The sequence below is a fragment of the Macrococcus brunensis genome, from assembly GCF_022343725.1.
Taxonomy (GTDB): Bacteria; Bacillota; Bacilli; order Staphylococcales; family Staphylococcaceae; genus Macrococcus; species Macrococcus brunensis.
Map to the genome: position 1 here is coordinate 229,451 of NZ_CP092179.1, position 114,281 is coordinate 343,731.

General features: G+C 40.8%; 123 protein-coding genes, 1 tRNA gene, 5 pseudogenes, 3 riboswitches and 1 other annotated feature (2 of these 133 running past the window's edge). Of the genes and pseudogenes, 105 read left to right on the forward strand and 24 right to left on the reverse strand.

Annotated features, from left to right (window positions below; genetic code table 11):
- From rplO to MGG13_RS01355, 32 genes are all read left to right on the forward strand, one after another.
- Positions 1 to 421 carry the 3' portion of a 50S ribosomal protein L15 gene (gene rplO, locus MGG13_RS01205; RefSeq protein WP_133431437.1) on the forward strand. The gene continues 20 nt to the left of window position 1, outside the view, so the window shows 421 of its 441 coding nt (coding positions 21-441); its start codon lies beyond the left edge, outside the window; its stop codon occupies positions 419 to 421.
- Complete coding sequence (gene secY, locus MGG13_RS01210) at positions 421 to 1,710, forward strand: preprotein translocase subunit SecY (RefSeq protein ID WP_239035072.1); 1,290 nt, start codon at positions 421 to 423, stop codon at positions 1,708 to 1,710. Before rplO ends, secY begins: the two co-directional genes overlap by 1 nt.
- Before the next feature lie 15 nt (positions 1,711 to 1,725).
- A complete protein-coding gene (locus MGG13_RS01215) occupies positions 1,726 to 2,373 on the forward strand; it encodes an adenylate kinase (protein WP_133431439.1) in 648 nt (215 codons plus the stop codon).
- Between the two features lie 187 nt (positions 2,374 to 2,560).
- Positions 2,561 to 2,779, forward strand: a complete 219-nt coding sequence (gene infA / locus MGG13_RS01220) for a translation initiation factor IF-1 (protein WP_133417855.1) — start codon at positions 2,561 to 2,563, stop codon at positions 2,777 to 2,779.
- Positions 2,780 to 2,811: 32 nt separating this feature from the next.
- Positions 2,812 to 2,925 (forward strand): 50S ribosomal protein L36, encoded by a 114-nt coding sequence (rpmJ, locus tag MGG13_RS01225; protein ID WP_003720928.1) that lies wholly within the window; start codon positions 2,812 to 2,814, stop codon positions 2,923 to 2,925.
- A gap of 19 nt (positions 2,926 to 2,944) precedes the next feature.
- Positions 2,945 to 3,310, forward strand: a complete 366-nt coding sequence (gene rpsM, locus MGG13_RS01230) for a 30S ribosomal protein S13 (RefSeq protein WP_133431440.1) — start codon at positions 2,945 to 2,947, stop codon at positions 3,308 to 3,310.
- A gap of 22 nt (positions 3,311 to 3,332) precedes the next feature.
- Positions 3,333 to 3,722: a 30S ribosomal protein S11 gene (gene rpsK / locus MGG13_RS01235; protein ID WP_133417857.1), complete on the forward strand. Its 390-nt coding sequence runs from the start codon at positions 3,333 to 3,335 to the stop codon at positions 3,720 to 3,722.
- Between the two features lie 78 nt (positions 3,723 to 3,800).
- Positions 3,801 to 4,745: a DNA-directed RNA polymerase subunit alpha gene (locus MGG13_RS01240; RefSeq protein WP_133431441.1), complete on the forward strand. Its 945-nt coding sequence runs from the start codon at positions 3,801 to 3,803 to the stop codon at positions 4,743 to 4,745.
- 18 nt (positions 4,746 to 4,763) lie between these two features.
- Positions 4,764 to 5,132 (forward strand): 50S ribosomal protein L17, encoded by a 369-nt coding sequence (gene rplQ, locus MGG13_RS01245; protein ID WP_133431442.1) that lies wholly within the window; start codon positions 4,764 to 4,766, stop codon positions 5,130 to 5,132.
- A gap of 238 nt (positions 5,133 to 5,370) precedes the next feature.
- The gene (locus tag MGG13_RS01250) at positions 5,371 to 6,039 is read left to right on the forward strand and encodes a response regulator transcription factor (protein WP_239035073.1); all 669 of its coding nucleotides are present in this window, start codon (positions 5,371 to 5,373) and stop codon (positions 6,037 to 6,039) included.
- Positions 6,036 to 7,166: a sensor histidine kinase gene (locus MGG13_RS01255; protein ID WP_133431444.1), complete on the forward strand. Its 1,131-nt coding sequence runs from the start codon at positions 6,036 to 6,038 to the stop codon at positions 7,164 to 7,166. The genes MGG13_RS01250 and MGG13_RS01255 overlap by 4 nt, the downstream gene beginning before the upstream one ends.
- Positions 7,167 to 7,237: 71 nt before the next feature.
- Positions 7,238 to 8,389 (forward strand): COG4705 family protein, encoded by a 1,152-nt coding sequence (locus tag MGG13_RS01260; RefSeq protein ID WP_239035074.1) that lies wholly within the window; start codon positions 7,238 to 7,240, stop codon positions 8,387 to 8,389.
- A gap of 32 nt (positions 8,390 to 8,421) precedes the next feature.
- The gene (locus tag MGG13_RS01265; protein WP_239035075.1) at positions 8,422 to 9,117 is read left to right on the forward strand and encodes a phosphatase PAP2 family protein; all 696 of its coding nucleotides are present in this window, start codon (positions 8,422 to 8,424) and stop codon (positions 9,115 to 9,117) included.
- Positions 9,118 to 9,210: 93 nt separating this feature from the next.
- Entirely contained in the window at positions 9,211 to 9,984 is a 774-nt protein-coding gene (locus MGG13_RS01270) for an energy-coupling factor transporter ATPase (RefSeq protein ID WP_239035076.1), read from the forward strand.
- Complete coding sequence (locus MGG13_RS01275; RefSeq protein ID WP_239035077.1) at positions 9,981 to 10,835, forward strand: energy-coupling factor transporter ATPase; 855 nt, start codon at positions 9,981 to 9,983, stop codon at positions 10,833 to 10,835. The genes MGG13_RS01270 and MGG13_RS01275 overlap by 4 nt, the downstream gene beginning before the upstream one ends.
- Positions 10,825 to 11,622, forward strand: coding sequence for an energy-coupling factor transporter transmembrane component T family protein (locus tag MGG13_RS01280; RefSeq protein WP_239035078.1), 798 nt, complete (start codon positions 10,825 to 10,827; stop codon positions 11,620 to 11,622). Before MGG13_RS01275 ends, MGG13_RS01280 begins: the two co-directional genes overlap by 11 nt.
- 9 nt (positions 11,623 to 11,631) lie before the next feature.
- Positions 11,632 to 12,453 (forward strand): tRNA pseudouridine(38-40) synthase TruA, encoded by an 822-nt coding sequence (gene truA / locus MGG13_RS01285; protein WP_239035079.1) that lies wholly within the window; start codon positions 11,632 to 11,634, stop codon positions 12,451 to 12,453.
- A 117-nt stretch (positions 12,454 to 12,570) separates the two neighbouring features.
- A complete protein-coding gene (gene rplM, locus MGG13_RS01290) occupies positions 12,571 to 13,008 on the forward strand; it encodes a 50S ribosomal protein L13 (RefSeq protein ID WP_133431451.1) in 438 nt (145 codons plus the stop codon).
- Positions 13,009 to 13,027: 19 nt separating this feature from the next.
- On the forward strand, positions 13,028 to 13,420 hold the full coding sequence (gene rpsI, locus MGG13_RS01295; protein ID WP_133429831.1) for a 30S ribosomal protein S9: 393 nt from the start codon (positions 13,028 to 13,030) through the stop codon (positions 13,418 to 13,420).
- 301 nt (positions 13,421 to 13,721) lie between these two features.
- Positions 13,722 to 15,146, forward strand: a complete 1,425-nt coding sequence (locus MGG13_RS01300) for an ATP-binding protein (protein ID WP_239035080.1) — start codon at positions 13,722 to 13,724, stop codon at positions 15,144 to 15,146.
- Positions 15,147 to 15,572: 426 nt separating this feature from the next.
- Positions 15,573 to 16,004: a hypothetical protein gene (locus tag MGG13_RS01305; protein ID WP_239035081.1), complete on the forward strand. Its 432-nt coding sequence runs from the start codon at positions 15,573 to 15,575 to the stop codon at positions 16,002 to 16,004.
- Positions 16,005 to 16,305: 301 nt separating this feature from the next.
- Positions 16,306 to 17,535, forward strand: a complete 1,230-nt coding sequence (gene tyrS / locus MGG13_RS01310) for a tyrosine--tRNA ligase (protein WP_239035082.1) — start codon at positions 16,306 to 16,308, stop codon at positions 17,533 to 17,535.
- Positions 17,536 to 17,680: 145 nt separating this feature from the next.
- Entirely contained in the window at positions 17,681 to 18,802 is a 1,122-nt protein-coding gene (locus MGG13_RS01315; protein WP_239035083.1) for an IS4 family transposase, read from the forward strand.
- 329 nt (positions 18,803 to 19,131) lie between these two features.
- The gene (locus MGG13_RS01320) at positions 19,132 to 19,962 is read left to right on the forward strand and encodes a DNA adenine methylase (protein ID WP_239035084.1); all 831 of its coding nucleotides are present in this window, start codon (positions 19,132 to 19,134) and stop codon (positions 19,960 to 19,962) included.
- A 14-nt stretch (positions 19,963 to 19,976) separates the two neighbouring features.
- On the forward strand, positions 19,977 to 21,293 hold the full coding sequence (locus MGG13_RS01325) for a type II restriction enzyme (RefSeq protein ID WP_239035085.1): 1,317 nt from the start codon (positions 19,977 to 19,979) through the stop codon (positions 21,291 to 21,293).
- Between the two features lie 11 nt (positions 21,294 to 21,304).
- Positions 21,305 to 23,074, forward strand: a complete 1,770-nt coding sequence (locus tag MGG13_RS01330; protein WP_239035086.1) for an ATP-dependent nuclease — start codon at positions 21,305 to 21,307, stop codon at positions 23,072 to 23,074.
- Positions 23,075 to 23,194: 120 nt separating this feature from the next.
- Positions 23,195 to 23,284 carry a 30S ribosomal protein S9 gene (rpsI, locus tag MGG13_RS11360; RefSeq protein WP_338041206.1) on the forward strand — a complete coding sequence of 30 codons (90 nt, stop codon included), beginning with the start codon at positions 23,195 to 23,197 and terminating at the stop codon, positions 23,282 to 23,284.
- Positions 23,285 to 23,700: 416 nt separating this feature from the next.
- A complete protein-coding gene (locus MGG13_RS01335; protein WP_239035087.1) occupies positions 23,701 to 24,870 on the forward strand; it encodes a DUF418 domain-containing protein in 1,170 nt (389 codons plus the stop codon).
- Positions 24,871 to 24,921: 51 nt separating this feature from the next.
- Positions 24,922 to 25,401, forward strand: coding sequence for a hypothetical protein (locus MGG13_RS01340; RefSeq protein ID WP_239035088.1), 480 nt, complete (start codon positions 24,922 to 24,924; stop codon positions 25,399 to 25,401).
- 64 nt (positions 25,402 to 25,465) lie between these two features.
- Positions 25,466 to 25,717 carry a hypothetical protein gene (locus MGG13_RS01345; RefSeq protein WP_239035089.1) on the forward strand — a complete coding sequence of 84 codons (252 nt, stop codon included), beginning with the start codon at positions 25,466 to 25,468 and terminating at the stop codon, positions 25,715 to 25,717.
- 440 nt (positions 25,718 to 26,157) lie between these two features.
- Positions 26,158 to 26,574, forward strand: a complete 417-nt coding sequence (locus MGG13_RS01350; RefSeq protein WP_239035090.1) for a hypothetical protein — start codon at positions 26,158 to 26,160, stop codon at positions 26,572 to 26,574.
- 248 nt (positions 26,575 to 26,822) lie between these two features.
- Entirely contained in the window at positions 26,823 to 27,101 is a 279-nt protein-coding gene (locus MGG13_RS01355; protein ID WP_239035091.1) for a hypothetical protein, read from the forward strand.
- Here MGG13_RS01355 and MGG13_RS01360 read toward each other — a convergent pair.
- Positions 27,055 to 28,158 carry an IS30 family transposase gene (locus tag MGG13_RS01360; protein ID WP_239034581.1) on the reverse strand — a complete coding sequence of 368 codons (1,104 nt, stop codon included), beginning with the start codon at positions 28,156 to 28,158 and terminating at the stop codon, positions 27,055 to 27,057. The two genes, MGG13_RS01355 and MGG13_RS01360, sit on opposite strands and share 47 nt — an antisense overlap.
- A gap of 114 nt (positions 28,159 to 28,272) precedes the next feature.
- On the opposite strand from MGG13_RS01360, the gene MGG13_RS01365 reads away from it, so the two are divergent.
- Entirely contained in the window at positions 28,273 to 28,698 is a 426-nt protein-coding gene (locus MGG13_RS01365; RefSeq protein ID WP_239035092.1) for an NDxxF motif lipoprotein, read from the forward strand.
- Between the two features lie 25 nt (positions 28,699 to 28,723).
- A pseudogene (locus MGG13_RS01370) lies at positions 28,724 to 29,302 on the forward strand (ATP-binding protein); the annotation flags it as partial.
- Between the two features lie 56 nt (positions 29,303 to 29,358).
- On the opposite strand, the pseudogene MGG13_RS01375 reads toward MGG13_RS01370, so the two are convergent.
- A pseudogene (locus tag MGG13_RS01375) lies at positions 29,359 to 30,461 on the reverse strand (IS30 family transposase).
- A gap of 159 nt (positions 30,462 to 30,620) precedes the next feature.
- Between MGG13_RS01375 and trpS the strand changes: the two are divergent.
- The 6 genes from trpS (at position 30,621) to MGG13_RS01405 (ending at position 34,620) form a co-directional block, all read left to right on the forward strand.
- On the forward strand, positions 30,621 to 31,637 hold the full coding sequence (gene trpS, locus MGG13_RS01380) for a tryptophan--tRNA ligase (RefSeq protein WP_239035649.1): 1,017 nt from the start codon (positions 30,621 to 30,623) through the stop codon (positions 31,635 to 31,637).
- A gap of 18 nt (positions 31,638 to 31,655) precedes the next feature.
- Positions 31,656 to 32,153 (forward strand): GNAT family N-acetyltransferase, encoded by a 498-nt coding sequence (locus tag MGG13_RS01385; protein ID WP_239035094.1) that lies wholly within the window; start codon positions 31,656 to 31,658, stop codon positions 32,151 to 32,153.
- 101 nt (positions 32,154 to 32,254) lie between these two features.
- A protein-coding gene (locus MGG13_RS01390; protein ID WP_239035095.1) for an IS3 family transposase occupies positions 32,255 to 33,399 on the forward strand; the annotation gives its coding sequence in 2 pieces (ribosomal slippage) (positions 32,255 to 32,501 and positions 32,501 to 33,399; 1,146 coding nt in all).
- A 49-nt stretch (positions 33,400 to 33,448) separates the two neighbouring features.
- Entirely contained in the window at positions 33,449 to 34,042 is a 594-nt protein-coding gene (locus MGG13_RS01395) for a Type 1 glutamine amidotransferase-like domain-containing protein (RefSeq protein ID WP_239035096.1), read from the forward strand.
- A gap of 107 nt (positions 34,043 to 34,149) precedes the next feature.
- Positions 34,150 to 34,401 carry a DUF3923 family protein gene (locus MGG13_RS01400; RefSeq protein WP_239035097.1) on the forward strand — a complete coding sequence of 84 codons (252 nt, stop codon included), beginning with the start codon at positions 34,150 to 34,152 and terminating at the stop codon, positions 34,399 to 34,401.
- 33 nt (positions 34,402 to 34,434) lie between these two features.
- Positions 34,435 to 34,620, forward strand: coding sequence for a hypothetical protein (locus tag MGG13_RS01405; RefSeq protein ID WP_239035098.1), 186 nt, complete (start codon positions 34,435 to 34,437; stop codon positions 34,618 to 34,620).
- Between the two features lie 200 nt (positions 34,621 to 34,820).
- On the opposite strand, the gene MGG13_RS01410 is transcribed toward MGG13_RS01405, so the two are convergent.
- Together MGG13_RS01410 and MGG13_RS01415 are read right to left on the reverse strand one after the other, a co-directional pair.
- Positions 34,821 to 35,438: a hypothetical protein gene (locus MGG13_RS01410; RefSeq protein ID WP_239035099.1), complete on the reverse strand. Its 618-nt coding sequence runs from the start codon at positions 35,436 to 35,438 to the stop codon at positions 34,821 to 34,823.
- A 142-nt stretch (positions 35,439 to 35,580) separates the two neighbouring features.
- Positions 35,581 to 36,123: a DUF1307 domain-containing protein gene (locus MGG13_RS01415; protein WP_239035100.1), complete on the reverse strand. Its 543-nt coding sequence runs from the start codon at positions 36,121 to 36,123 to the stop codon at positions 35,581 to 35,583.
- A gap of 184 nt (positions 36,124 to 36,307) precedes the next feature.
- Between MGG13_RS01415 and MGG13_RS01420 the strand changes: the two genes are divergently transcribed.
- Both MGG13_RS01420 and yidC read left to right on the forward strand, forming a co-directional pair.
- The gene (locus tag MGG13_RS01420; RefSeq protein ID WP_239035101.1) at positions 36,308 to 36,580 is read left to right on the forward strand and encodes a hypothetical protein; all 273 of its coding nucleotides are present in this window, start codon (positions 36,308 to 36,310) and stop codon (positions 36,578 to 36,580) included.
- Between the two features lie 29 nt (positions 36,581 to 36,609).
- Positions 36,610 to 37,350, forward strand: a complete 741-nt coding sequence (yidC, locus tag MGG13_RS01425) for a membrane protein insertase YidC (protein WP_239035102.1) — start codon at positions 36,610 to 36,612, stop codon at positions 37,348 to 37,350.
- A gap of 84 nt (positions 37,351 to 37,434) precedes the next feature.
- Here yidC and isaB (MGG13_RS01430) read toward each other — a convergent pair whose 3' ends face one another.
- Positions 37,435 to 37,977: an immunodominant staphylococcal antigen IsaB family protein gene (isaB, locus tag MGG13_RS01430; RefSeq protein WP_239035103.1), complete on the reverse strand. Its 543-nt coding sequence runs from the start codon at positions 37,975 to 37,977 to the stop codon at positions 37,435 to 37,437.
- 356 nt (positions 37,978 to 38,333) lie between these two features.
- Between isaB (MGG13_RS01430) and MGG13_RS11305 the strand changes: the two genes are divergently transcribed.
- From MGG13_RS11305 to MGG13_RS01455, 6 genes are all read left to right on the forward strand, one after another.
- A complete protein-coding gene (locus tag MGG13_RS11305; protein ID WP_275416136.1) occupies positions 38,334 to 38,465 on the forward strand; it encodes a hypothetical protein in 132 nt (43 codons plus the stop codon).
- A gap of 460 nt (positions 38,466 to 38,925) precedes the next feature.
- Complete coding sequence (locus MGG13_RS01435) at positions 38,926 to 39,162, forward strand: hypothetical protein (protein WP_239035104.1); 237 nt, start codon at positions 38,926 to 38,928, stop codon at positions 39,160 to 39,162.
- A gap of 512 nt (positions 39,163 to 39,674) precedes the next feature.
- Positions 39,675 to 40,184, forward strand: a complete 510-nt coding sequence (locus MGG13_RS01440; protein ID WP_239035105.1) for an accessory gene regulator B family protein — start codon at positions 39,675 to 39,677, stop codon at positions 40,182 to 40,184.
- Position 40,185: 1 nt separating this feature from the next.
- Positions 40,186 to 40,323, forward strand: coding sequence for a hypothetical protein (locus MGG13_RS01445; RefSeq protein WP_165983138.1), 138 nt, complete (start codon positions 40,186 to 40,188; stop codon positions 40,321 to 40,323).
- Positions 40,323 to 41,639, forward strand: a complete 1,317-nt coding sequence (locus tag MGG13_RS01450; protein WP_133432487.1) for a sensor histidine kinase — start codon at positions 40,323 to 40,325, stop codon at positions 41,637 to 41,639. Before MGG13_RS01445 ends, MGG13_RS01450 begins: the two co-directional genes overlap by 1 nt.
- 5 nt (positions 41,640 to 41,644) lie before the next feature.
- Complete coding sequence (locus MGG13_RS01455) at positions 41,645 to 42,367, forward strand: LytR/AlgR family response regulator transcription factor (RefSeq protein ID WP_239035106.1); 723 nt, start codon at positions 41,645 to 41,647, stop codon at positions 42,365 to 42,367.
- 39 nt (positions 42,368 to 42,406) lie between these two features.
- Here MGG13_RS01455 and MGG13_RS01460 read toward each other — a convergent pair whose 3' ends face one another.
- Both MGG13_RS01460 and MGG13_RS01465 read right to left on the reverse strand, forming a co-directional pair.
- The gene (locus MGG13_RS01460) at positions 42,407 to 43,348 is read right to left on the reverse strand and encodes an ABC transporter permease (RefSeq protein ID WP_239035107.1); all 942 of its coding nucleotides are present in this window, start codon (positions 43,346 to 43,348) and stop codon (positions 42,407 to 42,409) included.
- A complete protein-coding gene (locus tag MGG13_RS01465) occupies positions 43,341 to 44,261 on the reverse strand; it encodes an ABC transporter ATP-binding protein (protein WP_239035108.1) in 921 nt (306 codons plus the stop codon). The genes MGG13_RS01460 and MGG13_RS01465 overlap by 8 nt, the downstream gene beginning before the upstream one ends.
- 275 nt (positions 44,262 to 44,536) lie before the next feature.
- Positions 44,537 to 44,780 (forward strand) — a binding site (T-box leader).
- A gap of 89 nt (positions 44,781 to 44,869) precedes the next feature.
- Here MGG13_RS01465 and MGG13_RS01470 point away from each other — a divergent pair.
- The 7 genes from MGG13_RS01470 to MGG13_RS01500 all read left to right on the forward strand — a co-directional run bounded on the left by MGG13_RS01470 (position 44,870) and on the right by MGG13_RS01500 (position 54,765).
- Positions 44,870 to 46,684, forward strand: coding sequence for a bifunctional homocysteine S-methyltransferase/methylenetetrahydrofolate reductase (locus tag MGG13_RS01470; RefSeq protein WP_239035109.1), 1,815 nt, complete (start codon positions 44,870 to 44,872; stop codon positions 46,682 to 46,684).
- An 8-nt stretch (positions 46,685 to 46,692) separates the two neighbouring features.
- Positions 46,693 to 48,927 carry a 5-methyltetrahydropteroyltriglutamate--homocysteine S-methyltransferase gene (gene metE, locus MGG13_RS01475; RefSeq protein WP_239035650.1) on the forward strand — a complete coding sequence of 745 codons (2,235 nt, stop codon included), beginning with the start codon at positions 46,693 to 46,695 and terminating at the stop codon, positions 48,925 to 48,927.
- A gap of 323 nt (positions 48,928 to 49,250) precedes the next feature.
- Positions 49,251 to 49,353, forward strand: a riboswitch (SAM riboswitch).
- An 85-nt stretch (positions 49,354 to 49,438) separates the two neighbouring features.
- Complete coding sequence (locus tag MGG13_RS01480) at positions 49,439 to 50,371, forward strand: ABC transporter permease (protein WP_133432481.1); 933 nt, start codon at positions 49,439 to 49,441, stop codon at positions 50,369 to 50,371.
- Between the two features lie 55 nt (positions 50,372 to 50,426).
- Complete coding sequence (locus MGG13_RS01485) at positions 50,427 to 51,296, forward strand: ABC transporter permease (protein WP_420827912.1); 870 nt, start codon at positions 50,427 to 50,429, stop codon at positions 51,294 to 51,296.
- Positions 51,297 to 51,305: 9 nt separating this feature from the next.
- A complete protein-coding gene (locus MGG13_RS01490; protein WP_239035111.1) occupies positions 51,306 to 52,268 on the forward strand; it encodes an ABC transporter ATP-binding protein in 963 nt (320 codons plus the stop codon).
- Positions 52,268 to 53,134 (forward strand): ATP-binding cassette domain-containing protein, encoded by an 867-nt coding sequence (locus MGG13_RS01495; RefSeq protein WP_239035112.1) that lies wholly within the window; start codon positions 52,268 to 52,270, stop codon positions 53,132 to 53,134. The genes MGG13_RS01490 and MGG13_RS01495 overlap by 1 nt, the downstream gene beginning before the upstream one ends.
- Before the next feature lie 14 nt (positions 53,135 to 53,148).
- On the forward strand, positions 53,149 to 54,765 hold the full coding sequence (locus MGG13_RS01500) for a peptide ABC transporter substrate-binding protein (protein ID WP_239035113.1): 1,617 nt from the start codon (positions 53,149 to 53,151) through the stop codon (positions 54,763 to 54,765).
- 55 nt (positions 54,766 to 54,820) lie between these two features.
- Here MGG13_RS01500 and hxlB read toward each other — a convergent pair whose 3' ends face one another.
- Positions 54,821 to 55,378 (reverse strand): 6-phospho-3-hexuloisomerase, encoded by a 558-nt coding sequence (gene hxlB / locus MGG13_RS01505; protein ID WP_239035114.1) that lies wholly within the window; start codon positions 55,376 to 55,378, stop codon positions 54,821 to 54,823.
- A gap of 5 nt (positions 55,379 to 55,383) precedes the next feature.
- Complete coding sequence (gene hxlA, locus MGG13_RS01510) at positions 55,384 to 56,016, reverse strand: 3-hexulose-6-phosphate synthase (RefSeq protein ID WP_133432475.1); 633 nt, start codon at positions 56,014 to 56,016, stop codon at positions 55,384 to 55,386.
- Positions 56,017 to 56,242: 226 nt separating this feature from the next.
- Here hxlA and arsD point away from each other — a divergent pair, with 226 nt between their 5' ends.
- The 9 genes from arsD (at position 56,243) to MGG13_RS01555 (ending at position 65,389) form a co-directional block, all read left to right on the forward strand.
- The gene (gene arsD / locus MGG13_RS01515) at positions 56,243 to 56,590 is read left to right on the forward strand and encodes an arsenite efflux transporter metallochaperone ArsD (protein WP_239035115.1); all 348 of its coding nucleotides are present in this window, start codon (positions 56,243 to 56,245) and stop codon (positions 56,588 to 56,590) included.
- Positions 56,571 to 58,298: an arsenical pump-driving ATPase gene (gene arsA, locus MGG13_RS01520; RefSeq protein WP_239035116.1), complete on the forward strand. Its 1,728-nt coding sequence runs from the start codon at positions 56,571 to 56,573 to the stop codon at positions 58,296 to 58,298. Before arsD ends, arsA begins: the two co-directional genes overlap by 20 nt.
- Complete coding sequence (locus MGG13_RS01525) at positions 58,288 to 59,961, forward strand: FAD-dependent oxidoreductase (protein WP_133432472.1); 1,674 nt, start codon at positions 58,288 to 58,290, stop codon at positions 59,959 to 59,961. Before arsA ends, MGG13_RS01525 begins: the two co-directional genes overlap by 11 nt.
- Positions 59,958 to 60,272: an ArsR/SmtB family transcription factor gene (locus tag MGG13_RS01530; protein WP_133432471.1), complete on the forward strand. Its 315-nt coding sequence runs from the start codon at positions 59,958 to 59,960 to the stop codon at positions 60,270 to 60,272. The genes MGG13_RS01525 and MGG13_RS01530 overlap by 4 nt, the downstream gene beginning before the upstream one ends.
- Complete coding sequence (gene arsB, locus MGG13_RS01535; protein WP_239035117.1) at positions 60,269 to 61,561, forward strand: arsenite efflux transporter membrane subunit ArsB; 1,293 nt, start codon at positions 60,269 to 60,271, stop codon at positions 61,559 to 61,561. Before MGG13_RS01530 ends, arsB begins: the two co-directional genes overlap by 4 nt.
- A 122-nt stretch (positions 61,562 to 61,683) precedes the next feature.
- Positions 61,684 to 63,774: a heavy metal translocating P-type ATPase gene (locus MGG13_RS01540; protein WP_239035118.1), complete on the forward strand. Its 2,091-nt coding sequence runs from the start codon at positions 61,684 to 61,686 to the stop codon at positions 63,772 to 63,774.
- Positions 63,775 to 63,878: 104 nt separating this feature from the next.
- Positions 63,879 to 64,082, forward strand: coding sequence for a hypothetical protein (locus MGG13_RS01545; RefSeq protein WP_239035119.1), 204 nt, complete (start codon positions 63,879 to 63,881; stop codon positions 64,080 to 64,082).
- A 124-nt stretch (positions 64,083 to 64,206) separates the two neighbouring features.
- Complete coding sequence (locus tag MGG13_RS01550; RefSeq protein WP_239035120.1) at positions 64,207 to 64,545, forward strand: MFS transporter; 339 nt, start codon at positions 64,207 to 64,209, stop codon at positions 64,543 to 64,545.
- Positions 64,463 to 65,389 (forward strand): MFS transporter, encoded by a 927-nt coding sequence (locus MGG13_RS01555; RefSeq protein WP_239035121.1) that lies wholly within the window; start codon positions 64,463 to 64,465, stop codon positions 65,387 to 65,389. The genes MGG13_RS01550 and MGG13_RS01555 overlap by 83 nt, the downstream gene beginning before the upstream one ends.
- Positions 65,390 to 65,431: 42 nt before the next feature.
- On the opposite strand, the pseudogene MGG13_RS01560 reads toward MGG13_RS01555, so the two are convergent.
- From MGG13_RS01560 to MGG13_RS01575, 4 genes and pseudogenes are all read right to left on the reverse strand, one after another.
- Positions 65,432 to 65,800: pseudogene (locus MGG13_RS01560) on the reverse strand (transglycosylase family protein); the annotation flags it as partial.
- A 9-nt stretch (positions 65,801 to 65,809) separates the two neighbouring features.
- On the reverse strand, positions 65,810 to 65,980 hold the full coding sequence (locus MGG13_RS01565; RefSeq protein ID WP_239035122.1) for a hypothetical protein: 171 nt from the start codon (positions 65,978 to 65,980) through the stop codon (positions 65,810 to 65,812).
- 281 nt (positions 65,981 to 66,261) lie between these two features.
- Positions 66,262 to 66,564 (reverse strand): hypothetical protein, encoded by a 303-nt coding sequence (locus MGG13_RS01570; protein WP_239035123.1) that lies wholly within the window; start codon positions 66,562 to 66,564, stop codon positions 66,262 to 66,264.
- Positions 66,561 to 66,944 (reverse strand): helix-turn-helix domain-containing protein, encoded by a 384-nt coding sequence (locus tag MGG13_RS01575; protein WP_239035124.1) that lies wholly within the window; start codon positions 66,942 to 66,944, stop codon positions 66,561 to 66,563. Before MGG13_RS01575 ends, MGG13_RS01570 begins: the two co-directional genes overlap by 4 nt.
- A gap of 138 nt (positions 66,945 to 67,082) precedes the next feature.
- Between MGG13_RS01575 and MGG13_RS01580 the strand changes: the two are divergent.
- The 3 genes and pseudogenes from MGG13_RS01580 to MGG13_RS01590 all read left to right on the forward strand — a co-directional run bounded on the left by MGG13_RS01580 (position 67,083) and on the right by MGG13_RS01590 (position 69,121).
- Positions 67,083 to 67,719 (forward strand): annotated as a pseudogene (locus MGG13_RS01580) (NAD(P)-dependent oxidoreductase).
- A 378-nt stretch (positions 67,720 to 68,097) separates the two neighbouring features.
- Positions 68,098 to 68,817 carry a transglycosylase family protein gene (locus tag MGG13_RS01585; RefSeq protein ID WP_239035125.1) on the forward strand — a complete coding sequence of 240 codons (720 nt, stop codon included), beginning with the start codon at positions 68,098 to 68,100 and terminating at the stop codon, positions 68,815 to 68,817.
- A gap of 118 nt (positions 68,818 to 68,935) precedes the next feature.
- Positions 68,936 to 69,121: a CsbD family protein gene (locus MGG13_RS01590; protein ID WP_239035126.1), complete on the forward strand. Its 186-nt coding sequence runs from the start codon at positions 68,936 to 68,938 to the stop codon at positions 69,119 to 69,121.
- A 40-nt stretch (positions 69,122 to 69,161) separates the two neighbouring features.
- Here MGG13_RS01590 and MGG13_RS01595 read toward each other — a convergent pair whose 3' ends face one another.
- On the reverse strand, positions 69,162 to 70,262 hold the full coding sequence (locus MGG13_RS01595; protein WP_239035127.1) for a DUF418 domain-containing protein: 1,101 nt from the start codon (positions 70,260 to 70,262) through the stop codon (positions 69,162 to 69,164).
- 87 nt (positions 70,263 to 70,349) lie between these two features.
- Positions 70,350 to 71,492 (reverse strand): NAD(P)-binding domain-containing protein, encoded by a 1,143-nt coding sequence (locus MGG13_RS01600; protein WP_239035128.1) that lies wholly within the window; start codon positions 71,490 to 71,492, stop codon positions 70,350 to 70,352.
- Positions 71,493 to 71,690: 198 nt separating this feature from the next.
- Between MGG13_RS01600 and MGG13_RS01605 the strand changes: the two genes are divergently transcribed.
- The 3 genes from MGG13_RS01605 to MGG13_RS01615 all read left to right on the forward strand — a co-directional run bounded on the left by MGG13_RS01605 (position 71,691) and on the right by MGG13_RS01615 (position 73,490).
- On the forward strand, positions 71,691 to 72,680 hold the full coding sequence (locus MGG13_RS01605; protein WP_239035129.1) for an alpha/beta fold hydrolase: 990 nt from the start codon (positions 71,691 to 71,693) through the stop codon (positions 72,678 to 72,680).
- An 80-nt stretch (positions 72,681 to 72,760) separates the two neighbouring features.
- Positions 72,761 to 73,270: an immunodominant staphylococcal antigen IsaB family protein gene (gene isaB / locus MGG13_RS01610; protein ID WP_239035130.1), complete on the forward strand. Its 510-nt coding sequence runs from the start codon at positions 72,761 to 72,763 to the stop codon at positions 73,268 to 73,270.
- 13 nt (positions 73,271 to 73,283) lie between these two features.
- Entirely contained in the window at positions 73,284 to 73,490 is a 207-nt protein-coding gene (locus MGG13_RS01615; protein ID WP_239035131.1) for a hypothetical protein, read from the forward strand.
- A 77-nt stretch (positions 73,491 to 73,567) separates the two neighbouring features.
- Here the strand turns inward: MGG13_RS01615 and MGG13_RS01620 are convergent, their stop codons facing one another.
- Both MGG13_RS01620 and MGG13_RS01625 read right to left on the reverse strand, forming a co-directional pair.
- Positions 73,568 to 74,512 (reverse strand): L-threonine 3-dehydrogenase, encoded by a 945-nt coding sequence (locus MGG13_RS01620; protein WP_239035132.1) that lies wholly within the window; start codon positions 74,510 to 74,512, stop codon positions 73,568 to 73,570.
- 33 nt (positions 74,513 to 74,545) lie between these two features.
- The gene (locus MGG13_RS01625; protein ID WP_239035133.1) at positions 74,546 to 75,736 is read right to left on the reverse strand and encodes a glycine C-acetyltransferase; all 1,191 of its coding nucleotides are present in this window, start codon (positions 75,734 to 75,736) and stop codon (positions 74,546 to 74,548) included.
- A 319-nt stretch (positions 75,737 to 76,055) separates the two neighbouring features.
- Here MGG13_RS01625 and ald point away from each other — a divergent pair, with 319 nt between their 5' ends.
- The 14 genes from ald (at position 76,056) to MGG13_RS01695 (ending at position 89,951) form a co-directional block, all read left to right on the forward strand.
- On the forward strand, positions 76,056 to 77,171 hold the full coding sequence (ald, locus tag MGG13_RS01630) for an alanine dehydrogenase (RefSeq protein ID WP_239035134.1): 1,116 nt from the start codon (positions 76,056 to 76,058) through the stop codon (positions 77,169 to 77,171).
- 27 nt (positions 77,172 to 77,198) lie between these two features.
- Positions 77,199 to 78,239 (forward strand): bifunctional threonine ammonia-lyase/L-serine ammonia-lyase TdcB, encoded by a 1,041-nt coding sequence (gene tdcB, locus MGG13_RS01635; protein WP_133432462.1) that lies wholly within the window; start codon positions 77,199 to 77,201, stop codon positions 78,237 to 78,239.
- Between the two features lie 201 nt (positions 78,240 to 78,440).
- Positions 78,441 to 79,250, forward strand: a complete 810-nt coding sequence (locus tag MGG13_RS01640; RefSeq protein WP_239035135.1) for an IucA/IucC family protein — start codon at positions 78,441 to 78,443, stop codon at positions 79,248 to 79,250.
- Positions 79,251 to 79,283: 33 nt separating this feature from the next.
- The gene (locus MGG13_RS01645; protein ID WP_239035136.1) at positions 79,284 to 79,907 is read left to right on the forward strand and encodes a ferric iron reductase; all 624 of its coding nucleotides are present in this window, start codon (positions 79,284 to 79,286) and stop codon (positions 79,905 to 79,907) included.
- Positions 79,908 to 81,524, forward strand: coding sequence for an IucA/IucC family protein (locus tag MGG13_RS01650; protein WP_239035137.1), 1,617 nt, complete (start codon positions 79,908 to 79,910; stop codon positions 81,522 to 81,524).
- Positions 81,505 to 82,647 (forward strand): MFS transporter, encoded by a 1,143-nt coding sequence (locus MGG13_RS01655; protein ID WP_239035138.1) that lies wholly within the window; start codon positions 81,505 to 81,507, stop codon positions 82,645 to 82,647. Before MGG13_RS01650 ends, MGG13_RS01655 begins: the two co-directional genes overlap by 20 nt.
- Positions 82,631 to 83,749 (forward strand): alanine racemase, encoded by a 1,119-nt coding sequence (locus tag MGG13_RS01660; RefSeq protein ID WP_239035139.1) that lies wholly within the window; start codon positions 82,631 to 82,633, stop codon positions 83,747 to 83,749. The genes MGG13_RS01655 and MGG13_RS01660 overlap by 17 nt, the downstream gene beginning before the upstream one ends.
- Before the next feature lie 14 nt (positions 83,750 to 83,763).
- A complete protein-coding gene (locus tag MGG13_RS01665; protein ID WP_239035140.1) occupies positions 83,764 to 84,696 on the forward strand; it encodes an ABC transporter substrate-binding protein in 933 nt (310 codons plus the stop codon).
- Positions 84,686 to 85,651 carry a FecCD family ABC transporter permease gene (locus tag MGG13_RS01670; RefSeq protein ID WP_239035141.1) on the forward strand — a complete coding sequence of 322 codons (966 nt, stop codon included), beginning with the start codon at positions 84,686 to 84,688 and terminating at the stop codon, positions 85,649 to 85,651. Before MGG13_RS01665 ends, MGG13_RS01670 begins: the two co-directional genes overlap by 11 nt.
- Positions 85,648 to 86,634, forward strand: coding sequence for a FecCD family ABC transporter permease (locus MGG13_RS01675; protein WP_239035142.1), 987 nt, complete (start codon positions 85,648 to 85,650; stop codon positions 86,632 to 86,634). Before MGG13_RS01670 ends, MGG13_RS01675 begins: the two co-directional genes overlap by 4 nt.
- A gap of 94 nt (positions 86,635 to 86,728) precedes the next feature.
- The gene (locus MGG13_RS01680; protein WP_133431814.1) at positions 86,729 to 87,391 is read left to right on the forward strand and encodes a YjjG family noncanonical pyrimidine nucleotidase; all 663 of its coding nucleotides are present in this window, start codon (positions 86,729 to 86,731) and stop codon (positions 87,389 to 87,391) included.
- Positions 87,392 to 87,397: 6 nt separating this feature from the next.
- Complete coding sequence (locus MGG13_RS01685; protein WP_239035143.1) at positions 87,398 to 88,324, forward strand: LytTR family DNA-binding domain-containing protein; 927 nt, start codon at positions 87,398 to 87,400, stop codon at positions 88,322 to 88,324.
- Positions 88,325 to 88,402: 78 nt separating this feature from the next.
- A complete protein-coding gene (locus MGG13_RS01690; RefSeq protein ID WP_338041211.1) occupies positions 88,403 to 89,248 on the forward strand; it encodes an ABC transporter ATP-binding protein in 846 nt (281 codons plus the stop codon).
- Between the two features lies 1 nt (position 89,249).
- Positions 89,250 to 89,951, forward strand: coding sequence for an ABC transporter permease (locus MGG13_RS01695; RefSeq protein ID WP_239035144.1), 702 nt, complete (start codon positions 89,250 to 89,252; stop codon positions 89,949 to 89,951).
- 44 nt (positions 89,952 to 89,995) lie between these two features.
- Here MGG13_RS01695 and MGG13_RS01700 read toward each other — a convergent pair whose 3' ends face one another.
- The 3 genes from MGG13_RS01700 to brnQ all read right to left on the reverse strand — a co-directional run bounded on the left by MGG13_RS01700 (position 89,996) and on the right by brnQ (position 92,622).
- On the reverse strand, positions 89,996 to 90,622 hold the full coding sequence (locus MGG13_RS01700) for an NAD(P)H-binding protein (RefSeq protein WP_239035145.1): 627 nt from the start codon (positions 90,620 to 90,622) through the stop codon (positions 89,996 to 89,998).
- A gap of 67 nt (positions 90,623 to 90,689) precedes the next feature.
- Positions 90,690 to 91,205, reverse strand: a complete 516-nt coding sequence (locus MGG13_RS01705; RefSeq protein WP_239035146.1) for an NAD(P)H-dependent oxidoreductase — start codon at positions 91,203 to 91,205, stop codon at positions 90,690 to 90,692.
- A 76-nt stretch (positions 91,206 to 91,281) separates the two neighbouring features.
- Entirely contained in the window at positions 91,282 to 92,622 is a 1,341-nt protein-coding gene (brnQ, locus tag MGG13_RS01710; protein ID WP_133431808.1) for a branched-chain amino acid transport system II carrier protein, read from the reverse strand.
- A 145-nt stretch (positions 92,623 to 92,767) separates the two neighbouring features.
- Between brnQ and MGG13_RS01715 the strand changes: the two are divergent.
- The 7 genes and pseudogenes from MGG13_RS01715 to MGG13_RS01745 all read left to right on the forward strand — a co-directional run.
- Positions 92,768 to 93,898, forward strand: a pseudogene (locus MGG13_RS01715) (SulP family inorganic anion transporter); the annotation flags it as partial.
- 307 nt (positions 93,899 to 94,205) lie between these two features.
- Positions 94,206 to 94,505 (forward strand): DUF2316 family protein, encoded by a 300-nt coding sequence (locus MGG13_RS01720; RefSeq protein WP_239035147.1) that lies wholly within the window; start codon positions 94,206 to 94,208, stop codon positions 94,503 to 94,505.
- Positions 94,506 to 94,519: 14 nt separating this feature from the next.
- Positions 94,520 to 95,362: an alpha/beta hydrolase gene (locus MGG13_RS01725; protein ID WP_239035148.1), complete on the forward strand. Its 843-nt coding sequence runs from the start codon at positions 94,520 to 94,522 to the stop codon at positions 95,360 to 95,362.
- A gap of 2 nt (positions 95,363 to 95,364) precedes the next feature.
- The gene (locus MGG13_RS01730) at positions 95,365 to 95,856 is read left to right on the forward strand and encodes a GNAT family N-acetyltransferase (protein ID WP_239035149.1); all 492 of its coding nucleotides are present in this window, start codon (positions 95,365 to 95,367) and stop codon (positions 95,854 to 95,856) included.
- An 86-nt stretch (positions 95,857 to 95,942) separates the two neighbouring features.
- Positions 95,943 to 96,242, forward strand: coding sequence for a metal-sensing transcriptional repressor (locus MGG13_RS01735; protein ID WP_133431803.1), 300 nt, complete (start codon positions 95,943 to 95,945; stop codon positions 96,240 to 96,242).
- The gene (locus MGG13_RS01740) at positions 96,243 to 98,630 is read left to right on the forward strand and encodes a heavy metal translocating P-type ATPase (RefSeq protein WP_239035150.1); all 2,388 of its coding nucleotides are present in this window, start codon (positions 96,243 to 96,245) and stop codon (positions 98,628 to 98,630) included.
- A gap of 70 nt (positions 98,631 to 98,700) precedes the next feature.
- The gene (locus MGG13_RS01745; protein ID WP_239035151.1) at positions 98,701 to 99,729 is read left to right on the forward strand and encodes a S66 family peptidase; all 1,029 of its coding nucleotides are present in this window, start codon (positions 98,701 to 98,703) and stop codon (positions 99,727 to 99,729) included.
- Positions 99,730 to 99,784: 55 nt separating this feature from the next.
- Here the strand turns inward: MGG13_RS01745 and MGG13_RS01750 are convergent, their stop codons facing one another.
- A complete protein-coding gene (locus tag MGG13_RS01750; RefSeq protein ID WP_133431800.1) occupies positions 99,785 to 100,075 on the reverse strand; it encodes a PH domain-containing protein in 291 nt (96 codons plus the stop codon).
- Positions 100,076 to 100,285: 210 nt separating this feature from the next.
- Here MGG13_RS01750 and MGG13_RS01755 point away from each other — a divergent pair, with 210 nt between their 5' ends.
- Positions 100,286 to 101,494: an NADH:flavin oxidoreductase/NADH oxidase family protein gene (locus MGG13_RS01755; RefSeq protein ID WP_239035152.1), complete on the forward strand. Its 1,209-nt coding sequence runs from the start codon at positions 100,286 to 100,288 to the stop codon at positions 101,492 to 101,494.
- Positions 101,495 to 101,534: 40 nt separating this feature from the next.
- Here the strand turns inward: MGG13_RS01755 and MGG13_RS01760 are convergent, their stop codons facing one another.
- A complete protein-coding gene (locus MGG13_RS01760; RefSeq protein ID WP_239035153.1) occupies positions 101,535 to 102,398 on the reverse strand; it encodes a homoserine O-acetyltransferase/O-succinyltransferase family protein in 864 nt (287 codons plus the stop codon).
- The gene (locus MGG13_RS01765; RefSeq protein ID WP_239035154.1) at positions 102,399 to 103,673 is read right to left on the reverse strand and encodes an O-acetylhomoserine aminocarboxypropyltransferase/cysteine synthase family protein; all 1,275 of its coding nucleotides are present in this window, start codon (positions 103,671 to 103,673) and stop codon (positions 102,399 to 102,401) included.
- Between the two features lie 63 nt (positions 103,674 to 103,736).
- Positions 103,737 to 103,832: riboswitch (SAM riboswitch) on the reverse strand.
- A gap of 489 nt (positions 103,833 to 104,321) precedes the next feature.
- Here MGG13_RS01765 and MGG13_RS01770 point away from each other — a divergent pair.
- The 6 genes from MGG13_RS01770 to MGG13_RS01795 all read left to right on the forward strand — a co-directional run bounded on the left by MGG13_RS01770 (position 104,322) and on the right by MGG13_RS01795 (position 107,260).
- A complete protein-coding gene (locus MGG13_RS01770; RefSeq protein WP_239035155.1) occupies positions 104,322 to 105,464 on the forward strand; it encodes a 5-methyltetrahydropteroyltriglutamate--homocysteine S-methyltransferase in 1,143 nt (380 codons plus the stop codon).
- Positions 105,465 to 105,532: 68 nt separating this feature from the next.
- Positions 105,533 to 106,018, forward strand: coding sequence for a peptide-methionine (S)-S-oxide reductase (locus MGG13_RS01775; protein WP_239035156.1), 486 nt, complete (start codon positions 105,533 to 105,535; stop codon positions 106,016 to 106,018).
- Positions 106,015 to 106,314 carry a DUF3784 domain-containing protein gene (locus MGG13_RS01780; RefSeq protein ID WP_239035157.1) on the forward strand — a complete coding sequence of 100 codons (300 nt, stop codon included), beginning with the start codon at positions 106,015 to 106,017 and terminating at the stop codon, positions 106,312 to 106,314. Before MGG13_RS01775 ends, MGG13_RS01780 begins: the two co-directional genes overlap by 4 nt.
- A gap of 28 nt (positions 106,315 to 106,342) precedes the next feature.
- Positions 106,343 to 106,413, forward strand: a tRNA-Thr gene (locus MGG13_RS01785).
- Between the two features lie 75 nt (positions 106,414 to 106,488).
- Positions 106,489 to 106,890, forward strand: coding sequence for an NUDIX hydrolase (locus MGG13_RS01790; RefSeq protein ID WP_239035158.1), 402 nt, complete (start codon positions 106,489 to 106,491; stop codon positions 106,888 to 106,890).
- Positions 106,880 to 107,260 carry a hypothetical protein gene (locus MGG13_RS01795; RefSeq protein WP_239035159.1) on the forward strand — a complete coding sequence of 127 codons (381 nt, stop codon included), beginning with the start codon at positions 106,880 to 106,882 and terminating at the stop codon, positions 107,258 to 107,260. The genes MGG13_RS01790 and MGG13_RS01795 overlap by 11 nt, the downstream gene beginning before the upstream one ends.
- 61 nt (positions 107,261 to 107,321) lie before the next feature.
- Here the strand turns inward: MGG13_RS01795 and MGG13_RS01800 are convergent, their stop codons facing one another.
- Complete coding sequence (locus MGG13_RS01800) at positions 107,322 to 108,959, reverse strand: FAD-binding dehydrogenase (protein ID WP_239035160.1); 1,638 nt, start codon at positions 108,957 to 108,959, stop codon at positions 107,322 to 107,324.
- Between the two features lie 466 nt (positions 108,960 to 109,425).
- Here MGG13_RS01800 and rpsN point away from each other — a divergent pair, with 466 nt between their 5' ends.
- From rpsN to dapD, 7 genes are all read left to right on the forward strand, one after another.
- Complete coding sequence (gene rpsN, locus MGG13_RS01805; RefSeq protein WP_239035161.1) at positions 109,426 to 109,695, forward strand: 30S ribosomal protein S14; 270 nt, start codon at positions 109,426 to 109,428, stop codon at positions 109,693 to 109,695.
- Between the two features lie 82 nt (positions 109,696 to 109,777).
- On the forward strand, positions 109,778 to 109,990 hold the full coding sequence (locus MGG13_RS01810) for a hypothetical protein (protein ID WP_239035162.1): 213 nt from the start codon (positions 109,778 to 109,780) through the stop codon (positions 109,988 to 109,990).
- A 64-nt stretch (positions 109,991 to 110,054) separates the two neighbouring features.
- Positions 110,055 to 110,231, forward strand: a riboswitch (Lysine riboswitch).
- 70 nt (positions 110,232 to 110,301) lie between these two features.
- A complete protein-coding gene (locus MGG13_RS01815) occupies positions 110,302 to 111,504 on the forward strand; it encodes an aspartate kinase (RefSeq protein ID WP_239035163.1) in 1,203 nt (400 codons plus the stop codon).
- A 26-nt stretch (positions 111,505 to 111,530) separates the two neighbouring features.
- Entirely contained in the window at positions 111,531 to 112,520 is a 990-nt protein-coding gene (locus MGG13_RS01820; protein ID WP_239035653.1) for an aspartate-semialdehyde dehydrogenase, read from the forward strand.
- Positions 112,520 to 113,398 carry a 4-hydroxy-tetrahydrodipicolinate synthase gene (dapA, locus tag MGG13_RS01825; protein WP_239035164.1) on the forward strand — a complete coding sequence of 293 codons (879 nt, stop codon included), beginning with the start codon at positions 112,520 to 112,522 and terminating at the stop codon, positions 113,396 to 113,398. The genes MGG13_RS01820 and dapA overlap by 1 nt, the downstream gene beginning before the upstream one ends.
- Entirely contained in the window at positions 113,398 to 114,117 is a 720-nt protein-coding gene (gene dapB, locus MGG13_RS01830; RefSeq protein ID WP_239035165.1) for a 4-hydroxy-tetrahydrodipicolinate reductase, read from the forward strand. Before dapA ends, dapB begins: the two co-directional genes overlap by 1 nt.
- A gap of 14 nt (positions 114,118 to 114,131) precedes the next feature.
- Positions 114,132 to 114,281 carry the beginning of a 2,3,4,5-tetrahydropyridine-2,6-dicarboxylate N-acetyltransferase gene (gene dapD / locus MGG13_RS01835; RefSeq protein WP_420827901.1) on the forward strand. 567 nt of this gene lie beyond the right edge of the window, so 150 of the gene's 717 nt are visible here — the first part of the coding sequence; the start codon lies at positions 114,132 to 114,134; its stop codon lies beyond the right edge, outside the window.

The window sequence follows — 114,281 nt, forward strand, 5'->3', positions numbered from 1 at the left end:
ACCTGTTGAAGGTGCTCGTAAAGAACGTAACCGTGTAGGCCGTGGTATGGCTTCAGGTAACGGTAAAACAAGTGGCCGTGGACACAAAGGTCAGAAAGCTCGTTCAGGTGGTGGCGTACGTTTAGGCTTCGAAGGTGGTCAATTACCATTATTCCGTCGTCTTCCAAAACGTGGTTTCACTAACATTAACCGTAAAGAATATGCTATCGTTAACGTAAGCGAATTAGATCGTTTCGAAGAAGGTACTGAAGTAACTCCAGCTTTATTACTTGAAACTGGTGTTGTAAGTGCTGAAAAATCAGGAATCAAAATTCTTGGTAACGGTGAACTGTCTAAAAAGCTTACAGTCAAAGCTCATAAATTCTCAGCTTCAGCGATTGAAGCAATTGAAAGTAAGGGCGGAACTCACGAGGTGATCTAATGTTTGAGACACTCAAGAATTTCTTCACAACAAAAGAAATTCGTAGCAAGATATTGTTTACACTCGCAATGTTATTAATCTTTAAGATCGGAACTTACATTCCGGTCCCGGGTGTTAACCCAAGTGCTTTTGATACACAAGCAAACGCTGGTGTAACTGATTTATTCAACACATTCGGCGGGGGCGCACTAAAGAATTTCTCCATTCTTGCAATGGGGATTATGCCTTATATCACGGCGTCTATCGTTATGCAGCTTCTGCAGATGGATGTTGTACCGAAACTGACAGAATGGTCTAAGCAAGGTGAAGTAGGACGTAAGAAGATTAATCAGGTTACGCGTTACTTCACAATTATCTTAGCGTTTATTCAAGGTTTAGGAATGAGTTATAGCTTTAACAACATGCTTGGAGGCCAGTTGATTCAGAATACATCGATCTGGAGCTTCCTGCTGATTGCACTTGTTTTAACTGCTGGTACTGCATTTTTAGTGTGGTTAGGCGAACAGATTACACAGTACGGTGTAGGTAATGGTATTTCTATTATTATCTTCGCTGGTATCCTGTCTTCTATTCCGACAGCGCTTGGACAATTCTATCAGCAGAGTTTCGTAGGTGCTGAAGATACGACTATGGCAATCCTGAAAGCAGTTGGCTTACTTATTGGTATGATTCTTTTAACAGCGGGTGCGGTATTTGTACTGCAGGCAGTACGTAAAATTCCGATTCAATATGCTAAACGTCAAACAGGCAATCGCTTAGCACCACAAGCAACATTCCTTCCAATGAAAGTGAATGCTGCCGGTGTTATTCCAGTTATCTTCGCTATGGCATTCTTCATGTTACCGAAGACACTGACAATGTTCTTCCCGACTCAAGATTGGGCTCAGAACATTGCGACTTATGCAGACCCTACACATGGTGTCGGCATGGTAATCTATATTATTCTGATCATCGCGTTCTCTTACTTCTATGCATTTGTACAGGTTAATCCTGAACAGATGGCAGAGAATTTAAGAAAACAAGGTAGTTATGTACCAGGGATTCGTCCTGGTAAATCAACGCAAGACTATATTACACGCGTATTATATCGCTTAACTTTTGTCGGTTCATTATTCCTTGCAGGTATTTCGATTCTGCCGCTTATTGCGACAACGTTTATGAACTTGCCCCAGTCACTTCGTATTGGTGGTACAAGTTTACTGATTGTGATCGGTGTAGCACTTGAAACAATGGCTCAATTAAAAGCACAGCTTAATCAACGTGAATATAGAGGATTTAGAAGACGTTAGTAGGAGGGAAAATTAATGAACATCATTTTAATGGGTTTACCTGGTGCAGGTAAAGGAACTCAAGCGAGTGAGATTATTAAGAAATACCCTATCCCACATATTTCAACTGGTGACATGTTCCGCGCTGCTATCAAGAATGGCACTCCGCTCGGTAACGAAGCGAAGTCATTCATGGATAAAGGCGAACTTGTTCCAGATGAAGTGACTATTGGTATAGTGAAAGAACGTTTAGCAGAAGAAGATGCTAAAAAAGGATTCTTACTTGATGGTTTCCCACGTACAGTTGAACAGGCCGCGGCACTGAATACAATGCTTGAAGAGTCAGGTCGTAAGATCGAAGCTGTTATCAACATTGAAGTTCAGGAAGAAGAACTGATGAACCGTTTAACGGGTCGTCGTATCTGTGAGACTTGTGGAACAACTTATCATCTCGTATTCAATCCGCCTAAAGTAGAAGGTATTTGTGACCTTGATGGTGGTAAATTATATCAACGTGAGGATGACAATCCTGAAACTGTTGCTAATCGCTTAAGCGTTAATATTAAACAGACTAAACCTTTACTCGACTTTTACAGCGAGCAGGGCATTCTGAAGAATATCGACGGTTCTAGAGAGATTCAAGACGTGACAGCTGACGTTGAAGGTATTTTAACTAACCTTTAATTCACATTACCGTTTCGCCTCCGGGTGAAGATACTTTTTATGTTCCAAATCGATCTTTGTGATATGACGTTATCCTCACCTAAAGTCCAAACAAGCTCGTAGATTTATTGCACCAAATCATTTATAATAGATGAGTTGACAATGTATCTCGACTTTCTTGAAACTTAAAAAAAGGGGGCAAATGATAATGGCTAAGCAAGATGTTATTGAACTAGAAGGTACAGTACTTGATACTTTACCGAATGCAATGTTCAAAGTAGAACTGGAAAATGGTCATGAGATCTTAGCACACGTTAGTGGTAAAATCCGTATGAACTATATCCGTATTCTGCCAGGTGACAAAGTAACAGTGGAAATGAGTCCATACGACTTAACGCGTGGACGCATCACGTATCGTTTCAAATAAACGAACTCCATCATAAATAGGAGGTTATAAACATGAAAGTAAGACCATCAGTTAAACCTATGTGCGAAAAATGTAAAGTTATTCGTCGTAAAGGTAAAGTAATGGTAATTTGTGAGAACCCAAAACACAAACAAAAACAAGGATAAAAATGGAGGTGCACTATAAATGGCACGTATCGCAGGTGTAGATATCCCTCGTGAGAAACGCGTTGTTATCGCGTTAACTTACATTTATGGTATCGGTAAAACTTCCGCACAAAAGATCCTTTCAGAAGCAGGTATTTCTGAAGATACTCGTGTGCGCGACTTAACAGAAGATGAATTAAACAAAATCCGTGAAACGGTTGACGGTTACAAAGTAGAAGGTGACCTTCGTCGTGAAACAAACTTAAACATCAAACGTCTGATGGAGATTTCTTCTTACAGAGGTATTCGTCACCGTCGTGGTTTACCAGTTCGTGGTCAAAACACAAAAAACAATGCACGTACTCGTAAAGGACCAGTTAAAACGGTCGCTAACAAAAAGAAATAATAAGTAAAGGAGTGAAACATAAATGGCTCGTAAACAAGTATCTCGTAAACGTAGAGTTAAAAAGAATATTGAAAACGGTGTAGCTCACATCCGTTCAACATTCAACAATACAATCGTCACAATTACTGATGAATTCGGTAACGCTTTATCTTGGTCATCAGCTGGTGCGTTAGGTTTCAGAGGTTCTCGTAAATCTACTCCATTCGCAGCACAAATGGCTTCAGAAACTGCTTCTAAAGCAGCGATGGAACACGGTTTAAAAACAGTTGAAGTTACAGTTAAAGGTCCAGGTGCAGGTCGTGAAGCAGCTATCCGTGCTTTACAATCAGCAGGTCTTGAAATCACAGCGATCAAAGACGTTACACCAGTTCCTCACAACGGTTGTCGTCCACCAAAACGTCGTCGCGTATAATTTTATTTAGTACTTCCGTTCATTTACAATAGCAGTAGCACTAAAAATTATTCGACGTTGTTGAAGGAGGATAAATAAATGATTGAAATCGAAAAGCCTAGAATTGAGACAGTTGAAATCAGTGAAGATTCTAAATTCGGTAAATTCGTTGTTGAACCGTTGGAACGTGGTTATGGGACAACTTTAGGTAACTCCTTACGTCGTATCCTACTCTCTTCATTACCTGGTGCGGCTGTTAAAAACATCGAAATCGAAGGCGTTCTGCACGAATTCTCTACTGTAGAGAACGTGGTAGAAGACGTGACAACTATGATCATGAACATCAAAGGTATTGCGCTTAAAATCTACTCTGATGAAGATAAAGTGCTTGAAATTGATGTGAAAGATGAAGGTATCGTCACTGCCAAAGATATCATGCATGACAGCGATGTTGAGATTTTAAACCCAGATTTAAAAATCGCAACAGTATCTAAAGGTGGACACCTGAAAATGCGTTTAATCGCTAATGCAGGTCGTGGCTATGCTTTAGCTGAAGATAACAATACGAGTGATTTACCAATTGGTGTGATTCCAGTGGACTCACTTTATACACCAGTGGAGCGTGTGAACTACACAGTTGAAAATACACGTGTAGGTCAAAGTACGAACTTTGATAAATTAACTTTAGATGTCTGGACAGACGGATCATTAACACCACAGGAAGCTGTATCGCTTGGTGCGAAAATCATGACTGAACACTTAAACATCTTCGTTAACTTAACAGATGAAGCACAGAACGCTGAAATCATGATTGAAAAAGAAGAAGATCACAAAGAAAAAGTACTTGAAATGTCTATCGAAGAATTAGACTTATCAGTACGTTCTTACAACTGCTTAAAACGTGCAGGAATTAACTCTGTACAGGAACTTGCAGATAAATCTGAGGCGGACATGATGAAAGTTCGTAACTTAGGCCGCAAGTCACTTGAAGAAGTTAAGTTTAAACTCGAAGACTTAGGTCTTGGATTAAGAAAAGAAGACTAGTAAAAGGAGGTACGATTCATGGGTTACAGAAAATTAGGCCGCACTTCAGATCAACGTAAAGCGATGTTACGCGATTTAGCTACATCTTTAATCGTGAACGAACGTATCGAAACAACTGAAGCTCGTGCGAAAGAATTACGTAGAATTGTTGAAAAATTAATCACTTTAGGTAAACGCGGTGACTTACATGCTCGTCGTCAGGCAGCTGAAGTATTACGTCGTGTTGAAATCACTAACGAAGATGACACTACTCAATTCGCAGTACAAAAATTATTCAATGAAGTAGCACCACGTTACAACGAACGTCAAGGTGGCTACACTCGTATCATGAAAGTTGGACCACGTCGCGGAGACGGTTCAGAAATGGTTATCATTGAATTAGTATAATTCAAGTTTATAGGGATCACTTATCTTATACACACACTATAAGCAAATGAGTGCAACGATAATGTTTACCACACATAGATATTGTCTAGCTCAGAGTATTCTGCCACAATTGAACAACTATATGCGTGAACTCCTGTGGCAGAGTGCGCGCTTTTTTCATTCTTAATCCTTTTAGCAGATGCTAAAAGGTTTTTTTGTTTCACCGATGTATAATAGGTCTAAAAAGGAGAGGTGCAGTATGAAGATTCTGCTGATTGAGGACAACGCGACTTTAGGGGGCTTTCTGACAGACATACTGACCCTGAAGAACTATACGGTTGAATGGCTAAAAGATGGCATAGATGTCGTCTACTATTTTGATAACAGTCGTTATGATATTGTACTAGTAGATTGGATGCTGCCCTCCGTTTCAGGCATTGAGATCATCAGACAGCTGCGAGATGCACGGATTCAGGTACCGATTATTATGTTGACCGCCAAGTCAGAGACTTCAGATAAGGTTGAAGGACTCCTGACGGGTGCCGATGATTACTTGACGAAGCCCTTCGAGATGGAGGAGCTGGAAGCCCGTATGCTTGCTGTTATCAAACGTTATCAGCTAATTGATCATAACGAGAAGGTAAAAGGCAGTGTGACCTTTAATTTTAACCGCCATTCATTCAGCATCCATGGAACTGAAATTAATCTGACCCATAAGGAATATACGCTGTTAGAGCTCTTATTTCTGAACCATATCGTGACGCGGGAGATGATTCTTGGCACCGTATGGTCAACTGAGCAGATAGTCGGTGACAATAATATAGACGCGCTTGTGCGTCTCCTGAAGAAAAAGCTGAAGCAATATGAAGCAGGGCTTGAAATTAAGAGTATCAGAAATATCGGTTATAAGCTGGAAGATATGCGATGAATTATGACTTTAAAAAGGTTTTTCTCAGATATGTTCTCCTCCTGTCACTATTAATCGGTATTTTATATGTCGGCATCATCACTATATTTTCGTGGCAAGTGAATAAGGAAATTCAGGAATCATCAATGGCTGAACTAAAAGAAGTAAGGTCAATCCTTGCAACAGGTAGACCCATCGGCCAGGAACAGTACTATATGGAAGTGGAGAAGGGACAGATCATCACGAACCATACACCGCTGTCTGCTTCTTTACTTAAACAGCAAGTGCTTGATCAGCAGCCCGGGTTTGTCATTAAAAACGGTAAGGATCGTTACCATGTTGAAGGAGAGGAAGGGCTATATATTCTGAATGATATTACTGATTACGAGGAAACAAAGCTGCTTCTCTTCAGACTCTTACTCATTTTATTAGTGATGACGGCCGTGCTGATATTGGGTGCAGCCTACTATATCGCAATCAAACCCATTAAGACTTACGAAAAGATGCTGCAGCAGCATAAAGAGTTCATTCAGAATGCATCTCATGAACTGAAGACACCGATTGCCGCCATCTCGCTCGGGACAGACTATATCATTGCGCTTGATCAATCTAAGTTGTCGCCGAAAAGTCTGGAGTCGCTCAAGAAAATCAAACGTGAAATTAAATATATGCAGCGTATTATTCATCAGTCCCTTAACCTGGAAAGTGACTATGAAAATAAAGAACAGATTAAACTTGCGCCTGTGCTGGATGAAGTCATTGAGCAGCAGCTTACACTGAATGATGGGGTCATTATCCGTCAGTATAAAGACGATATCGTGACGAAACTGTCAGCTGATCAGCTTAAGCAGATGCTGACGATTCTGCTGGATAATGCGATTAAACATAATGATGATGTCATTGTAACGGTAGCGGCGCGTCAGCATCATCATCTGCTGCAGATTGAAGTGAGTGATAATGGACGCGGCATCTCGCCTCAGCATATCGATCATATATTTGACCGCTATGCACGCGGTGATACACAAGCTGAGGGCAGTGGCATCGGTCTTGCACTGCTGAAGGAACAGGTCACTCAGCTGCAGGGCGAAATCAAAGTGATATCAGAACTGAATAAAAAAACCAGTTTTATACTGGAATTTCCGGAATAAGGCGGTCTTTTTCAGTTTCATTTCAGTTTTCTCCTTTATAGTGAACCTATCAACTTAAAGGAGTGATTCAAATGAACCGACAGTTATTGAACAAAGTTCCGCAGATTACCGTCTTTTTCTGGTTAATTAAAATTTTATGTACAACAGTAGGTGAGACATTCGCTGATTTCATCAACTTCAATCTGGGTATTGGATTAACAGCTACTACAATCTTAATGGGTGTCGCACTTGCCGTGTCGCTATTCTTCCAGTTCCGTGCCCATGGCTACAGACCTTTTACTTACTGGCTGACAGTGGTGCTCTTAAGCGTCTTTGGTACGCTGGTCACTGATAATATGACAGACAACATGGGTGTACCGCTCGAAGTGTCGACTGCTATCTTCTCAGTACTCTTAGCACTGACGTTCGGCATGTGGTATATAAGTGAACGAACACTGTCTATTCACTCTATCTATACAGTGCGCCGTGAGGTCTTCTACTGGCTGACCATTCTTTTTACTTTCGCACTCGGTACAGCAGTCGGTGACCTCTATTCAGAGCAGCTTGGTTTTGGCTACCTCTATACAGGTATTGGTGTAGCAGCCATCATCGCACTGATCTATATGGCTTATCGTTACCTGAAACTGAACGGCATCCTTGCTTTCTGGGCGGCTTATATCTTAACGCGTCCGCTCGGTGCCTCACTCGGCGATCTGTTGTCACAACCTGCAAAGAACGGTGGACTTGGCCTGGGTACAACTGTTACAAGCATCATCTTCCTGGTCCTTATATTAGGTATCATCATCTATCTCGCTAAAACAAAGGTCGACCATACAGATGAAAATGTCGCAATGACGGAAGTTTCAAGTAACAAAGGTGCAAAATGGCAGACAGTGGCACTCCTCGCGATCTTCCTGATCGTAGGAATCGGGACTTACCAGCTTCGCATGCAGACCATTGCGCCGCATACAACGACACTAAAAGGACAGCTGACTGCATTTATCAAGACAGAAGATAAGATTAAAAACGCAAAAGATAAGCTTGTGATGAAACAGGGTGCTGACCAGCTGGAACATGAATGGGATCAGCAGGAACCCGCACTTCGTGCCATTGATGCGAAGAAATGGACATCAGTCGATACGACAATAGACGGGGTGTTAGCAGCAGTCAGACAGTCCGGAGACCAGACAAAAGTCCAGCAGGCAGTCACACAATCTGAACAAGTGATGCAGTCGATCAACTAGCTGACTTTTCATAACTAACAGGAGGAATCATCATGTATTCAATATCAAAACGCGCCGTTACGTTCTCGGCGATTATCGGCCTTATCACATTTTTACTGGTAGCTCTCGGTCTGACATTTAAAGTGAAAGCACTGCATTTAGTCGATTTACTGACATTCAATTGGTGGATGACAAACTACGGGGAGCCGCAGATGACGTTCACAGGGTTCTATGAATCGTACTTCACGATATTTGCCAAATATTTTGATGTGCCGACTGTTGTTATTGCCATTCTGATACTCGCTGCATACCTGGCAGTCAAAAAATATTACTCGCTAGCTCTCTGGGTGATGTATGTTGTGGCATCAGGTGGCTTAATCGGTCTGATGTTAAAACGTCTTTTCCACCGAGCACGGCCTTATGACCACTTGCTTGCAGACGGAGGATTCTCATTCCCAAGCGGCCATACACTATCCAGTAGTGTGCTCTTTATGATAGTGATTATCATCCTGACACCTAAGCTGAAAAATCGCTATGTACGCTGTATTGTCTATACGCTATCAGCAGTGATATGGGAGAGCGTCATGTTCAGTCGCATGTATTTCCATGCCCATTTCTTTACCGATGTTCTGGGTGGAATGGCATTCGGACTGTTCTGGGTGATGTTTAATCTGCTGTTATTCAATAGAATCGACCGACTTGTCTCACGTTTCCTGAAAAATAACCGGACTCTGATCTGGATGCAGTAAGGTATGAGCAGGATGTTTCTCTTTTTTTGTGTATTGAATTTGCTATACTAGTGATACATGAATGGGGGAGAAAGCATGCTGGACGTGAGGAATGTGAATTATCAATATGAAGAGCAGGAGACTGCTGCACTGACAGATGTCTCTTTCTCTGTTGAACGTGGTGAGTGGGTGTCTATCGTCGGACATAATGGTTCGGGTAAGTCGACGCTCGTCAAACTGCTCGGCGCGATTATGCCGCTGCAGCAAGGCAGTATCACAGTGGACGGTATGGCTGTAACTGAAGAGAACAGCTATGATATCCATGGTAAGGTCGGTATGGTCTTCCAGAACCCGGATAATCAGTTTGTCGGTGCGACAGTCGAGGATGACATCGCCTTCGGACTCGAGAACTACGGGGTGGACTACGACGAGATGCACAGACGGGTGGAAGAAGTGCTGGAGGCGGTCTCTATGTCTCATATGAAGACCCATGAGCCGCATCACCTGTCAGGCGGTCAGAAGCAGCGCGTGGCGATTGCAGGCGTTATTGCGCTCAGGCCTGACATCATTATATTAGACGAGGCGACCGCGATGCTGGACCCGGAAGGACGTCTTGAGGTGCTGGACGTCATCCGTCAGCTGCAGCGCGATTTGAATCTGACGGTTCTCGCGATCACGCATGATCTGGAGGAGACGATAGAGGCGGACCGGCTACTCGTCATGCATCAGGGCAGACTCGTGATGCAGGGGACGCCTGAGACGTTATTTGAACGCGGGAACGAACTTGAAGCGATCGGTCTGCCGTTACCTTTCTCAATGCGTATGTATCAGCTGATAACGGGCGAGTCTAAATTTGTACTGGATGAGGAGCTGCTGAACAACTTATGATCAATTTTGAGCGTGCAGGCTATGCTTATTCAAAAAGTACGCCGTTTGAAGTGCGTGCGTTATATGATATTACAACTGATTTTGAACTCGGTAAGTACTATGCAGTTATCGGCCATACGGGATCAGGGAAATCCACATTGATCCAGCATCTGAACGGACTACTGAAGCCGACTGAGGGGACGATTCAGTTTGATGACTTACTGATTACCTCGAAGACAAAGAACAAATATATGGCGCCCCTTAGACGTCGTGTGGGCGTCGTCTTTCAGTTTGCGGAGCAGCAGCTCTTTGAGGAGACGGTAATGAAGGACATTATCTTCGGTCCACTTAACTACGGTGTACCTGAAAAAGAGGCGAAAGAGAGAGCTTATGACCTGATGGAACGCCTTGACCTGGACCTGTCACTGCTCAGTCGCTCTCCGTTTGATCTGTCAGGCGGCCAGATGCGGCGTGTGGCGATCGCAGGCGTTCTCGCGATGGCGCCTGAGATACTGGTCTTAGACGAGCCGACAGCGGGACTGGATCCTAAAGGCCAGCAGGAGATTATGGCTTTATTTGACCGGATCCATCAGGAGACAGGCATGACGATTATCCTCGTGACCCATCAGATGGACCAGGCCGCGCGTGCGGATAATATCAAGGTGCTGCATCAGGGCACGGTTGTGCTTGAAGGGACACCGAATGACGTCTTCAGACAGGATCTGACGCCTTACGACCTGCTGCCGCCAAAAGTCGTGCAGCTGCAGTACGCGGTGGAAAAGAAACACGGTATTCAGTTTCCGGCGCTTGCGCTGACAGCAGAAGAATTCGCTCGTATGTATAAGGACTGGAGGAATCAGTATGCTCGATAATATGGTGCTGGGACGCTACGTCCCCCTCGATTCCTTCGTCCATCACCTGGACCCGCGGATGAAGCTGATCTTCGTCTTTCTGATGACGATTGTCATCTTCCTGGCGAATAACATCCTGACGTATCTGCTGCTGATTGCTGTCATCCTGATGGCACTCTCTGCCTCTCGCCTCAAGCTGTCCTTCCTGATCGGTGGCCTGAAGCCGATTCTGCTGCTACTCATCTTCACGTTCTTCATGCACATTCTCTGGACGAAGGGTGGCGGCACGTTATTCAGATTAGGCTTTCTGACTGTGGACCGTAACGGCGTGGAGCAGGGGATATTTATCACCTTACGCTTCCTGCTGATTATTATCCTGACGACGATTATGACGCTGTCAACGAGTCCGATCTCACTGACAGATGCCATTGAAACGCTCTTCAGACCGCTGAAGAAAATGAAAGTGCCGGTCCATGAACTCGCGCTCATGATGTCGATCGCCCTGAGATTCATACCAACCTTGATGGACGAGACGCAGAAAATCATGCGGGCACAAGTTTCGCGCGGCTCTGATATGACAGCAGGGAACCCGGTGAAGCGGCTGAAAGCGATCGTGCCACTTCTTGTGCCGCTCTTTGTCTCAGCATTCAAACGGGCAGAAGACCTGGCTGTCGCCATGGAAGTGCGTGGCTATAGAGGCGATGTCAACCGGACGAAGTACCGCAGACTGGACTGGCGCCTGGCCGACACACTGACATTACTGACCCTTATACCGATTACATTACTCATCCTGTATTTCAGAAACTAGAGGTGAACGATGCGAATTTTATTACAACTCACTTATAACGGTGCGAACTTTCAGGGCTTTCAGATCCAGAATGAAGGCCGCACCGTACAATATGAACTGGAGCGCATACTGAAGCGCATGCATAGAGACTTCGTACGTATTCACCCGTCATCACGCACGGACAAGGGCGTGCATGCTCTGTGTCAGTATGTCCATTTTGATACACATCTGAACTTAACACCGTCCAAGTGGCAGCATGCCTTTAACTCAAGCCTGCCGGACGATATCTATATCACAGATGTCAGGGAGATCCCGGAGACGTTCCACAGCCGCTATGACTGCATCGGTAAAGCCTACCGCTATAAAATCTATCAGACGCCTTATAGAGACGTCATGAAGACAGGACTCGAGACATGGTATCCCTATGACCTGGATCTTGATAAGATGAACGAAGCAGCCAGGACCTTTCTCGGCACACACGACTTTACCTCCTTCTGTTCTGCGAAGACAGAGATCGAGAACAAAGAACGCACCATCTACAGCTTCACTGTCACGAAGACACCTGACGGCTACGACTTCCGTGTCATCGGTTCAGGCTTTCTCTACAACATGGTCAGAATCATGGTGCAGCACCTGATCGACATCGGCCAGGGCAGACGCGAGGACGATACAGCAGCGCTCCTTGCTGCACGTGACCGGAGGGAAGCGGGCAAGACCGCACCGGCCGAGGGACTCTACCTCGAGAAGATTTATCTGACGACAGAAGAACTCGAGAAAGACATACCCGCAGGTACGAAAATAATTACTAAAACTACACCGAAGTCATTGACAACAGACCCCGGAATGTTATAAGATAGACAACGGTATTGTTTAATATCAACCACTACAATAAGCCCCGGAAACTTATTGTGTTACAGATATATAGACAGAATTCAGAGGGAACTTTTTTTATTTTAGGAGGAAAAACACATGCGTCAAACATTCATGGCAAACGAATCAAACATCGAACGCAAATGGTACGTTGTTGATGCAGAAGGACAGACTTTAGGTCGTCTTTCTTCAGAAGTAGCATCTATCTTACGCGGTAAAAACAAACCAACATTCACACCACACGTAGACTGTGGCGATCACGTCATTATCATCAACGCTGAGAAAATTCACTTCACAGGTAACAAAGCACAAGACAAAATCTACTACCGTCACTCATTACATCCAGGTGGTTTAAAACAAATCTCTGCTGGTGAATTACGTGAGAAAAACCCAGTACGCTTACTTGAGACATCTATCAAAGGGATGTTACCAAAAGGTTCACTCGGCGATAAAATGGGCAAAAAATTACACGTATACGCTGGACCAGAACACAAAAACCAAGCACAACAACCTGTAAACTACGAGTTACGTGGTTAATTAAGAGGAGGACAATACATTGGCACAAGTTGAATACCAAGGCACAGGCCGTCGCAAACATTCAGTAGCGCGTGTACGTTTAGTACCGGGCGAAGGTAACATCACTATCAACAAACGTGACGTACGTGATTACTTACCATTTGAATCATTAATCTTAGACTTAAACCAACCATTCGATATCACTGAAACTAAAGGCAACTACGACGTATTAGTAAACGTACGTGGCGGCGGTTTCACTGGACAAGCACAAGCAATCCGTCACGGCATCGCACGTGCATTACTTGAAGCAGACCCAGAATACCGTGGATCATTAAAACGCGCGGGCATGTTAACACGTGACCCACGTATGAAAGAACGTAAAAAACCAGGTCTTAAAGGCGCTCGTCGTTCACCACAGTTCTCAAAACGTTAATATCGTTGTTATATCAGCATTTACAGCACTTCTTGGGATATTCCAGGAAGTGCTTTTTTATATGGTTTTGACATAGATGTTACCCCTTAAATATCTTAATGAGGATTTAAAATGGTAACATTGTTAATTTTACTCAAGAAATATGACAGTTTATGATACTGATTGATGTTAAATGAAATTCTAAATTTTTTTACCTACTGATATACGTACAGTAACTTGTTGCTGTCCGAAGATTTCATTTCTCTATGTTATAATTTGATATAATAAATCCCTTTTATGAATGGTTATTGAGGTGAAGAATATGATAGACAGACTAAACTTCTATCAGTATGAACCAGAAGGTCAATTGCTGGATAGAAAAAGAGCATCAATTCATCCTAAGGATATTGCTCAGCATATAAGTGCTTTTGCTAATGCTGAAGGTGGTACGTTAGTTATTGGAATAGAGGATGATAGAGAAATCAGCGGATTTAACCACTCGAAAGCAAAGCGTATAGAAGAATACATTGAAGCACCATATGAATTCCTTTCGAGAATACCTCGATATTCTCATGAAATCATCGAAGTTGAAAATAGCGAAGGCGAAGATGATAAAATATTAATTTTTAATATAGAACCTAGCTATGATGCCATCATCACTTTAAAAGATGATTCTGTCTATTTACGAGTAAATGATAAAAGTAAGAAACTTACACATCCACAGATTACTAATCTTGAATATGATCGTGGGGCAAGACGTTTCGAAGAAGAACTCGTTGAATACTCTTCTATTGATGATGTAAATGAAGAGCTAGTAGATGAGTTTAAGAAGTTATTAGGTACGCATGTGAGTACTGAGAAGCTGTTAAAAGCCAGAGGGTTTATGAGGAACAATCAATTGACAGTAGCAGGTTTACTTTTATTTAGTGACAATATCAATGTTTATTTTCCAAGTGCACGTATTCGTTTTATGAGGTATGAAGGAACCAGTGAAGAATCAGGTTCAAGATTGAATGTCGTTAAAGACGTAACGTTTGAGAATGCACTGCCTAAGGCAATTAGAGAAGCCAGGACATTTATTAATACGCAGCTACGTGAATATACCTTCTTAGGAAAAGAAGGAAGATTTGTGACACTTCCTGAGTATCCTGAGTTTGCCTGGTTCGAGGGCATGATCAATGCTATCGTTCATCGCAGATATGATAATCAAGGGGATCATATCAGAATAAAAATGTTTGATGACAGACTGGAGATAACTAGTCCAGGTGCACTTCCTGCTTCTGTCACTTTAGAGAATATTAAAGAGGAGCGATATTCAAGGAATCCTAAACTGGCTGCAGCACTGACTCAATATAAGTGGGTAAGAGAATCAAATGAAGGCGTTGGGCGTATATTTGATGAAATGAAAGACTATTTCCTGGATGACCCAGTTTATTCAGAACCAAACAATAGTGCAGTTCAGCTGACTTTGAAAAATAATATCGTTGCCAGAAAAGAAAGAGAAACAGGGCGAGTAAGTAAAATAATAACGCCTGAATTATTTGAAAGTTTGAATGAGCAGCAAGAGTTAATTGTGAGACATTTATATAATCAAGGAGAATTAACAGCTTCTCAAATTGCGGTTATCATTCAAAGATCTGTTCCAACGGCGAGAAAAAGGTTGAAAGAATTAGAAGGAATGAACATTATATCTACGCATGGATCAAGTAAAAATGATCCTAAGAGAACTTATTATTTGCTAGATTAGTTAGCTGTTTTGAGAACTTTCGAGTAAAAGTGAAAAACTTTCGAGTAACTCAGCTGAAAAATGAATAAAAACGATACAAATGTTATGATGCCAAGAGTTTAAGGGGTTTCGAGTAAAAATGAAAAACTTTCGAGTAACTCAGTTGAAAAATGAATAAAACGATAGAAACATGATGATACCAAGAGTTTAAGGGGTTTCGAGTAAAAATGAAAAACTTTCGAGTAACTCAGTTGAAAAATGAATAAAATGATAGAAACATGATGATACCAAGAGTTTAAGGGGTTTTGAGTAAAAATGAAAACTTTCGAGTTATCAAATAACTAGTATTATGAGATATATTGTGAATGTTTTCTTTCATAGTTTTGCTAATATGGTGAAACTATAAAGAATGTTTTTGATTTTTATTTATAAGTAGAGAGGATATATTTGAATAATATGGAGACACATAAGTATACGTCTGATTGTAGTAAATGTTTTGCTCTATGCTGTGTAGCTTTACCTTATAGTAAATCAGCGGATTTCCCATGTGATAAACCAAGTGGAGTACCATGTCATAATCTAAATGATGGATATTTATGTACCATCCACGATGCTTTACGTGATAATGGTTTTAACGGTTGTGTAACATTTGAATGTTTTGGGGCAGGACAACACGTATCACAAAATCTTTTTAATCAAACTAGTTGGAAAAATGATGAGATTAAAAATGAAATGTTTAATGTTTTTCCAATTGTCCATCAAATTAATGAAATGATTTATTACTTATATGAGTGTCTGAATCATGCTGATGATTCTAAGGTGAAAAAATATATAAATGATCTTGAAAGTGTTATTAATTCAAATGTTATAAAAAAATAATACGATACCTTAAAGTAATGTTGAATATTGGTTTGAATATACATATTGACAGAAATTTCCGATAAATATATAATTACTTTAATTTAATAAAAATTGATGAAGAACAAGTAGATATTAATTATCTTTTTAGAGATCTGATGGTTGGTGAAAATCAGAAAGTAATTATTATTGAATACATCTTATTAAAATCAATGCAGTCATGTGTCTGTTACACATAAGAGACCCAAGTCTGGTGGTACCGCGATTATACGCCCATACATTTATTTGTATGGGTGTTTTTATATTTTAAGGAGGATTTATAATGGATTTGAGTAATGAGCAGAGACAAAATTTTGAATTACAAAGAGATACACTATTAAATGGATTGGTTGATATCATCCCGTTAGAAAGTTTTGAAAATAAGCTGAAAAAATCAATTGTAAATGAAGAACCATTAAAAATTAAATTTGGTCTAGATCCTACTGCACCTGATGTGCACTTAGGTCACACTGTAATAATCAATAAGTTGAAGCAATTTCAAGATTTTGGCCATAAGATACAAATTATCATTGGAGACTTCACTGGTAAGATAGGAGATCCAAGTGACAGAGAAGCAACAAGAAAGCAGTTAACTGACGATGAAGTAATTTATAATGCTAAGACTTACTTTGACCAGATATCAAAAATTATAGATAAAGAAAACATTGACGTATTTTATAATTCAAAATGGCTGAAGGAACTAGATTTAGAAGAAATATTAAATATGGCTTCCTCAATCACATTGACTAGATTATTGGAACGTAAAGATTTTACTAATCGATTCACTAATAATAAGTCCATTGCTTTGCATGAATTCTTCTATCCATTAATGCAGGGATATGATTCTGTTTCACTTGAATGTGATATTGAAATTGGTGGAACTGATCAACTATTTAATCTGTTAATGGGCCGGCATATGCAGGGTCATTACAATCAAGAAGAACAAGTAGTCTTAACATTGCCATTATTAGAGGGACTAGATGGTATACAGAAGATGTCTAAGTCTAAAAATAATTATGTTGGAATTGATGAAAATCCTAAAGATATGTTCGGTAAATTGATGAGCTATCCTGACGAACTAATGGAAAAGTATATCAATCTAGTTACCCGTTACTCTCTTGAAGAGAAGAAAACTTTAATTAAAGCAATCTCAGAAGGTAACATACATCCTAAAACAGCAAAGATGCAGATTGCAAAGCATATAGTAGCTTCATATCATGGAGAAGAACAAGCTAATATTGCTGAACAGGAATTTAATAATGTCTTCGGGAAAAATGCTCTGCCAAAAGATATAGATGAAATAAAATTAAAAGAAGGTCTGTACGATATCATTGAGTTATTAACATTTGAATTAGACTTGTTTAAATCAAAAACTGAAGCAAGAAAAATGATTTCGAATGGGGGAATCAGAATAAATAGTGAGAAGGTAGAAGAAGAGCAGTTAAAGGTTCAAATTGAGAATGGTATGATTGTACAAGTGGGTAAGAGGAAGTTTAAAAAAATTATTGTATAAATGATTTCACTAGTGTTGCATAAAAATATTTCAACCTACGGTTTTAAACGGAATATTCTAAAAATTTATTTTCGGTACAAAAAAAGTCCTTTATAATGGTTGGAGGTAGTAACACACATCCAAATCCAATACAAAGGATCTCAACATGGATAAGTTTACTAGAAAATCATCATTTGAACAATGGATTTCACCTATAGATTTTAAGAAAATCTCTCAACAGGTGAAAATCCTGAACTTAGATTACTATACAAAGAAGCTGGATACCTGTGCTTTCATTAAACTTCTATTATATTCACAGTTGTTTGAGAACGAAAGTCTACGTGCTGTCAGTGATAGTGTTTTTTCAGAGGAACTTCAGAAAACCTTAGGTTTTGATTCTATCAGCTACTCTCAACTCAGCAGAAAACTATCTGACGTTCCCACACAGATCTTTAAGGATATCTTCAGTCAGCTGTTAGACCAGATTCAGAGGGAGACGCACTTCAATCAGAAGAGAAAAATCACTACACCACTGAAGATCATTGATTCTAGCACATTACCTCTAAACCTCCATCACTATCGCTGGGCAAAGTTCAGAAAAACAAAATCCGGTGTTAAGCTGCACCTGCGGTTGGTTCATATGGAAGATCATGATTCATATCCAGATGATTTCTACCTTACCAATGCCTGTGAGAATGATCAGAATCATCTTGAGCTTTTAGTGGATGACAAGGAATGTATGTACGTTTTTGATCGTGGATATGTACAGTACAGCAGATTTGATGAAATGACTGATGAGGGCTACTTCTTCGTATCGAGATTACGAAATAATGCGGTTCATAGAGTCATTCACGATTTCAGCACTGGTGAACAAACCAACGTCATTTCAGATGAGATGGTGGTCCTTGGAACAACGATTAACAGGACAGAGAATTACTTTCGCCGTGTGACTGTTCAGGATAACAAAGGCAAGAATCTTGTCTTAGTGACCAATAGATTCGACCTATCTCCGGAGGAGATTGGCGAAATCTACAAATCACGCTGGGCGATCGAACTATTCTTTAAGTGGATCAAACAACATCTGAACGTCAAAACATTTTATGGCTGCTCAGAGCCAGCTGTCTCCAATCAGATTTATATCGCTTTGATTGTCTACTGTTTGAACGTATTAATTAAGTTAAAGAATAATAGTAGAAAGAGTATCCTGCAGATTACAAGATTACTCAAAGCTTCTGTATGGAGCAGCGGACACCATCTGATTCGCAGAATCAGGGAGCATATCCCCTGATAGCCCTTAAAAAATGTCGCTTAGTTATTGCGTAATAGCATCAGTAAAAAAATGGATGATTACTACCTCTGTTTAGGTATTTTCAATTTTTGAATTTTCGTAAAAAGTATATTTTCAGAAAATTATGTATTTATTTATACAACACTACTGATAAAGTATCTAAAAATTATCTAATGTTGCAATCACTATAATAACTTATCAAATGAATTAAGATAAAATAATTTGATATTAAAAGCTAGGAATAATAGAACAGTCGTTTTTGATAATAGAATAATGTTATAATAAAGGATAAATTATATAAGCTAATAATGTACTAAAGGTAGGTAAATATGAAAAGAGAACTAGCAAAGCCATTTGTGAAATGGGTTGGTGGGAAAAGACAACTTGTACCTGAAATAAAAAAACATATTAAATTAAAGTCTAATACTATGTATTATGAACCATTTTTAGGGGGGGGAGCTGTTTTCCTCGAATTACAACCTTCTAATGCTATTGTCAATGATTATAATGCAGAACTTATTAATGCTTACAATGTAATAAAAAATGATGTCGAAGCATTAATTGAAGATTTAGGTAAACATAAAAATGATGAAATTTATTTTTATAATTTAAGAGAACAAGATCGTTATAAAGATTATCATAAAGTTAGTAATGTTGAAAGAGCATCTAGATTAATTTATTTAAATAAAACATGTTTTAACGGCATGTATCGGGTGAATAGCCAAGGATACTTTAACGTGCCATTTGGAAAATATAAAAGTCCTAATATAGTTAATGAATTTGTCTTACGTGAGTTAAATGCATATTTTAATGAAGCTGATATCAAATTTATGAGTGGTGATTATGAAAAATCATTGATAGGAATTTCCAAAAACTCTTTTGTTTACTTCGATCCTCCATACGCACCTATAAGTACAACTTCAAATTTTACAGGATACACAGAAAGTGGATTTGATCATAAAGAACAGGAACGTTTAAGAAATGTTTGTAATGATTTAAATGATCAGGGCGTTAAATTTCTTTTATCTAATGCAAATGTGCCATCTATTCAAGAATTATATCAGGATTATAATATAGAAATTGTTAATGCTAAACGGAATATTAATTCAATAGGTACCAAAAGAGGGTTGGTAGAAGAAGTTTTAATTAGAAACTTTTAGGAGCGAAATTGTAGATGAGTGAGAGAAATAGAGGGAGAATAATTGATCAAAGATGGGAAGATATTTTTTCTAGTTACAATATATTAGATTATATAAACAATAATGAAAATTACTTCATTTCATCATCTACCATTAATCAATTTAAAGAAGCAAGGCTTATGACTAAGTTTGATTATAAGTCTAGTTTGCCAGATATTTTTTATGAGAACGATCTTGCTATATTACCTGTAGGTAGATATGAATATGTAATAGGAAATTTTCAATGCTATCAAACCATTAATTCTAAAAGTACGGTATTCCGAAAAGAAAGACAGCATATAGATTTTCCAAATTGGATAGAAACAATTGATCATGAAAATATAACTTCAGAATCGACCATGATAAATGTAAGTTTAATTGCAGGAATGTTAAAAGATTTATTTGATCAAGAGTTTGTTTATCAAACTATTTCAGGAAGAATGGGAACGGGTAAGTTCGATTTTGTAATACAGGGGACTAAAAGTAGTAAACTCAGTCATAACATATGTGTAGAAGGAAGTATGTTGGAAATTGATGGCGGTTTTGAAACCGAAGATTTTGTAATTCTTATAGAAGCCAAAAATAATATTACAGATTCATTTCTAATAAGACAGTTATACTATCCTTATAGGCTTTGGAGTAGTAAAACAAGTAAGAAAGTTATTCCTGTTTTTCTACAATACTATAATGGTACATATAATTTTAGTGTATTTGAATTTACAGATTCTAATAATTATAATTCACTTAAATTATTACATAGAAAAAATTATATGATTGCTAGTGAAACTATTAGCATGATTGATATACAAACTATTATGGCAAAAGTTAAACCTAAAAAAGAAAATCCTAATTTACCATTTCCTCAAGCGGATAGACTTCAAAGATTATTGGAAATTATGAATGCACTGTACATTTCAGAAGAAGAAAAACTTTCCCTAGAAGAAATAACATTGACTCACGATTTTGTATATAGGCAGGCACAGTATTATTCACGAGCAGGATTATATCTTGGAGTTATGGAAATTAATGATGATGGTTCAATTTCTTTAAGTAAATTTGGAACAAAGATAATGGACTCAAATGAAAAGCAAAAATTACTGTTGTTAATTGAACGAATATTAAGTTTTGAATCGTTTAATCTAATGATGAAAAAGAGATTAAGTGCTGGTAGAGTATTAGAACAACAAGAAAAATATAATATTTTAGTCGATAGTGGACTTGAAAAGAAATATGCTCAATCAACAGTAGATCGTAGAGCGAGGACAGTATATTCTTGGATATCAGAAATTTTAAATATGACAAATGATTATTAAATGGTGGGTAAATGGCATATATAAGGAAAATCCAAATTTCAAACTTTAGATCTTATAAAAATAATGAAAATGTACTAAAAGATATTAAAAATCTAAATATGTTTACAGGAAAAAATAATTCTGGAAAAACGAATATTTTAAGAGCAATAAATTTATTTTTCAATCCAAAAGAATATGATCCTAAGCTTGATATGAATATGATTAAACAGTTAACTGGTGGTGGTACTAAACACCCAAAAATAAAATTAGAAATACATGATGAAAATATTACTATAAATAATAAAAATGTTTTTAATATTGAATTAGATTTAAATTTTAAAGTAAATGCAAATGATAAATTTTCATACAAAGTAACTCAAAAACATCATGAAGAAAAACTTAATAGTAGTAAAAAAATAGAAGCATATTTAAATAAAACATTTAAGTGTGTATATTTAAGTACCACTGACGAAGGTATTGCTGAACAAGCATATTCAGTAGTAAATGATATGATTCTTCAATATTATAAAAAAAAGAATAATAATATCAAAAAATCAATAGAAGAATTTGAGACTAATTATGAAAATTTACTAGGTGCCTTTAAAGATAATATTGAGGACTTAGAAGCTGAACTAACTAAACAATTTTATATATTTAAAAATAATGATATAGATATTACACCTAGGTTAAAAATTGGTAATGAGAAAGAGATATCAGACTTTCTGTTGGAGAATATAAAACTCGAGTTAGATGATTCATATTCTCAAGTTTTAAAAGCTAAAGGAGCTGGTGTACAGAGAACATCATTAATTTTACTTAGCCTATTCCTTATGAAAGAGTTATACTCGACAAAAAATAAAATTATATTACTAGACGAGCCGGAAGCATTTTTGTATCCATTACTCATATTGGAACTTAAGGATACTATTGAAAATGCAGCTTTAGAAACTAATAATAGTCAGATATTTATGACTTCACATTCAAGAGAATTTTTATCAGAAATCAACAATCATAAATATGCATTTTTTAATATTGAGCAAGAATATGAAAAGAAAAAATATGAAAGAAGTATAAATGATGAAGATATTAATAAATTTTCTGTTATTAAAGAATTTGATAGTTCTACTAAATTTACAGTATTAAAAAATTATGGACTTCTAGATAATATAGATGATCATGATAAAATAATTATTTGTGAAGGTAAGACAGACAAAAATTATCTGGTAAAAATTCTTGAAGGTAAGCCATTTAGACCACAAATTCGATATGGAAAATATACAGATTATATAAAAGAAGATAGCGAAGAAAGTAGTGTGGAAGAAGCAGATTCACATAGTAATTACTTTACAAAAGGAACTGAATCAATTATCCCAATATTGTTGTATTTAGACCGTGTAAGTAATGTAAATAGAGATATTTTCATTCTTGTCGATGGAGATAAAGCAGGAAAAGATGCTAAGAAAAAAATTATTTCTAGACACTATAGTAATCTAAATATTGATATAAAAATATTACCTAATAATAAACAGATTGAAGATGTAGTTTTTGAAAAAGAAGAGTTTATTAGTAAAGTCTTAAAAATACTAAAATTAGATAATAACAATGAGAGATCTTTTAGAGAAGCAATTAATAAAGTGAAAGATAATGAATCTGTAATCAAAAAAACACAACAGTTTATCGAGATGTTTGATTTAGAGATAAATATTGGCGAGGTTAAACGTGACCTCTCTAACAATCTAAATGAAAATAATATAAAGAAAGATTGGATAATAGAAGATTTAAATAAGTTTTTTAAATTTTAAAATTACTACCGACCAGCATTTTATTTAGTTACCCTTTAACTACCCTTTTATGAAATTGAGTGATTTTTCATGAAACCTATATTTGTACAAATCCTTTAACATCAATGCTTAATCCACTATATGATTAGTGATAAAACACCAAAAATTTCTGAACGTAAAAAACCAAGTCTTAAAGGCGCTCGTCGTTCACCACAGTTCTCAAAACGTTAGGCTGCAGCTGTTGCGAATTTATTCGCTTACGGATGGAGTCCACAAATTGCGTCAGCAATTTGTGTTCAATTGAAGAAACGTTTACAGCACTTCTCGAAAATATTCGAGAGGTGCTTTTTTGTATGGTTTTGCCATTAACACCCGCTAAACCCCTTATAAAATTTAAATATTAAATATTCGTTTAAATTGATATTATATACAAATACGATTATAAAAACTAAGATATTCAGTCTTACTAGTAACTATATTTTACTAGATTTCTTATTAAGCAATACAGCCTTACCTTAAAGTATCCTTAAATTAGTAAATTCTCTATTCTCTATTTCTCTTCACTTGTGTACATTAAATATAAGGGGGTCTGAATTTCTTAAATTTTTAAGATACTTTTTAATGATGTAGCAAAGAAAAAAGGGTTTATGAAAAGACTAACAGTTGTTGATAGTTTAAGAGGTTTTAGTTTGATGGGAATATTATTTGCTAATTTGCTCTTATTCCAGTTTGGGCATTATGGGGCAAATTATCCGGAATTCTATGGGGTTGATACATTAAATAAGCTTTTTATTTATTGGGTCAAGATTTTCATAGAAGGCAGTTTTATGCCGATATTCGCTGTATTGTTTGGTTTCGGTTTAATGAAGATGAGTGAGAGTCTGGAGAAGAAAGGACATCCTGTGAAGCGGGCAATCATTAGAAGAGGGTTAATTCTCTTCATTATGGGCATGCTTCATTCTGCTTATCTTTTCAGTGGGGACATTCTTTATCTGTACGGCACTATTACGTTTATAGTCGTATGGATGCTGAGGTTTAAAGTTTGGTCCCTGATGATAATAGCTACTCTAGTCATCCCTTTAATTGTCGGTATTTTATCGGTCAATCCAGATTTAATAATGGCGGCTGAACAAAGCTTTGCGACTGGTGGATTATCTGCAGAACAAAGTGAATATCTCGCAACAGAGAAAAGTATATTTTCAACTGGAACGTTACAAGAGCGCAACGATTTCTTTATGGAAGAAGATCCGTTCATGGCTTTTACCGATGAAGAATTCTTGCTATTAATACCAATTGCCATTCTTTTTAATATACCGCTCTTTTTAATCGGGATGATATTGGCGAAGAATCGCTTTTTTGAAACCGGTCTGACGTCCGTAAAGAAAAATTTTATTTATATGACACCTGTTTTTATTCTATGTAAGGCGTTTATGGTGATTTGGCCCGATAATGATATCTTAGGAACCTTAGGCATCTTCAGTATGTATCTCCTGAGCTTCTCTTATATTTCATTATTTTATGCGCTCTATCAGAGATGGCAGGCACTTAAGCTGTTTGAAGCAATCGGCAGATTATCACTTACTAATTATATTGCCCAATCTGTATTTCATTCTTTTATCTACTATGGCTACGGGATGCAGCGTTTTGGTAATGATAACTTCTTATTATCACTACTGATTGCTACTTTATTCTTTCTCTTACAAGTGGCTATAAGCAATCTTTACTTCAAATATTTTAAACAAGGACCACTTGAATATATAGCGCGTGTTGTCACGTACTGCTCTTTTTCTCCGAATAAGAAAAATAATATAATTTAGTTTAAAGTAGAAAATTTATAAATATAATTCCGGGAAAGGTAAGTACCTAGCATGCAAGGATTTATTTTGAATGAAAAAGGTTATGTGACTTTTCCTTATGAAATTCTGAAATACATTGAACCCTACGTAAAGTCTCTGAAATGGAAAGTGAGATGTGCGGAACATAATGATCCTGATAACGAGTCTTTTCCGTTGAATGAGCCACATGATTATTTTTTGGATGGTGAACAATTGTTTTCGCTTCTGCAGCAGTATTCATATGTTCAATGGATATGGGGCGTATTATCAGGTTTTCCGCGTGCGCTTTCCTGGGAAGAAATAATGGGAAATTCAAGCTGCTTTGATATTACGATGGAACAGCCTTATTTGAAGAATGGGTTATGTCATATTGAACCACAGGCTGTTTTTGAGTTAATTGCGTTTGATAGTTCGGAGACTTATGTCTTGATTGATGATGAAACTACTATCTCAAGTCTTTCCAGCCACTTTCCGCATGCGGAACGTCTGGAAAGCGAGTTTATGAGGCGATGAATTTTTGAGAAGATATTTTTATGCTGTAACTATCCAAAATAACGGTTTTCTACAGGAGGTTGCCATGACTACTTTATCTATCCAGCAGGCTGTGTTTCTGTTCAGCACGTTACGTCAGCAGTTGAACCGTGAGATGCAGAAGTTCCATTCTGAATACCGGACGCCTATCGCAGTGAACAGCAAGAATATTGTAACAGATGAGAAGTTGCAGAAAGTATTCGATTCTCTATGGAAAATTGACCAGTTAAAACATGATATTGTGACACTGAGGACAGTGATTCACCTGAAGAATTCAACCTCTTTAATAGCACGATGATGATTGAAGTTGAATTGCAAACACAATAAACTATTTTGGGTAGAAAGACTACTTCTCAATAGAACATTTTTTACGGACAATAACGCCTACCACTTACACTTTGTTACGCCTTATGGATACGAATTTAGGAGACGAAGTACCGTTATTTTAATCTTTCGATGGGCAATCGCCAAAAACTCAGAGTACCAAGTTTTGCCTTTAGCGGTGCTCTTCATATGATAACAAAGCTAATTCTCGAAGGATTAGCTTATTTAATTGTGTAAATTTTTACATATATGATAAGGTAATGGTATCGAAAGTTAAATCTATCCAGGAAATAAGGTGTGAATAATGAAAAATCACTTATTCCATTATTTATATGCTTCTTACAAGTGATTGATGGCAGTATAGAGATAATAATGTGTATGATATCTTAAAATCAGAAAGAAGAGGGTATTACAATGAATCAGCAATTGATTGAAGCAAGAGAAGCGGTGGATCTGGCGTTAGCTCGTATTACAGAGATTAAAAAAATGACGAGTAATACGAAGGCATGGAGCTGGATTGATATTATGGGTAATGGCATACTGGGCAGTTATTTTAAGCGGCAGAATATCAAGAAAATTAATGATCATGTCACTCTGCTGCAGAATGATCTTCAGACAGTGCTTGCTGAACTTGAGGATATTAATTTATCAGCTGACTTTGCTTTACCTGATACGTCACATGATGAAATATTTGATGTATGGTTTGATAACATTTTTACAGATACAAGGGTTCATCAGGAGCTGGCTGATCTCAGTAAACATATAGAGGACACTGAAGAGAAGCTGCTGGTGATTGCGCAGGTGATTGATAAAGAGATGAATAATGGTTAAAAGCAGCTGTTGCATCTTCTCTATTCATATGACACTCAAGGGTCAAATAGTTATACTTTTAATCCTATATCTAAATCAAAACCTACATTTTATGCAGTAGTAGCCACTAGCTTTTTTGATGAGGAAGGAGAAAATGAATATTACACGATGGCTTATATCATCAAAGAGCTTGCAGGTTATAAATTGAAAATAAGAGTTTGGCATAATTTAGAATGAAGTAAACACTGTATCAAGAAGGGAGTTATATAATGAAAAAACTGTTTTTATGCTTAAGCTTTTTTGCGATTTTACTTTCCGCTTGTGGTGACGGTAATACAGAGACAAATAATACTAAAACTGAGCAAGTGCCACATAAGCTTATTGATTATAATGTTGTATATAAAAATAATAAATTTAACGAAACACTAAGTAAAAAAGAAGTCAAAGATAATATCAAAGAATATTCTAAATTGCAATTACAAGTTAGCCACCCTGACAAATTTAGTTCATATAGAATCCTAGGGATTCACTTAGTATGTTCTCTTTGATTAGTTCCTTCAAAAACACTTCCATCGCTGACTGTCCATCTAGTATCATACGTGGATATCTGTTCATCCATTCCTGGATTTTGTGGACAGTAGAATCTGTTACGGTTGAAATGGGGATGCTCTTAGGAATATGCCGGCGAATAAATCTGTGCTGATTTTCTTTCGTACCTCTTTCCCAAGAGGCGTAGGGATGAGTGAAGTAAACTTCTGATAATCCCCCGAGGCATTCAGAAAGACCGCTGAATTCAGGTCCATTATCTGATGTAATGGATTTAAATATCTTAGGGAAAGCATCCCCAGTTTCCTTTATCAGACGGCGTAGTGCATTGACTACATGATAACTTTGTTTACCATCAATCTTTAAGATAAGTTCATATCGGCTTTTTCTCTCAACCATGGTGAGGAGTACCTGATCTTCCGCAGACTTCTGACCGACTACAGTATCTATCTCCCAATGTCCGAAGGTCGTGCGTGTATCCACTGCATGAGGTCGCAGCTCGATAGATTGACCCAGTACTTTTTTATTGATACGAGTAAAGCCTGTCGGCTTCTTAGTCTTAAGCTTCAATTTCATCAGGAGATTGATATTACGTGTCTTTATCAGTTTTCTGTCAATCCAGTTATAGAGTGTCTTGATGCAGGGTATGAATCTTTCCGGAAAAAGTTTAGCCTTTTTAGCCAGCATAATAACGGAAGCCGGAGACATCTCCTGATGTATCATCAGATTATCGGCCCATTCAACAAAGGGATTATCTGTAATAGGGAGAGGACGACGTCCCGACTTGATACGATTTTCAAAGTATCTATCCTGAGCAAGATCAGGTGAATAGACGCACTTGTAGTAGGTATAGGTCTTATTATTCTGTACCTGCTGGCTCTTTTGAGTGTAGGTGCCACGCTTCACTTCGTTATTGATGGTCTGCGGCGCTCTGCCAAGCTTGCCGGCTATTTGTCTGTTTGAATATCCTTCATTGATCAACGTCTGTATGATGATTCGTTCGTCTCTAGAAAGGTGTTTGCCCTTAACGGTTTTCGTGTTACCATTGATATGCGTCATACGAATTCATTCCTTTATTGTCGGTGTGAGAACTACAATATTAACATGAATTCGTCATGGCGTATTTTTTTTATAAATAATTAATGTCTCTTCCACCATAGATGGCTAACTTGATTGTATAACTTACCTATCAAAGAATATTTAGATTTACAAAAAAAGATGTTAAGTCAAGAAAAAGTGATTGAAAAGCTTTCGGCAGAAAAAATAAGTGATGAAGATCAAAAAAAGATTAAAAATATTATTAAAAATTCAAATGAAAGTGACAAAAACTTTAATGATTTTGTTACTATGAATACCTTACCTAATCAATATAAAGGTGATGCTCTCAGAATATCTTCATATATTTCAAGTAGTAATTCTTATGTACTTACTGTTAGTCAGTCTGTAGATGATTTGCTAGATAACACATCTGGTGGTCAAATCAAAAATAGAGAAATCAATAAAATAATACCTCCAAAAAATGTTAATGCAAAAGAACAAAAAAAGATAGAAAAGTTTTTAGAGAAAGAAAATATAACAACTGAAATGTTTAAAAAATAATAGTATTTTTTAAAATTGTAATGAGATTAAATATTCTAAATTGCAACTACAAGTTAGCCACTCAAGTTCAAGTTTGAATGTTATGAAAGATGTAACTTTTGACCATGCGTTGCCTGAAGCTATTAGAGAAGCTAGAACATTTATTAAAACACAGTTACGTGCTTACACGTTCTTAGGAAAAATGACGATTTGTCACGCTTCCTGAGTATCCTGAGTTTGTTTGGTGCGAGGGAATGATTAATGCAACCGTCTATCGTAGATAAGATAACCAAGGGGATCATATCAGAATTAAAATGTTTGATGACAGACTAGAGATTACGAGTCCAGGCGAACTTGCCGCTTCTGTTAAACTGCCAGAAAAGAAAAGGAAACAGGTCGAGTAAGTAAGATAATAACGCCTGAACTATTCAAAAGTTGGAATAAGCAGCAAGAGTTAATTGTGAGACATTTGTATAATCAAGGTGAATTAATAGCCTCTCGAGTCGCGATTATTATTCAAAGATCTGTTCCAACAGCGAGAAAAAGTCTAAAAGAATTAAATATTATATCTACGCATGGATCAAGTAAAAATAACCCCAAAAGAACTTATGATTTGCTAGATTAGTTATTTTTTTGAAAACTTTTCTAAATTGCAATTACAAGTTAGCCACCCTGACAAATCTAGTTCATATAGAATCCTAGGGATTCACCCAGTATGTTCTCTTTGATTAGTTCCTTCAAAAACACTTCCATCGCTGACTGTCCATCCAGTATCTTACGTGGATATCTGTTCATCCATTCCTGGATTTTATGGACAGTAGAATCTGTTACAGTTGAAATGGGCATACCTTTAGGAATGTGCCGGCGAATAAATCTGTGCTGATTTTCTTTCGTACCTATTTCCCAGGAGGCGTAGGGGTGAGTGAAGTAAACCTCTGATAAGTCCCTGAGGCATTCAGAAAGATGGCTGAATTCAGGTTCATTATCTGATGTAATGGACTTGAATATCTTAGGGAAAGCATCCCCTGTTCCCTCTATCAGACTGCGTAGTGCATTGACTACGTGGCAACTTTGTTTACCGTCAATCTTTAAGATAAGTTCATACCGGCTTTTTCTCTCAACCATGGTGAGGAGAACCTGATCTTCCGCAGACTTCTGACCGACTACAGTATCTATCTCCCAATGTCCGAAGGTCGTGCGTGTATCCACTGCATGAGGTCGCAGCTCGATAGATTGACCCAGTACTTTTTTATTGATGCGAGCAAAGCCTGTCGGCTTCTTAGTCTTAAGCTTCAATTTCATCAAGAGATTGATGTTACGTGTCTTTATCAGTTTTCTGTCAATCCAGTTATAGAGTGTCTTTACACAGGGTATGAATCTTTCCGGAAAAAGTTTGGCCTTTTTAGCCAGCATAATAACGGAAGCCGGAGACATCTCCTGATGTATCATCAGATTATCGGCCCATTCAACAAAGGGATTATCTGTAATAGAGAGAGGGTGACGTCCCGACTTGATACGATTTTCGAAGTATCTATCCTGAGCAAGATCAGGTGAATAGACGCACTTGTAGTAGGTGTAAGTCTTATTATTCTGTACCTGCTGGCTCTTTTGCATATACGTACCACGCTTTACTTCGTTATTGATGGTCTGTGGCGCTCTACCAAGCTTTGCGGCTATTTGTCTGTTTGAATATCCTTCACTGATCAACGTCTGTATGATGATTCGTTCTCTCTAGAAAGGTGTTTGCCCTTAACTGTTTTCGTGTTACCATTGATATGCGTCATACGAATTCATTCCTTTATTGTCGGTGTGAGAACTACAATATTAACATGAATTCGTCATGGCGTATTTTTTATAAATAATTAATGTATCTTCCACCTTAGGTGGCTAACTTGATTGTATAACTTACCGTTTTTTATTTTATAGAGAAAAGGGGAATTAAAATTAAAACTGAGAATCTATTGACTGGAGATCGTCCTACGGGCAAATTACATATTGGACATTACATTGGTTCATTGAAGAACCGCGTTCAGTTACAAAGTGAGTATAACAGCTATATCATGATTGCGGATCAACAAGCTTTAACGGATAATGCGAGAAATCCTGAAAAAATTAAGAATAGTCTTATTGAAGTAGCACTGGACTATCTTTCTGTAGGCATTGATCCATCTCAGTCGAATATCTTTATACAGTCTCAAATTCCTGAACTGAATGAACTTACAATGCATTACTTAAATATAGTCACTGTAAGCAGATTGCAAAGAAATCCAACAGTTAAAACAGAAATCAAAGAAAAGAACTTTAATCAAAGTATTCCAGCAGGGTTCTTGATTTATCCAGTGAGTCAAGCAGCTGATATCACTGCTTTCAAAGCGACCGTTATTCCAGTGGGTGATGATCAGTTGCCTATGATAGAGCAGACAAATGAAATTGTTAGAAGCTTTAATTCTATTTATAAAAAAGAAGTTCTAGTTGAAGCAAAAGCATTGTTACCTAATAAAGAATCGAGACGACTTCCGGGTATAGATGGAAAAGCGAAGATGAGTAAATCACTTAATAATGCCATCTATTTATCTGATAGTGCAGATATTGTGCAGAAGAAAATTATGTCGATGTATACAGACCCAAATCATATTCGCGTAGAAGACCCAGGAAATGTTGAAAACAATACAGTATTTACTTACTTAGATGCTTTTTGTACTGATAAAGAAAAGTTAATCGGTATGAAAGAACATTATCAAAGAGGCGGGCTCGGAGATGTTAAAGTCAAAAGATATTTAAATGATATTCTTCAAGCAGAACTAGAGCCTATTAGGAAGAAAAGAATAGAGTATGAAAAGAACCAGGATTATGTCTATGGTGTGTTGAGACAAGGAAGTCAAAATGCACGTGCTATTGCTGCGCAGACATTAGATGAAGTAAGAGGCGCCATTGGCATTAACTACTTTGAGAATAGATAAAAACAAGGAGGAGAACTAATGCCCATACAAATACAGATATTCGAAAAAGAAGATGCCGACGAAATAGTGAGTCTCATTCATAGATCAATGTTTGAAACTAATATTGCAGATTATTCAGAAGAAGATTTGATGGAAGATGCGAAAAAATTTACTACAGATACAATAATAGAAAGAGCATCATGGACGAATTTTTATGTGTTTAAAGACAGTGATAAAATCATTGCAACTGGTGCAATTGGTCCATACTGGGATAGCACAGTCGAAAGTAGTTTCTTTACTATTTTTGTCCTGCCGGAATATCAAGGCAAAGGAGTTGGCGCTCTGATCATTAAGACATTGGAAAATGATGAGTTCTACAAGCGAGCTGAGAGGATTGAAATACCTGCTTCAATTACTGCAGTACCTTTCTATCAGAAATATGGATATAGTTTTAAGAATGGAATAGACTCTCCAGATGATGAAGGTATTGTGAGAATGGAGAAACATAAGAATAGAATGATTGAATCAGGCAATTAAGATCTTTTCAATTTTATGATAAAAACTGAATCGTCTACACTTAGTTGGACAATTTCTATGTGAATAGATATTGTTAATCTAAGAAAGTAGGCGATTTATTTATGTCACGTGAAAGAAGAAGTTTCAGTCCAGAATTCAAATTACAGATGGTCAAACTTTATGAGAATGGTAAACCTAGAAATGAAATTGTACGTGAGTATGACCTGACGCCTTCGGCATTAGGGAAATGGATCAAACAGCATCAGTCCACAGGGTCATTTCTGCACAACGACAATATGAGTGATGAAGAGAAGGAACTCAAGAAATTACGTAAAGAGAACCAGCGGCTGAAGATGGAGAATGACATTTTAAAGCAAGCAGCGCTGATCATGGGACGAAGATAGCCGTCATTCGTGAGAATGCCGAGAAATATTCAGTATCAGCAATGTGTAAAGTCCTGCGGATTCCTAGAAGTACCTACTATTATGAAGTCAACAAGCTGAGTGACAGAGAAAAAGAACCGCCTGATGAAGACGTCACTGAGAAGATCATTCATATCTTCAATACAAACAGGCGTTGTTTTGGCACGAGAAGAATCAAGATAGCATTAGATAAACAAGGTCTGAAAGTCTCCAGGAGACGGATTGGTCGTATTATGAAATCTAAAAATCTTATCTCCACATATACTTCCCTGCGTTACAGAGCCTTTCCGGATCGGTCGAATGAACGCAATATTACTAATGGTCTGGGCAGATTATTCTATAGAGAAAGACCGATGGAAGTGCTTGTGAGTGATCTGACATATGTAAAGGTGGCAGGAAAATGGCATTACATATGCTTATTTATTGATCTCTTTAACCGCGAAATTGTTGGCTACAGTGCAGGACCCAATAAAGATAGTCGTCTTGTTTCAGCAGCTCTTAGTACTATCAGACATGATTTAAGAGAGGTACAGATGTTCCATACAGACAGAGGCAAAGAGTTTGATAATCATCTTATTGATGAAGTGCTTGATACCTTTGGTATCCAGAGATCACTAAGTATGAAAGGATGCCCATACGATAATGCAGTAGCTGAAACTACGTTTAAAGCGATGAAGACTGAATTTATCAATCAATATAACTTTCAATCTACTAATCATTTGAATATTGAACTTTTTGATTATGTGAACTGGTATAACAATGTCAGGCCGCACGGCGCATTAAATTATCTAACACCAAGGGAATATAAAGAAATATTCTATAAAAACTGTCCAATATTATGTTGACAGACCAAACAGAAGAAAATAAAGATTATTATTCCAAGGAGAATTTAGCATGTTCCTTATCTCAGGTGGTGGCAGTTCTCAGGGTTTAGTTGAAACGAATAGATGGTTTGCAGAGCATATTGAACACGGAAGAGTACTCTATATACCACTTGCAGGAGATCCTAACTATCGTAGCTATGAAGATAGTTATAGTTATGTAAGTGCTATGTTCCAAGAAGTGGGTATCGAAGAAACTATTTTATGCACAGATTTAAATAATTTAAATTCAGAATACCTAAAAGGTTTTGAGGCTATCTATTTCTCTGGAGGATCTGTGGCGAAACTGACACAGGCAATATTGCAGGCTGATATTGCTAATAATTTAAGAGTATTTGAAAAAGAGAAAGTTATATATGGACAGAGTGCAGGAGCCATAGCATTTGGGAGTGCAGCTGGTTTTTATGAAGATGAAATCTGTTTGTCTTTCATTGACTACGGCATCATTTGTCATTTTGATAGCAATAATATTGCTGAAATCAATCGCTCGATTTATAGGGATGTCATCTGTGTAGAAGACGGACATTCGTTTATATTTAATAATGGTGATATTGAGCCATTGGTAGGAGAAGTCTTAGTAGTTAAAGCTAATGAAGATACTCTGTAGTTTTCTAGTCATACTTATCATATTTACTGCCCTTATGGAATAATTTTGAATTTAGTATATAATTGAATTATTACTATTTTTGTAAATTAATGATATAGGGGATTGTTATGAATAAATCAACTTCATGGATTCTCTGGAGCATATACAGTGCAGTGATCTGGATACTTTTTCTGGTTCCAGCTGTATTTGTCTGGGTCAGAACTGTAGATGGTTCAGGCGCTACTCAGACTTTTGAAACTAGAATGGTGAGTTTGATAGTCCTTATCAGCTTTTTTATGATTCCGTTCATCATTCAATTAATCTGGATGATCTGTAATATTGTTTTTTATAAGCGTGGACACAAACAAAGAGTGGAATAGATAAAAGCTATTTAATTAGGAAGGAAGATTATTATGGCAAAAAAAGAAATGAAGACAATGACTTACGGAGCGATACCATTAAAAATAGAAACAAAGAAAGGTCTATTTGTTAATGAAGGTATAGAAGTTAAAGCTATTCTGGATACTGAAACAGGAGAGGTTACATTTAAGATTTCGGATGAGGATTTGGAACGAATCAAGGAACAAGAGAATGGTTAGGTAAATGATTTTGGAAATAACTTCAGTGTGACATGTCAGTTTAGAAAGTAGGTTTAATAATGTCTTTAGCCATGATTTTTATCATTTTTGGAACGTTTCTTGGTATTCTAATGGCAATGAGAAAAAGAAGGAAACAATAGCTTAATCTCACAATAAAAGCTAACACCCATCAATGGCTGTTAGCTTTTATTCAATCATAATTATTCTTCGGCTGGTATATTTGGCGTCGTATATTCAAAAGTTTCTAATCTCCATGTCCCTTTGTATTTTTTATAAAAGGCATGAAGCGCAGGATATTTTATTGAATTATTGTATTCACGATAGATTCGGCCATCTTTTAATTGTTTTGTCGATACATGCTTACCGAAAGATTTTTCAATGATAGAAGGCGAGTACTTGCCATCATAACGGAAAGTCATTTTATCAACGAGAATGCGGGAGATATCACGGTCAAAGAGTAAAGTATAGTTCTTACCTGATAGATCAAGTGTATGTCCTTTGTCTACGCCATATGTCGATGTCAGCTTCACGTTATAAGGATAATCAGTTGTCAGTGTACTTGTAAGCGGGTTACTCCAGACTCTTTCTGCATAATCGAAGCTGTCCGCAAGTCCAACACTTTTACCATTAGGCGCCTTCATTCGGTAAGTGCTGTTTTTCATTGCTTTTGCTACTGTCGGTGAAGTTAAATAAGGAAGCTGAAAGGGTTTAGCACTTTCGTTAATAGGTTCAACTTTATTGTTGGCATAGGCTTGATTTGAAATGAATGGCGTGACAAGTAGACTGGTAATGAGAGTGGTCGCAATTAATTTCTTCATAAATAACTCCCTGTTATTATTTTATTTGTTATTTTCTTGATATTTACATTGTACAATATTTATGGATTAATACATATAAAATAATCAGTTTCAACTAACAAAAAAGGGAACAGCTCCATCGCTGTTCCCTTTTCAATAATAATTAATTCTTCAGTTTGTAGCCCGCTTCTTTTAACATCTCTTCTGATTTATTCATGCTGATACCTCTATCAGTATTACCATCAGAATTCATGATGTCTTTAATCTTATTGATACCTACTTTGTTATAATCTACACTGATGATTTCATCGACCTGCTTGGCTGTATATTTCACATCATATTTGTAGCCATCTAGTTTCTTTTTGTACTTCTGATTCGCAGCCTCCATGGCTTGTTTAGCTTCTTCTTTAGTGGAGCCCAGCTTTTTAAGGTCCATGATATTATGTGTCTCTTGCTTTACTACTTTATCGCCTTCTGCCCAGTAAGTGAGCTCACTTGTGGTACCCATTCCGTCATCCTGAACGAAGACTTTCTTAGTCAGTTCAGCCGCTTTTTCCTCGTTCGTCACTTCTTCAGTTGTTGTACTTGTCGTTTCAGTGCTGCTTTCATTTTTGTGATCGTCACTGCTTTTACTGTCAGTATTCCCGCATGCACTTAAGAAGATGATTACCAATACAACCGCAAGACTTTTGAACAAGTTTTTCATCAACACTTCTCTCCTCATCATAAGTAGATTTAGTCATTTTAACTGATTGTGTCTTATTACATCTTAATTATAATTTTATAAGATGTATTGTACAATCTAAAGTTTAGTATCACTTATACATTATAAGGAGATTATCATTCTGTGATATGATAGTCTTATTCTAAATGAGAGAGGAGGGCATAGTATGATTGATTGGATGATGGATATGATTGCTGAAGGTATTATGATGCATTATCTGGCCTATTATTTAATCGTATTTTCACCGTTCCTACTAGCTATCCTTTTTACATTGTTTCATGTGAAAGTAACCATCAATCTGATCAGTAAGTTTCAGATTGAATCAGCAATTCAAGTCATTCATCAATGTCTGACCAGCTGGCGGCCACCTATTTTAAGGTGGCGTATTCGATGTTTAGCTAAGTTATCAGACGAAGAGGATGTATTGCCAATATATTAATCAACTATTAATATATTGGAGGAGAAAATTTGAAAAAATTATTAAGTTTGGTTATGTTGTTTATTGCTTTAATACTCAGTGGATGTGGTGTTCAAAATGAAGGATTCTTCCATCAGACCTTTGTTGAACCGTTTATCTTCCTGATTAAATACTTCGCAGAATTCTTCGGCAATAGTTATGGCATCGGGCTGATTATGGTGACTTTATGCGTCAGAGTACTGATGATGCCGCTGATGTTCTATTCATTTAAGAGTCAGAGAAAAGTTCAGTATAAAACGAAGAAGCTGAAGCCCGAAATAGATGCACTTAATAAGAGAATGCGAGAAGCGGAGACGCCAGAAGAGCGTCAGCAAATGACGCAGGAACTGATGAAACTTTATTCTGAGCATGGCATCAGTCCGGTCAACAAAGGCTGTCTGCCTATCCTGATTCAGATGCCGATACTGACGGCATTATATTTTGCGATTTCACACAACGATGAGCTCGCCAGCCAGACTTTCATGTGGTTCAGCTTAGGGACACCGAATATTTTGATGGCATTGATCGCTGCCGGTATGTACTATCTTCAGATGAAGTTATCTAACCAGTATATGCCTGAAGAAATGCAGCCACAGATGAAAATCATGACACTGATCAGTCCATTGATGATACTGATGCCGAGTCTGACATTACCTGCAGCAATGCCCCTATACTGGGCAGCAGGCGCAATCGTCATGATGGTCCAGCAGTATCTATCGAATAAATATTTTGATTACTACGAAGAAGTATAGCTCTCACACACGCAGATGGTCTGAGTTTGTTAAATCTAAAAATTGAAAAAAGGCGATGAGTATGCTCATCGCCTTTTTTGATATCTATTGAATAGTGATAGAAACTAAATAACCTTTTTCAAAATAGGCTGTGAAGTAGGTGCCGGCTTTTGTTTTATAGCGATTCGTCACAGATGTTTTGTTATTTGATGTTGTCTGTCTGACGAGTTTGAAAGATTGATATGCCTTCTCAAATGTCTGTTTGCTGATGGATTTCGTTTTTGGCGTTAAAGTAATTGCGACGATTGTGTTTTTATCGAACTTATCGATCAGATTATCGTGGCTATAGAAGCCAGCTGCACTATGCGCTTGAGTCAGACGTTTTTTATTAACCATATAACCATCAATCATCACATTATCATGATTCACCGCATCTTTGAACTGCTGGTTCAAAACAGTCTTACCGCTGTAGAAGAAATAACCGTTGTAGTAATAATAAGGCTTGGTTTTATCAAGTTGACAAGCTGTTGTATTCGTTGGGACTTTAGTTGTGGTCTGTGCCTGTGCAACGTCAGAGGTTCCAACTGAGGTGAATAAAAGTGCTGTCGCTAATCCAGAGGCGCTTAACAGTTTGAGATATTTAGACATATAAATCCTCCTCGATAAATGGTATATCTTACAATTTATAGCATATAACATTGCAAAAATATTTCAAGTATTTCATTAATATTTCTTAAATAATAATAAATACGTTTTGTAATATCTATTTTGTTATAAAGAAAGGATGTTATATTGAGAGAATCGAATATCCGGATTTATTGAGTGCTGGAGGGAATGTGACCATAGAAGAACAAATTAAAATAGGCTAGACGCAAACTCATGTGAAGAGATATCCTGCATAAGCTTTGTTACTTATAGCCCGCTATTGTTCTTCTTGAAACAGGGTGTTAAATTAAAGCTATACAGTTAATTGATACTGAAATTATCAGTTGGGAGGGTCTGAGATGAGTCATCTGAATTGTGATAAGTTGTCTGATGCAGAGCATAATGAGAACAGACTGGGCTGCCTGGTACTGACTGCTATAGGTCTGGTAGGATTACTGTTGCTGGCGAGTATTATTGCTGCTGTTATCTAAAGACAGCTGAATAGCTTACTTTTTCATTTTATCGGCAGAAATTCCGATTAAGCATATCAAACAGATGATAAAAATAAGAGTCTGCATCATAATAGCTCCTTTATTTTCATAATTTTTCTTAAGGTAACTACGCATCTATCTTATACGATTACTGCCGAAGTTTTCTATGGGTTGATCAGCTGACGATGAAGCTAGAAAGTATTGGAAAGTTTTTGAATATTATCATAAATGGCATGACATGCTTGCACAATGGTTTGGTATTACATTTGAATAGAAAGTCACGGCGTACATAGACAAATTCTGGAAAAGTTGAGGGGTCTGTATTGTATAAAGAACCTGATTCAAGAGACTGGAAAATATTTATCCTTGTAATAATGATACTACTGACGGGATTTTTTCTTGAAATATACTTGGAGTAAGTTGTTAAGAATATATTATCTCAATAAAGGAGCGATGAAAAATGAAAGAAACATATATACATGGCATTCAGATTAAATACCATAAATCCACTCATCTCGTCCATGATAAAAACAGAGCGGTTATTCTTTCTAAACACTTGGATGAGATACACTGCATTATAGATTTCAACGTAGAAGATGGTAATGTGAAAAATATCAATATCAAGCCCAGATTTAATATTGATATTACGATTGAAGATGGTGTCTATATTTTTGATGTCAATTATGTGGAAGATTAGGGTCAAATTTTCGCTGCTATTTTTCGTTCGGCATTGTCTTCATCAACAGCAAATACCCTCCGACAGAATCTGCCGAAGGGTATTATAAGGGGCTAAATGTTATAATGATTATGCAGTGAATTTAGTGATTGTGTCCACGATTAATGTGATGAATTGTACGATAGTATCTACGATATTTCCAGCCATGTTAATATCCTCCTTTCTGTTATTTGATGAGAGTGATTATTGGAATTTGCTTACAGTGTCGATGATGAAAGTGATGAATGTAACAATGCCGTTGATGATATCAGTTACCATATCCTTTTCCCTCCTTCGTTCTGTAACTTATGACTTTATTATATAAGGGCTCAGAGAGAAAAAGAGGATTTTGCTTTATTTCATGCGTTTCACTTCGTAACTGTTTATTTTAACTGTTTTTATGTTACGTTTAAGAAGAAAAAAGATACAAATCTGAAAAGGTGTTCTCTTTTATGTCAGAACCTTTTAGAATAGAACTAAGGAGATGAGAGAGGATGCTTGAACAACATTTGACTGAACTTGAACAACTGAAGTTCAGGCGTGGGCTTCGTGTCATCATGAAGAACTTACTGATCTCAGCGACGATTTACTTAAGCAGCTATCTGCTTGGCATCTTCTTTCATGTCCTGGTTGCACATGGTTGTTATTTCATGATTCGTTATTTCAGTTTCGGCGCACATCTGAAGAACTTCTGGCTGTGTTTCGTGCAGAGTTGGCTGACGTTTGTCGGAGTGCCATTCCTGCTGGTCTATAAGCTTGATCTGCGACTGTTAATTCCCGGTCTGCTGGCAGCAGCAGCCATCTGCTGGCTCGGACCGCAGCCGACACGAGCGCAACCGATTCATGCTTATATGCTTGAACCGTTGAAACTGAAAGTCCGCGTGACAGTAGGGATTCTCCTGCTGGTCAGTCTGATTATCCCTAACGGTTACAGACTGATGATGTATTACGGTATCATTGTCCAGGCATTAACATTAGTTATTACTTATATGAGGAGGAACTGACATGTTAAACTTTATTCAGCATATCATTGATTTTATCGTGTTCATTGGTGACAAAAGCGTGATGAGAAGCTGCTATTTCTATTTCAACGAAGACGAACTGGATGCTAGACTGTATGAAGAAAAACGTCTGAACCACTAATGTACGATTTTAATACTTCTGAGTCAGTCATCTTTATTATCTTTCAGTGCATCTGTTTCAGCATCGCAGTGACTTTACTCGGGAACTTTAAATACAGCAGAAAGGGTATTTTGTATACCGTTCTGCTGTTTATTGTTCCTGCTGTTATTTTATTTTTTGTCTTCAGAACACTTGCCATTCTTTATTTTATTGTCTTTTATACTTTTTTCTATCGGCGACGTTCTTTTCTGGTTAATGGTCTTATTGTGCTCATAACAATTTTTATCTCTGTTATCAGTGATCATCTAGCCGCATTGATTACGATTTCTATTTTCGGTGAGAACTTCTTTTATAATGACCGTTATGTGCTTTATTTTGTCATGTTTCTCTCGCTGATGGTTGTCCTGCCTTGGCTGATCAGAACAATTTTCAATAAGGTCAAGGATTTTCAGGTGCTCTATAGCCATAACAGACTTCTTGTCCTGCTGCTTGTCGGATATCTGGCTATTTCTATCTTGCTTATCTATCTCATTATTCCGGACCGGACACTGACGGAACGCGAATATGTTATCTATGCCTCTTTCTATATCATTTATTTCATTATCAGTTTCGGTCTGATTGTTCTTGTAGCGAGAGCTTACTATCAGAAACTGCTCCTCAGTATCAAGAGTAAGGAGAATGAAGATTACTATAAATATACAAAAGAACTTGAGAAGAATAATAATGTCATGCGCAAGTTCAAGCATGATTATGTCAATATACTGTCAACGATGTCTGGTTACATCTATAATGATGATATGGAGGGACTGAAAGTTTATTTCAGTGACTATATTGTCCCCCTGAAAGAGAATATTGATAACCAGCAGTATCAGCTCTATGGAATGAACCGTATCAATGCTGCGCCGCTGAAAGGCATACTGACGTCCAAGATGATTGAGACACAAGAGCAGAATATTTCACTTAAGGTCGATGTTTCTGATGAGATCAACAGTGAAGATATACAGATGGATATTATCGATTATACCCGCATGATTGGTATTGTCTGGGACAATGCGATTGAAGCGTCTCTGGAGATTGAAAAGAGTGAGATACAGGCTGCGCTGATGAAGACGGAAGAGAGTCTGCTTTTCGTTATTTCGAATCACTGTAAACCCGATATGCCTCCGATTGCGACGCTTTACGAAGAGAACTTCACCACTAAGAACGGACAGGGTGGCATCGGTTTAGCGAATTTAGCTGCTATTTCAGCGAAATATACGAACTTATTCCTGGATACTTCGATACAGTCGAATCTGTTTATCCAGAAAATAGAGGTGCTGTTTGTTGAAGAGAGGTGAGAAAGATGAATATTTATGTCTGTGAGGATTCAGTCGAGCAGCTGAATCATATGACACAAGTCATTTCCAACTATATTATGATTGAGCAGCTGGATATGACGCTGACCTGTGCAACGACAGACCCATATGAACTGCTTGCCGCGGTTGAACAGCATAGTGACATCGGTATTTATTTTCTTGATATTGATTTATCTGCTGATATCAACGGTATCCAGCTGGCGCAGAAGATACGCGAAATAGATGCGCTCGGCCATATCATCTTTGTCACCAGTCACAGTGAAATGACGTATCTGACTTTTAAGTATAAAGTATCAGCACTTGATTTCATCCTGAAAGATGACCGTGAGAATATTGACCGCAGTATCCGCGAATGTCTCTTAATCTGCCAGCAGCGGCTGAGTGACATAGTCGAACGCAATAAGATAGATAAGCTTGAAATAAAGTCAGGCAGTCAGAAGCTATTTATCAGTTATGAAGATATCGTCTATTTTGAATCATCGCCGAATCCGCACCGTATTATTCTGCATCTGATGAACCGCAGGCTTGAGTTCTACGGCAATATGAAGGATTATGATGATCTTGATACGCGTTTCTTCCGTTGTCATCAGTCTTATATTATCAATGTCGACCATGTGACTTCGGTTGATAAGAAGAATCGTATGGTTCACTTTTCCAATGGCGAGACCTGTTATATCTCGGCACGTAAAATCAATAAGTTCCCGAACTGATAGAAGCCCTGCTTTTCATTATGAAAAGCAGGGCTTCTATCAGTTGATATCACGTTTGACGAATGAGTACCAGGCGACTATAAGAAAAACAAGCAGATAGATCAGTGTGACTCCAGCTGAGAACTGAATTGTCATATCATCGCGATAAGGACCGATAAAATGGTAGTAACGTGACAGGTCAGAGTTCGTGAACAGTAAGTACTTCGACCAGTCGTACTGAGCGATAAAGACAGAGGCAGTTGAACCAAGAAACATGATAAACATACTCAGTCCGATGGCGAGTGAACTGCTTCTGAGCAGACTTGAAATCATAAAGCCGAATGTACCAAGCGTCAGGATATGTACCAGTTTCAGACCATAGACCAGCAGTCCTTCCTGCAGGAAATGCCGGTGGACAAAATGATCCGGTCTTTCAAACACTAGCTCCGGATTTAAGCCTGAGACGCCGAAGAACAGGGCACCTACTACATAAGTCAGAATGAAGAGCACGGTCATCGTCAGTACTGAGAAAAGAATGACCGCGATATATTTAGAAGCGAGAATCGTTGTTCTAGTCACTGGACGTATCAGCAGCTGCTTGATGGTCCCGTAAGTGAATTCGTTGGCAACGATGCCGCCTGCGATAACAATAGTGAAGAGACTGACTAAGGCGGTCAGAAAGACATTATCGATAACGAAGTCACCGGCCTGATAGTGATGAGGCTTAATATTATGCTCAAGGTAGTAATTGTTCTTCTCTATTGTCTGTTTGACATGCGCTGGATTCAGTTTCTTATTGCTTGCCAGTTCTTTATTCTGCTGCTGCAGTTGCTGCTGCCAGTCGCTCTTATAAGTCGTTTCGGTATCAATCACGTCGCTTGAGGCTGTCAGCATAGCGACACCGATAACAGCGGCCAGCATAACGAGGAAAATCAGCCAGATTGTTCTACTGGCGAATATTTTTTTAAGTTCATTTGTGACTAAATCCCACATCTTATTCATAGGTATCGTCTCCTATCATTTCGAAGAATCGTTCTTCCAGTGTTGATACGTGAGGAATGACTGTATAGAGCGCGATGTGATGCGAGACGAGTGCGCTGATGATTTCAGGCAGAGCAGCCTCTTCTGTCTGCAGATAAAGCTGTGCATCCTTGATACTGACAGCATTTACTGTAGGAAGCGTCTTCAGGATTTTCAAGGCTGCTTCAGGCGTCGCTACTTTCATGACATATGTATGGATGACATTCTGGTTTCTTTCTCTTAGGTTCTGCGTGGTGATGAGTTCACCATTTTTGATGACACCGATGCGATCACACATAAGCTCAATCTCACTGAGAAGGTGGGAGGAGATGATAATCGCAACATTCTCTTTCTCAGCCAGCATCCTGATATAATGGCGGATTTCCTTGATACCTGCAGGATCAAGTCCATTAGTCGGCTCATCAAGAATTAAGACAGAAGGATGATGTAAAATAGAGACCGCAATGCCAAGCCGCTGACGCATACCGAGTGAGTACTGCTTCACTTTCATATGAATAGCATCTGTCAGACCGACAAGATCAGCGACTTCCAGAATTCTCTCCTTCGTTACACCATCATTCATCTTAGCGAAATGTTTCAGATTATCATAGCCCGTCATAAAAGGATAGAGTTCAGGATTCTCGACAATCGCACCGACCCCTCGTATGGCCTTCTTGAAATCTCTTCTGATATGAAAACCGTTGATATAAATGTCGCCGCTCGACATGGTGTTCAGTCCGACAATCATACGGATTGTAGATGTCTTGCCTGCCCCGTTCGGTCCTAAAAATCCGAAAACCTCGCCGGCATTGACAGAAAAGCTCAGATCTTTGATGATATGTGACTGACCTATATATTTATTGACGTTCTCAAGTTTCAGTACTTCTTTGGACATAAAGACCCCTCACGATGCTTTTTCACTTATTGTGACATATGAGGACGACGAGGCGGCTGTTTATTCGTATTTGTCTGGAAATAACTCTTATTCGTTGAGATGCTATTCTTATTTTATACAGATAAAAAATGATGTTTTTTCCAAATGATTATCATAAATGAATAATTTTAGGGAATATATTATCACTTTCAAACAGAATATTATAAATTTTCAAAAAAATTGTTGACACTTATACGGAATGTATATAAACTTACATTAATCAAATTCATCATTTTAAAAGCACAGTAATGAGGAGAGTAAATCCTTAAATTCGTTTCAAAGAGAGTCTCCATATGGTGAAAGGAGATAACGGATACTGATTGAAAATGGCCTCTGAGTGGTGACATCGATATTTAGATGTCAACGGGTTCGCCCGTTATAGCGATACAGTATTAATGTTCGATACAGCGTACTGGAAGAGGTCTATTTAGTGATGAATAGATGAATAAAGGTGGTACCACGGCAGCTCCCGTCCTTTAAATCCTGTTAAGCATGGATTTAAAGGACGGGGCTTTTTTCGTTTGCTGTGATTCAATTTTATTTTTTACAATCTGTAAAGGAGGAATGCTATGACCATTCTAAACACGTTGAAAAAAAGGATATTAGTAGGGGATGGCGCGATGGGGACGTTACTTTATGCGGAAGGACTGGATACTTGTCCGGAACATTATAATCTTACGCATCCTGATAAAGTAGAGGCCATTCACAGGCTTTATGTGGAAGCGGGTGCAGATGTTATTCAGACCAATACGTATGGTGCAAATTTTGAGAAGCTGAAAGCTTATGGACTTGAACATCGCGTAAAGGAGATTCATCAATCTGCTGTAGCGATTGCGAAAAGAGCGGCAGGGCCTGATACTTTTGTTGTGGGGACTGTGGGGGGCTTCCGTGGCATTAAGAAACTGGAACTATCTCTATCCGCTATTCTTTATCATACTTCCTTCCAGATAGATACGCTGGTCCAGGAAGGAGTAGATGCTATTCTTTTTGAGACTTATTATGATGTTGAAGAATTACTTGCAGTCGTTGAATATGCGCGCTCATTCAAGATTCCGATTATTGCGCAGTTAACAGCGCAGGACACTTGCTTCTTGAAAGATGGCACTGTCATACAAGATGCGCTGATTCGCCTTGAAGCAACGGGTGCAGATATTATCGGACTTAACTGTCATCACGGTCCTCATCATATGAATCAGACTTATAAACATCTTGCTCTGCCGGAACATGCATTTCTGTCCTGTTATCCTAATGCGAGTCTTCTCGATATTGAAGATAATATGCTGAAGTACTCAGATAATGCAGTGTATTTCTCTCAAGTGACACGCGAACTCGTCCGGGAAGGAGTCAGGCTGATTGGAGGATGCTGTGGCACCACCCCTTCACATATTAGGCGGATAAAAGATGCGACAGCAGACTTGAAGCCTGCTACCTCAAAGAATGTTATTCCATTTCATAGAGAAGCAGAGAGCGTTATACAGAAAAAAGAGCCGAGTCTGAAGGAACTGGTGGAACAGCGTCCAACAATTATTGTAGAACTGGATACACCTAAACATCTGGATACCGGACAGTTTTTCAGGGGGATAGAGGCGTTAGAGAAAGCACAGGTCGATGCAGTGACTTTAGCAGACAATTCGCTTGCTTGTGTCAGGATGTGTAATATCACTGCTGCCAGTATAATCAAGCAGCGTTATAAGATCAGGCCGCTTGTGCATATTGCCTGCAGAGACAAAAATATCATTGGTCTTCAGTCCAGTTTAATGGGGCTGGCTGCCTTAGGAATTAATGATGTACTTGCAGTGACAGGTGATCCTTCTAAAGTCGGAAATTTTCCGGGAGCTACCTCGGTATTTGATGTCAACTCACATGGCCTCGCTGAAATCATCCGGCAGTTCAACAGAGGCATCAGTGCGGATGGCTCTTCTCTTAGAAAACGCACCACATTTACAGTAGCAGGTGCATTTAATGCGAATGTCAGTAAGCTCCCTGCCAGTGTGCAGAGGCTACAGAAAAAGCAGAAGGCAGGTGTGGATTATTTTATTACCCAGCCTATCTATGACAAGAATAAAATCAAGGAAATATATGATTCTGCCAGTCAGCTGGATACATCTATATTTATCGGTATTATGCCAATCACCAGTTATAAAAACGCACTTTTTCTTCACAATGAAGTGCCAGGCATTAAATTGTCTGAAGAACTGATAGAGGCTTTTAGATTAGTTGAAGATGACAGAGTAAAAACACAGGAATTATCACTTGAAATCTGTCAGGAGCTGATTGATGAAACGCTTAAGTACTTTAATGGTATCTATCTAGTGACGCCGTTCCTTAAATATGAACTGACGGTTGAGCTAGCAGAATATGCACAGCGATTAACAAAAAAATAGGGGGTAGCATTATGACAATTAAAACTTCAAATTTAGGATTTCCAAGACTGGGTAAAAATCGCGAATGGAAAAAAGCGATTGAAAGTTACTGGGCAGGGCATATTGCGGCAGAAGAACTGAACCAGATATTAGATGAACTTGAACATGAAAACCTTGATATTCAGCGCTTTCATCATCTTGATTCAGTACCAGTGGGTGATTTTTCACGTTATGATCACATTCTGGATGCGTCACTGTTATTTAATATTATTCCGAAACGTTTCCAGGATAGAAAAGTGAATGACGACTTACTTTTTGATATTGCGAGAGGGAATAAAGAACACGTAGCCAGTGCATTGATTAAATGGTTCAATACTAACTATCATTATATCGTACCTGAATGGGATGACGTTACACCTCGTCTGAACACGGAACGTTTAAAACAGTATTATAACGAAACAGGTCATTTTCATTCTGTTATTCCTGGGCCTATCACTTTTGTTGCTTTGTCAAAAGGCGGAGAACAGTCATTGGAGGACAAAGTCAGAACGCTGCTGCCATTATATAAAAAAGCCATCAACCAGCTTTCGGCAAAAGGCGCAGATTACATTCAATTAGATGAGCCGATTCTTGTAACCGATCAGGCATCAGATTTAAAAGCAATCACAAAAGAAGCTTATGAATTCCTTGCCCAGGAATCAGATGGCAAAGTGGTGCTTCAGACCTACTTCGAACGTGTTGATCTCTCTTTCGTCGCAGAACTGCCGGTCTACGGTTTAGGTCTGGATTTTGTCCATGATAACGGCTATAATCTGAAACAAATAAAAGAGGGCTTGTTCCCGTCTGACAAAGTACTCTATGCAGGTATTATTGATGGCAGAAATGTCTGGGCGTCTGACATCGAATCAAAGAAGAATTTAATTGAGACCCTGCAGGAATATGTTTCTGACATCGTTATTCAGCCTTCTTCCTCTCTGCTGCATGTACCAGTGACGCTTGAAAAAGAAGAAATTGATGGAGTGGTTCTTGACGGATTAAGCTTTGCAGTCGAGAAACTTGATGAACTCTATGCACTGAAACAATTATTTAATGAGCAGGATGCTACGCTTTATGGACAGTTGAAAGAGCAATACACACGCTTTCAGAATCAGGATTTCAAAAAACTGGAGTACAATTATGATGTGGTAAGGGTCAGCCGTGAGTCATCTTTCGAAACTAGAAGAGTCCTGCAGAAAGACGTCTTGCAGCTACCGGAACTACCTACTACAACCATAGGCTCATTCCCGCAGTCAAAAGAAGTAAGAAAGTATCGTGCAGACTGGAAGAATAAAAGAATATCAGATGAGGAATATCAGTCATTCCTTGAACATGAAATTAAGCGCTGGATAGAAATCCAGGAAGAATTAGGGCTGGATGTACTGGTGCATGGAGAATTTGAACGTAATGATATGGTTGAATTCTTCGGCGAGAAGCTGGAAGGCTTCCTTGTGACACGTTATGGCTGGGTTCAGTCTTATGGTTCAAGAGCAGTTAAGCCGCCCATTATCTATGGCGATATCAAATGGACAGAGCCTCTTACGCTGAAAGAAACAATCTATGCACAGAGTCTGACAGATAAGCCGGTCAAAGGAATGCTGACTGGACCTGTCACTATCCTGAACTGGTCATTTGAGCGGACAGATCTGCCGCGACACGTCGTACAGAATCAAATCGCGCTTGCCATTAATGAAGAAGTATTAGCGCTTGAACAAGCGGGCATCAAAGTCATTCAGGTGGATGAACCTGCACTGCGAGAAGGCCTGCCGCTTAGAAAAGAATATCATGAAGACTATCTGGCAAAAGCGGTCCATGCTTTCAAGCTCGCGACATCATCAGTTGATGACAGAACGCAGATTCATACACATATGTGCTATTCGCAGTTTGGTCAGATCATCCATTCCATCAAAGCACTCGATGCAGATGTCATTTCCATTGAAACTTCCAGAAGTCATGGTGACTTGATTAAAGATTTCGAAGATATTACTTATGGTTTAGGAATAGGACTGGGGGTTTATGATATTCACAGTCCAAGAATTCCGACACAGAAAGAAATAGCGACAGCGATAGAACGTGCACTTCAGCAGATTGATCGCTCATTATTCTGGGTGAACCCTGATTGTGGGCTGAAGACAAGAAACGAAGAAGAAGTGCGTGAAGCGCTGGCTGTATTAGTTCAGACTGTAGAACTGTTCAGGAAAAATCAGCAAGTGAGTGAACGTGCATAATTTAACGCTTCAATATCACCCGTTGAGAAATCCGTATTGAAGGTCAGCATAGCCTGCTGACCTTTCTTTGTCTGTTCAATAATATTGATATTAAGTAAGAAATATTACGTGAGAAAAAATGCATAATTATTCCACGTAATTAAAATAGCAGTTAAGTAGATAATGAACTGTTTTATATAGTTACATCAAAGTGAATATAGATAATTAAACTAAAATTTCTAATTATTCTGTGTATTGAAAGAAATCCAAAAAAATAAAATTTTCTGTTGACTTAAAATTTTTTAGGAGTAAGATAATAATCAATAAATTAAATAAATTTTTAACTCTTATCCAGAGAGGTGGAGGGACAGGCCCTACGAAACCTCGGCAGCAGATTCTTGATGAACACTGTGCCAATTCCTGCAACGAAAGTTGTAAAGATGAGACGAGACTATATGGTATAGATTCCTGTGGACTTGTTCTTGTCCACGGGATTTTTTTGTGGAGTTAAATACAGAAGGAGGGTTTATCATTGGTCATTGTTCGTAAGATTGCCAGTATCATGATCACGATGTGGCTGATTGTTACAGTTACATTTATCATCATGCATTCCATTCCTGGTGATCCATTTTCAAATGACTCTAAAGCATTATCAGAAGAACAGCTGAACCATATGAAGGCGAAGTTTCATCTGGATCAACCGGTTCTGAATCAGTATTTTATTTATCTTAAGAATATCGCCATGTTTGATCTCGGACCTTCTATTCAGTCAGAAAGCCGGGATGTGAATACCATCATTGGTGAAGGGATTGGTGCCTCTGCGCTTCTCGGTATTCAGTCTATTGTCATTGCTCTGATTGGCGGTATCATTCTAGGGACTATCGCAGCGATTTATAAGCATCGTTTCATGGATTTTCTTGCCTTATTCATTGCGATTATTGGTATCTCGGTTCCAAGTTTTATTCTTGCACCTCTGTTGATCAAGTATTTCGGCGTGGAATGGCAGCTTCTGCCGATTGCCAACTTTGACTCATGGTGGCATTCAGTTTTACCGAGTCTTGCACTTGCTGTAGGACCGCTCGCCATTATTACCCGCTACGTTCGGAGCAATATGATTGAGGTGCTGAACTCCAACTATATTCGCACGGCGAAAGCTAAGGGATTACCGATGTCATACATACTCACGCAGCATGTACTGCGGAATACGTTACTCCCTGTGATTACGTTCCTCGGTCCATTATTTGCTTCAGTCGTGACTGGAACGTTTGTCATCGAAAAAGTCTTCTCGATTCCAGGTATTGGTAAATATTTTGTGGAAAGTATCTTCAACCGGGACTATCCAGTCATCATGGGAACAACGATTTTTTATAGTTTTATTTTGCTCCTGACATTGCTCTTAGTGGATGTCTGTTACCGGGTGATTGATCCAAGAATTTCGTTAAGGAGTGGTGAGAAATTTGAATAGTTACGCAGATACTTCGTTCGAGAAATTAACACAAAGAGATGACAGGCAGGAAGATATTTTAAAGCGCGCTTCTACACGGAAACAGCTGCTTCTTTCTTTTTTTAATCATAAGATGGCTATTTTAGGAATAATTGTACTATTTTGTATTATTGTGATGGCTATTATAGGGCCGATGATTTCGGGTTACGAAGGGAGTAAGCAGTCTCTGCTTGAAGCTAACCTTGCTCCCGACAGTAAGTACTGGTTCGGTACAGATGATTTAGGACGAGATGTCTTTACTCGCATCTGGCTGGGTGCTCGTATCTCTTTATCCATCGGGATTATTGCAGCACTCATTGATATCGTCGTCGGCATCGTCGTCGGAGCGATTTCAGGTTATGCAGCAGGTCGAGGTAAATGGGGAGATAGAATCGATGGTTTTCTGATGAGGATTGTAGAGATTCTATACGGTGTACCTTATCTGCTTGTGGTAATTCTGTTACTTGTCTTGATGAAACCAGGTCTAGTTACTATGATTATTGCACTTAGTCTGACAGGCTGGGTCAGCATGGCTCGAATTGTAAGGGGACAGGTGCTGCAGGTTAAACAACAGCAGTTCGTCACTGCAGCTGAACTTCTTGGCACCAGTCATGCCGGTATTCTGCTGAAGCACATCATTCCGAATATTATGGCGGTCATCATCGTCAACCTCACATTCACGATTCCATCTGCTATCTTCGCTGAATCTTTCCTCAGCTTCCTGGGGCTTGGTGTACAGGCACCTGCTGCCAGCTGGGGTACGATGGCGAATGATGCACTCGGTGTTATCTTAAGCGGTGAATGGTGGCGCTTATTATTTCCATCTTTACTGATTGCCCTGACCATGTTTTCTTTCAATGCAATAGGTGACGGTTTGCAGGACACACTTCAAGTTGAAGTAGACTAGGAGGTTCATATGACAGAATTACTAACAGTAAAAAATCTTCAGGTCAGCACGAAGAAGAAAGCTTCTATTGTTAAAGGGGTCTCTTTCAATGTTGAACGTGGAGAAGTATTCGCCATTGTCGGTGAGAGTGGCAGCGGTAAAAGTATCACGACACAGTCTGTCGCAGGCATGCAGGCAGGGAATCTTAATCTGAATGCAGAGCAGATTCAGTTCAACGACCAGGATCTGCAGAAGGCAAAGAATAAAGATTGGCTGAATATCAGAGGGCATCAGCTGGGTATGATTTTTCAGGATCCGATGACGTCACTGAATCCGACACTTACGATAGGTAAGCAGCTGATGGAAATATTCATCATCAAAAAGAAATACTCCAAAAAAGCAGCAAGAGAAGAAGCCATACGCCTGCTGAAAAGTGTGGAAATCACTTTGCCGGAAGCAAGACTGAAACAGTATCCGCATGAACTGTCCGGCGGTATGCGTCAGCGTATTGTCATTGCCATGGCGCTGGCTTTATCACCTGACCTGGTCATTGCTGATGAGCCGACTACTGCTTTAGACGTCACGACACAGAAACAGATTCTGTCACTATTGCAGAAACTGAAAGAAGAGAAAGGCAGTGCCATACTGCTGATCACCCATGATTTAGGCGTTGTCGCTGAGATCGCAGACCGAGTGGCTGTGATGTATAGCGGCAGAATTGTTGAACAAGGGTCTGTGGAAGCTATTTTTAATCATCCGAAGCATCCCTATACTGCAGGGTTACTGGCATCATTGATTAGAGAAGATACAGATAGAAGTCAGCCTTTATATTCGATCAAAGGGAGACCCTCGATGGCCCACGAAATACCCCAGGGTTGCCCGTTTGTCGACCGTTGTCCGCATGCTATGAATATCTGTATCTCCCATTATCCGGCAACGAAGCAGAAGGGCGATCATCAAGTAGACTGCTGGCTTGAGGAGGTGAGAGCTTAATGAGTTTGATGACGATTGAGCAGGTGGATAAGTTTTATCCGCAAAAAGTAGGGCCACCCGTGCAGATTCTGCATAATATATCTTTTACGATCAATGAAGGAGAAGTGTTAGGTATCGTCGGTGAAAGCGGCAGCGGTAAATCGACGCTCGGTAAACTTCTGACTAAAATTGAGCCTTATCAGCACGGCAGTATTCATTTTAAGGGACAGTCTATTGAGACGCTGTCCAAAAAAGAACTGAAGAACTTCAGACGTCAGGTTCAGATGATTTTTCAGGATCCGGATTCATCTCTTAATCCTCGCATGAAAGTACATGACATTATTTTAGAAGGAATCAGAGGATTCGGTATTCAAGTCGATGATCAAGATGCCTTTGTCCAGGAACGCCTGAATGAAGTAGGGTTAGCCAGTTACTTCAAGGACCGTTACCCTTCCGAACTGTCGGGCGGCCAGAAGCAGCGGGTCGGTATAGCGAGAGCACTTGCAGTCGAGCCGGAGTTTCTGGTGGCAGATGAGCCCATCTCCGCCCTCGATGTTTCGGTACAGGCGCAGGTCCTCAACCTGATTCGCAAACTACAGCGAGAAAAAGAGCTGACTTATCTGTTTATCGGCCATGATCTCAATGTAGTCCGTTATATCAGCGACCGTATTATTGTCATGTATAATGGTTCGATTCTGGAAATCGCAGAAAGTGAAGAGCTCTTCAGCAATCCGAAACATCCTTATACGAAGCGGTTGATGGATTCAAGTCCAGTGCAGCATCCGAAGGACCGTCGTGTAAACGAAGTATCAGTAGACCGTCCGGACTACGGAGCGGTTCAGTCATATCAGCAAATATCAGACAGCCATCTAGTGGCTGTACACTAAAGGGGAATGTATAAATGAAAAAATTAGGTATCGGTTTAGCAGCAGCAGTTATTTTACTGGCAGGGTGTGGCAATGCAGATTCAAAATCAGCTAAGAAATCAGATTCAAGCGGTAAGAAGGTCGAACAGACATTAAAACTTAATCTGGGCGGAGAACCTTACACACTGGATCCGGCCTTTGCATCTGATACAACATCCTGGTGGGTCATCGACAGTATTTACAGTGGTTTATATCGTAAAGGGAAAAATGGTGAACCTCAGCTTGATTTAGCTGAAAAAGCAGATGTCTCTAAAGATGGTAAGACTTATACATTCACAATTAAAGACAATCTGAAATGGTCAGACGGCAAAGAACTGACAGCAAAAGACTTTGAATATGCTTGGGAACGTGTGCTGAATCCGAAAACAGCAGCGTACAGTCCTTCAACATTCTACTTCATTAAAGGCGCAGAAGCTTATAACACAGGCAAAGGAAAACTTAAAGACGTGGGTATCAAGACCATTGATGACCACAAATTACAAGTTGAACTGAAGAACCCAATCAGTTTCTTCCCTAAAGTTCTGACAGGGGCAGCAGCGTATCCAGTCGAAAAAGAAGCGGTATCTAAAGGAAAAGACTGGGCATCAAAACCAGAAACACTTGTCTCTAATGGACCATTTAAACTGAAAAACTGGAAACATAATGATTCACTCGATATCGAAAAAAATGACCAGTACTACGATAAAGATAAAGTGAAACTAAGCGGCGTCAACTTCCGTATGGTCGCGGATCCGAATACAGAATATCAACTTTATAAAAGTGGTCAGTTAGATCTTCTGGCAGGTGTTCCAGCTGATATTCTGAAAAGTGTTAAAGACAGCAAGGAATTAGTCAGCTATGAGAATTTCTCAGTCGGCACTTATTCATTCAACGTCAACAAAAAGCCAGTAGACAATAAAAAAATCCGTCAGGCATTAAGCTATGCGATTGACCGTCAGTCGTTTGTTGAAAATGTCTTGAAAGGCGGACAGAAACCGGCCTACGGTTATGTCTCATACGGAGTTAAAGATGCAGACGGCAAAGACTTCAGAGAAGAAGGCAAGAAGTATTATGAATATAATCCTGCAAAAGCAAAACAATTGTTAAAAGAAGGACTGAAAGAAGAAGGATTAACAGCTTTACCTAAACTGACGCTGAAAACAAACAGTGAAGGCATCAACAAAAAATCAGCAGAAGTGATCCAGGAAATGCTGAAACAGAATCTTGGTATTGATGTCAGCATTGAGGGGCAAGAATGGAAAACGTATATCGATACATTTAAGCAGAAGAACTTCCAGCTGGCTCGTATGGGCTGGGGCGGCGACTTCCTTGATCCATACCCGGTCCTTGCATTATATGCATCAAACAGTTCAAGTAACTTCACTAACTGGAAAAACAAAGAATTTGATGCATTGCTTGATCAGTCACTGAAAACAGCAGATGATCAAAAACGTCTTGCATTACTGCACCAGGCAGAAGATATTCTCATGGATGAACTCCCTATCCTGCCAGTGAACTTTGGCTATTCCAATACATTGATCAAAGAAAATGTTAAAAACGTTAAAACAGATGCATTAAGTCGACCAGACTTCATTTATGCTGAGAAAGAATAACTGTAAACTGAAGATAAAAAGACCGATTCATGATTGAATGAATCGGTCTTTTTCGTTATTCAAGATTAGCGTGTTTACCGTACATTTTAGCTGAATCGAGATGGTTCAGTTCCATGTAACGAAGGATGACTGCATCGAAGAAAAGTAGTAATGTCTGTTCAAAGAGGGAACCCATCGGCTGAATCGTCTGCTGAGCGTCTGCGGTCTGGTCCTTAGCGACGCCTGGCAACTGAATTGTCAAATCTGCCAGCTGACCGAGTGTAGAGTCAGGCTTAGTTGTGATAACCGCTACTTTGCCGCCGAGACGTCTGGCTTTGTTTGCGATAGCGACTAATGTCTCAGTCTCACCAGAACCAGAGCCGATAATAAGCAAATCATCTTTCTCGAGATTGGCAGTCACAGTTTCACCGATGATATAAGCATCAATACCCATATGCATCATGCGCATGACCAAGGCTTTACCCATCAGGCCGGATCTGCCTGCGCCTGCTACGAATACTTTGCTGGTGTCTGAGATTGAGTGAACAAGTTGTTCTGCATCATTTTCTGCGATCTGCGGAATCATCCCTTGCAGTTCCTGGATAACTGTTGTCAGATACTCCGTTGTCTGCATCGTGATTATCCTTTTTGCACGAGGTCATGCATTTCACGTGCAGTAGCTGCCATGTCATCTGCGCCTGTGATGCCGCCACCGACGATGACGAGGTCAGGATGCTGTTCAATGACTTCTGGCAATGTCTCAAGTTTGATACCGCCTGCAACAGCAGTCTTAGTATTTTTCACAACACGTTTGATAGTCGCAAGGTCTTCGAATGAGTTTTTGCCGACTGCCTGCAGGTCATAACCTGTATGCACACAGATATAATCTACTCCAAGAGCGTCCAGTTCTTTCGCGCGTGTTTCAATGTCTTTGACTGCAATCATATCAACCAGGATTTCTTTACCTTGTTTTTTAGCTTCTTCTACAGCGCCTTTGATTGATTCATCTTCAGCTACACCTAGAATCGTGATAATATCTGCACCGGCAGCAGCTGCCTGACCGACTTCATAACCTGCAGCGTCCATGATTTTAAGATCTGCAAGCACGGTTAAATGAGGGAAAGCTGCTTTCACTTCTTTGACTGCTCTCAAACCTTCATTAATAACGACAGGAGTACCGATTTCGACGATATCGATATGCTGCTCTACTTGTTTGACGGTGTCGATAGCACCGCTAATATCTACTAAATCAAGTGCAAGTTGTAATTTCATAATAAGCTCCTTTATGATTCATAGTTTTAAATTCAGAATGATGTATTTTCATATGTTTTCTGCATCATTCTTCTCTTCAGTATACATGATAATTGAATGAATGATAAATTTAGTGATTAGATGATAAAAGTAAATGATGAAGTTTAATATCTAGTATACTTTAACATAGACGAAAATAAATATAGATGTTATTCTATATTTAAATTATTGATGAGGTGATGAGTAGATGTTAGAGGTAAAAATGTATGAAGAAGCGATGTGCTGTTCAACGGGAGTATGCGGACCAAGTCCTGATCAGAAATTAATAGAAGTGACTCGGTTAACTGAGAAGCTGAAGAATGAGCATATTACTGTAGAACGATTTAATCTAAGCAGTCATCCAAAAGCATTTCTTGAGAATAAAGAAATTATGAATATAGTTAAGGAAATAGGTAATGATGTGCTGCCGATTACCGTTATTAATGGTGATATAGTGAAGACACATGACTACATCACTGAAGAAGAAGCAGATGAAATTATTACAGTCAATAACCTTCAGGGAGGGAACTGCTGTAATGGAAGTAACTGCTGCTGATTGTTATAAAAAAATTGATTTAAGTTGTGTCGCATTGACGAAATACTTATTTTTCACTGGTAAAGGCGGTGTAGGCAAGACAACTCTATCCAGCAGTTACGCTGTTAATCTGGCACAGAGAGGATATCGCGTTGCGCTGATCAGTACGGATCCTGCCAGTAATCTGCAGGATGTCTTTACGATGAAGCTGACGAACAGACTGACACAGATGGCTGAAGTGCCGAATTTGTTCATCGCTAACTTTGAGCCGCTGCAGGCAGCTGAAGATTATAAAAATAGCGTCATTGAACCTTATATCGGCATTCTTTCTGACGATATGCTAGAGAATATGAAAGAACAGCTAAGCGGTTCATGTACGGTGGAAGTAGCTGCATTCAATGAGTTTACCCGCTTTATTGCTAATGAAGAAGTGGAGGCTGCGTATGATTATGTCATCTTTGACACTGCACCGACAGGTCACACCTTACGCATGCTTGAACTGCCATCCGCATGGGATAACTACCTAGAGATGACGAGCCATGATGCGTCATGTCTTGGACAGTTGTCCGGACTTGATGAAGATAGAGACAAATACAAGACGGCATTGAAAAAACTGCGGGACAAAGAGATGACGACTTTGATGCTTGTCGCCCGTGCAGAGATCAGTGCACTTAAAGAAGTAAAGCGCGCGCAGGAGGAACTTGAAGCAATTGGTGTCTCGCGCTTTCATGTCATAATTAATGGCTTGATTACACAACCATACGGAGCAATATCAAAAGCCAAAATGACATCTCAGCAAGCGGCCTTAACTAAGTATGAGGACTGGTTAAAAGAGCAGGATATCTACTATGCACTTTATCAGTCAGCTCACGAAGAAGGCATAAGCGGTTTAGTCAAGCTTCTCAAGTACAATAGTCCTGTACAACCGGATACTTTTAAGGCACAAAGTCATCCGGCTATTGATGAGCTGGTTGCTAAAGTGGAAAGTTCAGACCTGCGTTATCTCTTTATGATGGGAAAAGGCGGAGTAGGTAAAACGACTGTAGCCCGGCTTATTGCTGAAGCGCTGGCAGCTAAAGGGCATCATGTCCATCTGGCAACCACAGATCCTACGAAAGAAATAACAGCTGCCGCTAATGACTGGCTGAGAATCTCTTACATAGACGAAGATGAAGCACTTACTCAATATAAAGCGGAAGTTTTTGCGCAGGCGGGCGATCTCACTGACGACGAAAAGAACTATATTGAAGAAGATCTGCGGTCACCGTGTACGCAGGAGATTGCTTTCTTCAGAGCGTTCAGTGAAATCGTTGCTGACGAGACATCGGATTACGTCATTGTCGATACAGCCCCGACCGGTCACACTTTACTGCTGCTTGATGCCTCTGAGAGCTATCATCAGGAAGTCATAAAGAATGAAAAGAAACTGCCTGAAGCAGTGGAACAGTTACTGCCGAAAATCAAAAATAATCAGCTGACTGAGATGATGATCATCACGTTGCCGGAAAGAACACCGTATCTGGAAGCAGCAAGACTTGCAGATGACCTGGAGCGAGCTGGCATTGCACATTCCAACTGGGTCATCAATCAGGAACTTGTGTCTTCACAAGAATCAGATGATTTGTTTGCTGCCAAGAAATTTGATGAATCTAACTGGATTAAAAAAATAAGAGAACATAGCCACGGTCATTACTATACTATTCCTTTTGGAGGACATGATGAAAACTAAGAACATTGTCATTATCGGTTCTGTTGCTGCTGGAACAAGTGTTGCTGCAAAGGCGCGTCGAAACGATGAAACATCGCATATTATTGTCTTTGATAAAGACACGGATATTTCGTATTCAGTCTGTGGGATTCCTTATTACATCGGCGGGGAGATTGCTGAGATTGATGAACTGACGCCGCGTGATGCAAAGTGGTTCAAGGACCGTTTTAATATCGATATTCATACGTCGCACGAAGTCCTTGCTATTGATAAAGATAAGAAGATGATTGAAGTCAAGAACCTGCTGACAGGTGACACCTTCAATCAGTCCTATGATGAACTCGTGCTTGCAACAGGCTCACGGCCACGCTCTATCCCGCAGATTGATGACCAAGCCTACCACAATGTTTTTCAGGTTAAGACAATAAATGACGCCAAATTGATACACCATTATATTGAAGTAAATAATGTGAAGGAAATCACGATAGTCGGAGGCGGCTTTATCGGGCTTGAGATGCTTGAACAGCTTGCAGCTTATCGTGTCCGGTTGATACAGAGAAGTGCACTCATGAGTCAACTTGATGAAGATATGAGCTTTATGATTGAAGATTATCTGGCAGATAAGGCGGAGCTTCATACTTATAGTGAGATTGCTGCTGTACAGTCTGACTGCGAGAAGGTAACGGGTATAGAACTGACAGATGGCAGTGTGTTTGCTACAGACCTCGTCATTCTGGCAGTCGGTGTGGTACCGAATACAGAACTTGCTAGTAACATCGGTGTGATGACAGGTATGACAGGTGCTGTTAAAATTAATGAGCGTCTTGAGACGAATGTCCCGCATATCTATGCAGTCGGCGATGTAGCTGAAGCGTTCCATGTCCATACGAAAGCGCCGATGTACCGGCCGCTCGGTTCTACTGCAAATAAAATGGGCCGTATTGTCGGTGACCGTCTGACAGGCGGTGACCTGACCTTCCGCGGTATTCTCGGCACTGGTATTGTCAGAGTATTTGACATGACGATTGCACAGACAGGTTATACAGAGAAAGAAGCACTGGCTGCAGGTGTAACAGTTGATGTTATTCATAATATCAAGCCGAATCGACCTGAATATATGAAAGGTAGAGAGATGACCATCAAAGCAGTGATTGACAGAGATAGCGAGAAAATCATCGGTGCCCAGATCATTGGTTACGAAGGTGTCGATAAACGGATTGATGTGCTTGCGACCGCTATTACGTTCGGTGCGAAAGCAGAAGACCTCTTTCACCTGGACCTTGCCTATACGCCGGCTTTTTCCACTACGAAGGACCCAGTCATCTACACTGGGATGATCAGCCACAATATCACACGCGGTCGAAAGATTATGACACCCGAACAACTGCTGAAACGTATTGCTGACCACACCATTACAGTTCTGGACGTACGCTCTCCGAAGCAATATGAACAGGCCCATGTCAGAACAGCTATCAATGTGCCACTGCAGCAGTTAAGACACTATGCAGAACAGATGGATAAATCAAAGCCGGTTGTTACTTACTGTAACAAAGGGACGACAGGGAATGCAGCGCAGAACATTCTGATCAACCTCGGCTTTAACGAAGTCTACAATCTGTCAGGCGGTAATACGAACTACCAGCGTTATATGAAGATGAGTGAAAGAAAGGAAAGAATAAGATGAACTACGAAGAAACAGCAAAACTTATGAAGACCATCTCAGACCCGAGCAGACTGGAAATTATCGATATGCTATCATGTGGCGAACTGTGTGCCTGTGATATTCTGACACATTTCACTTTTTCACAGCCTACGTTAAGTCATCACATGAAAGTACTCGAGCAGCAGTCAGTCGTCTCCAAAAGAAAAGAAGGCACAAAAACAATGTATCAGCTGAATTATACTGTGCTGGAAGCACTGCAAAGCCAGTTTATGCTCATTACTTCCCCTACTGATACATGCGTATGCCGCACTGAAGCAGGAGCAACCGCATGACGCTGCTTGCCATTATTATATTTCTCGTTACATTGACCTTTGTTATCTGGCAGCCGAAAGGCCTTGATATTGGTATAACGGCTGTTATAGGTGCTCTTGCAGCGCTTCTGACAGGTGTTGTTGATTTTAATGATGTCAAGGATGTCACAGGTATTGTCTGGAACGCGACACTGACATTCATCGCCGTCATAATAATCTCTCTTATTCTGGATGAGATTGGTTTCTTTGAGTGGGCAGCAAGACATATGGTTAAAGCATCAGGTGGAAATGGTATTAAGATGTTCATCTATATTACGCTGCTCGGTGCTGTCGTCGCTGCTTTTTTTGCTAACGACGGTGCCGCACTCATTCTGACCCCTATCGTTCTTGCCATGGTCAGAAATTTGAGATTTGAGGAGAAACTTGTCTTCCCGTTTATTATCGCCAGTGGTTTTATCGCAGATACGACTTCCCTGCCACTCGTTGTCAGTAATTTAGTCAATATCGTATCAGCAGATTATTTCGATATCGGTTTCCTGGAATATTTCCTCGTCATGATTATCCCGAACTTATTCTCGCTGCTGGCAAGTATCGCTGTACTTTATCTTTATTTCAGAAAGTCGATTCCACGCGTATTCGATGACAGTATGCTTGAAGCACCTAGCAAAGCTATTAAAGATAGACAGCTTTTCAAATATGCCTGGTACGTACTCGGCCTGTTGCTGGCCGGCTACTTAGTGAGTGAATTCGTCCAGCTTCCAGTCTCACTGATAGCAGGGATAATTGCCATTATTTTTTTAGTGCTGGCGCGTCGTTCATCTGCTGTCAACGTCAGAAAAGTGATGCAAGGGGCGCCGTGGAATATCGTCTTCTTTTCAATCGGTATGTATATCGTTGTCTACGGTCTTAAGAATGCCGGCATTATAAATGTGCTCGCAGATAATATTGCTGCACTGACACAGCATGGTCTGTTCGCTAGTGTAGTAGGGATGGGTTTTATCGCTGCCTTGCTCTCTTCTGTAATGAACAACATGCCGACAGTGCTTATCGATGCTATCGCTATTCAACAGTCAGGTGCAACAGATGCTATTAAGGAAGGTCTTATCTATGCGAATGTCATCGGTTCAGACCTTGGACCGAAGATTACACCGATTGGCTCACTTGCAACATTACTCTGGCTGCATGTCCTGAGTCAGAAAGGTGTCAAGATTTCGTGGGGCACATACTTCAAGACAGGTATTATCATTACATTACCTGTATTACTGATGACACTGATCGGCCTCTATCTCACTTTACTGTTAGTTCAATAATGTGGAACTTAACACCCTCGCTCATGTACTTAGAGAAGGACATTATAGTTTTATATAGAATGGAATCATACGCTTGCTAAGCAGATGATGACGTTATCTATCAAGCATCTGGAGGTGACAGGATGAATGAAGTAACTGAACGTAAAACCTATCGCATACAGAACCTGTCGTGTTCCAGCTGTGCGAAGACTTATGAAGAAAATTTAAAAGCCCTTCCTCATGTCCAGGATGCTGAAGTGAACCATGTGGCGGCGAAGATCTATATTACTGGAGATGCGACGATTGCTGAGCTGGAAAAGGCGGGCGCTTTCGATAATGTAAGAGTGAGAGATGTCAGTGAGCGCCAAGGTGAGAAAGAAAGTTTCTGGAAGAAGAAAGAGAACTATCCTGTATATGCGGCCGCTATACTTATCATTATCAGCTTTGTTCTGTCTGATACACTGGGTGAACATTCATGGTTACCTGCAGCGGGCTATCTTACTGCTATGGGTATCGGCGGTTATTTATTATTTATAACAGGGGTCAAGAATCTCATCCGACTGAAGTTTGATATGAATACATTGATGACCATTGCAGTGATTGGAGCTGCTTTAATCGGAGAATGGCAGGAGGGGGCGACTGTTGTCATTCTGTTTGCAGTCAGTGAAGCACTGGAACGTTATTCTATGGATAAAGCGAGACAGTCTATTCACTTGTTGATGGACGCAGCACCTTCAGAAGCATTGATCCTTAGAAGCGGTATAGAACAAATGGTCAGTGTCGCTGATATACAAGTTGGCGATGTGATGATTGTGAAACCAGGCCAGAAAGTCGCGATGGATGGTAAGGTAATCCGAGGACAATCAACGATTAACCAGGCAGCTATCACCGGGGAAAGCGTGCCGGTAACTAAAAACTTAAATGATGAAGTCTTTGCAGGGACGTTGAACGAAGAAGGCTTGCTTGAAGTAGAAGTCACTAAGCTTGTAGAAGATACGACGATTTCAAAAATCATTCGTTTAGTCGAAGAAGTCCAGGGTGAACGTGCACCGTCGCAAGCTTTTATCGATCGTTTTGCGAAATACTATACACCTGTCATTATGCTGATTGCCTTTCTCGTTATGCTGATACCGCCACTATTCTTAGGCGGCAGCTGGCATGAATGGCTGTATCAAGGTCTCGCTGTACTGATTATCGGCTGTCCATGTGCACTCGTCGTCTCTACACCTGTTGCGATTGTTACAGCTATCGGTAACGCAGCAAGACACGGGGTGCTGATTAAAGGCGGTATTCACCTCGAGGAAGCGGGTCATATCGATACCATTGCATTTGATAAGACCGGTACACTGACAAGAGGGATACCTGTAGTGACAAATATTTATCCGCATAACAATGAAGCTTTACTGATCGCAGCCGCACTTGAAAAAGGATCTCAGCATCCACTTGCTACTGCCGTTGTCCGAAAAGCAGAAGCTGAGCATCTGGATTATTCTACTGTTTATATTGAAAACTTTCAGTCTCTGACTGGTCAAGGTGTTAAGGGAGATGTAGACGGCAGAACTTATTATATCGGCAGTCCGTCACTCTTTGAGACTCTTGGACTCGGCACTGATGCCAGGATTGCAGAATGGCAGTCTGAAGGAAAGACCGTGCTATTATTCGGAAGCGACCGCATTGAACTGATGATAGCAGTAGCGGACGAACTGCGTCCGGAAGTATCTGGTGTCCTTGATGAACTGCATAAGATGAATATCAGTACGATGATGCTGACCGGCGACAACGCGAGAACAGGGACAGCTATCGGTAAACAGGCGGGATTGTCTGTCGTCAAAGCGAACCTTATGCCTGAAGATAAGCTGAATATTATTAAAGAAACAAAGCGCCAGCATCAAGTCGCGATGATCGGGGACGGTGTCAATGATGCGCCTGCACTTTCTGCTGCAGACATTGGCATAGCGATGGGTGGAACAGGTACAGATACGGCATTAGAAACAGCAGATATCGCATTGATGTCAGACGACTTAAAGAAACTGCCGTATACGATTCGCTTAAGCAAAAAGACTTTGACCATCATTAAACAGAACATCACCTTCTCACTGTTGATCAAAGTTATAGCACTCCTACTTGTCATACCCGGCTGGCTGACATTATGGATTGCCATCTTCTCAGATATCGGTGCCACACTGATTGTCACACTGAACAGTATGCGACTGCTGAAAGTACGAGATAAGTAAAAAAGAAGCCCTTAGTATTAATAAGCAATATGTAAATTTATTTTACTATTACCATTTTATTCTATATAATGAATTTAATTTATAATTTGGTGGGGATGGTAATTATGACTGTTAATCATAAAATCTTTATTTTAGTGCTCAATATCGCCTGGATGTTCTTTATTTATTACAGTTTTGTTCCTGCATTTGATGGGTTTAGATTGAATCCCATTATGATTCCTTTTAGACTGATCGCCTTGTTGTGCGTCTATCTTTTCATTCTTTTGGACCGAAGAACGATGCCTGATAAAAATAAAGATGAAAAGTAAGCCTTTCGATGATGAAAGGCTTTTTTTCATTCGATTTTTGAATCATCAGTCATTAATCATCTGTCATATCCGACTGAGTAAATGATAGGTATAATGTAACTAACTCATATACAAGGAGAAGCCGATGAAGAAACTGCCTTCGATTATTTATATATTGCTGCTTGCGACATTTCTGGCTAAAGTCAGCTTGTTTCTGGCTACACCTTTTCTATCCATCTACCTGATGGAGAACTACCATTATTCCGGTACACAGATTGGTATTATTCTATCGGTAGCTGGGATTGGCAGTATTCTAATGAGCCTTTCTGCGGGCAGTCTGATTGACCGTTTTAATAAGGAACGTGTCATATACACGGGTTTAGTGATTACCATTTTAAGTTATGCGGCTTTTTCACTGGATTCATTCATTTGCCGGGTTTATTCTATTTTCATTTATTTCCACAGTCGGTGCTTCTCTCGTTGATCCGACTTACCGGGTGCTGATTACGCAGTATACACCGCAGGAAATGAAGAAGCTGGTCTTTAATATCCGCTATTATCTAATCAATATTGCAGCAGCGATTGGACCGCTTCTTGCTGCCCAGTTATTGTTTCTTGGAATGGCACGTCTTTTCTACGCGGTGTCGATTACATTCACGATTAATCTGCTGCTTTTCGTTATTTTATTCAGACGATTTCAACTCAGTCCGGTTGCCTCTTCTGAAGAGAAAATACCTTTCTTCAATGTATTATATATCTTTAAGAAAAACAGAACGTTTCTCTTTCTGGTACTCGGTGATATCTTTATAGTCTTTGGCTATACACAGATGTCCACGACACTCTCCCAGTACTTCGGGCATATCTTTGATTATCAGGCTGCTGTGAAGAACTATGCCTTCTTACTATTAGTCAATGCGGTCACTGTTCTGACTTGCCAGTATTTCATCTTTAGAATAGGAAATATCATCAAGACGTCTATTGCTATGATGATAGGAGCTTTCCTGTTGCCGACAGGACTGCTGTTCTTTGGGTTGTCATCAAATATAGTGATACTTGCAGTTGCGATGTTTATTTTTACGATCGGTGAAATGCTGCTCTTCACGATGTGGGATATCAGAATCGACGAGATTTCGGAGCCGCATCTGAAAGGCTCTTACTATTCACTGACAGGACTTGTCGGCATCAGTCGAATTATTGCACCGCTGATTGGCGACTTACTACTGGATACTGTGGAGAATGGCCTGCTTTTATTTAGTATACTAGCCGCCATTTCATACTGCGCTATTTATTTCTTTAGAGCTAGCGGAGATATGAAAAGCATCAGTTAAATGAAAAAAAAGGAACGGAGCAATCCGTTCCTTCTTTGCGTATTATAGGGCCCAAGGTGAAGTGACTGCTAGATTATACAGTGCAACTGCTGCTGCGTCCTGTACAGATTCAGGTGCTGAAGCAGGTGATTTCCCTTTCCATGCATCAGGTGCGACTGTATCCCATGTGGACTGCATGAATTGATACTTACCAGCTGCGCCTGAAGTTGGGTTAATAGCAGTGATATCGCCGCCTGATTCACGTTGTGCTACCATTTTTAAGGATGCGTTTGGTGCAGTGATACCTGATGGAGATTGTGCTGAAGTCTGTGTCGTTGCTGTTTTTTGAGTCGTTTGGGCTGTCGGAGCTGTAGCTTGCGTATTTGTGTTCTGATTAGCAGTTGGAACTGATTTTTGAGCTGCACGCTGATTCATTTGCTTCTAATCAGATTTCTGTGGTGCATGTGCTTTGTGATTGTGATGCTGTTGTTTAGCGTTTGTCTGATGAGAACAATCCTGATGAGGTTGGTCGGCATGTGCAGTGTGTCCAGCCGCTCCTCCAGTTGAAACGACTCCGAGTGCAAGTGCAGTATTTAAAATTGAAAATGGCATATTAAATTCCTCCAAGTTGTTTTTATGAATAGTGTCTGTGAAGACAAGAACAACTATAGCACGGCAAAATAGCAGGGAGGTTACGAGGTCATGCACACGGCATAACAAATGATTACCACCATTTTTCGGACTGTCTTAATTGATACGATTCTGAAATAGATTGTTGTCAATAGAATCGTTTTAGAGTGATTATACGCTTTTTCATTGCAGTCAGATGTATTCATATTGCGAATATTGCTGTTATGTGGACGGTGAACGTCAGATGTATTGCAGTTCTGTTGTTACTTGCGCAAATAGATAAAGAGCGCGACGACAGAAGCAGAAACAATTAAACGGATAATGTGATGAGACCAGTGAAAGTCGTGAGAAAAGAGACCAGTGAGAAAAGCTGCGATCATCAGCCCGACTAACCCGATGACGAGTAAAATAAGATTGTTTGCTGTAAATGCTGTATACATAAGAAGCAGGGAAGCAGATAAATAAAGTGAATGTAGCCAGTTAAAGCCGTTATGATTGAAGTCACTGACTGTCGCAATGATAGTCAGCAGACCATAAATGAAAATAAAGATTTTAAGTATGATCATTGTTCTCTCCCCAAACTGTTTAGTTTTGTATTCATAGCCGTTAATGATTGTTTAGCAATTTGTAAACTGTTGATCTGGTCATCAATCTCTTTTTGTTTACGGACAATCAAGCTGATCAGGGTCGAATAATCTTCGTCGCTCATATTGTAGATGGCTTCAATGTCCTGAAATTTATCATCTAATGATATAAAATACATCACTTCTTTTAATGAGAATGAAGCATGCTTCAATAATTTTATTTCATTTAGACGTCTGATATCACTTTCAGAATAATCTCTGTGGTGATGAATGACTTGCGGTCTGATGAGTCCTAGTTTTTCGTAATAACGGATTGTGTCTTTAGATAACTGTGTACGTATACTGACTTCTGAAATTTTCATAAGCGCCTCCTTCTTACTTAGCATAAAAGATGGAGTATACTCCATGTCAATAAACTATTGAGTCAGTCACCAAATTGGATTCAGGTTTCGCATCGCTCTATAATGAAGAAAAGCAAACATGATCAGGAGGAATATAGGATGAAAATTGGAATTGTAGGTGCGAGTGGTAAAGCTGGACGTTTAATTATGAAGGAAGCGGTGGACCGTGATTATGAAGTGACGGCGATTGTGCGTGACCGTTCTAAAGTAACGGATGTACCGGTCATTGAAAAAGATGTACAAAGTTTACCGCGAGAAGATGTTTCACACTTTGACGTTATTGTTAATGCATTTGGTGCGCCGCTTGGTGACAGTCAAGGGCATATTGATGCAGGACGCGCACTGATCAAGCTTGTTGAAGGTACTGATATCAGACTTATCGTGCTCGGTGGCGCGGGTAGTCTTTTTGCTGATGAGAGTAAAACAATTAAAGTAGTGGATACACCTGATTTTCCTGATATGATTAAACCGACAGCGAATGGTCAGGCAGAGAACTTAGAAGAGCTGCGTCAGACGACAGACGTCAACTGGACATTCCTCAGTCCAGCTGGATTCTTTGATCCAGAAGGTGGGCGTACAAGGTCGCTATCAGTTAGGTCAGGATGTGTTATTGACTAACTCACAAGGAGAGAGCTACATCAGTTATGCGGACTTAGCCATTGCAATGGTGGATGAAATTGAGAATGCGGCACATATTAAACAACGTTTTACAGTGGTTGGAGAAAGATTAAATTAATGAGGATTCGCGGTGCAGATGTGAATCTGCACCTTTTTTATCTTTGATTATAAAATGTGTCGTGAGATGCTGATGCCTTAGCTACTACTAAAAGGGACAAATTTATAGACAAAATAAAGAGTCAAGATGACAAAAATACCAGAATTCAACACATGATTAATCGTATAAAGGAGTTTTTATAATCTTAAATAGTATATTTTTATGAAAATCAGCTCTTACATTACAAACACATTTCAAAACGTAATGCTTGTTATATGGCTGATATAATTTGTTATTTTGGCGTAACTCATGACATCTTTTTATGTGGTACAGTATATCTTGTAGCTTAAAGCATACCGAATAAAATATAACCAACAAATTTTGGAGGGTTTTCATATAATGAATAAAACTATCTTATCAACTACTTTAGCCTTAGGATTAGGTGTCACTTTAGCAGGACATTCAGCAGACGCTTCTGCTATGACTGAACAACCAGTAAACAAAGCTGAACTTGCAGATCTTGCAATGAACCACCAAGACAAATTAAATGCAGCACCAATTCAAGAAGGAACTTATGACTATGAGTTCGATTACAATGGTTACCACTTCGATTTCGAATCTAACGGTTCATCTTGGACTTGGAAATACCACACAATCGGTTACGCACCAGTTGCTACTTCAGCAGTTGCAGCGCCAGCAGTAAAAGCACCTGTAACTCAAGCAGCACCTGTAACTCAAGCAGCGCCTGTACAACAAGCGCCAGTTAAACAAGCACCAATTGCTCAAACAACTACTTACAAAGCGCCAGTAAGCTACCAAGCACCAGCTCAAACTTACACAGCGCCTAAAGCAGCAACGACTCAAACATCTTCTTCAGGTGTTTACGTTAACGCACACTTACAAGCAATCGCACAACGCGAATCAGGTGGTAACATCCACGCTATCAACCCAACTTCAGGTGCAGCAGGTAAATACCAATTCTTACAAGGAACTTGGGATACTGTAGCACCAGCTGAATGGAAAGGTAAATCACCTGCATCAGCTCCAGAATCAGTACAAGATGCTGCAGCGGTTAAATTATACAACGAATACGGTGCACAGCACTGGGTTACTGCATAATTCAATAAAGATATAGAGCCTGGGATAATTCTCAGGCTTTTTTATTTTGCTCAATCGTTTATAAGTCTGTATATAAGGGTAAAATATAATTACATGACTGATAGAAAGGATGATTAGAATGGCTTTAGATGGCAAATTTGATCAACTTAAAGGAAATGTACAAGAGAAGGTTGGAGAAGTTACAGACAACCAAAACTTAAAAGAAAAAGGCGAAGAAAACCAAATCTCTGGTAAAGTGAAAGAAGCGACAGATTATGCTAGAGATGCAGTGAATGATAAAGTAGACGAATTTAAAAATAAATAAAAGTAAAGCGACTGATGACTAAAATCATCAGTCGCTTTTTCTATTTTAAATATGTTATTCTTCGCCATACCCATTCCAGTGGCCCCATCTTATAGTGTTTCAGATAGAGATTGCTCAACCATAGGAGCAGAAGGGCAATCACTGTAAGTAATAAATGGAGTGTCACAATGTGCAGACTATTATAGAGTTTAAAAACGTAAAATAATAAAAAGAGGATCAGACTTTGTGCGATATAGACAGAAAAAGCTAGTTTGCCCAGTGCCTGAAATGGCATCAGTAACTTGAGCCATTCAATCTTATTGCATAAGAGCACCAGTGTCATGACATAAGCAGCAGCAAGTATTGTCCCCCCTACATAGACCAGTTCGCCATGACCATTTACAGCAAATATTTTAACAGCTATTCCGCTGATAGCAGTCACGATGATTGAAATGATTGTCGCATTTTTGTAGTGGGCCAGCTTATCAAATGCATTTGTTCTGAAACACCACATTCCGAATAAGATAAACGGCATAATCATCAAAGCATCCGCAAATATTTTGCCGATAGAAAGTGGTGTCGCATAATCCAGAAAAGTAACAGCATTCCATTTGATTATTCCGGCAATATCGCTGTGATTGATTGCTTGTGTCAACAGTCGATCAGATGTATCAGGTAAAGCCTCACTTCCTGCCAGCAATGAAATCATGGTAACAGTAAAGGTTGTAAAAGAGAACTGAATGATGGCGACAATCAATGAAACAATGGGTTTTGCGAAGAGGAAAGGGATACAGAGAATAGCAAGTGTCGCATAAGTCTGCAGAATATCACCATAAAATAACAGAAAGCCATGCAGCAATCCGAAGACCATCATGGCAATAAAGCGTCTTAAAAGGATGGGAGACGGATTCTGTCCACGTTGTGTGATATTCCTGTACATGATAGCCATTCCCATCCCAAATAAGAAAGCAAAGATGGGATAAAATGAATTATGAATGATGACAACATTGATGTCATAAATCCACTGACTTAACTGATCTCGATAAATTTCTTCAGGTGCATTGTAAACATTCGCATAGTGAAAGCCAAGGGCATTCATAAAAAGGATGCCGATCAGACTGATACCGCGAATGATATCGATACTGATAATACGTTCTTTCATAACAAATCATTCCTATTCTATTACGATTAAATTTAAAGCTACTTATCAGTATAGAACATGATGCAGATAAAAATTCTTAAAGTTTCCTTAAAAAGAAGAAACAGGAGCCTGCTTCAATGCTTCTGCGATCCGTTCAGCTGCTTTTCTGCCACCGATTATATTTCTTGAGACGGGTCCAAGTTCGAGTTCAGCAAGCGGACCGGAGACATAGAGCTGATCGAACCATTCAAGGTTGTGACTGACAACGGGAAAACCGCAGCTGGCTGTTGGCAGTTGATAAGTCTGTATAAGTTGACTGAATAAAGGATCTTGACAAAGATCGGAACCGCAGCCTGTCGCAAGAGCAATGCGATGATAAGAAATTTCTCTGCCATCTGTAAGCGTGATTATCTGATCATCTACTTTTTTGATATCGCCTTTAATAATGTTCACTTTGCCTTTTACTTCAAGGTATTTGAGTGACTGTTTCAAATGCATAGGCATAGACCCTCTATGCCGTGCTTCCTTAATCATCTCACGTCTAGTCACGTAGCTTTGTGTCTGATTAAATGCCTTCATATTCTTTGGGCCAAGCCATCCGGGTTCTGCATCCAGTTCATGACAGCGGATATCATGCCGCATAATCAGTGTGACAGGTCTGTCAGCTGCCAGTTTTCTGACAGCATGACATGCCGTAATACCGCCGCCGATAACGACATCCGCCTTGTTGAGCGGCTGCTGATAATCAAAGATATGCTGGTAACGCGCCGGACTGACGGCAGAAAGAAAGTCAGGAATATGATGAACATGATTCAGACCTGTCGCGAGTATGATATGGCTCGCCTGATAAGTGCCGCTCTCACCGGTCACTGTCCAGAGATGATTTTCTTTGGTAAGCGCGACCGCTTTATCATAGACATGGCAATCTTCCAAATCGTTTTCTTTAATCGCGTTCTGGATATGGTCGTTGAACATTTCAAGCTGTGGGCGCTGATAATAACCACTGAAAGCCTGTGTATACTCATTGGTTTTAGCAAATTTCTTTAAGTCATAAGGGTTCGGATGTACATGGTGCACGAGAGGCGAACGCAGATAATCCATGTCGATATTACTTGTAATCTGCTGCCACTGCTGCGTATAGGGACCAGGCTCCATAATCTGAAGCGCTTCTTTAGTGATGACATGATCCTGTAGTAAGCGGAGAGCTATTGTTATACCATGGATACCGCCGCCGATAATAATAATATTCATCTGTTTAACCTCCTGATAAAAAATAAGAGCATCACCGGGATGCTCTTAAAGTGTCGTATGTCGCATGAGGTACTGATTAACGCAGTTAATTCGTAACCGTTACGATTTAAATAATAACAGACCTAAATCAGAAAGTAAAGTTAAAACCTGGCACGACAGGGTATGAGAAGGTTATCAGTCAAGTAATCAGGTGAATATATGAAATTATTACGTTTCTTAGTAAAGATTGTCTTGGTTCTATTCAGTCTATTAGTCGTTTTATTAATTGTGTCCTCAATCTATCACTATTCACAGACCTCAGAAGATAAAACAGAATTACTCAAATATCTTGGCGAGCATCATCATTTTGTCCAGACGTCAGATGGCACTTATAGCGTCTATGAGAAAGGAAAAGGGCATGATGTCATTCTGTTCAGAGAAGGGTTGCTGACAGTCTCCAATATACTGGATTTTATGCCGCTTGCTGACGAATTGAGCAAAAATCACCGCGTCATCATGATAGATCCGCTGGGTTACGGCATGAGCAGCAGTCCAAAAACAAAACGAACAAATGAGAACATCAATCATGAATATCATACTATCGTCTCAAAACTCACAGATGATCAGGACCAGCTGACTTTCATTAATCATTCGATCAGCGGGGCTTATACAATGGATTATGTAAATCGTTATGCAGGACACGTGAAACGGGTCATTAATATCGATGGCTCACGACCGGTCCAGGGATTGAAGGTGACAGATAAGCATCCCTTTGAACTGATTAGTCTGGCACCTGTATTGAATGAAACAGGTATCATCAGACTTGGTTTTCAGTTCGAAACGACACGGCAGCTCACTGGCTTCAATGAGATTCTGCGTGATATGACCCCACTGTATGATAAGACGCTTCAGAAAGAATATAGAAAGATGAATCAGTGGGCATTTTTAACAGGTGACATGATGAAGTACTACACGGAATCCAATAATAATATCGCGCGTATTAAAGGGATGAAATATCCAGCTGATATAGCAGTGCTCTCATTTGCAGCGAGTGATACGACGAAGAAGTATTCAGACTGGCTCCATCTGCAAAATGAAGTCTTCAGCAATACTGCAGTGCAACATACCCTTAAGATAGAGGGGCCTCATTATCTGCATCATACTTCTCAGACTTTGGAAGAAGATATCATAAAGTTCACTCATTATTAACAAATGATGTAACACAGTAGAAATTTTTGTAATATAATTGTAATATTAGAAGATGAATAAATACTCGAGAGGTGAGCCAAATGAATAAACTATTTCCATATGCACTGTCAGCAACCATTTTATTATCAGGGCTGTCGATTGCATCTTCAGCACTTGCAGAAGCAGTGACAACGTCGTCGCAGTCTGTTAATCAGACTATACCGTACTATACTTATAACGGTTATTTCAGAAACAATTCTAAGACCTTGATCAACAAACAATTTGTACTGGCCTTAAAAAATGATAATGTAAAAATCAATGGCTATATGATTAACAAAAAACGACCAAAAACAGAAGTGAAAACACAGATTAAATATCGCTATGATATCATGATGGATGTCTACAAAAATAAAGTCGTGGGCATACATTTGCTGGCAGACGAGAAAGCCATTACATTGAAACAGTTTAAAGCAGCACATAAAGGAACTAAAATTTTGAAGGTCAAGGACTATCATAATGGGGCGTACCACATCATTTATCAGACGAAGAATGGTGGCAGCTATGAAGCGACTTTTGATAATGGTTACTTAACACTCGTTTCAATCCATTAAAGGAGGCGTTAATATGTCAAACAACAACTGGCCGCCAAAACATCACGGTGAACATAATCCCGAAGGACGGACGGGTAATCAAAATTTAGATACACCTGGTTTAAAAGGGCGTGAAGATGATACTTATGCTAAAAATGTAGCAGGCGCGAATTTATCAGGAGCAGGTATACTGGACAAAATTGCTTCTATTTTCATCCACCGGGATACAGGCAGAAAGTAAACATGAAGACATCAGCACAAGCTGATGTCTTTTTTTGTACAAAAAAAACCTCTCCCGTTTAGGAGAGGTTTTTTATCTTATTTCTTTTTGATTGCTTCAAGCATTTCTTTAGTCATTGTATCTAAGTCAAACTTAGGATCGAAGCCCCATTGTTTTTTAGCTTCTGAAGCATCGATTGAGTTTGGCCAGCTTTCTGCAATACCTTGACGAACTGGATCAACATCGTAGTCAAGTTCGAAGTCAGGGATCTCTTTACGAATGCTTGCTGCAACCATTTCTGGATCGATACTCATAGCTGTTACGTTGAATGCGTTACGATCTTTTAAGTTTTCAGCTGGTGCTTCCATTAATTTGATGATAGCGTCGATTGCATCGTCCATGAACATCATATCCATGAAAGTACCTTTGTCGATGTATGAAGTATATTTACCTTCACGAACTGCTTTGAAGTAGATTTCTACTGCATAGTCAGTAGTACCGCCACCTGGTTCTTTAACGTGTGAAATCAGACCAGGGAAACGGACACCGCGAGTATCTACGCCGAAACGGTGGAAGTAGTAGTCACATAATAATTCACCAGATACTTTGTTGACACCGTACATTGTTGTTGGACGTTGGATAGTTGTCTGAGGTGTGTTGTCTTTAGGTGTGTTAGGTCCGAATGCACCGATTGATGATGGTGTGAAGAACTGCATGTTGTGTTTACGAGCAACTTCTAATGCGTTTAGTAAACCACCCATGTTTAAGTTCCAGGCGAATACAGGATCTTTTTCTGCTGTCGCTGATAATAATGCCGCCATGTGCATGATTGTATCTGCTTTAAAGTCTTCGGCGATTTTATCCATTCTTTCAGCATCTGTTACATCGAGCTCTTCGAAAGGTCCTTCAAGTACTTTTGCGCCTTCTTCCGGACGACGTAAGTCAGTTGCTAATACGCTGTCTACACCGTAGATTTCGCGAAGTTTCAGTGTTAATTCTGTACCGATTTGGCCAAGTGCGCCTGTGATCATAATACGTTTCATGAATATACTTCCTTTCTCTATTTAAAAGTTAAATTATTTGATGATATTTAATTCTTTACCAACTTTTTCGTAGATTTTAAGTGCATCATCTAACATTTCTTTAGTGTGAGCAGCTGTCGGCATATTTCTAACACGACCTGTACCTTTTGGAACAGTAGGGAAGACGATAGATTTAGCGTAAACGCCTTCTTCCATTAAACGTTTAGAGAATTGTTGAGTTGTTTTTTCGTCACCGATGATACATGGTGTGATTGGTGTTTCTGAATGGCCGATATCGAAACCAAGTTCTTTCAGACCTTTTTTCAGGTAGTCACCATTTTCCCATAATTTATCGTGAAGTTCAGTAGATTCCATTAAGATATCGATCGCCTGGATGATAGCAGCTGAATCTCCTGGTGTTAATGAAGTAGAGAATAAGAATGGACGTCCCGCTACTTTAAGCCAGTCGATTAATTCCTGTGTACCTGCTACGTAACCACCGACTACACCGATTGCTTTTGATAATGTACCCATCTGGAAGTCGATTTTGTCTTGAAGACCGAAGTGTTTAACAGTACCTGCACCTTTACCCATAACGCCTGATCCGTGCGCGTCATCGACATAAGTGATGAGGTTGAACTCTTCAGCAATTTTAGCGATTTCTGGCAGTAATGCTACATCGCCGTCCATTGAAAAGACGCCGTCAGTGATGTACATCACTTTTTTGTAAAGACCTGATTCAGTCGCTTCTTTCGCTTTAGCGCGTAAATCTTCCATGTCTGAGTGTTTAACGCGGATGATTTTTGCTTTAGAAAGACGGCAACCGTCGATGATTGAAGCATGGTTCAGTTCATCTGATAAAATCGCATCTTCTTTATTCATGACAGCACTGATAGCACCCATATTACAGTTGAAACCAGATTGGAATGCGATCGCTGCTTCAGTTCCTTTGAATTCAGCAATTTTCTTTTCGAGTTCAACGTGAACATCAAGCGTACCGTTGATTGTACGAACAGCACCAGCGCCTACACCGTGAGAATCGATTGTTTCTTTTGCTGCTTTTTTAAGACGATCGTGTGTCGCAAGACCTAAGTAGTTATTAGATGATAAGTTGATTAATTCTTTACCATCAATTTTAATTTTCGGTCCGTTTGCACCTTCAACAACGTTGATTTCATTGTAGAGTCCGTTGTCTTTTAAGTAATCCAGATTTTCATTTAAAAACTGTTGTAAAACTTTAGACATGAATCATGACCTCCTAAGTTTTTTTGTCATGACCATCATAACACTTCTCGAAAGGAAAATAAAAGAAAAGTCCATCCGAAAAGTACATTGTAAAAAATCAGACACAAAAATAGCCTTATTTTATGTATTATTTGCATTTAATCACACTCTGAACAGATAAATAGCGAACGTTTTGTTCGTTTCAGGTGTACACATGTTTACTCCTTGTGTAACCGTTTACAGTCAGAAATTTGTCAATATTTGCTACTATATATCACTTTACAATCTGTGCATTTGGTTATATGCTTATTGTGAAATAAATCACAAAGGAGTTTTGATCATGAAAATTGGCGTTGTGAAAGAACTGAAACAAGGTGAAGGACGTGTAGCCTGCACCCCTGAGAATGTTAAGAAGTTAGTGGAGTCAGGTAGCGAGGTCGTTGTTCAGCAGGACGCAGGTGTTGGATCAGGATTTACAGATGATATGTACGTAGAAGCAGGTGGCCAGATTGTTTCGCATGAAGAAGCATGGACAGCTGACTTGATTATTAAAGTAAAAGAGCCGGCAGCAAGCGAGTTCCAGTACTTCAAGAAAGACCAGATTATCTGGGGCTTCCTACACTTAGCTTCTTCTAAAGAGACAGTTGAAGCGATGAAAGAGGCAGGCGTTACAGCCATCAGCGGTGAGACTATCATTAAAGATGGTAAAGCAGAACTGCTGGCGCCGATGAGTGCGATTGCAGGTCAGCGTTCAGCAATTATGGGCGCATATTACCTTGAAGGACAGCATGAAGGCCAAGGTATCCTGTTATCAGGCGTTCAGGAAGGTGTTGATATTCCAGGTGGAACAGTCGTGATTTTCGGTGGCGGTGCAGCAGCGGTCAATGCAGCGAATGTTTCACTCGGCTTGAACAGTAAAGTCATCATCATCGAACTGAACGATGACAGAATCAGCTGGCTGAAAGAGCATTATGCAGGTAAAAATGTAGAAGTCGTGAAATCGACACCAGAAAATCTGGCAGAAGAAATCAAGAAGGCCGATATCTTTATTTCTACTATCCTGATTCCAGGTGCGAAACCACCTAAACTGGTGACACGTGACATGGTTAAATCAATGAAAAAAGGCTCAGTACTTGTCGATATCGCAATTGACCAGGGTGGATCAGTAGAAGGCATCAGACCGACAACGATTTCTGATCCTGTTTACGTTGAAGATGGAGTCGTTCACTATGCAGTTCCGAACCAGCCAGGTGCTGTTCCAAGAACATCAACAATGGCACTGGCACAAGGGAATATTAAATACCTGCTTGAAATCAGTGAAAAAGGGCTGGAAAAAGCGCTGACAGAAGATGCTGACCTCCGGACAGGCGTCAATATGTACCAGGGACACATTACAAATAAAGGTCTTGCCGACTCTCATGACATGACTTACGAAGAACTTGAAAGCTTACTCTAAAAAATAAAAATAAGGTGTGAATCTATCATGACAACCAATCCTATTGTTTTACAGACCGCACATATCGTCAATATCGGAGACATCGAAGCTGCCAAAGCACGCATCAAACCATTTATCCGCGAAACGCCTATGATTCAGTCGATGTACTTAAGCCAGAACGTCGTTAAAGGGAATGTCTACCTCAAACTTGAAAATATGCAGTATACAGGTTCGTTTAAATTCCGCGGCGCAAATAACAAGATCAACTCACTGACAGAAGAACAGAAGGCAAAAGGGATCATCGCAGCATCAGCAGGTAACCATGCTCAAGGTGTTGCGCTGACTGCTAAACTGATGGGCATTAAAGCAACAATCGTGATGCCTGAAACAGCACCCATTGCGAAACAGAAAGCGACAGAAGGTTACGGCGCAACAGTTGTATTAAAAGGCGATAACTTCAATGAAACGCGTCTTGCGATGGAAGAGATGGCGAAAGAAACAGGTATGACGATTGTCCATCCTTATGATGACCGTGAAGTCATGGCTGGACAAGGTACAATCGGACTTGAAATTCTTGATTATATCTGGAATGTGAATACGGTGATCTTACCAGTAGGGGGCGGCGGCCTGATTGCCGGTATTGCCACTGCACTGAAATCATTCAACCCGTCTATTCATATCATCGGTGTCCAGTCAGAAAACGTCCATGGTATGGCAGAATCATTTAAAAACAGAAAACTGACTGAACATCGCGATGGTCCGACACTCGCAGATGGCTGTGACGTTAAAATTGCCGGTGATAAAACATATGAAGTCGTCAAACACTTAGTTGATGAATTTATACTGGTATCTGAAGATGAAATTGAGCATGCGATGAAAGATCTGATGCAAAGAGCTAAAATCATCACAGAAGGTGCAGGTGCTCTGCCGACAGCAGCACTGCTCAGCGGTAAGATTGATCCAAAATATCTTGAAGGTAAAAACATCGTTGCGCTTGTTTCAGGCGGTAACGTAGACTTAACTCGCGTCTCAGGCGTAATTGAACATGGTCTGAAAATTGCTGATACTAGTAAAGGTGTTGTAGGTTAATTAAACTGCACAACCGCTTCTCTCAAAATGAGAGGAGCGGTTTTTTGTCTTTTATACTCATTTAAAGTGATTATTTACCTAAAAGAGCAAATGACTTATTCTATAATATTTAGTAATAGTAGAAATTATTGACTTATGGTGACTGTATTTCTATAATGATAATGATTCTCAATTAGTTTAGGAAAGGATACCCTACATGAAATGAATCATAAACAGTTAATCCATTTTGCGACCATTCATTTTCCTGACCTGTCACTTGAAGATATCGAAGAATCATTGGAGCGTGCTGACTTCAGGACGAAAAAAATGCTTAATCACGCATGTACAAATGAAGCGATTGACCTGACACAAGTTGAACCGGAAGCTTTAAAGCGCCTGGAAGAAGAGATGGCTGATTCCACTGCCAATCTGACGCTCAGTTATCTCCAGTACAAAAGAGATTATGCGAGGTTCGGCAAGACATACAAGTCCATCGGAGAATATTACGCTGCTGAGGGCAAGGATGCGAGTCTGTTTGAACAGTGCTGCTACGAAGGTCATCCCTTTCATCCTATGTCTAAGACCAAGATGGGATTCACGCCTGATAAAGTGATGAAGTTTGCACCGGAATTCAAGCAGCCGGTGGATGTTATGGAAATCCATGTGCATAGCAGTCTAGTCGGAGAAAAAGGTGAGGCTACGCATGGTGAGCAATCTGATTACAGAGTTATCTATGTACACGAATGGCAGTGGGCACATGTCATCATGGCGAAGTATCACGATTTGATAGATGAAGGGCTCATTAAGCTGGGTGCTAAAGTGACTGCAGCGCCGTTACTGTCATTTCGTTCGCTTCTAGCACCAGAAGCGGTTATCAAAACAGCTGTCAGCGTGCAGGCAACGAGTGCTGTACGGAATGTTTCACGCGCTTCTATTGAGAATGGTATAACGCTCAGTCGGTATGTTGACGTGTACTACAGACAACATCACTATACAGGCTGTTATATTCAGAAAGATATCTATGGCAGCTGATTTCACAATAACGATCCGCAGTTTGCGTGTCTCATGCGGGAACGTATTCCGGAAGATCAAGGGATACCTGTCGTCGCAGCAAGCTTCATCAATCAGAGCTTTATTACGGGTGAACTACTGATGAAGGACTTTATAGACGAGCTCGGGTGCAGTGAACGTTTTATCAGACGTTATACTGAACTGCTGATGACAGCTACTTATCAGCTCATGGTTGAAACAGGTATCAGTCTCGAGGCACATATGCAGAACACGGTAATTGTTATAGAGAAAGGTCTGCCAAATGCCGTCTATATCCGTGACTTCGGCGGCATCCGGATACTTGCAGAAACATTGCCTTTGAATAATGACACAGGCATTGAGACGAAGCACCAGAAAGACCTCTTCAATGTGATGAGTCATGCCGTCATCTACAATCACCTGCTCCAGATTTACCGTCATGCGGATGAAGCTGGTCTCATCAACTATGAGACATGTCTCGATATATTGAAAGATGTAGCTGCACAGATTAATGACCAGACTCAGCCGCCAGACGAACTGAATCTGCTCAAGCAGCCTGAGCTGAAGGTCAAGGCGCTTCTCAGCATGCGTCTAAAGACAGAAGCGCATGACTATCAGTTCATCAAAGTCTACAATCCTGTCTATGAGGAGGTGCGCTGAATGTGGCAGCATAAAGTCCGTCAGGAAGCGGCACGGTTCAGTGCGGAGGAAATCAATGAAGGTATCACTGAAGCGATAGCGATCACCAATGAGAAGCTGATGAGGGCCATTGTACGGGAAGGACTGCTGTCTTATACATTGTCAGCTGAGAAGTGGAAGTTTCATCTTACCGGACGGCATGTTTTCTTCTACGATCCTGGTACTCGTAGCATTGAGTCAGGTGATGCGATAGATGCACTGCAACTGGTGCATCTGCTTGAATGTCACCAGACAGACGAATTGAACTGGAGAACACTCATGCCGGAGATTGAAAACCAGCTCATCAATCAGGCACTGAGTTTGATATTCTGTCGTCATTCACCTGCTGCTGAGCATGCTTACTTGAAGGGTGAACAGCTCTGTCTCACCGGTCATAATCTGCATCCTTGTGCCAAAATCAGAATCGAGATGCCGTTCGATGAGGTTCGAAAATATGCGCCTGAATATAATGATGCCTTTCAGTTGAACTGGCTTATGGTAGATAGGAACCTGCTGTTTGTTGATTTAGATGATAAAGATTACAGGAAACTGATTGCGTTCAGCGGGATTGAAGAAACTATTCCAGAAGGCTGGATTCTCGTGCCTGTTCATCCTTACCAGTTTAAATATGTACTGCCGGATATTTATAGCGAGGAGATAAAGAATGGACAGATCAAACTGCTACCGCATATAGGCGGATGGGTTAAAAGTACCTCTTCATTTAGAACTGTCTGTCCGCTTGACAGCCGCTATCCGGTGATCAAGCTGCCTGTCGATATTCAGATTACATCGACGAAACGCTCAATCAGCCGGACGACCGCTTTAAATGCAAAGAAAGTGACCGATTATATCCGCACTATTTATCTGCGTGATGCAGAACTGAATCATATCAGCCGACCCGTATATGAACTGGGTGGTGTGACGATGCGGAAAGCAGCGGTGCCTAAACAGCGGAATCTGTCATTTCTACTACGTGAGAACATCAGTGACAGTATCGATGCGGATGAACTTTACTGTGCCAACTGTCTCTTTGAACAAGTAGGGGGCCGGGTGCCTATCGCAAAACAGCTGATTCAATCAACCGGCAGCTCTCCTATTGACTGGTTTGAAAAATACGTGGAACTGCTCGCGACGGTCACCTTGAAGATGATGTCGCTCTATGGCATTGGTCTTGAAGCACATCTGCAGAATATTTCAGTGGCCTTTAACAACGGGTTTCCGGTCAGCATCTACTACCGGGACTGGGGTGGACTACGTATTGATGAGGTCAGAGCAAGACAGCTCGCACTGGAAAAAGGACTCACTTCTGCTACGCGCGAAGAGATGTACGAAAAAGTGCAGAACACACTGATCAGTAATCATCTGTCTGAACTTGTGAAGTTCTTTGTGACATTAGGCTATTCAGAAGAGCGGCTCTGGCAGATTGTCAGAAAGCGAATAGATGACTTCTACCGTATGCATCCTGCTGTTAAAGATTATGAACAGCTGACAGCAGCGGTGATTTATGAGAAAGCCCTGCTGTCGATGCGCCTTATGCCGGACAGGGGTGATATTTATCTCGAGAAGGATAATCCGCTTAATGTCTATGCGTACCGTTAATCCATATCATCGTTTTCTGGCTTCTCTCTTAACAGCAAGAACCATTGACTGGATTGATATTATCGTGCTGAACTGGCTCGTCTTCCATTATTCGGGTGAAGTCATGTATTTATCCTACATCAATGCAGCCAGACTGCTGCCGTCTCTTGTACTTGTATCCATTATCGGCAGGCTCGTTGATTGCAGGAGAATGACTGAGCTGATGTACGTCGTCCAGCTTGCTGTCATCGCTTTGACGATGCTGATCTATATGGTCAATGTGCAGTCTATCTTTCTGCTGATTGTTCTCGTAACAGTCAAATCGATATTCGTCAGTATTGATAATGTGCAGCGCAATAAACTATTGTCTACTTTCGCTAAAAAAGAACAACTTGAGCAGGCTATTCAGCTGAATGCGCTGATATTGAACTGTGCGAGACTGGTGGGACCGTTTATTGCAGGACTGTGCCTGGCATATGTAGATCCTATCCAGCTATTAATCCTGCCGGCAGGAGGTGCGCTATGTGTCATGCTTCTGAACCGCTCATTGCCAGACGTCGAATGTGGTGATAGCAAACAACATCAGCTCAAGTCCTATCTCTTACAGCGCCCTCAGTTGATCGGATTAATACTCAGCAGTCTGATGATGATGTTCTTTGGTTTATCTATTTCCGTTATCTTACCTGTTATTGCAGGGAGCAGTCAGCACTATGCTCTTTACACAGCTGTGATTGCAGCAGGCTCTATTTTAACGTTATTACCGGTTTTTAGAGTTAATTGCTCAGAGAACTGTCAGATCTACGGCTCGATTATAATGTCGATTATCGGTTTTTGTGGTCTCCTGGTACCTGGTTTCTGGATAGCTATCCTGTCCTTATTCGTTATCGGTGCTGCGACTCAGAGCTTTAGAACCATCAACAGACTATTAATTCAGCAGCAGACGATAGAGAGATACAGGGGTTCAGTGCTCGCAGTAGCCATGATGGATAGAGGATGCATTCCGCTCGGCGGTGTCGTCTTAACGTTCATCATTAAGCATTATAATCTGACAACGGCGCTTCTTTTGATGATTGCTGGACTGACAGCAACGTTATGCTGTACTTATTACTGGATGAGGAGGTTTCCAAATGCCGAACTGGAATGAACTACTGCAAGGTAAAGATGAAGGTCTGTATATTTATGATCTCACTGCTTTAAAAGAAAGAGCAAAAGTTTTAAGCGACAGTCGTCATCGCATCTTCTATGCCGTCAAGTCAAACTCTGACTTACGCGTCCTTAAAACGCTTATGCCTTTTGTAGACGGCTTTGAAGTGGCTTCGAGAGGTGAGATAGAGAAAATAAGGATGATGAGTCGGGACATTCCGATTATTTTCGGTGGACCTGTCAAAACACAGGAGGACCTTAAGTATGCGCTGGAAAAAGGTGTTACATCGTTCAACGTCGAGAGCTTATTTGAACTGGATGAACTGCAGACACTTTCTGTAGAGAAGGACTGTCACTTGTCTATCCAGCTGAGAATCAATTTAGCTGACATTGAAAGTGACGCCACTTTGAAGATGGCGGGGGTGACACAGTTTGGACTGCCGGAAGAAGACTTCATACAAGCTGTCGAACTTATACAGTCATCCAATCATATGCAGCTAAGCGGCTTTCATTTTCATGCGATGAGCAATAATATGAATGTTTCGCATCACGTCAGTTATGTAGAAGCAGCGTGCGATTTTGTGAAGCAGCATCAGAAGCTTCTGCCACCTGAGCCTGTCATCAATATCGGTGGTGGTTTCGGGATTGATTACCAGCAGGAGAAGACATTTGATATGGCGCATTTCATGAATCTGACTGAAGACAGCTCGGTTCTGACGCTTGAAATAGGGAGATGGCTGACGGGTCCTATCGGTTATTACGCAGCAGGGGTCTACGATATTAAAGAGATGCATGGTCAGAACTTTGTGTTGTTGAACGGTGGTACATATCATTTCCGTTTTCCGAAAGCCTGGTTTCACGAACATCCTTTTCTTGTCGTCAAACGGCAGCAGAAGCGGAGCCGGAGGAAGACGCTTCAACAGGTGAAGGCTGTTATTGCCGGGAAGCTCTGTACACCTAATGACGTCTTCGGCCCAGAGTATTATTTTGAAGACATTGCAACAGATGATTTAATTATTTTTAAATTCGCTGGTGCGTACGGTCGCGAGATCAGTCACCTCGAATTTCTGAGTCACGCTAAACCTAAAATACTATACATATAACTGGAGGAAGAAACATGAAGAAACTATGGGTTTTAATGATTGCATTACTGGTGCTGGCAGCCTGTCAGAACGAGACAACTAAAGAGTCTAAAGAAGAGGGAAAGACGCATACGGTGAAACATGCGATGGGCATAACAGAAGTACCTGATGCACCTAAACGAGTGGTTGTACTGACAAATGAAGGAACAGAAGCTGTCGTCAGTATGGGTATTCAACCGGTCGGAGCGGCGAACTCTTATGAAGGCAAGCCGTGGTACCCGCATTTAGCAGACAAATATAAAGACATTGAACCGGTGGGTATGGAGTCTGAACTTAACCTCGAGCGTATTGCGAAGTTAAAGCCTGACCTTATCATCGGTAATAAGTTCAGACAGGAAGCACAGTACAAGAAACTGAGCGCGATTGCGCCGACAGTCTTCTCTGAGGAACTGCGCAGTGACTGGCAGGAGAACTTCAAGCTTTACGCAAAAGCACTGAATAAAGTAGACGAGGGCAATAAAGTACTCGCGGATTACGACAAGCATGTTAATGAAGCTAAAAAAGAATTAGGAGACAAACTGAACAGCAAGATTTCAATGGTGCGTTTTATGCCGGGAGATGTCCGCATGTACCAGAAAGACACATTCTCAGGTAATATTCTGAATCAGTTAGGCTTTAAACGTCCTAAAGCCCAGGATGTGGATGACTTTGCTGTCCGCAATATGACGAAAGAACAGATTCCGGAGATGGACGGCGACTATCTCTTCTACTTCACATTCATGGACGGACAGAAAGAAGTGACAGCGCTTGAAAAAGACTGGATCAATGACGCAGCGTTTAAAAATTTAACAGCGGCTAAAAATAATAAAGTCATCAAAGTAGATGATGGTATCTGGAATACTTCAGGTGGTGTCATGTCAGCAAATATGATGATTGATGACCTGAAGGCGAAGGTTCTTGAGAAATAGAATCAGCTTAGGCATCCTACTGCTCTGCGTACCCGTACTGATGTATCTCAGTCTGTCACTGGGCTATACGCATGTTACGTTTAATGAAATCTATCATTATCTGCAGGGTAAGCCGCATCATGTACTTGAAACAGTCAGAATGCCCAGAATGCTGACAGCGCTCATCGTTGGTATGCTGATGGCAGTCAGTGGTCTTCTGGTACAGAGTGTGACCCGTAACCCTTTTGCAAGCCCGGGTATACTCGGCATCAATAGCGGTGCGAGTCTCGCAGTGATGTTAAGCGTCATTTTCGGTCTGACCAGTACCACAGTGGCTGCTTTAATAGGTGCTCTTATAGTTGCGGGCATGATAATTCTTGCGACACTACTGCCAAAGCGACCGCTCAGTATACTGGAAGTCACGCTGTTCGGTGCCAGTATTGCTGCATTCTGTGCCGCTATCACACAAGGACTGCTGATTATCAATAATCAGGCACTGGATCAGATGATCTTCTGGATGAGTGGCTCCGTGACGCAGAATAAACTGGCTGCACTGAAATGGGTGGGCCCTATTATTATTCTAGGTGTTGCTTTAAGCATCATACTCGCACGTTACCTGGATATTTTTATTGTCGGTGACGACTTAGTGCAGGGACTAGGTGTCAATGTGACGCTTTTGAAAGTACAGATCATCATCGCTTCATCCCTACTCGCAGCGGCAGCCGTCACGCTGGCTGGACCTATCGGCTTTATCGGGCTGGTAGCACCGCATCTTTCTAAAATGCTTTTCAGAGTGAAACATCTGAAACTTATTCCGGTGACCGCACTGATAGGCGCCTGTCTGCTGCTTGCCAGTGATATATTAAGCCGGTATTTACTCATGCCCCGTGATATTCCTGTCGGGATTACGACGGCACTCATAGGGGTGCCTGTATTCACCTATTTAGTTATCAGAAGGCGAGAGGTGATGAAATGAAACTCATCTACAGCGCTCTGTCACTCTTTTTAGTCACATTGATGGCACTCTGTCTTGGAGACAGCTGGTTGAATCCGGGACAGGCAGTCACCGGCCTCTTCGGCACTAGTGATGCCTATACCAATCTCGTTGTGCAGACGATCAGATTACCCCGCATTTTACTGGCCATTGCAGCAGGTGCCGCTTTTGGTATGACCGGCTGTTTATTACAGACGCTGACTCGTAACCCGCTGGCATCGCCCGACGTTATCGGGCTTTCACAGATGGCGAATGTAGGGGCACTTATGTTTCTTGTGCTGTTTACGAGTACTGGGGGAGCACTTTTGTTTCCTATCCATTATCAGCCGGTATCTGCCATCTGCTGCGCACTTTTAGCAGGATTTGTGCTCTATCTCTTTAGTTTCTATAAAAGAGTAAGCATCCACCGCTTTATCTTGATTGGTATTGGCATCAACGCCCTGGCGCAGAGTATGGTGACATTGCTGATTCTGCTCACCAATAAAAGAGCTGCTCAGGCCCATGTCTTTATTACGGGCTCCGTCCAGAATGCGGAATATTATCAGGTCTTAGTGCTGGGCGTGATTCTAGTCGTGCTGACCGGTTTCATTCTGTACTATCATCGTTACTATGATATTTATAAACTTGGACGCGCGACTTCAATTGGCCTTGGCGCCAAATATCAGAAGATAGCTGTTCTGACGTTTGTGATAATCAGTATACTGATTGGCTTTACGGTCAGCTTTGTCGGTGGCATTCAGTTTGTCGGTCTGATTGCCCCGCAGCTCGCTATAATCTTAGCAGGCTCTAAGTTCTATCAGCATGTACTGATGAGCAGCGTGGTCGGCAGTATCATCGTAGTCTTGAGTGACCTGCTCGGCAGGACACTTTTTCTGCCACTGGAAGTACCGGCAGGCGTTTTCACAGCTGCTATCGGTGCACCGTTTTTTATGTATCTCTTATTCAAGAAAAGACAGACTGTATAAGCATCTCTCATATGAGAGATGCTTTTTTGCTTTTACAGACAACATGGCGCCTGATATTAGTTATAATAGACGTAAACAGAAATGAGAGAGACTCATGTATAAACATATTTTTTTCGACTTAGACCACACGCTGCTGGATTTTGCGGCAGGAGAACATATTGCTATTACACAAGTGTTTGAATCTGAAGGACTGGTGATGACGACTGAACTATTCGAGCAGTATCAGTCTATCAATAAAAATCTCTGGCAGGCGCTTGAACGCGGCGAAATAAAGAAAGATGAAGTCCTGACAAAGCGTTTCAGCGATTTCTTTCAGTTGCAGGCTATCACAGTGGACGGGTCCTTAAAGGAACAGATTTTCAGAACAGCGATCAATGACAGCCATCACTTATTACCGGGCGCTATAGACATACTGGATTACCTGAAGAATAAACCCGTCACATTATCATCAGCAACGAACGGTGTGTATACCACTCAGATGAAACGGATGAAAGATGCAGGGATTTATCCTTATTTCAGTCATCATTTTATTTCCGAGGAAATAGGTTATTCAAAACCGCAGCCTGAATTTTTTGCCTATGCACTTAAGAACGCAAATGCTAAACCAGAAGAAGTACTGATGGTAGGAGATTCCATCACATCTGATATTGCAGGTGCTAAAGCAGCGGGCATAGATACCTGTTATATTGGGAGTGAGAAAGTAGACGCTACCTATTCAATCAGCCATCTCATGGAGCTGACAGACATCATAAAATAAGGTGAGGTGAATGAAGTGACATTACTGGAATCGGTCAGACAACTGGAAAATAATCAGCAGCTAAGTATTGTTGCGCAAAAAGAAGCGCGTCAGACATTATCAGACGACTACCGAACTAAAGGGTGGTGGATTGAAAGTTTCACCGAGCCCCTCCATGAGCGACTGACGGTAAAGGAAGCAATCAAGTTTTATGTGAAGTGGTACGGCAGTGCTTATACAGTCGACCAGTTAATACAGATGTTCTATCTTGAAAATGTTCAGAAAGCGCGGATTAAGCACATCTCTCATGATGACTATGTGCTCATCAAGCTATGTGTCGCATTGATTCAGCCGTGTAGTGGCATCATATTCCATGAAATCCTGCACAACCTCCATATAGAGACAATCAATAAAATACGTCAGATTATGCCGAATTTTGAAGAGAAGGGATTTCAGGTCATTCACCTGCTCGCACATATCGACCATGCGATGCTGCTTACTGACACCATCTATCAGGTGAAAAATGATGTCGTCAAGAAACTCGACATTGAAACCCGTGAAAAAGAGGAAACCGCTCAGGAAATGCAGGTCTTTAACGTCTTTAAACTCGCGGTCAAATCAGAGGATAAAACGTTATTCCTGAATCCGGAGGCCATTGATTTTATAGAAGGGTCTGACGGTAAGGTGAATATTCATCTGAACAACGAAAGTTTTCTCGCTGACTATTCTCTGACTGAACTAGAAGAAAAACTCCAGCCATATGGGTTTTATCGTTGTCACCGTTCGTATATCGTCAACCTTCAGAAGGTGAAGGAAATGATCACCTGGTCAAAGAATTCCTACTCGATTAAACTGGACTCTTCCAATGAGAATTTTGTACCACTTTCGCGAGCGAAACTGAAGGAATTTCAGACTTATTTCAATGGTACCACGGTACCATTCACTGAAAAATAGCTACAGTTCACGATCGTTCAATCGAATAAAACATAAGCCTCCTCTACAATTTAAGTATATTGCTAAGGAGGTTTTATTATGACGGTCATTCAAGTACAGCAGGTGTCAAAAGTATACGGCACTAAACATGCAGTCGATCATTTATCATTTAGTGTTCAGTCAGGAGAGATATTTGGCCTGCTCGGTCCAAGTGGTTCAGGCAAGACCACGACGATTAAGATGCTGACAGGCGAAACAGCGATTACGGAAGGACATATCCAGTCGATGGATGTTAGAGACAAAGAGTTACAAGCCTCCAGCTATCGCAAGCAAATTGGTATTCTGTCAGATAACAGTGCCTTATATGAACGCTTAACAGTCTATGATAATTTGAAAATGTTTGCGGGGTTATATGAAGTATCCAGCAGCAGAATAGATGAAGTCCTTCAATTTGTAGGACTAGTTGAAGAGAAGAAAACCATCGTAAAAAAACTGTCCAAAGGGATGCGCCAGAGAATCCTGCTGGCTAAAGCGCTGATCCATCAGCCGCAACTGTTATTTCTAGATGAACCCACATCAGCGCTTGACCCTGTGACCACCATGCATATCCATAAAGGGCTGCTTAATTTAAAACAGCAGGGCGTCACCATCTTCCTGACGACACATGATATGACGGAAGCGGAAACACTGTGTGACCGAATAGCCCTTATCAATGAAGGGAAACTCATTGCATTAGACGAACCGGCAGAGCTGAAATACAAACATTCAGACGACACGATGACCGTGGAAATGAAAGACGGCAGTTCAACGACAATCGGACTTGATGCATCAGGCGCAGACCAAGTAAGCGAGTGGATGAAAGCAGGACAGATCAAGCGACTGCATACCAATGAACCGACTTTATCAGATGTATTTATCAAATTGACCGGCAAGGAGCTGAACTAAGATGAATATGAACCGAATAATGGCTATAGCAGAAAAAGACTTCAAAGAATTTATGAGAAATGCCATGCTGCTGACAATGCCGCTTATACCAATACTTCTCGCTGCTTTTTATACTAGATTACCGTTTGACGAAATGCCTGGTGGCAAGATGATGATTGCTGTTCTCGTAGTGGGGATGGCACTGGGTATGGTCATTACATCATCTATGATGACGATGCTGGCGGAAGAGAATGAGAAGCACACATTAAGAGGACTCATTAATTCGCCAGCTTCAATGTTAGATATATTACTTGGGAAAAGTCTGGTCGTTACTATCATGACTTTTATTTCAATCCTTATTGCGCTGATTATTCTTCAGATCAATATCTTTACTAATTTCTACATGGTAATAGGATTTTTTGAACTTTATCTTTTCTTCTTATTACTCGGTATTGGAGTAGGATTGATGGTCAAATCTGTTTCAGAAACGAGCCTTTATCTCTTTCCTATTTTAGTTATTTTCGTGATGAGTCCGTTGGTTAGTTCGATGGGATTTGATCAGAAAAACATCTTTATCAAAATAGTTGACTATCTACCTGTTAAACAATATATGAACTTAGCAGAGAACAGTGAATGGATGCCGATCTTAATACTATTTATCTGGGTCTTAGTCGCTTTCCTTTTCGTTTCGTTCTTATTCAGAAAAGCAAGCTTGGATCAATAATCACACAAAGAAAGCACACTGATTTTTTTGTCAGTGTGCTTTTTTTATACTTCTTTCATGAGTGTAGTGATATCTTTATCGCCGTTGCTGATTGTCACCACTTTACCGATTGCGTTATCTTGTTCTGCAAGTTCTGCTAGAGCAAGTCCGACGTCTGGTATTGTCACAGTTTGTTCGGTCGCATGATCGCCTTTACCATTACCGGCTTCTTCTTCAAGTGCCACAGCTTGCAGGATCGTATAGGCCAGTTGTGTGCTGTCCATTAAATATTTATCCGCCAGAAATTTTGCTTCATAATATTCTCTTAAGTCACTATAAGGCTTCTCGTCCCATGCATCCGGGTTAAGTGATTCATAAGCACTCAACATGATGTAACGTTTAATGTTATTTTTCTCTGCAGCAAGCATCGTGCGTACTGCGCCGAAAGCGTCTATCTGTAATAAATCTTTGCCGCGGGAGCCTGCAGTGAAGTAAACAATATCTACTTTACCGATTGCTTCTGCAATATCGCTTACTGATTCAGTTAAATCAAGCTTAACTGTCTGAAATCCATCTGCATCTATTTTCTCAGGTGAACGGTTGCCCACTACAACGTTATGATTTTTATCTCTAAGTGATTTTGCTAATTCCAGTCCTACTCGGCCGCTGCCACCTACGATAAATATATCCATGATATCAACATCCTTTCTGAATTAGGGCTATTGTATAATTTAGGAATCAGGGAAGCAACTATTTGAATTACAGGCTTTTGATAAAGGCAGCTAACTCTTTAGCATCTGCTGTGATTTGATCTTCTGTTGCGCTGGCCACATTAAACATAGCGTGATATCCTGCGTAGTGTGCTTTGATATAGATTGCTGTTGCGATATAAGGAGAAATGAGTTCATCTAGACTAAATGTGACTTTACCAGTCTTCTCATAGTTATATTGTTTGTCTCCAATTGAGATAGCGAGTGCTATCTTTTTGCCTTCTAAACTAAAACGAGAACCATGCGCCCATCCTTCTTCAAGAACTTCATCCAGCCATTTTTTAAGTAGCGGAGGAGAGCTGTACCAGTAGAATGGAAACTGGAAAACAATAGTATCATGCTGTTCGATGAGTTCCTGTTCATGGATCACGTCTAGTTTTTCGTCTGGATAAGTCTCGTAAAGGTCATGAACATAAATATTTTCTTGTTCAAGTTCTCTTTTCCATAGGTGATTAACGATGGATTCCTTCATATTGGGATGAGCCAGGATGACAAGTGTAGACATAAACATCTCCTTACTTTTTCTTTTATTTTAACTGACCTCAACAAAAATAAGCAATGAGCACGAGGCTCATTGCTTATTAGTCATTCTGATACTTAATCGGCACCTGTCTGGTCATTAAACTAATCAGATAGCTGATAATGATGACAAACAGCGCAATGGGTAACCATTCCAGTGAAATACTGTAGAAAGGCAGTTTTTCAAATCCTGATATAGATAATAAGTCATTACGATGCATCATGTCGATAATAGAAAAGATGACCATACAGATCACTGTGATTCGTTGGACAATCGGCTTCATCGGGATGATAGAAGCAAGTAATATCAGCAGCATCGTAGTGATTGCTATAGGATAGATCAGAGAGAGAACTGGTACTGACATGCTGATGACCTGGTTGAGTCCTAAGTTCGACAGGACGAAACTGATGAACGAGAAACCGTAGACAAATGTCTTGTAAGGTACTTTCGGCACAACAGAATGAAAATACGTGCTGACTGCGACAATCAATCCGATCGCTGTCGTCAAGCAGGCGATGGTAACAGCAAGACCAAGTAAAATCGCTCCGAATCTGCCGTAACCGAGCTGCGAGATATGAGATAAAAGGTAGACGCCTAGATTCTTATCATTCTTCGTGATATCTGCCATTTCTGCTGTGCTTAAGTTCACGTGATTGCCGATGAATGCAAGAGAGATATAGACAAGTGCCAGAAGTGCACCCGCTGAAACAGCGGCTATGGCAACGGACTTGAAGAGTTTCTTTTTATCAAAAACACCACTGAGCTTGATGGCATTGATAATTAAAATAGAAAAAGTGATGGCAGCTAGAGCATCCATTGTCAGGTAGCCTTCAGATAAACCGTTTGAAAAGCTGGCAGGCAGTGTTGGGAACATCTCTTTATTCCCCGCTGTCTGAGGTGCGTGACCTAATATGAAGAATCCTCTGATGACGATCGCTGTAATGATGATGAGAAGAATCGGTGTCAGTAAAGAACCGATGCGGTCGACGAGTTTATTCGGATTAAGTGAAATATAAGTCACGACGGCGAAGTAGATGAGTGAAAAGAGTGCCAGACTGACTGCGCCAGGATTCTTGATTGCTGAACCGACCGTCAGTTCATACGCTGTTGTTCCGGTTCTCGGAATAGAGAACAAGGGACCGATGACAATATATATAGTAGAAAGCAATAAGATAGAATAAATCGGACTGATTTCATTAAGTGCACCTTCGTATCCACGCTTATCGATTGCACCGACGATAACACCGAGTAAAGGGAGACCCACTCCTGTCAGAACAAATCCTGTCATAACGGGCCAGAAAAAGTGACCGCTTTCTAAACCTAACTTCGGCGGGAAGATGAGATTTCCAGCACCAAAGAACATGGCGAATAACATAAAACCGATACTTAATTGTTTTTTCATAGTCATTTCCTTTTTACTGATTTTAAAGCCTCTAGCATTATAACACTTTAAAGTGCGATTAACTAGCGATGTTTTTCTTATTTTCTGACAACTTAAAGACCTTTATTATGCTATACTCTAACCTGATATTTTAACGGAGGTTATGATGAATAATTCGATAAAAAAAGAATGGCTCGCACGTCCAGGAGCCAATATATTAGCAGGCATCGTGGTCTCACTTGCACTGATTCCTGAAGTGATTGCTTTTTCGGTGATTGCGGGTGTAGATCCCATGGTTGGTTTATATGCTTCATTTGTCATTGCGCTGACCATTGCATTTACAGGGGGCAGACCTGCTATGATATCTGCAGCAGCAGGGGCTATCGCTCTACTCGTCTTTCCTCTCGTACGTGATCACGGTGTGAACTACCTGTTTGCGGCGACGATTCTGATGGGCGTCATACAGATTGTCTTAAGCCTGCTGAAAGTAGGCCGTCTGATGAAGTATATTCCGAATACGGTGATGATTGGTTTTGTGGATTCTCTGGCTATCCTGATCTTTCATTCTCAGCAGCAGCATATATTCGGTTTATCGTGGGAGACGTATCTTTTCACTGCAGTGACCATTTTGATTGTCTACTTCGTCCCAAAGTTTTTTACAAGAATACCCGCGCCGCTAATCGCAGTCGTTCTGCTGACCACTGCTTCTATGATGACAGGGGCTGATGTAAGGACAGTCGGCGACTTGGGGGACATTAAACGCACGCTGCCTCATTTCTTCGTGCCAGATGTGCCTTTCAATATGGAGACGTTACGAATTATTCTGCCGTATTCTCTTTCGATGGCAGTCGTTGGTCTGATAGAAAGCCTTTTAACTGCGCGTATCGTTGATGAAACACTAGATTCTGATAGTGATAAAAACCGTGAAGCAGGGGGACAGGGTATCGCCAATGTTATATCAGGCTTCTTTGGCGGTATCGGGGGCTGCGCCATGATTGGTCAATCTGTGATGAACTTGAAGTCAGGCGGGACATCAAGACTTTCTTCATTAACAGCAGGTATATTTCTGATGCTTATGATTATGGTGCTCGGTGATTTTCTTGTTCAGATACCCATGGCGATATTAGCGGGTATCATGGTGGTCGTTGCTTTCAGTACATTTGAATTCAAGACGTTCCGTTTCATGAAGCGGGCACCGAAAGCAGATGTCCTTGTAATACTAGTGACCATTATACTTGTATTATTGACGCATAATCTGGCAGCAGGTGTGATTGTCGGCAGCGTGCTGAATCTGTTGTTGAAACGAAAAGAAGTTACTTTATAAAAGTTGCAGTAAGGATGCAGTGTGCCCTGATGCCAAGTAAAGTCCCGCAAAAGTGATTAGCTGGACTTTACTCTTCTATTCAGTAAATTAAATAAAGAAAAACAGCGATATACTCTGGTTTTTATCAGGTATATCGCTGTTTTGATTTTCTGAAACGAGACTCATTTTATATTAAGAGTAGAAGATGCACCAATGGACCAATCTATAAGAAAGAAAATAACCGGCTGTCAGATGACAAGATAGAAAGAAAATAGCAACTCATAACCAAAGGAGTGGTGAGATGTCATTAAACAAAGAACAGCGGGCAGTGACCAGCCAGGAACTGAAATCCCATTCCGAAGCATCATCTTTTACACTTGAATCACTTGCGGACAAGATGAAACTGACGCCAGCAGAAATAGAAGCGGTGCTAAATATGCAGGCACCGAATGCATTGTTCCGAAACCGCCTGAATGATTTCATTCATTTAATATGGGATACACGCGATGCGATTAATGAGAATATCAGACAGCGGGGGCAGGAACCAGAAACTTATACGTACTTAAAAGGAGAGAAATCAGATTACTGGTTTCTTCAATAAAAGGAGGAAGTAAAATGAATCAACTCACATTAGAAGGTGCAGAACTCCATTATCATCAAGTAGGTCAGGGTCCAGTCTTAATCTGTATACCTGGCGCAAATGGCACAGGTGATATTTATATGCCGTTTGCTAAAGAAATGGCTGAGCATTTTACTGTTGTTGCCGTAGATCGTAGAGGTTTCGGTGCGAGCACGCTGACGGAACCACTGCCGGAAGAAGCTTCAACGCCGGACAGCTTGTACCGTGTGAAACGTGATGCGAAGGATATTGCGGAACTCGCGAAACATTTAAGTGATGAGCCGGTCTATATCATCGGATCAAGTTCCGGTGCGATTGTAGCGATGCATGTCCTGCAAGAGCATCCGGAAGTCGTGGAGAAAATTGCGTTCCACGAACCGCCGATCAACACATTTTTACCGGATGCTGATTACTGGCAGGAAAAGAATAATGAAATCGTCGATCTTGCGCTAACAGAAGGGATGCCGCAAGCGATGAAGTTATTCAGTGAAACACTCAATGTCGCAGCTATTGATGCAGAAGGTATGAAAAAAGCAGCTGAACCAGGAGAAGGTGGCGTAGACGAGCAGCGTTTCACTGAAATGCAGAACTGGTTTAAATACGAAATCAGACAATATACAACGTCTGATATCAATCTAGATGAATTCCGTCCATATTTAGATAAGATTACTTTACTGAACGGCACAGATTCTAAAGGTTCATTTCCGCAGGACGTCAATGCCTATATTTCTAAGGAACTGGGCATTAACATCATCGACATTCCAGGCGGACATTTAGGCTATGTGCAGAAGCCGGCAGGTTTTGCAGAAGTGATTCAATCTATCTGGCTTGAGAAATAATCATGCAGCTCGAATTTTATGATGAAACTATGTCACAGACACTCCAGTCATTTCAGCTGACAGATGAACAGTTACGCTTCGTCAAGTCACCTCAGCTGAATGTTAAAGAAGCAGAGAAAATGCCATCAAGAAAACCGGTGTTCGGGTTTGACAGGGAAAATGCAGTTGTTTTCTTTGTCCTCGACACGGACAGCGAATATAAAGAGAAGTTTAATGTCTGTCATAGTATTTATATACGTTCATTTGCTGTGGCGCCTGATTATGCCAGGCAAGGATACGCAACAGCGGCTTTAAAAGCCCTGCCGGATTTTGTGAGAACTCATTATGCGGAGATAGAATACATCACGCTAATCGTTGATGAACCGAATCCAGGTGCGAAGGAACTTTATCTCAAGGAAGGGTTTGAACTGGGAGATGCTATCCAAGGTCCCCGTTACCCGGGGTATACGATGAAGAAGCGCAGCAAGACATCTGATTTGACATATACCACATAGGGGTATAAGATGGAACTGTAGAAAAGTTCCATCTTATATTTTTTTGAAGAAAAATATACCCCCCATCCGTATAAAGGAGTGTTGAGATGACTGCAGAGCATAAACATGCTGTAACGCCAAGAAATACAGAAGAAAAAGACAAGATGCTGAAGCGACTGAAACGTATTGAAGGACAAGTACGCGGTATCCAGAAGATGATAGAAGAGGATCGTTACTGCGTCGATATTCTAATCCAGATCAGTGCGATTGAGTCGGCTCTCAAACAAGTCGGTTTTTCAGTGACTGAACGTCATATGAACCATTGTGTGGCAGATGCGATTCGTAAAGGTGAAGGAGAAGCATCCATAGATGAACTGATGAAGGTATTACGACAATTCGGAAAGTAGGTGTCAATAATGAAACAAGTGAACTTACCTATTGAAGGCATGACGTGCGCCGCATGTTCAACACGAATTGAGAAAGTGCTGAACAAAATGGACGGTGTCGATGCCAAAGTGAATCTGACAACTGAACAGGCAGCCATTGATTACGATAGTGACAAAGTAACGGTGGACGATTTGACTGAGAGAGTCGAGAAACTGGGCTATCATGTCAAAGCGACACAAAGTGAATTTGATGTCATGGGTATGACGTGCACCGCATGTTCTAGCCGTATTGAGAGAGTCCTGAATAAACAGCCGGAAATTAAATCAGCGACGGTCAATCTGACGACTGAAAGTGCAGTCGTAGAATATTATCCGGGTAATATGGATGACGCAGCTATCATCCAGCGCATACAGAAGCTCGGTTATGATGCGAAAGCAAAATCAGGCAATGCAGAAAAAGCATATGAAAAAGAAGAGGCGCTGAAAAAGAAAAAATATAAACTTATTATTTCGGCTCTTTTATCTTTACCGCTCTTTCTGACAATGCTGACGCACATTTTTGGCATTCATCTGCCACACATCATGATGAATCCGTGGTTTCAGTTTGCGCTTGCAGTGCCGGTGCAGTTCATTATCGGCTGGCAGTTTTATGTCGGTGCCTATAAGAACTTAAGAAGCGGTGGTGCAAATATGGATGTACTTGTCGCACTCGGCACAAGTGCTGCTTTTTTCTATAGTCTCTATGAAGCCGTGAAAACTGTTCGGCAGCCAGCGTATCAACCACATCTCTATTTTGAGACAAGTACCGTACTGATCACACTGATTCTCTTCGGGAAATATTTAGAAGCACGCGCTAAATCACAGACCACCCGTGCATTATCTTCACTGCTGAGTCTGCAGGCCAAAGAAGCGAGAATCATCCGTAATAATGAAGAAGTGATGATGCCGGTCGAAGCAGTGAAAGTGGGGGACACACTCATTGTTAAGCCGGGTGAGAAAGTACCTGTAGACGGTGTGATTGTTAAAGGATACACAGCGATTGATGAGTCGATGCTGACAGGTGAATCGATTCCTGCAGAGAAAACAGACACTGATACAGTGATAGGTGCCACCCTTAATAAGAACGGGCATATAACCATGCGTGCGACGAAAGTAGGTCGGGATACGGCGCTGCAGTCTATCGTCAAAGTCGTTGAACAGGCGCAGGGATCTAAAGCACCGATTCAACGTATGGCAGATATGATCTCAGGTTATTTCGTCCCGCTTGTCATCGGCCTTGCAGTACTGACATTCCTGGTCTGGATACTGTTTGTGACCCCTGCTTCATTTGAACCCGCCCTTGTTGCGGCCATCGCTGTTCTTGTGATTGCCTGCCCTTGTGCACTTGGACTGGCTACACCGACTTCGATTATGGTCGGTACTGGCCGTGCAGCTGAACAAGGTATCCTCTTTAAAGGCGGCGAACATTTAGAACGGACACATGCGATTGATACGATTGTCTTAGACAAGACAGGGACGGTGACAAAAGGGAAACCAGAAGTGACGGACTTTACAGGTGACACTGAAACCCTGCAGTACCTGGCAGCCAGTGAAAAAGCGTCTGAACACCCTTTGGCAACAGCCATCGTCGATTATGCAAAAGAACAGCAGCTCGCTTTAAAAGAACCGGAGTATTTTGAAGCGATACCGGGTCACGGTATTGAAACACAGATTGACGGACATCGTATCCTGATTGGTAACTGCAAACTGATAGCAGAGCAAAATATTGCTGTGTCGCATGTGGTTGATGAGATGGCTCGTTATGAACAGCAAGGCAAGACGGCTATGCTTATTGCGGTTGATGGCCAGATCCGAGGCATCGTTGCGGTGCAGGATACAGTGAAAGCATCAGCTGCAGCTGCGATTCATGACATGCAGGACATGGGGATTGATGTCATCATGCTGACAGGTGATAACGAACGCACAGCGAAAGCCATTGCTCAGTCTGTCGGTATTGATAACGTCATTGCTCAGGTACTACCTGAAGACAAGGCAGAGAAAATCAGGCAGCTGCAGGCAGCAGGACGAAAAGTCGCGATGGTCGGTGATGGTATCAATGATGCACCAGCCCTTGCATTAGCTGATATTGGTATTGCTATCGGTACAGGGACAGAAGTGGCAATTGAAGCAGCAGATGTAACGATACTGGGCGGTGAACTGACACTGATACCAGAAGCAATTAAAATCAGCCATGCGACGATTCGCAATATCAAGCAGAACTTAGGCTTTGCATTCGGTTATAATGTGCTCGGTATCCCGGTAGCAGCACTTGGTCTGCTAGCACCGTGGATAGCAGGGGCTGCAATGGCGCTGTCCTCAGTCAGTGTTGTGACGAATGCGCTGAGACTAAAAACAATTAATATTAGATAATATCAACGCGTGCTGATACAGCATGCGTTTTTTTGTATAATGTAATGAAACAAATAAAGGGGATGTTAAGATGATCAAGCCGGTAAAATTAAAAAAAGGGGATACAGTAGCTTTAGTGTCATTATCCAGCGGCTTGGCAGGTGAGGAGAATCTCAGATGGCGGACAGAACAAGGGATTGAGCGGCTGGAGAAAGTATTTGGACTACATGTGAAAGTAATGCCGCATGCATTGAAAGGAATTGAATATCTCTATCAGCATCCTGAAAAACGTGCACAGGACTTGCACCAAGCTTTGCAGGACAAAGAAGTAAAAGGGATTATCTGTGCAATCGGTGGATATGAATCGATTAGATTGCTACCTTATATCGATTTTGACATTCTTAGAAAAAATCCGAAAGTATTCTCAGGTTATTCTGATACAACGGTTCAGCATCTGATGTTTTACCAGGCAGGCATCTCAAGCAGTTATGGTCCGGCACTCCTCACTGATTTTGCGGAGAATGTTGAGATGGATGATTATACAGTTGATAACATTAAAAAGACTTGGTTCAGTAGTGAAGTGATAGGAGAAATAAAGCCGGCAGCACAGATGAGACAGTATGGACTTAAATGGGAGCCGGAGAATCAATTTATAGCACGTGATAGAATGTTAAATAGTGGCTATGAAATTTTGAACGGGAGCGGTAAAGTGCAGGGACATTTAATCGGTGGCTGTCTGGAAAGTCTGGCAAAACTAAGAGGTGTATCCATCTTTCCGACAGTTGATCAGTTTAAAGGGGCTATCTTTTTTGTAGAGACCTCAGAAGTCTATATTAAGCCGCATGAACTAGAAGAAGAGCTGCGTTCTTTTGCTGCAATGGGTATATTTGATGCCGTGAATGGTGTGATAGTCGGTAAACCGCAGAATAATGTTTACTACGATGAATACAAACTATCCTGGCAGAAGATTATGCAGGAATACGGTCATGAAAATCTGCCTATTCTTTATAACGCGAGCTTTGGTCATAATGAGCCGAAATGCATACTGCCTTATGGTCTGCAGGCGGAGATAGATACAGAAACATTGACATTTAAGGTACTTGAATCCGCAGTCAGATAAAAAAAGTCTTAACAGCAAATTGACCCAAACAGTCACCGTTTGGGTCAATTTGCTGTTAAGATCTAACTTCATCAAGAAAACGCATGATGTGTTGACGATTGAAAACCACAAGTTTATGCTCAGTACCGTCTTTAGTGCTTACAAGAATCCCGTTAGGAACAAGACCTAATGTATTACGTTTAGAGACAGATGAAATGTCGTTGTAATAAATGAATGGATTGTGCTTCTGGATATTAAGTGCATGTGGTTTAAATTCAAAGCCGTCATCGTAGAAATGTAAGTTGCCGCCGATACTTTCGAATCCTTTGATATAGTTGGCTTTTACAGATTGACCTACATAGTTCATGAGACATGCCTCCCTTGATAGAATATATAGATTTAATATCATAGTGTAAATTAACTATAACATATTCATGATAATAATATTACTACCATAAAAATTAAAAATCATAGTGGTAAAATATATCTGAATAATCGTAACTGTATGTCAAGGCGTGCAGTTCAGTTTGCTTACAAGCTCGTAACGGGTACAATTAAGTCAAAAGGAGTGAGTGATATGACAAAACAGTTATTTGAGCCCCTGACATTGAAGAATGGGATTACGATTAAGAATCGTCTCTATAAAGGAGCGATGAGCGAGGCACTTGGGACAAAGGATTATGGTCCTACAGAAGAGCTCATTCATGTCTATCGTCGCTGGGCGCATGGCGGTATCGGTATGTCGCTTACCGGCAATGTTATGGTCGACAGCCGCTATTTAGGAGAACCGGGTAATGTCGTCATTGAAGATGAAAGACATTTAGAGATGTTGAAGAAATGGGCAGAAGCCGGCACTGAAGATGGCAGTCATATCTGGATGCAGATTAACCATCCGGGTAAACAAAGTCCGAAGTCGATGACTAAGAAACCTGTGGCACCAAGTGCAGTGCCGATTACAGGACCGGCCGGCAGTGGTTTCAATGCACCACGGGCGATGACAACAGAAGAAATCAAAGATACTGTGCAGCGTTTTGTCACAACTGCTGAAGTAGCGAAGAAAGCAGGTTTTACAGGTGTACAAATTCATGGTGCACATGGCTATCTAGTGAGCCAGTTTCTTTCACCGCGTGATAATCAGCGCACAGATGAGTACGGCGGAACTTTAGAGAACCGTATGCGGTTTCTAGTAGAAGTCTACGAGGGAATGCGTGCTGCACTTGGCAAAGATTATCCGATCAGTCTGAAAATCAATTCTACTGACTTCAGGGAAGACAGTTTCACTGAAGAAGAATCAACTGCAGTCATCAGACAGATGGCAGAACTCGGTATTGATTTAGTCGAAATTTCAGGTGGGGACTATGAGAAACCGAAAATGATGAGTGACGGTGAAGTCTATTTTCTGGATTATGCACAGAAAATCAGTCAAGAAGTTGATGTCCCGATAGCAGTCATCGGGGGCTTCCGTAAGAAGACAAGTATGGTAGATGCACTTGCACAGACAGATGTGGCCATGATCGGTATCGCAAGACCGCTCGTGCTGCGTCCGGATCTGCCCAATCGCCTGGCCAACGGCACTTATCGGGATATAGAGCTTCCACGTCTGACAACAGGTATCAAGTTACTCGATCAGACACTCGGCGGTTTCTCAGGCCTGACTTATTATGAACAGCAGATCAGCCGTCTTGGTCGAGGACTGCCGCCACTGAAGCATACCAATGGCTGGTCACCGATTTTTCATCTGATCAGGTCACATGGCCCTGCTGCTTTATCACCTAGACGACGCTAGTCATATGACAAGACGCGCAAAGTTAATTTGCGCGTCTTTTTTATCCGGTTTGCTCATTTTTATGTTTCACTATTAAGGTGAGCCAGTTCATATAAAACTGTCTGGCGTGATGTGACCACTGATTGACGGGTTGATTCAAGGGTAGATTATCCGGGAAATAATGGGCGGGAATATAGGCATTATTTTTCTGTGAGTCCCGGCTATATTCTTCTTTCAGTGTGTCAGTGTCGTATTCCAGATGCCCGAGCACAAAAGTGTCATGCGAATCAGAGGTTGAGATGATATCAGGGCCCAGCTCATCATTAAAGGACAGAACTATGACTTCTGACTGAGTATCCAGTTCAACAGTAGCATGTCTGGACTGAGGCACTTGATAGAAAGGCACCAGGCCTTCTGTCAGCGGATGCTCCTGGGTTATATAATATGGATAGATACCTGATAATTTCTGCGGCAGCAGTTTTTTTTCGATGCCATAATAGTGATGAAGCGCGAAGAGAGCCCCCCAGCATATAAAAAGACGGTAAGGTATTGCCTGCAGCCGGTCAGTCAGTCGACGAAGTGTGCTGATATAACGGACTTCTTCGTAATCAAGGTGTTCGAGGGGTGCGCCTGTGATAATCAGACCATCAAACTGCTCAGGATTGACGTTATCTGCCGGTATATAATAAGACTGGCAGGCATAATAAGCAGGATTAACAGACTCTGGGTTATCGATATAAGCGAACGTGACCCTGATATCGACAGGGAGACTGTGAAATATCTGCAGCAGCTGCTGTTCAGCACGTTGTTTGTTCGGCATCAGATTGATGACTAAGAGGCGGATATCTCCATTATTCCCTGATGATTCATCCAGCTGCAGGTCACTCAGTGTTTCTGGATGGCAGTTAGTATGCGTGATCGTCATTTAAACGGCACTGAAGCCTTTCTCTAGGTCTTGGAGGATGTCATCAATATGCTCGATGCCGATAGAGACACGGATGGTTTCAGGTCTGACGCCACTTGCGAGTTGTTCCTCCGGAGTGAGCTGTGCATGAGTTGTTGAAGCTGGATGAATGATCAGTGACTTGGCATCACCGACATTGGCCAGCAGCGAAAACAGCTCGAGCGCTTCGATAAACTTACGACCGGCTTCATAGCCGCCTTTCAAGCCGAACGTGAAAATAGAGCCGGCACCTTTTGGCAGATATTTCTCTTTCAGTGCATAGTAAGGACTGCCTGACAGACCTGCATAGTCGACCCATTCAACTTGTGGATGCTGCTGCAGAAATGCTGCCACTTTCTCTGCATTTGAAACGTGACGTTCCACACGGAGTGAGAGGGTCTCTAGCCCTTGTGCCAGCAGGAAAGCATTGAATGGTGAAAGCGCAGCGCCTGTATCACGCAGAAGAGTCGTTCTGATTTTCGCAGTGAAGGCGACGTCACCGAATGTTTCGTAGAACTTCAGGCCATGGTAGGAAGGATCAGGGTCGCTCAGTCCCTTGAATTTACCATTGCCCCAGTTGAAATTGCCACCTTCTACAATGACACCGCCGATAGATGTCCCGTGGCCGCCGAGAAACTTGGTCGCTGAATGGACAACGATATTAGCGCCATGATCAAATGGTCTGCAAAGATAGGGCGAAGCGAATGTATTATCTACAACGAGTGGAATATCATGTTTTTTGGCGATTGCAGCGAGAGTCTCGATATCTTCAATATGCCCCTCAGGATTGCCGATAGTCTCAACGAAAACTGCTTTTGTCTGCGGCAGGATTGAAGCCTCAACTTGTTCAGGACATTTAGTATCAACAAGCGAGACGTTGATACCGTATTTACGAAAAGTATGCGTCAGTAATGTATGAGTACCACCGTACAGACTGCTTGAAGCGACAATATGATCACCGCTTTCTGCCAGTGCCTGCAGTGCGTAGGTGACCGCTGCCATACCTGAAGCAACAGCAAGTCCCGCAGTCCCTCCTTCAAGTGCAGCGACACGGCTTTCAAAAGCGGCTGTCGTCGGATTGGTCAGTCGTGAGTAGATATTCCCTGCTTCCTTTAAGCCGAACAGATTAGCCGCATGCTCAGTATCATCAAAAGTGAAGGAAGTCGTCTGATAGATGGGCAGTGCTCTAGCATTCGCATCATTTTTCTCAGGTAGACCGGCATGTAGCTGTAAAGTTTCGAACTGATAATTTGTCATAACTGAAAACCTCCTTGAAATAGAAAATACACTTATCCAGGAGGGGATAAGTGCATACGCACAGACTCATCTCTCAGGATATTCCTGCTGGAATTAGCACCTTACTGAAAAGGTTGCCGGGTTTCGTAGGGCCAGTCCCTCCACCACTCTGGATAAGCAGTATTTAATTAATCACTATCTTATACAGTCAGCAATTGAATGTCAATCGCTTTTTGACAATATAAAATTTTCTGATTTCTTGTTGACAAGACTGAATGGTCTTTATATACTAGCGTTAATTTAATATTCTGAAAGCGAAAAAGAGAAAAAGTAATGACAAGTTCTTTTCAACAGCGAGCTTCTGTAGGTGAAATGAAGCAAAAGACTTGTGATGAAAAATGGCCTCTTTGCTGCAAGCTGAAAGTGTGAACAAGTAAGTGATGTCCGAGAGTTGGCGCTCGTTATCAACGTCAAAGTATACTTCTGTGTACTTACTGAGGCTCAGTCAGTGATGGCTGCGCGAATAAAGGTGGTACCGTGGGCAACCCCTCACCCTTTACTAATAAGTAAAGGAGTGTGGGGTTTTTTAATTTGCTATGGAATATGACATGTTGAATTTAGATATAGAACTCAGTACAGAGACAATTAAAAATAACGGAGGAATGAACAATGACAGCAGATAAGACAGTACAACCGAAATTTGATTATGTAGGCAGCTTCCTGAGACCGGAGAATCTGAAAAAAGCACGCAGTCAATTTGAACAGGGTGAAATCACACAGCAACAGCTGACTGAAGTTGAGAATCAGGAAATCATCACACTGATTCGCAAGATAGAAGAATTAGGGTATACGACAGTGACTGACGGCGAGTTCAGAAGAAGTTACTGGCACCTGGATTTCTTCTTCGGCTTTAATGGGATCGAACGTCAGCTGCTGGAGCAGGGCTATCAGTTCCATAATGTTGAGACGAGAAAAGACAGTATCAAATTTGTCAGCAAGATTTCAGGTGAGAATCATCCATTCGTCGAACACTTCAAGTTTGTCCGGGACCATGCATCCAGCCATGTAACCGTTAGACAGACAATCCCGGCCCCTGCACAGCTGCTCGTTGAACTGACACGCCCAGGTGTCAAGGAGTCAGTAGAAGCCATTTACGATTCACGAGAAGCAGTGAAAGAAGATATTATCAAGACTTATAAGCAGGTGATTGATGATCTGTATAACGCAGGCCTCAAAGTTCTGCAGCTGGATGACTGTTCGTGGGGCATTCATCTTTCTGAGGAGACAGCGAAAAAAATTCATGGTGAAGGAAACGGCACTTCCATTCCGCTCGATGAACTGAAAGCAGAACTGCTTGACATCAATAACCGCGTCATTCATCAGGCACCGAGTGACCTTATCATCAACACACACGTCTGCCGGGGAAATTATCAGTCAGACTGGGCAAGTGAAGGACCGTATACAAAAGTAGCTGAAGAACTGTTCGGCAGGGAGGATGTACATGCTTACTATCTTGAGTATGATACAGAACGTGCAGGCGGCTTTGAACCCCTTGAGAAAGTCACTGGTGGTAAACACGTAGTCCTTGGGCTCATCACCTCCAAGTTTCCGGCTCTTGAAGACAAGGAAGAGGTCAAAGCACGTATTGATGAAGCAGCAAAGTATGTACCTGTCGAACGACTGAGCATCAGCCCACAGTGCGGCTTCGCTTCAACAGAAGAAGGTAATCTGCTGTCAGAAGAAGAGCAGTGGGCAAAACTCAGATGGGTTAAGGAGATTGCGGAAGAATACTTTACAGAAGCGGGGAAATAAGACAGAGGGCATCTATAGGTGCCCTTCTATTATGTTTACTGTATAATTTTGATAAGGGAGTGGTGTGCGTGGAAATAATTTATCTGGCAGGCGGCTGTCTTTGGGGGGTACAGGCTTTTATTAAAACAATACCGGGTGTTATCACGACAGAAGCGGGCCGTGCAAACGGAACGAGTGATACACTGGATGGACCATACGATGGCTATGCTGAGTGTGTGAAGACAATATTTAATCCTGAAGAAGTAACGGTAGAGACACTGCTTGAAAATCTATTTCTGATTATTGATCCTTACAGTGTCAATCAGCAGGGAATCGATGTCGGAGAGAAGTACCGGACAGGTGTCTATAGTGAAGATAATACGCATCTTGAGATGGCGGCTGCATTTATAAAGAAGAGAAGAGACAGCGACCGGATAGCTGTTGAAGTCAGACCGCTCACTCATTATATTCCGAGTGCAGAAGAACATCAGGATCATCTGGATAAGTATCCGAATGATTACTGCCATATTCCTTCTGAGCTGCTGGACTTATATAGAAGGGAGGAAAAGAAATGATTGGAATAGCACTCTTATTTTTCATCGTCGGTCTCTTTATGCTGGCGGGTAAAGGCAGTTTTCTTGTGGCCGGTTATAATACAATGTCTGACGAACAGAAAGCGAGATATAATGGTAGACGTATCACACAGGCAACAGGTGTTATTGCTATATTATCAAGTGTCTATATGATGGTGATTGAGTCTCTGCATGTTAATTCAAACTGGCTGACTGCAGGATTTGTCATCGTTATTCTCCTGTACGCTGTTTTGATCAATACACATCCTTTTTTTAAAAATCATATTGAAAATCAGTAAGTTTTTGATTAGACTAGTAGATAGTCGCGCCTCCATAGTTAAGTGGTATAACACATCAATGGTAATGATGAATCCTCAGTTCGATTCTGGGTGGAGGCATAGTGCACCGAAGTCTGATCAGGCTTTGGTGTTTTTTTGTGGCATCGCTGTAATAGAAGAGAAAGGATGAAGCATATGGCGGATATTAAATGTGCAGCTTTAGTCTATATCAAAGATGAGCAGCTGTTGTTAGTTAAAGTAAGAGAACTCGAGAAATATTATTTACCCGGCGGTAAGATTGAGGACGGAGAAGAACCACTGGCTGCTGTAGTACGTGAAGTTCAAGAAGAGCTGAATGTAGAGCTTGAGCAGGATAAAGTCCATTATCTCGGCTGTGTTGAAGGCCCTGCTTATCCTCAGAATGCCACTGTATCACTCGAATGTTTTACGTATAAGGGCTCACTAGCTCAAGCAGTAGAGCATAACGAAATTACTGGATTACGCTATTTTGATCTTGCACACAGTGAAATGATTGCGCCCGCTGTTCTTGTGCTTATTGATAAACTGAACAGTCAGGAGCTTATATATGAGAAGTGAAGAAATTTTATTGCAACAGCTGCCAGAGGAATTAAGGCGACTAGTTGAAAGACAAGATGTTGAAAAAATAATCGGTTATTTCTTTGAGTATGATATTGAAGAACATCGTATTGCTGATGCGCTGTCACGTTATGCGATTACTGCTGAGGATGCAAACTTGCACCTCGCTGCTGCTGAAGTGTACAGCCTGTGTCTCCCTTATCTCGATGATGCATTTGAACTGGCCTTCTTTCATGAATGGCGTGCGCTGGAGTTAACTGATTTTAGTGATAGAAAGATGATGGAGAATTTTCTTGAGAATAAAGAGCATCCTGATTTTGATATCATTCCAGCGAGTTATTATCACTATATAGAAGATAAGATAAAATAAAGAGCCGTTGGAGAGAATCCAATGGCTCTTTATTGATAAAAAATCATACTTTCTAGAAATCTTACTTTGAATCAATACCGATAGCCGCGCGTAACCCGCTGAAGATACATCCTCCCAGGAAAGTGCCTTCCAGTGCACCGTAACCATGTACACCTCCGCCGCCGAAGCCTGCGACTTCTCCGGCAGCATAGAGACCCTCTATCAGTTCTTCGTGCTGATTGAAGACCTGGCTGTTCAAGTCTGTCTGAATACCGCCAAGGGTTTTACGACTGATGATATGCAGTTTAACGGCGATCAGTTTGCGGCCGTCCAGAAACTTGTGCGGCTTTGCTGTCCTGATCAGCTTATCTCCCAGAAAATGTCTAGCGCCGTTAATGAACGTAATCTGCGGGTCTTTACTGAAAGGATTATCCACCTGCAGATCACGCAGCTCAATCTGTTTCTTGATTGTCTCATAATCCAGTAAATTATTCCCGGCGAGTCTGTTCATCTCTGAGACTAAATCTCTTAAGTTATCTGCTTCAACAAAGTCCGCGCCGTCTGTCCGGAATTTTTCGACAGGACCCGTTGCCTGACTCGATAGACGTTCTTTCAGAATCTGTCTGTAGTCTTTACCGGTTAAGTCAGGGTTCTGCTCAGAGCCGGACAATACGAACTCTTTTTTTATGATATCCTCCGTGAGTATGAACCATGAGTAATCATAACCTGTTTTACTGATTGATTCCAATGTATGGAGGGTATCAAAGCCAGGATAATCAGGTGCTGAGAAACGTCTGCCTGTCGCGTCAAACCACATAGAAGAAGGACCGGGGATAATACGGATACCGTGCTGCTGCCAGATTGGACTATGATTCTGAATACCTTCTGTATAATGCCACATACGGTCTTTATTCACCAGACGGACGCCGGCATCCTCACTGATTTTCAGCATTTTGCCGTCTGTTGAATCGGGTACACCCTGAATCATATGTGCCGGTGCTTTACCCAGTCTCTTCGGCCAGTTCTGTTTGATGAGTTCATGATTCGCACCGATTCCGCCCGTCGTTATGATTAAGTGCTCAACTGGCAGCTCGAATGTATCAATCACTATCCGCGAAGACGGGGCGCCACGTTCTACATCACTCGGTTCTAAAATATTCCCTGAGATTCTCTGCACTTTATTATTTGCAATAACCAGATCTGTGACCTGATGTCTCGGCAGAAATTTAAACGACTTATGTGCAAGGCAGTAGTTGACGAAAGGTTCAATCAGGCCGGGGCCTGTCCCCCAGGTGATATGGAAACGAGGTACTGAATTGCCGTGACCCTCAGCACTTGAGCCGCCGCGTTCAGCCCAGCCGAGAACAGGTGCGAATTTAATGCCCATCGATTTCAGATACTTTTCTTTCTCAAAGCTTGCAAAGCGGATATAAGCTTCAGCCCATTTCACAGCCCATTTATCTTCATCATCTAATCTGTCAAAGCGTGCTGTTCCCATCCAGTCATTAAGAGCAAGTTCATACGAATCTTTGACCTGGAATTTGCGCTGCAGTCCCGAATTTACGAGAAAGAGACCGCCGAATGACCAGAATGCCTGTCCCCCTATTGCTTGAGCCGGCTCCTGATCAAGCATCATGACTTGATGACCTCGTTTTAGAAGTTCAGCTGCAGCAACCAGCCCGCTTAAGCCTGCACCAATAATCGTTACTGTTTTCATCATAATGAAGCTCCTTTTTCTATTCTTTATAGTTAGTATAAATCAAATATTCATATAGAAGTAATGTTTAAGTCAAAGAAGCTGGCATTAGTGTTGACCATAAGAATTCATTATAATAAAAATTATATACTATAGAGCTGGAAGAGGTTAATCAAATATGAAAGCTTACTTGCTGTTATCTATCATTATGATAGGCATCGCCATCATTTATCTGGTTCTCTCTCTATTGATGCCGACAAGCGTGCGGATTAATTCCGGCTTGATCTGCACCGCGTTGTCTGTCCTATTTTATCTAGTATACAGAATAGACCGGCCTTGAACTTACATTTGGATTCTATCAGATAGATTTGTTTCTGCAAGACGATGAATTTCATTGTTAAAAGATTGCTTCTTCGTTTGCGTAAAAAAGAGAGCTGTGCTATATTTATAAAACGTAATTATTACGATTTATAAATACAAAGGAGTTATTATGGCTAAAAAATCAAAAATCGCAAAAGAGAAGAAAAGACAAGCATTAGTTGAGCAGTACCGAGAAAAACGCGAGCAGCTGAAACGTGAGGGAAACTACGCAGCGCTCGCAAAACTACCGAGAGATTCATCACCGACAAGACTGACAAGACGCTGTGAATTAACAGGCCGACCTAGAGCTGTCTATCGTAAATTCAAGCTGTCACGTATCGCCTTCCGTGAGCTGGCACATAAAGGCCAGATTCCCGGTGTTAAGAAATCAAGCTGGTAGATTTTCTCGTATTAATATTAAAACATACTGTTCGTACAAGACTTTTCAATATCGTTTTGTGGCAATCCCAGGCACTTTAACGTTGAATGATCAAACAGGTATCCTAATTTTTGAATCCGAAGAACTGGCTAATATTACGGAGTCATTTGAAATCGATAAAATAGAGAAAGTAGAACTATCTAAGCCGTTGTTGAATGAAACATTAGGTATTTATTATAAGGGAGACTGGTATAAATGGACTTATTTTCTAGATGAGCATTATAAGGAAATTTATAGTCAGCTTGCAAAAAAATAATATGTTGGCAATTTTCTGTACATTTTAAGAATGGTTATGTATAATTTATGTATAACAATTTAATAGATAGAGATGAGGCGCATCGATCATCAGTAAGTAAAGTCTGGAATCTGCAAATACTTTACTGAAAGGGTGAGATGCCGAAATGTATCAATTCTTGCAGGGATTGATATGTTGGATCATTGAGTTAAGAGCTCTTGGTTTGTCATTATTTGAAAAATAATGGAGTGCATCACTTGTAAATAGAGTAAACAAGTTCATGCCATTATGAACTTGTTTTTTTGTTTTCAGATGCCGTGGGAGGATTTAATGTGACAAAGCGTAGTGTAATTAAGTTTGGTGGGACTTCAGTGGCGGATTTTACGAAGCTGAAGAATATTGCAGGGTATCTGAAGAAGCGGACAGAGAAGGATGAGCAGCTGGTCGTCGTTGTTTCTGCGATGGGTAAGACAACTGATGAACTGCTGCGGAATGTAGACTTATTATCATCTGCTCCGAACGAGCAGGACTTAGCACTGCTCTTGACGACAGGTGAGCAGCAGACCATTTCCTATCTGTCGATCATCTTGAAAGAGCTCGATGTCCGGACACAGGCACTGACTGGTTTTCAGGCAGGTATCAGAACAAAGGGTCACCATCTGAAAAGTAAGATACTCAATATCAATGAACAGAAATTTGCAGAGACGTTCAGCAGCAATGATGTCATAGTTGTCGCAGGTTTCCAGGGGATGAATGAACTGGGTGAAATCACAACGCTTGGACGCGGGGGCAGTGATACGACAGCGGTTGCTATTGCCTCTGCACTCGATGTTTCATGTGAAATCTACACAGATGTGGCAGGTGTTTACGGAACGGATCCTCGTATCTTCCCGGCAAAGCGACTGGATTATGTCAGCTATGAAGAGATGATGGAAATGAGCGCACTCGGAGCGGGTGTACTGGAAACTCGAAGCGTCGAGATTGCGAAGAACTATAACATTCCGATTTATTTAGGACAGACTTTATCAGATGAGAAGGGGACATGGATTATGGCACAGGAAGAGATTCTCGAGAAAAAAGCAGTCACAGGTGTAGCTCTAGATAAAGATATGGATTATGTGACGGTCAGCTATCCAATGAACGATAGTGAGCTATTAAAGAAACTATTCGAGTTACTTGAGAAGGAAGAAGTCAATATCGATATGATTTCACAGATTGTCAATATGGATGGTCTGCAGATTTCCTTTACCATGAAAGATACAGATGCGCAGCAGATCGATAAAATCTTCTCTGTATTAAAAAAGGAATATCCGTCGCTGAATTTCGCTATCCAAGAAGATTATGTCAAAGTATCAGTCATTGGTTCAGGCATGCGTGACATGTCAGGGGTCGCAAGTAAGGTCTTCATGACACTCTTGAATCACAATATCCCATTCTATCAGGTCACCACTTCGGAAATCAGCATCTCATATGTGGTTGATCAGGCGAATGGTCAGGAAGCTGTCAAACAATTATGTTCAGTCTTTGAACTGTAAATAACAGTTATTAATAGGAGGAATGGATAATGAAATTAGCAATTGTAGGTGCAACAGGACTTGTCGGCACAAAAATGATGGAAGTTGTGGAACACAGAAATATCCCTTTTGATGAACTGACATTATTCTCTTCCAGGAAATCAGCTGGCCAGCTCATCACTTTCAAAGGACAGACATATGAAGTGCAGGAGCTGACAGAAGAACGTGCAGCAGAACACTTCGATTATGTACTGATGAGTGCAGGAGGAAGCACTTCCCTCAGATTCTCACCGGTTTTTGAGCAAGCGGGTGCAGTTGTCATTGATAACTCCAGCGCTTTCCGTATGCAGGAAGATATCGACCTCATTGTTCCTGAAGTGAACCGGCCGGTACTGAACCGTGCCATCATTGCAAACCCGAACTGTTCAACGATTCAATCCGTTGTACCGCTTAAACCGCTCGCAGATCAATTCGGTTTAACACGTGTCGCTTACACGACTTACCAGGCAGTATCCGGTTCAGGTCTTGCCGGTCTGAATGATCTCCGTGAAGGTGCGAAAGGCGCGGCACCAGTAAACTATCCGCATCCGATTCATAATAATGTGCTGCCTCATATCGATGTCTTCGGGGAAGATGGATATACAAAAGAAGAAGTGAAAATGATTGAAGAGACGAAAAAAATCCTGAACTTACCGGATCTTCGCGTGACAGCGACATGTGTACGTGTTCCAGTTGAAGACAGCCATAGTGTGGCGATTAATGTCACGCTTGAAAAACCCGCAACAGTTGAAGAGCTAAGGGAAGTACTTAAGAACCAGCAAGGTGTAGTACTGATTGATGATGTAGAGAACAATCAATATCCGCTCGCTATTGACTCAACAGGGCGTGACGAAGTGTTCGTTGGCCGTATCCGCGAGGACGAGTCACTGGATAACACATTCCATATCTGGTGTACAGCTGATAACCTCTTAAAAGGGGCAGCACTGAATGCTGTACAGATTTTAGAAGTATTACTAGCAGAAAGAGGTGAAGCGTAGTGACATTATTCAGAGGCACAGCAGTTGCGATTACCACGCCTTTCAAGGAAGGTGCTGTGGACTATGAGACGTTTGAGCGCCATGTAGAATTTCTCATCGATAACGGCATGCAGTCCATTTTTGTCAACGGCACGACAGGCGAAGGTTCAACCTTGAATGAAGAAGAGAAACTTAAGCTGGTTGAACTGGCTGTCAAAGTGTCAGATGGACGTGTACCGATTATCGTCGGCACAGGGTCCAATAACACAGCGGCAACGATTGAACATTCTCTCAAAGTAAAAGAAGCGGGTGCCGATGCGATTATGCTGATCACCCCTTACTATAACAAGACCAATCAGCGCGGTTTGATTGCTCACTTCACAGCGATTGCCGATGCGGTTGAACTGCCGGTCGTGCTCTATAATGTACCTGCACGTACCAATATGACGATTGAACCCGAGACAGTGAAGACACTAGGAGAGAACAAATATATCGTTGCATTAAAAGATGCAACAGGTGATATGAATTATCTGGAGCAGGTCAAAGAGCTCGGTATGGAAGATTTTGCACTTTACAGCGGTAATGACGACTCCATCATTCCTTTCTACGAACGTGGCGGTGATGGTGTTATCTCGGTAGTAGCGAATGCTGTGCCTGCTGAATTCCAGGCGATATATGAAACGTATGCATCTGATCCTGCGGAAGCACAGCGACTTTTCGATGAAGTCAGTCCGCTTATTGATGCACTCGGCATAGATGTCAACCCGATGCCGATTAAAGCGCTCGTCACTGAACTGGGTTACGCAAACGGAGAAGTCAGATTACCGCTTGTTCCTCTTGAAGCAGCTGACAGTAAAGTGATTCATGAAGCGTACAAAGCTTATAAAGGTGAAGCGTAATGAAGATATTACTTGTCGGTTACGGTGCGATGAACGAACGGGTGGCACGGATTGCTGAAGAACGGGGACATGAAATCGCAGGAGTGATCACGTTGTCGGATAAATCATATCCTTATCCGTCATACCAGGTAGATGCAGAATGGCCGGCAGCAGATGCCATCATCGACTTCTCAAATCCGGCATTGTCACTGCCAGTGATTGAAAAAGAGCATTCTATGCCGATAGTTATGGCGACAACAGGGCGTAAAGAAGAAATCATTGCGGCACTAGAAGGAGCTAGTCAGACAAAACCCGTCTTTTTCAGCGCCAATATGAGCTACGGCGTCCATATTCTTACTGAAATCATCAAATACAGTGTACCGCTCCTGCAGAATTTCGATATTGAACTGACTGAGAAACATCATCGTAAGAAAGTAGATGCACCGAGCGGTACTCTAGTGAAACTCTATGACGCTATCAAAGAAAAACGTGCGGCAACCACGCCAGTCTATGACCGTACAAAAGAGGACACAGCGCGAACTGATGAAGAAGTTGGTATCAGTGTGGTACGTGGCGGGACGATCGTTGGCGAGCATGAAGTGCTGTTCGCCGGTCATGATGAAACGATTCAGATTATACATCGCGCTCAGAGTAAAGATATTTTTGCGTCAGGCAGCATTGATGTTGCAGAGCAGTTAGTGAACAAAGAACCAGGTTACTATACATTTGATAACTTATAAAAAGGGGAATTATTATGACATTACAATCAGCACAGGAAATTATTCAGTATATCAGCGACAGTGAAAAGAAAACACCTGTTAAGGTTTATGTGAACGGAGATTTTTCAGCGGTAACATTCCCGAAATCTTTAAAAGTATTTGGCTGTAAGTCTTCAAAAACGATT

What these genes read in the sequence shown, in the direction of transcription:
- secY (WP_239035072.1), top strand. Translation starts at nt 421, where the DNA reads ATGTTTGAGACACTCAAGAATTTCTTCACAACAAAAGAAATTCGTAGC.
- MGG13_RS01215 (WP_133431439.1), top strand. Translation starts at nt 1,726, where the DNA reads ATGAACATCATTTTAATGGGTTTACCTGGTGCAGGTAAAGGAACTCAA.
- infA (WP_133417855.1), top strand. Translation starts at nt 2,561, where the DNA reads ATGGCTAAGCAAGATGTTATTGAACTAGAAGGTACAGTACTTGATACT.
- rpmJ (WP_003720928.1), top strand. Translation starts at nt 2,812, where the DNA reads ATGAAAGTAAGACCATCAGTTAAACCTATGTGCGAAAAATGTAAAGTT.
- rpsM (WP_133431440.1), top strand. Translation starts at nt 2,945, where the DNA reads ATGGCACGTATCGCAGGTGTAGATATCCCTCGTGAGAAACGCGTTGTT.
- rpsK (WP_133417857.1), top strand. Translation starts at nt 3,333, where the DNA reads ATGGCTCGTAAACAAGTATCTCGTAAACGTAGAGTTAAAAAGAATATT.
- MGG13_RS01240 (WP_133431441.1), top strand. Translation starts at nt 3,801, where the DNA reads ATGATTGAAATCGAAAAGCCTAGAATTGAGACAGTTGAAATCAGTGAA.
- rplQ (WP_133431442.1), top strand. Translation starts at nt 4,764, where the DNA reads ATGGGTTACAGAAAATTAGGCCGCACTTCAGATCAACGTAAAGCGATG.
- MGG13_RS01250 (WP_239035073.1), top strand. Translation starts at nt 5,371, where the DNA reads ATGAAGATTCTGCTGATTGAGGACAACGCGACTTTAGGGGGCTTTCTG.
- MGG13_RS01255 (WP_133431444.1), top strand. Translation starts at nt 6,036, where the DNA reads ATGAATTATGACTTTAAAAAGGTTTTTCTCAGATATGTTCTCCTCCTG.
- MGG13_RS01260 (WP_239035074.1), top strand. Translation starts at nt 7,238, where the DNA reads ATGAACCGACAGTTATTGAACAAAGTTCCGCAGATTACCGTCTTTTTC.
- MGG13_RS01265 (WP_239035075.1), top strand. Translation starts at nt 8,422, where the DNA reads ATGTATTCAATATCAAAACGCGCCGTTACGTTCTCGGCGATTATCGGC.
- MGG13_RS01275 (WP_239035077.1), top strand. Translation starts at nt 9,981, where the DNA reads ATGATCAATTTTGAGCGTGCAGGCTATGCTTATTCAAAAAGTACGCCG.
- MGG13_RS01280 (WP_239035078.1), top strand. Translation starts at nt 10,825, where the DNA reads ATGCTCGATAATATGGTGCTGGGACGCTACGTCCCCCTCGATTCCTTC.
- truA (WP_239035079.1), top strand. Translation starts at nt 11,632, where the DNA reads ATGCGAATTTTATTACAACTCACTTATAACGGTGCGAACTTTCAGGGC.
- rplM (WP_133431451.1), top strand. Translation starts at nt 12,571, where the DNA reads ATGCGTCAAACATTCATGGCAAACGAATCAAACATCGAACGCAAATGG.
- MGG13_RS01300 (WP_239035080.1), top strand. Translation starts at nt 13,722, where the DNA reads ATGATAGACAGACTAAACTTCTATCAGTATGAACCAGAAGGTCAATTG.
- tyrS (WP_239035082.1), top strand. Translation starts at nt 16,306, where the DNA reads ATGGATTTGAGTAATGAGCAGAGACAAAATTTTGAATTACAAAGAGAT.
- MGG13_RS01315 (WP_239035083.1), top strand. Translation starts at nt 17,681, where the DNA reads ATGGATAAGTTTACTAGAAAATCATCATTTGAACAATGGATTTCACCT.
- MGG13_RS01320 (WP_239035084.1), top strand. Translation starts at nt 19,132, where the DNA reads ATGAAAAGAGAACTAGCAAAGCCATTTGTGAAATGGGTTGGTGGGAAA.
- MGG13_RS01325 (WP_239035085.1), top strand. Translation starts at nt 19,977, where the DNA reads ATGAGTGAGAGAAATAGAGGGAGAATAATTGATCAAAGATGGGAAGAT.
- MGG13_RS01330 (WP_239035086.1), top strand. Translation starts at nt 21,305, where the DNA reads ATGGCATATATAAGGAAAATCCAAATTTCAAACTTTAGATCTTATAAA.
- rpsI (WP_338041206.1), top strand. Translation starts at nt 23,195, where the DNA reads ATGATTAGTGATAAAACACCAAAAATTTCTGAACGTAAAAAACCAAGT.
- MGG13_RS01335 (WP_239035087.1), top strand. Translation starts at nt 23,701, where the DNA reads ATGAAAAGACTAACAGTTGTTGATAGTTTAAGAGGTTTTAGTTTGATG.
- MGG13_RS01340 (WP_239035088.1), top strand. Translation starts at nt 24,922, where the DNA reads ATGCAAGGATTTATTTTGAATGAAAAAGGTTATGTGACTTTTCCTTAT.
- MGG13_RS01345 (WP_239035089.1), top strand. Translation starts at nt 25,466, where the DNA reads ATGACTACTTTATCTATCCAGCAGGCTGTGTTTCTGTTCAGCACGTTA.
- MGG13_RS01350 (WP_239035090.1), top strand. Translation starts at nt 26,158, where the DNA reads ATGAATCAGCAATTGATTGAAGCAAGAGAAGCGGTGGATCTGGCGTTA.
- MGG13_RS01355 (WP_239035091.1), top strand. Translation starts at nt 26,823, where the DNA reads ATGAAAAAACTGTTTTTATGCTTAAGCTTTTTTGCGATTTTACTTTCC.
- MGG13_RS01360 (WP_239034581.1), bottom strand. Translation starts at nt 28,158, where the DNA reads ATGACGCATATCAATGGTAACACGAAAACCGTTAAGGGCAAACACCTT.
- MGG13_RS01385 (WP_239035094.1), top strand. Translation starts at nt 31,656, where the DNA reads ATGCCCATACAAATACAGATATTCGAAAAAGAAGATGCCGACGAAATA.
- MGG13_RS01395 (WP_239035096.1), top strand. Translation starts at nt 33,449, where the DNA reads ATGTTCCTTATCTCAGGTGGTGGCAGTTCTCAGGGTTTAGTTGAAACG.
- MGG13_RS01400 (WP_239035097.1), top strand. Translation starts at nt 34,150, where the DNA reads ATGAATAAATCAACTTCATGGATTCTCTGGAGCATATACAGTGCAGTG.
- MGG13_RS01405 (WP_239035098.1), top strand. Translation starts at nt 34,435, where the DNA reads ATGGCAAAAAAAGAAATGAAGACAATGACTTACGGAGCGATACCATTA.
- MGG13_RS01410 (WP_239035099.1), bottom strand. Translation starts at nt 35,438, where the DNA reads ATGAAGAAATTAATTGCGACCACTCTCATTACCAGTCTACTTGTCACG.
- MGG13_RS01415 (WP_239035100.1), bottom strand. Translation starts at nt 36,123, where the DNA reads ATGAAAAACTTGTTCAAAAGTCTTGCGGTTGTATTGGTAATCATCTTC.
- MGG13_RS01420 (WP_239035101.1), top strand. Translation starts at nt 36,308, where the DNA reads ATGATTGATTGGATGATGGATATGATTGCTGAAGGTATTATGATGCAT.
- isaB (WP_239035103.1), bottom strand. Translation starts at nt 37,977, where the DNA reads ATGTCTAAATATCTCAAACTGTTAAGCGCCTCTGGATTAGCGACAGCA.
- MGG13_RS11305 (WP_275416136.1), top strand. Translation starts at nt 38,334, where the DNA reads ATGAGTCATCTGAATTGTGATAAGTTGTCTGATGCAGAGCATAATGAG.
- MGG13_RS01435 (WP_239035104.1), top strand. Translation starts at nt 38,926, where the DNA reads ATGAAAGAAACATATATACATGGCATTCAGATTAAATACCATAAATCC.
- MGG13_RS01440 (WP_239035105.1), top strand. Translation starts at nt 39,675, where the DNA reads ATGCTTGAACAACATTTGACTGAACTTGAACAACTGAAGTTCAGGCGT.
- MGG13_RS01445 (WP_165983138.1), top strand. Translation starts at nt 40,186, where the DNA reads ATGTTAAACTTTATTCAGCATATCATTGATTTTATCGTGTTCATTGGT.
- MGG13_RS01450 (WP_133432487.1), top strand. Translation starts at nt 40,323, where the DNA reads ATGTACGATTTTAATACTTCTGAGTCAGTCATCTTTATTATCTTTCAG.
- MGG13_RS01455 (WP_239035106.1), top strand. Translation starts at nt 41,645, where the DNA reads ATGAATATTTATGTCTGTGAGGATTCAGTCGAGCAGCTGAATCATATG.
- MGG13_RS01460 (WP_239035107.1), bottom strand. Translation starts at nt 43,348, where the DNA reads ATGAATAAGATGTGGGATTTAGTCACAAATGAACTTAAAAAAATATTC.
- MGG13_RS01465 (WP_239035108.1), bottom strand. Translation starts at nt 44,261, where the DNA reads ATGTCCAAAGAAGTACTGAAACTTGAGAACGTCAATAAATATATAGGT.
- MGG13_RS01470 (WP_239035109.1), top strand. Translation starts at nt 44,870, where the DNA reads ATGACCATTCTAAACACGTTGAAAAAAAGGATATTAGTAGGGGATGGC.
- MGG13_RS01490 (WP_239035111.1), top strand. Translation starts at nt 51,306, where the DNA reads ATGACAGAATTACTAACAGTAAAAAATCTTCAGGTCAGCACGAAGAAG.
- MGG13_RS01495 (WP_239035112.1), top strand. Translation starts at nt 52,268, where the DNA reads ATGAGTTTGATGACGATTGAGCAGGTGGATAAGTTTTATCCGCAAAAA.
- MGG13_RS01500 (WP_239035113.1), top strand. Translation starts at nt 53,149, where the DNA reads ATGAAAAAATTAGGTATCGGTTTAGCAGCAGCAGTTATTTTACTGGCA.
- hxlB (WP_239035114.1), bottom strand. Translation starts at nt 55,378, where the DNA reads ATGCAGACAACGGAGTATCTGACAACAGTTATCCAGGAACTGCAAGGG.
- hxlA (WP_133432475.1), bottom strand. Translation starts at nt 56,016, where the DNA reads ATGAAATTACAACTTGCACTTGATTTAGTAGATATTAGCGGTGCTATC.
- arsD (WP_239035115.1), top strand. Translation starts at nt 56,243, where the DNA reads ATGTTAGAGGTAAAAATGTATGAAGAAGCGATGTGCTGTTCAACGGGA.
- arsA (WP_239035116.1), top strand. Translation starts at nt 56,571, where the DNA reads ATGGAAGTAACTGCTGCTGATTGTTATAAAAAAATTGATTTAAGTTGT.
- MGG13_RS01525 (WP_133432472.1), top strand. Translation starts at nt 58,288, where the DNA reads ATGAAAACTAAGAACATTGTCATTATCGGTTCTGTTGCTGCTGGAACA.
- MGG13_RS01530 (WP_133432471.1), top strand. Translation starts at nt 59,958, where the DNA reads ATGAACTACGAAGAAACAGCAAAACTTATGAAGACCATCTCAGACCCG.
- arsB (WP_239035117.1), top strand. Translation starts at nt 60,269, where the DNA reads ATGACGCTGCTTGCCATTATTATATTTCTCGTTACATTGACCTTTGTT.
- MGG13_RS01540 (WP_239035118.1), top strand. Translation starts at nt 61,684, where the DNA reads ATGAATGAAGTAACTGAACGTAAAACCTATCGCATACAGAACCTGTCG.
- MGG13_RS01545 (WP_239035119.1), top strand. Translation starts at nt 63,879, where the DNA reads ATGACTGTTAATCATAAAATCTTTATTTTAGTGCTCAATATCGCCTGG.
- MGG13_RS01550 (WP_239035120.1), top strand. Translation starts at nt 64,207, where the DNA reads ATGAAGAAACTGCCTTCGATTATTTATATATTGCTGCTTGCGACATTT.
- MGG13_RS01555 (WP_239035121.1), top strand. Translation starts at nt 64,463, where the DNA reads ATGCGGCTTTTTCACTGGATTCATTCATTTGCCGGGTTTATTCTATTT.
- MGG13_RS01565 (WP_239035122.1), bottom strand. Translation starts at nt 65,980, where the DNA reads ATGCCATTTTCAATTTTAAATACTGCACTTGCACTCGGAGTCGTTTCA.
- MGG13_RS01570 (WP_239035123.1), bottom strand. Translation starts at nt 66,564, where the DNA reads ATGATCATACTTAAAATCTTTATTTTCATTTATGGTCTGCTGACTATC.
- MGG13_RS01575 (WP_239035124.1), bottom strand. Translation starts at nt 66,944, where the DNA reads ATGAAAATTTCAGAAGTCAGTATACGTACACAGTTATCTAAAGACACA.
- MGG13_RS01585 (WP_239035125.1), top strand. Translation starts at nt 68,098, where the DNA reads ATGAATAAAACTATCTTATCAACTACTTTAGCCTTAGGATTAGGTGTC.
- MGG13_RS01590 (WP_239035126.1), top strand. Translation starts at nt 68,936, where the DNA reads ATGGCTTTAGATGGCAAATTTGATCAACTTAAAGGAAATGTACAAGAG.
- MGG13_RS01595 (WP_239035127.1), bottom strand. Translation starts at nt 70,262, where the DNA reads ATGAAAGAACGTATTATCAGTATCGATATCATTCGCGGTATCAGTCTG.
- MGG13_RS01600 (WP_239035128.1), bottom strand. Translation starts at nt 71,492, where the DNA reads ATGAATATTATTATTATCGGCGGCGGTATCCATGGTATAACAATAGCT.
- MGG13_RS01605 (WP_239035129.1), top strand. Translation starts at nt 71,691, where the DNA reads ATGAAATTATTACGTTTCTTAGTAAAGATTGTCTTGGTTCTATTCAGT.
- isaB (WP_239035130.1), top strand. Translation starts at nt 72,761, where the DNA reads ATGAATAAACTATTTCCATATGCACTGTCAGCAACCATTTTATTATCA.
- MGG13_RS01615 (WP_239035131.1), top strand. Translation starts at nt 73,284, where the DNA reads ATGTCAAACAACAACTGGCCGCCAAAACATCACGGTGAACATAATCCC.
- MGG13_RS01620 (WP_239035132.1), bottom strand. Translation starts at nt 74,512, where the DNA reads ATGAAACGTATTATGATCACAGGCGCACTTGGCCAAATCGGTACAGAA.
- MGG13_RS01625 (WP_239035133.1), bottom strand. Translation starts at nt 75,736, where the DNA reads ATGTCTAAAGTTTTACAACAGTTTTTAAATGAAAATCTGGATTACTTA.
- ald (WP_239035134.1), top strand. Translation starts at nt 76,056, where the DNA reads ATGAAAATTGGCGTTGTGAAAGAACTGAAACAAGGTGAAGGACGTGTA.
- tdcB (WP_133432462.1), top strand. Translation starts at nt 77,199, where the DNA reads ATGACAACCAATCCTATTGTTTTACAGACCGCACATATCGTCAATATC.
- MGG13_RS01640 (WP_239035135.1), top strand. Translation starts at nt 78,441, where the DNA reads ATGAATCATAAACAGTTAATCCATTTTGCGACCATTCATTTTCCTGAC.
- MGG13_RS01645 (WP_239035136.1), top strand. Translation starts at nt 79,284, where the DNA reads ATGCGGGAACGTATTCCGGAAGATCAAGGGATACCTGTCGTCGCAGCA.
- MGG13_RS01650 (WP_239035137.1), top strand. Translation starts at nt 79,908, where the DNA reads ATGTGGCAGCATAAAGTCCGTCAGGAAGCGGCACGGTTCAGTGCGGAG.
- MGG13_RS01655 (WP_239035138.1), top strand. Translation starts at nt 81,505, where the DNA reads ATGTCTATGCGTACCGTTAATCCATATCATCGTTTTCTGGCTTCTCTC.
- MGG13_RS01660 (WP_239035139.1), top strand. Translation starts at nt 82,631, where the DNA reads ATGCCGAACTGGAATGAACTACTGCAAGGTAAAGATGAAGGTCTGTAT.
- MGG13_RS01665 (WP_239035140.1), top strand. Translation starts at nt 83,764, where the DNA reads ATGAAGAAACTATGGGTTTTAATGATTGCATTACTGGTGCTGGCAGCC.
- MGG13_RS01675 (WP_239035142.1), top strand. Translation starts at nt 85,648, where the DNA reads ATGAAACTCATCTACAGCGCTCTGTCACTCTTTTTAGTCACATTGATG.
- MGG13_RS01680 (WP_133431814.1), top strand. Translation starts at nt 86,729, where the DNA reads ATGTATAAACATATTTTTTTCGACTTAGACCACACGCTGCTGGATTTT.
- MGG13_RS01690 (WP_338041211.1), top strand. Translation starts at nt 88,403, where the DNA reads ATGACGGTCATTCAAGTACAGCAGGTGTCAAAAGTATACGGCACTAAA.
- MGG13_RS01695 (WP_239035144.1), top strand. Translation starts at nt 89,250, where the DNA reads ATGAATATGAACCGAATAATGGCTATAGCAGAAAAAGACTTCAAAGAA.
- MGG13_RS01700 (WP_239035145.1), bottom strand. Translation starts at nt 90,622, where the DNA reads ATGGATATATTTATCGTAGGTGGCAGCGGCCGAGTAGGACTGGAATTA.
- MGG13_RS01705 (WP_239035146.1), bottom strand. Translation starts at nt 91,205, where the DNA reads ATGTCTACACTTGTCATCCTGGCTCATCCCAATATGAAGGAATCCATC.
- brnQ (WP_133431808.1), bottom strand. Translation starts at nt 92,622, where the DNA reads ATGAAAAAACAATTAAGTATCGGTTTTATGTTATTCGCCATGTTCTTT.
- MGG13_RS01720 (WP_239035147.1), top strand. Translation starts at nt 94,206, where the DNA reads ATGTCATTAAACAAAGAACAGCGGGCAGTGACCAGCCAGGAACTGAAA.
- MGG13_RS01725 (WP_239035148.1), top strand. Translation starts at nt 94,520, where the DNA reads ATGAATCAACTCACATTAGAAGGTGCAGAACTCCATTATCATCAAGTA.
- MGG13_RS01730 (WP_239035149.1), top strand. Translation starts at nt 95,365, where the DNA reads ATGCAGCTCGAATTTTATGATGAAACTATGTCACAGACACTCCAGTCA.
- MGG13_RS01735 (WP_133431803.1), top strand. Translation starts at nt 95,943, where the DNA reads ATGACTGCAGAGCATAAACATGCTGTAACGCCAAGAAATACAGAAGAA.
- MGG13_RS01745 (WP_239035151.1), top strand. Translation starts at nt 98,701, where the DNA reads ATGATCAAGCCGGTAAAATTAAAAAAAGGGGATACAGTAGCTTTAGTG.
- MGG13_RS01750 (WP_133431800.1), bottom strand. Translation starts at nt 100,075, where the DNA reads ATGAACTATGTAGGTCAATCTGTAAAAGCCAACTATATCAAAGGATTC.
- MGG13_RS01755 (WP_239035152.1), top strand. Translation starts at nt 100,286, where the DNA reads ATGACAAAACAGTTATTTGAGCCCCTGACATTGAAGAATGGGATTACG.
- MGG13_RS01760 (WP_239035153.1), bottom strand. Translation starts at nt 102,398, where the DNA reads ATGACGATCACGCATACTAACTGCCATCCAGAAACACTGAGTGACCTG.
- MGG13_RS01765 (WP_239035154.1), bottom strand. Translation starts at nt 103,673, where the DNA reads ATGACAAATTATCAGTTCGAAACTTTACAGCTACATGCCGGTCTACCT.
- MGG13_RS01770 (WP_239035155.1), top strand. Translation starts at nt 104,322, where the DNA reads ATGACAGCAGATAAGACAGTACAACCGAAATTTGATTATGTAGGCAGC.
- MGG13_RS01780 (WP_239035157.1), top strand. Translation starts at nt 106,015, where the DNA reads ATGATTGGAATAGCACTCTTATTTTTCATCGTCGGTCTCTTTATGCTG.
- MGG13_RS01790 (WP_239035158.1), top strand. Translation starts at nt 106,489, where the DNA reads ATGGCGGATATTAAATGTGCAGCTTTAGTCTATATCAAAGATGAGCAG.
- MGG13_RS01795 (WP_239035159.1), top strand. Translation starts at nt 106,880, where the DNA reads ATGAGAAGTGAAGAAATTTTATTGCAACAGCTGCCAGAGGAATTAAGG.
- MGG13_RS01800 (WP_239035160.1), bottom strand. Translation starts at nt 108,959, where the DNA reads ATGATGAAAACAGTAACGATTATTGGTGCAGGCTTAAGCGGGCTGGTT.
- rpsN (WP_239035161.1), top strand. Translation starts at nt 109,426, where the DNA reads ATGGCTAAAAAATCAAAAATCGCAAAAGAGAAGAAAAGACAAGCATTA.
- dapB (WP_239035165.1), top strand. Translation starts at nt 113,398, where the DNA reads ATGAAGATATTACTTGTCGGTTACGGTGCGATGAACGAACGGGTGGCA.